The following is a 113802-nucleotide window of genomic DNA, read 5'->3' on the forward strand; positions in this document are numbered from 1 at the left end:
GTCGGCAAGATCACGGCGCTGACACTGGTCGCCCATATGCCCGAACTCGGCTCGTTGACGCCGAAGAAGGCCGGTGCCCTTGCCGGCCTGGCACCGTTCAACGACGACAGCGGGCATCGCCGGGGGCGCAGGCACATCAAGGGCGGAAGGCGCCGGGTGCGCAAAGCTCTCTACATGGCCGCCCTCGGTGCCATTCGCGCAAACACCCGTTTCAAGAGCTTCTTTCAAGCCGTCGCCGAAAGATCGGGATCGAAGAAAGTCGGCATCATCGCCGTCGCCAGAAAGCTTCTCACTGTTCTCAACGCCATGCAGAGAGACAGAAAGGCGTTCGAATGAACACAGTTGCCAGAAACGTTCGACACAACAGAAGCTTAATCGAAGCACTGGATGCTCGGGTCGGGGCCCGAGCATGACGAACGCGATAAAAGCGGACGCCTGATCCCGGAGTGTCAGGAACTCGATATGCGGCGTTCGACGGAACTGTCTTGCACGCTGGCGTCCGTTCGCACGCATGGCACTCTAAGCTGAAATCCCCGTCCCATCCTTGCGGGCGTAACCGCGCGGTGTGTAGGCCCAGCGTTTGCCATCGCCAGTCGACACCACTTGGGTGTTCGACGAACCGACGATCACCACCGTCAGCATGTCGACCTCGTCGACATCGAGCGCATCCAGCCTGACGATGCGCACGCTCTCCCCGTCACGGCCGAGATTGGTCGCGAGCACCACCGGCGTCTCCGCCGGGCGGTGTTTCAAAAGTTCGTCGCGGGCATAAGCGAGCTGGGTGCGCCGCTTCTTCGAGACGGGGTTGTAGAAGGCGATGACGAAGTCGCCTTCCGCCGCCGCCCTCACCCGGCGCTGGATATCCTCCCAGGGCGTCAGAAGGTCGGACAGGGAGATGGTGCAGAAATCATGGCCGAGCGGGGCGCCTGCCCGCGCTGCTGCACCCTGCAACGCCGAAATCCCCGGCGCGTTGACGATTTCGATGCGTCTGGCGGCATCCGACAGGTCGCCCTTGTCGACAAGTTCGAAAACCAGCGTCGCCATGGCGTAGATGCCGGCATCGCCGGAACAGACCAGCGCGACGGTCCGCCCCTCGCCGGCCAGCTCCATCGCATGGCGCACCCGCGCCTCTTCCTTGCCGAGGTCGAAATCATGCCGGGCCTTGTTCGCCGCGAGCGGCCCGAGCAGATCGAGATAGAGCGAATAGCCGACGAGATCGGTGGACGCGGCGACCATGCGGCTCACCTCCGGCGAGCGCCAGGCCTCGCTGCCCGGCCCGATGCCGACCACGAAGAGCGTGCCCCGCGCGCGGCCGATCATGGCGGGATCGATTGGGTCGCGCGCTTCGCCGAGGGCGGCGGTGACGCGCTTCGATTTGCGCTTGTCGAGGAGAAGATCGCCGTCGGGTCCGACGCCGGCCAGCGCCGCACCTTCGGCGACGCCGTGGCAGCCGACTTCGGCGAACACGACCTCCGACGGATTTTTCAAACGCGGCGCTTCCGCCTCTAGCCACTCGGCGGTGAAGAACCGCGCCGGCACGCCGAAATGCCGGGCCACGTCGTGCACCGCCGCCTCGTCGGCCTTGACGTCGAGGCTGGCGACGGCGGCGAGCGCCAATGCACTGACGCCGGCCTCTTCAAGCACCGCCTCGGCGAGCGCGATCGCCTCCGCGGCGGGCGCGCCACGCTCGGCGCCGATGCCGAGGACGAGCGTCTTCGGGCGGTAGAGAAGCTCGTTCGGCCGGGGCGAGCGAGCGCTGGCCGAAACGGTGAGCCGCACGTCGTCGTCGCTGGCGGGGGAAACTTCTTCGGCAAAGGGAAGACGCGACCTCTCGAGCCAGGGGGCCGAACCTTCCAGCCGCGCTTTGGCGCCGGCGAGGAGGGCCGCCATGACCGGCTTTGCAGCGCCGGGGTTGTCCAGCGCGTAGCCAGCCGACGGCGCATCGAGGGCAATGCCGAATTTGAGATCGCCGGCCGTCGTTACCGCCGCGAAACCTTGCGTCGCCGCCGCGATCGTTCGGGCCAGATCGTTGGCGCCATGATGGCCGCCGAGCAGCGGCAGGACGGCCGAACCGTCCTCGGCGACGGCAAGGACCGGCGGCTCGGCCTGTTTGTCGGCAAGAAGCGGCGCGAGAATGCGGATCAGGGCGCCGCTCGCCATCAGCGCCACGATCGGCCGGCCGTCGAGGAAGAGCCGCCGGATCTCTTCCGCGACGCTCGATGGAGCGGTCTCGGCCGCGCCGCTGCCTGTCCCGTCATGCTGCCCGGCCCTTGCGCCAAGGCCGATCGCCTCGCCGGCGATGGTCGCGGCGATCGTTCCGGCAAGCGGGCGGGCCGCCGAGGTCAGATAAAGGACGGCGGGGGTCTGGTCTGTCGGGTCACTCACGCCGGATCGTTCCCGTCTGCGGTTGGGCTTTCCCCGGCGCCGGCGCTGGCGCGGGCATAGCGCCGGGCGATCGCCGGCTCGGCGCCGCGATAGCCGAGGATCATGGAAAAATAGGGTGCATCGCCCGTCACGTCGGCGAGCGGTGAAATGCGCTCTTCGCCGAGCGTCACACGCTCGCAGTAGACCGCGTTGTCGATCAGCCCGAGCCGGTGGATCAGCGCGCGGACGCGGTCGAAATGGCGGCCGAGCTTCATGATAACGAAGGCCTCGGCGCCGAGAAGCTTCTCGGCGAGCGCCTCGTCGCCGAGCGGGCCGGGAATGACCGTGAGAATGTCGTTGCGTGCCGCGATCGGCCGGAGCGCCCTTGCGGCAGCCGCCATGGGCGAGGCGACGCCCGGAACGATCTCAGCCTCGTGGCGCTCGGCGAGCCGCTCGAAGAGATACATGAAGGAGCCGTAGAAGAAGGGATCGCCCTCGCAAAGAACCGCGACGTCGTCCCCTGCGTCGAGCCGTGCGGCGATCGTTTCGGCGGCGGCGTCGTAGACCTCGGCGGCGGGAAAGCGCTCGACCCGCATCGGCACGACGATCGGAATTTCCTCCTGTCCGCCGGTCAGGAATTCCGCGACGATGGACCGTGCGAAGCTCGTCCCGTGATCGGGCGCCGGATAGGCGACGACGGGCGACGCCTTGAGGATGCGCAGCGCCTTCAGCGTCAACAGCTCCGGGTCGCCCGGACCGACGCCGAGGCCGTAGAGCCGGCCGGTCGTCATCCCGCCTGCCCCGGCCGGGGATTCGGCTTCGTCACATGCCAATGGATGACCGGCATGGACGGCCGGAAACCGCGAAACGGCCCGACGGGCTCGGCGCGGTCGATGGCGACACGCATCAATTCGCCGCCGAGCCGGCCATGAAGATCGAGCAGGATCGCCTCGGATTCCAGCGTCACCGCATGGGCGACCATCCGGCCGCCGGGCTTCAGCGCATCCCATGCGGCATCGAAGACGCCATCCGACAGGCCGCCGCCGATGAAGATCGCGTCCGGCTGATCGAGCCCGGCCAGCGCCTCCGGCGCCTTGCCGTCGACGATGAAGAGTTCGGGCACCCCGAGCGTCGCGGCGTTTTCGGCGATCATCGCGCAGCGTTCGGACTTCGGCTCGATGGCGATGGCGCGGACGCGCGGCGCGGCGCGCAGCCATTCGACGGCGATCGAACCGGCCCCGGCCCCGAGATCCCACAGCAGAGCCCCCGGCATCGGCTCCAGCGCGGCAATGGCGAGCGCCCGCAGCGTGCGCTTGGTCATCTTGCCGTCGTGGACGAAAGCATCGTCCGGCAGGCCGGCGACGGTCGGCCGCGGCGTCGCGGCGCGCCCGGCAACACAGGTGACGGCGACGAGGTTGAGATCGGCCTCGTCATCGCCGAGATCATATCCGGCCGCGACGGTCGCGCGGATCCGCTCCCTTTCGCCGCCGAGATGCTCCATCACGGTCAGCCGGCTCTGGCCGAAGCCACGGCTGGTCAGGAGGCGGGCGATCTCGCGGGGCGAGCCGCCGTTTTCCGACAGGATCAGCAGTTTCTCGCCGGGAAAGAGATGGCGGGAGATCTGATCGACGGGCCGGCCGTGAACGGTCAGGCAGGACGCGTTCTGGATCGGCCAGCCGAGCTTCGCCGCAGCCAGCGAAAACGCCGATGGCGCCGGCAGCACCAGCATTTCGTCCGGGGAAACATGCCGGGCAAGGCTCGCGCCGACGCCGAACCACATCGGATCCCCGGTGGCAAGGACCACCGTCGGCGTGCCGGCGCGTTCAAGCAGCCGGCCGAGGGCATCGGCGAACGGCGTCTCCCAGACGACCGTCTCAGCCCGCGTATCGCCCAAAAACGCGAGATGGCGCGCCCCTCCGAAGATCGTCGCGGCATTGTCGAGCGCGTCCATCGCCTCGCCGCTGAGCGAGGAAACGCCGCCGTCGCCGATGCCGACGATGGTCAGCCAGGGCCGCGCCGTACCGACAGCTGCACGGCCCTCGTCATTGGTGCCGGTTTTGCCGGAAAGCCAGGGCCGGACGGGATCGCTCATGTCTCGTCTGCCGAAATGGCGAGCGCGTTAACGGCTGAGGCCGCCAGCGCCGAGCCGCCGCGCCGACCGGAAATTGTCACGAAGGGAACGCCGTAGGTCGTTTCGAGCAGCGCGGCCTTCGATTCCGCCGCGCCGACGAAACCGACGGGGACGCCGATGATCAGCGCCGGGCGCGGCGCGCCCTCTTCCAGCCGTTCGAGCAGCCGGAACAGCGCCGTCGGCGCATTGCCGATGGCGACGATCGCGCCCTCCAGAAGCTCGTCGCCCCACAGATCGACCTGCGCCGCGGAGCGGGTCGTCGCGTTCTTCTCGGCGATGCGCCGGGTGCGCGGATCGGTGATGCGGCAGACGATCTTGTTCTGCTGTTTGAGGTTGGCCGAAATGATGCCGTGGGCGACCATCTCCGAATCGCACAGGATCGGCGCGCCGGCCTCGAGCGCGGCCTTGCCGGCGGCGATGGCGCCGTCGGAAACGCTGAGGTCGGCGACGATGTCGGTCATGCCGCAGGCGTGGATCATCCGCACGGCCAGCGCCTCCGCCTCGGCGGGCACCGAAGAGAGGTCGGCCTCCTCGCGGATGATGCGAAAGCTCTCCGCATAGATCGTCGCAGGGTCCTTGAGATAGCCCGCATCGTCGATGCTGTCGGCCATGGCCGCAAGGCCGCCGGCTTTCTCGGCCGCGAGATTGGCTTCCTGCAGCTGGTCGAGGCCGACGATCCAGCCTTCTTCGGCGAGCGCGGTCGAAAGGTCGTCGCCTTGAAGGTCGCGCGGCGCGGCGAGCAGCGTTCCGAAGCCGTCGGCGGCATCGAGCCTTGCAAACAGTTCGGCGAGCGTCTCGACCTGCGCCTCGTCGACGCAGGACTTCTCACCCTTCTCGATATCGACGAGGCCGGGATAGATTTCGGCCAGCGTGATCGGTGCCGAAATCGCCTCCGCAAAACCGGTCTCGAACGGCCAGACGGCGATCTTGCCGGCAAATTCCGGGTCGGTGCGCAGCTTTTCCAGCCGCGCGATGCCGGTGATGGCCTGGCTGCCGACGGAGCCGGTGAAGTTCAGCTTCCAGACCGGCTGCGCCCGGCTCGTGCGGGTCTCGGCGATGCGCTTTTCCGGCAGCGCCGTCGGGTATGGATCGGGCTTCTTGACCGACAGCCCCGGCACCTCCTGATGCATCGGGCGGCCCCAATACATCGGCGCGAAGGCCAGCCGCTCGCGATTGAGCCGACCGGTGACCTCGAAGCGGTTGGAGAAGTTGTCGTCCCGGTCCTGCAACGCCTCGGCGAAGAACGCCCACAGGGACTGCCAGCCGCCCTCTCCCGCCACGGCCGCAGCCCCGCCTTTCGGATAGCCGAAGGGAAAGTCGAAACCGGCAAAGACGGTCTTCCCGTCTGAGAGCGCGTCACGGAAGAACTGCCGCAGCCGCGCCATCGCCGCCGAGCGGGTCGACGGGTTCACGGTCTCGACCAGCTGGACGTCCCGCTCCGTCCGCTCGACCAGCGCGATCCAGATCGAATCCTTGCCGGTGGTCGGCGTGTTGGCGGCGGACCAGTCGATGATCGCGTAGCGGTCGAAAAGTGGCATCGGGTCGTCTTCTTCCTTCGGGCGCGTTCTGCTTGGCGCCTTTAACTAGCGCATCGACCGCGGGCCGAGAGGGTGGTCGGCATGCGGATAGGGATGATGATGATGGTCATGGCCATGAGAATGGCCCTTTCCATGCGAATGCCCGTGATCATGGGCATGATCATGGCCGCCACGGGAATGGGAATGATTGTGATCATGGGCGTGGCCATGATGGTCGCCATCGTGATGATGATGGTGACCGTCAGAATGACCATGATCGTGGCCGACATGATCGTGACCCGGCACCTTTGATACCCGGCATGCCCCGGTGCAGGTCGTGTCGCAGAGCGCACAATCGGCGGCCGAGCCGATGCCCTCGACGTGATGGTGATGGCTTTCCTGGGCGAGGCCCACCTCGGCCTCGAAACCCAGCACCTGCTCGCGATACTTGCAGAGCTGGCAGTTCATGACGTTGGTGCCCTCGAGGATCTCGTTCAGCCTTTCGACGAAGGTCTCGACCACCATCTCATGGGCCCCGAGATAGGGTGCCTTGAGGAACCTGATACCGGGATGCTCCGCCGCCACCGCGTCGGTCTGGTCGTAGATCCGGCGCACCAGAATGCCGGTGAAGAGGAAATACGGAAAGACGACGATCCGCTTGTAGCCGAGCCTCGCCGCGTGGCTCAGCCCCGGCCCGACCAGCGGAAAGGTGACGCCGGAATAGCAGGTCTCGCCCCAGCCGAAGCCGAGCCCTTCCCACAGCATCCGCATGACCTTGGAGACATTGGAGTTGGCGTCGGGATCCGAGGCCCCGCGCCCGACGACGACGAGCATGGTGTCGTGCAGCGGCTCGCCCTCTTGCCAGCCATCGGCGCGAAGACATTCCTTGATCCGCTCGCCGGCGGCGCGCAGCATCTTCGGATCGATGCCGAGTTCACGACCGTAGCGGATCTGGACGTCGTTCTCGGCGGCATAGGTGTTCAGCACCGAGGGAATGTCGTTCTTGGCGTGGCCGGCGGCGAACAGCATGCCCGGCAGCGCCATGATCTCGTGGGCGCCCTCGGCGCGCAGGCGATCGAGGCCGTCGCGGATGATCGGCTTGGCAAATTCCAGATAGCCATAGTCGGTCTTCCAGTCCGGCAGCCGCGATTTCAGCTTTTCGGCCAAACCGGCAAATTCCGTCACCGCGCCCTGGTCGCGGCTGCCATGGCCGCACAACATCAAAGCTTTCATGTCGATCCTCCTGTCCGTTCACGACGCCCGGAGGATCCGCCTTCCCCCGTCGAGAGGCCGGCGAATCGATCCGACAGCTCCGTCTTGGCCCCCTGCTTGGGTCGGCCGCACCGGAATCGCTTTCAGCTCCCTCGAGAGGAGCACCATCGTCTTCACAGCCATGGGGTAGATGGGATTGACGACCGGGTCAAACCCGGCCTCTGCCCACCATGCAAAGGATCGGAAAAGCCGGACTCGACCTTCGTCGCGACGGGAGGAACGGCTTTACTCGTCAGGCGGCCGAAGGCTTTGTCAGGGCGCCAAGGACCGGTCGATCGTGCGCTTCCGCCCTGCCGCCTGCTCGGCCGTCCAGGCTTGGGCCCAGGGCGCGAGCTCTTCGATCGGCATCGGTTTGGCAAAGTAGTAGCCCTGGAAGCTCTCATAGCCGAGGTTCCGAAGGATCGACACCTGGTCTGCGTCTTCCACACCCTCCGCGATACAAGTGAGCTTCAGGGATGAACAGAGCGCGAGAATCGAACTGAGGAGATTGCAGCCGGCTTCGGTATCGCAGCCCGGTATGAAGCTGCGATCGATCTTCACCCTGTCGATTGGCAGGCGAAGGAGGTAGCTAAGGCTGGAGTAGCCGGTCCCGAAATCGTCGAGCGCGATATGGGCGCCGAGGGCACGCAACATGTCGAGCGATCCGATCGCCGTGTTGAAGTCGCGGATGACGGCCGTTTCGGTCACCTCGAACACCAGTCGGCTGGCATCGACGCCCGAGCGGAGGATCGACGCGACCATGGCGAAGATCGTCGAGGGCGAGGTGATGTCGTGGGCGGAAAGGTTGAAGGAGAGCTTCATGCCGGGCGGCAGTCGCTCGACGAGATCGAGCGTCTTCGTCAGCAACATCAACGTCAGATCGTGCATCATGCCGGAGCGTTCGGCGGCGGCGATGAAGCTCGTCGGCGGGACGTCGCCGAGTGACGGACTTTTCCAGCGGGCCAACGCCTCCACGGCAACCACCTCGCCGCGCCTGTAATTGACGAGCGGCTGCAGCACGATGTGCATTTCCGCTTCGAGATCCGCAGAGCGCATGGCCGATTCGAGAGCCTGCGCCGACAGGATCTTGCTTTCATGCGCCGGTGAATAGACGGTCACATTGCCTTGGTTCGACTCTTTCGAGGTATAAAGAACGTAGTCGGCCCGGTCGAAAAGCTGGTGTGCTTCCACACAGCCACTCTCCAGCATCGCGACACCGCAGGAGCCGCTGATGGAGAGCGTCAGGTTTTCGACCTTGAACGGCTCGGCCAGCTCCGCGCAGATCTTGCCGGCATAGTCAGTGGCCGACACCTCGTCGCAATCGAGGATAAACGCGAACTCGTCGCCGCCCAGACGGGAGATGAGGAGGGTCGGGACGGATGTTTCGCGAAGGCGCTCGGCGACGGCCTCCAGAAGCCGATCGCCGACCAGATGCCCGAATGTGTCGTTGACGGGCTTGAAACGATCGAGATCGATCACGCCGACCGCGAGCGGCTTGCCGTTTTCCGCAGCCTGAGCGAAGCGATCATTGAGGGCCTCGAAGAAATATCGGCGATTGGGCAGGCCGGTCAGGGCATCGGTATGCGCCATCCGCAGGTTTTCGCGGCTGAGGCGCTCGGTCACGCCCTTTGACGTCACCAGCTGGCGGAAACCGTGAAAGTGGTTGAGCATCACCTGGATCATCACGGCCGTCACCAGGAACATGTTCAGGCCGACGGCTTTGAACACCGTGTTGCCGGTCGACAGATAGTAGGCGAGATAGGGGATCGTGACGATCAGCGTGACCGAAAGCGCCGCCTGCGGCAGCTTGGTCAGACACAGAATGCAGCCGATCACCGTGATGGCGATGAAGATCGCCACATGCGCCTGTTCGTAGTGGCCGCCATAGGCATTGAGTTTCAGCGCCCAAGCGACATAAGCGCTGGCGAGTATCACGGCGAGCAGGTAGGTCTTGCGAAGCTCGCGCAACGCATCCTGCGCATTCGACTGCCGGTGCCTTCGCGCGAGCCAGACGACGAGCCGCGCCAGCGACGCGAGCACGAGCACCGCAGGCACGAGCACCGTCATCCAGGACGGCGCGAAACCGAAATGCGTGTAGGTGACGGCTAGAGAATTCACCGCAAGCAGCGCATAGAGCAAAGGCACCTGCCTATGCAGCTCCGCGTACTGTGCAAGGACGAGTTCCGGCTCTACATTTCGCAGCGCGAACCAATCCGTCAGTTCGCTCAGTTTCATGATCCACCCCATCGCGCCTTGTATCGGCAGAGGATTGCAGCAAAATGGATTAACTTCAGGTAGCCAATGATAAGTCAGGCGAAATTCTTTCCGATCAGCCTTGCAAAAGCGTTGCATGGGTAGTGATGGCAGCACCGCTGGCGCTTTGCGGTTCCCGGCAAACGGGATAGAGGGCGGTATCCTCCCACCCCGATCGGTTTCATGACTCTCGATATCATCCTGTTTCTCGCCGCAGCGGCCTTCATCGCCGGCTATGTCGATGCCGTCGCGGGAGGCGGCGGGCTGATCACCATTCCGGCGCTGCTGCTTGCGGGCGTTCCGCCCTTGACCGCGCTCGGGACCAACAAGGTCCAGTCGATCTTCGGCTCGGCCTCGGCGACCATCGCCTATGCGGCCAAGGGCCATATGGACCTTCGCAAGCAGGCACCGGTGGCGATCCTGTCTTTTCTGGGCGCCTGTCTTGGCGCTCTGGCCGCCCGCGTGCTGCCGACCGAGATCCTCGAGACGGGGCTGCCATTCCTTCTCATCGCCGTCGCCCTGTTCTTCGCCTTCAAGCCCGGTCTGTCCGACATCGACGCCGAGCGGCGAATGTCTCCAACCGTCTTCGCCTTGGCGCTGGTGCCGCTGATCGGCGCCTATGACGGCCTGTTCGGCCCGGGGACCGGCTCGTTCTTCATGCTCGCCTTCGTGGCCCTGGCGGGCTATGGCGTTCTGAAGGCGACCGCCCACACCAAGCTGCTCAATTTCGCCTCCAATCTCGGCGGCTTCGTCGTCTTCGCGCTCGCCGGCTCGGTGATCTGGAAGATCGGCCTCGTCATGGGCGTTGCCCAGTTCGTTGGCGCGCGGCTCGGGGCGATGACGGCGATGCGCTTCGGCGCGAAATTCATCCGCCCGCTGCTTGTCGTCGTGTGCCTGGCGCTGGCTTTCAAGCTGCTCTGGCAGTAGAAAGACCCGCACGGGAGCGAAACTTGGCGAGAACGCCGGCGATCATGCTGCAGGGAACAGGCTCCGACGTCGGCAAGTCGCTGCTCGTCGCCGGGCTCTGCCGGCTGTTTGCCGATCGCGGGCTGAGAGTGCGCCCGTTCAAGCCGCAGAACATGTCGAACAATGCCGCCGTGGCTTCGATCCCCGGAACGGGCCTATTCGGCGAAATCGGCCGGGCCCAGTGGCTGCAGGCGCTCGCCTGCCGCGTCGCCCCGACGGTCGACATGAATCCGGTTCTCCTCAAGCCCCAGTCGGAGACGGGGAGCCAGATCGTCCTGTCCGGCAAGGTCGCCGGCGCGGCAAAGGGGCGGGAATACCAGGCGCTGAAGGCACGGTTTCTCGACACGGTGCTCCAGAGCTTCGAGCGGCTCTCGGCCGGAGCCGATCTCGTCATCGTCGAAGGGGCGGGCTCGCCGGCCGAAATCAACCTGCGCCGAAACGACATCGCGAATATGGGCTTTGCCACGGCGGCAAGCGTTCCGGTCGTTCTCGTCGGGGACATCGACCGAGGCGGCGTCATCGCCTCGCTCGTCGGCACCCACGCGATCCTCGACGCGCCAGACCGCGCGATGATCAAAGGTTTCCTGATCAATCGCTTTCGCGGCGACGTCTCGCTCTTCGACGACGGGATCGAGGCGATACGGCACCACACCGGCTGGCCGAGCCTCGGCGTCGTGCCCTACCTCGCCGCGGCCTCACGCTTGCCGGCCGAAGATTCCGTCGCGCTCGAACGGCCGTTCGCCGCAAACGCGACGGCGGCGAAGCTCAAGGTGGCGGTGCCGGTGATCGGCCGGATCGCCAATTTCGACGATCTCGATCCCCTGAAGGCGGAGCCGGACGTCGCCGTCAGCTTCATCCGGCCGGGCGAGCGGCTGCCGCAGGATGCCGAACTCCTCGTCCTGCCGGGCTCGAAATCGACCATCGGAGATCTCGCCGTCCTGCGGGCGAACGGCTGGGACCACGATATTTCGGCCCATGTCGCCCGCGGCGGCCATGTCGTCGGGCTTTGCGGCGGCTATCAGATGCTCGGCCGCGTGGTGCGCGATCCGGAGGGTCTCGAGGGCGAAGAGCGCGAGGCGCAGGGCCTTTGTCTTCTCGATGTGGAGACGGTCATGCGGCCGGAAAAGACGGTGCGACCGAGTTCCGCCAGAACGCCGGACGGGCTGCCTCTCGAGGGCTACGAGATCCATCTGGGCAAGACCGTCGGGCCTGATTGCGCGCGGCCCGTTGCGATCCTCGACGGCGAGCCCGACGGAGCTACATCACCGGACGGCCGGGTCTGCGGCACCTATCTTCACGGGCTCTTTGGAGCCGACGGATTCCGCCGAAAGTTTCTGGAGCGCTACGGCATCACCAGCGGCGAGACCGGTTACGGCCAGTCGGTGGAGGAAGCGCTCGACGCGATCGCCGCGCAGCTGGAAGAGGTTGTCGACGTCGAGATGCTTTTGAAGATCGCGCGAAGACGCTGAGGCCTTGCAAGGCCCTGTGCGGACAGCCGCCTCAGCCTGATCTCGCCTCGAAGGCCTCGACCCGCGATGCTGCGCTGGACGCAGGCTTAGCCTGAAGCCGCCGAATGGAGGCAGCCTCAGCCGTGAAATGCCGTCTTCAGGAGATCGATCTGCTGGCCGACGGGATTGGCCGTCTCGGCCGGTTCGTCTTCGGCCGCCGCCGTGCCGTAGATTTCACGGTCGAGCATGGCGATGCGACGCTCGAGCTTGATCGCCCGTTCGACGAGCTCGCGGAACGTCTCGGGCAGCTCGTGATACTGGGGCGAATCCTTGCCGCTGCCGAGGCCTTCGAGCCGGACCTTGACCTTTTCCGCCTCGACCTGGCTGCGTGACATGTCGCCCTGATTGGCGGCGCGCTGAAGCAGCAGCCACGAGGCGACCTGCATCAAACGCGTGGTCAGACGCATGGATTCGGCGGCATAGAGCGTCGCGCCGGCGCGCGTCAGGCTCTTGGCCTCGCTTCGTCCGTCACCGTCGAGATAGGACGCCGTCTCATCGACCATCGCCATGCCCTCGTTGAACAAGGGCTGAAACGAGCGCGAGAACGCCAGGTGCTCGGCCAGTTTGATGGTCCGATCGTCACTCTGCGAGTCTGTCGTCTGAGATGCCATGGCCTAGCGCCAACTCCTGACTGCCTGTCCGAAGAATCACAACGAACGCAACATCGTAGCTTCGTCGCCGGGCCAAGGTGCGGCGACTTGGCCGCGGAAGCAAGCCGGGATCTTCGCTTTTCCTTAACCTCGGTTAATAGCCCGAGAGCCTGACGATAGGCAAAAAAAAGAGCCGTAGTGGACGGCTCTCAGGAGTTTCAACAGGGAGGCGTCAAACGGTGCGGATAGCGCGCCGCCTATCCAGCGAACTGGACTGATCTCAGTGATACACAGGAAACCTTACCCAAGGCTTAACGCGAGGTTTCCATCGCAAGATTTTCTCTACCTTTCGCCGAGCGCCCGTTAGCGATGACGGGAATGACGCGACAGGAAAAAGGAACGATCATGACGGCCGAGAGCGAGATGCGGGTGATTGAAATTGGCGAACCGGGCGGGCCGGAGGCGCTGCGTCTTGCCACCCGGCCGGTGCCGAGCCCGAACCGAGGGGAGATCCTGATCGAGGTGGCGGCAGCAGGCGTCAACCGGCCGGACGTGATGCAGCGTCAGGGCCTTTATCCCCCTCCCCCCGGTGCGCCGGAATGGCCGGGGCTGGAAGTCGCCGGCACGGTGAAAGCGCTCGGCGAGGGTGCCACGGCATTTTCACCGGGCGACCGGGTAATGGCGCTGGTGCCGGGCGGCGGCTATGCCGATTTCGTCACGGTCGCAGAGGACAACGCCCTGATGGTTCCCCGGGCGCTCAGCCTCGTCGAGGCGGCGGGATTTCCGGAAACCTTCTTCACCGTCTGGCACAACGTCTTCCAGCGCGGCGGCCTGAAATCGGGCGAGACCTTCCTCGTCCATGGCGGGACGTCCGGCATCGGAACGACCGCGATCCAGCTGGCCCATGCATTCGGCGCGCGGGTCTTCGCGACGGCGGGAAGCGACGACAAGTGCCGGGCGGCGGAAAAACTCGGCGCCGACGCCTGCGTCAACTACCGTGACGCGGACTTCGTTTCGGCCTTGAAGGAAGCGACCGGAGGCCGCGGCATCGACCTCATCCTCGACATGATCGGCGGCGACTACACAGCCCGCAACATCGAGGTCGCTGCCGAGGACGGCCGGATCGTCCAGATCGCCGTGCAGCGAGGCGCCAAGGCCGAAGTCGATCTCTTCAAGATCATGCGCAAGCGCCTGACGATTACCGGCTCGACCCTGCGCAACCGGCCGGTCGCCCTCAAGGCGTCGATCGCCGAGGAACTTTCCACCCACGTGCTGCCTTTGATCGAGAGCGGCAAGGTCAAGCCGCTGATCGACAAGACATACCCGCTGGAAGCCGCGTCAGACGCCCATCGCCACATGGACGACGACCATATCGGCAAGATCGTCCTGACGACCGGAAGCGAGACCGGCGAGCCGACATGATCGGGTCCTGAAGGCGGCACCTCGACGAGAGGAAGGAAACCGCAACGGCGTGCCGCCTCTTCCATCGTGGCGCGGAAACGACAAAGCGCCACGACAGGGGCTGCCACGAAACGAGTTTCAATGATCGATTTTTCCAGCTTCGGGTTTACCCTGAACATCGTCCTCTTCGTCGCTGCCGCCGCGGTGATCACCTATGCCGGCGTGAAGGTTTCGCATCTGGCCGACGAACTCGCCGATCGCACCGGGCTCGGCGAGGTCGTCGCCGGTGCCCTGTTCGTCGGGGCTTCGACCTCGCTTCCCGGCGCGATTACCTCGGTTTCCACCGCCCTGCAGGGCTACCCCTCCCTTTCGATCGGCAACGCGCTTGGCGGGCTGACGGCGCAGACGCTGTTCATCGCCGTCGCCGACATCTTCTATCGCCGCGCCAATCTGGAGCACGCCGCCGCAACCCCCGTCGCGCTGGCGCAGGGACTGCTGCTCGTCGCCATGCTCTCGACGGCCCTTCTCGCCTCGACGGTCCCCGACCTGGCCGTCTTCGGCGTGCATCCGGCCTCCTATATCCTCTTGATCGGCTACGTCTTCGGCCTCTTCCTGATGCGCAACGTCCACGATAGCGGGATGTGGCAGGCGACGGTCACCGACGAGACCCGCGAAGAGATGTCCGACGCCTCCGAAAGCGACGATCAGCGCAGCGACGGAACCCTGTGGGGACTGTTTGCCCTTTTCGCCGCACTCACCGCCGCCGCCGGCTACGTCGTCGGTCAATCCAGCATCGCGCTGGTTTCGCTCACCGGCGTCTCGCAGACCCTTTTCGGCACGACCTTCACGGCGATCGCCAATTCTTTGCCCGAACTCGTCACCGCGATCGCCGCCGTGAAGATCGGCGCCGTCGGCCTTGCCGTCGGCGACATCATCGGCGGCAATGCCTTCGAGATCCTGTTTCTCAGCCTCGCCGACTTCGTCACGCCGCAATCGCTCTATCTGGACATGAAGCCGCAGGACCAGGCGACGGCGCTGTTCGCGACCCTGATGGTGGTCGTCGTCCTGCTCGGAATGATGAAGCGCGAAAAGAGCGGGATGTTCAATATCGGCTTCGAAAGCGTTTCGGTCTTCGCGCTCTACGCCCTCTCCGTCGCCGTCCTGTTCACGTGAGCGTCACCGCCTTCGATGGGCGAATGGAGTTTTACCCGCAGCTTTCCTTGCGCCGAAAGCCCGAAAGATTTATATCGAACCCCGATTTCCCGGACATCCTGCGATGATCCACGGCCTTCCCCTCCGGGGTCGGCGAACAGGAGAACTTTATCCATGGCCCAGCAATTGTTGATGCCGAAGGCGACCGCGGTCTGGCTGGTCGACAACACCTCGCTCTCTTTCGAGCAGATCGCCGACTTCTGCACCCTCCACCCGCTCGAGGTGAAGGCGATCGCCGACGGCGAATCGGCGCAAGGCATCAAGGGTCTCGATCCTGTGATCACCGGCCAGCTCTCGCGCGACGAGATCGAGCGCGGCGAAAAGGACGAGAAGCACAAGCTGAAACTTGCGCCTCCGAAGGTTCGCGTGCCCGAATCCAAGCGCAAGGCCCCGCGCTACACCCCGGTCTCCAAGCGCCAGGATCGGCCCAACGCCATTCTCTGGCTGGTGCGCAACCATCCGGAGATGAAAGACGCGCAGATTTCGCGGCTCGTCGGCACGACCAAGAACACCATCGAGCAGATCCGCGAGCGCACCCACTGGAACTCGGCCAATCTCCAGCCGATGGATCCCGTGACGCTGGGCCTTTGCTCGCAGATCGACCTCGACCTCGAAGTCGAAAAGGCGACGCGCGGCATGCCCAAGCCGGAAGAGCTCGCCGAGGAAGAGCGGCTCCTGTCCGCGGCCCAGACCCAGAACTGGGAGCCGATGTCGTCCTCCAGCGGCGGCGAAGAGCAGGAGCTCGACGAAGCCGCCGTCTTCGCCAAGCTCTCTTCGATGCGCCGGGAAGAGCCCGAAGAGGACGAGGACGACCAGCGCGGATGATCTATCCGCCAGCGCCCCGAGCGCTTGGTATCGCGAAAGACGAGGCAAAGGGCCGTGTTCCCAGGACACGGCCCTTTGCCGTTTCCGGGAAAGTTTCCCCCGATTTCTCGCGGACTTTTTTCTCAGAACTTGAACCGTTCGCGAGCGGAGCCCGGAAAAGCGCTGCCGCCGCCGCGAGCCAGCCTACTCAGCAGTATCCGCCGCATCGTCCACCGGCGGGATCGCTTTCAGATAGGCCGCGATCGCCTGCCGGTCCGCGTCGGTCAGTTTCGCCATGTTTTCCTGAACTTCGACCATCGACCCGCCGACGGAATCGAAGTCGGGCGTGAAGCCGCTCTCCAGGAAATAGGCGATGTCCTGCGCCGACCATGAGCCGATGCCGGAGGCGGAAGGCGTAATGTTCGGCACCCTGCCTTCGCCCTCCGGGCTCGGCGCACCCGCCATCCATTTCGCTGTCTCGAGACCGCCCGCGCCGCCGAAGCTGCGGGGCGTATGGCATTCGCCGCAATGGCCCGGCCCTTCGGCAAGATACTGGCCGGCATGGGCGGCTTCGGAGGCATCGTCCGGCAAGGAAACCGCAGGCGCCCCATCGCCGAGAAAGACCAGCTGCCAGAGCCCGACCGCGCGGCGGATGTTGAACGGGAAGGCAAGCTCGTTTTCGGGTGCCTCGGCCTTCACGGCCGGCAGGGTCTTCAGATACGCAAACAGATCGGCGACGTCCTGCTTCTTCATGCGGACATAGGACGTGTAGGGAAAGGCCGGATAAAGGTGGCGCCCTTCCGGGTCGACGCCGCGCTGCAGGGCATTGGCGAAGTCGGCGAGCGTCCATCGGCCGATCCCGGTTTCCGGGTCGGGCGAGATATTCGGGGCATAGAACGTGCCGAATTGCGTCTTCAGCGGATCGCCCCCCGCAAGCTTCAGCCTGTCCTCACCCTTCGCCTTCGAGGGCGCATGGCAGGAGACGCAGCCTCCCGCCCAGAACATCCGCTCCCCGCGGGCCGCATCGCCGCTGCCCTCGGCGGCGATCTGTTCCGGCGCCAGCCGGTCCGGCATGGTGAGAGCGTAGAAGGCGCCGGCAGCCAAAAGGGCCAGAACGAAAACACCGATCAGAATTTTCTTCAGCATTTCCGCTCCTTGCCCGCGCTTTGAGAAAGAGGCGCGGACAAGGTTTGCAATGCGTCGGTCAGAGCGTCAATCCGGCCAAACGTCGCCGCTCTCGCTCCAGGCCGGATCAGACGCTGCCGGTCAGATCCGCCCGAGCAGCACGAGAATCAGGACGATGACGAGGACGAGCCCAAGGATACCCGAGGGTCCGTAGCCCCAGCCTCCGGAATAGCCCCAGGTCGGCAGCGCGCCGACGAGGAGAAGAATGACGATGATGAGGAGGATCGTACCGAGGCCCATGACGGGATTCCTTGAAGAGTTGTTTGATCGCCTCACAAACCGTTGAACGCAGATTGCGTTCCCACGCCGCTCTCCCGCTTGGTTAAGAATCTTTTCCCTCTTAGACCGGCCCAAAACCGCCGATCGCGACGAAGACGGCGATCATCATGAAGACGATCGCGAGAATGATTGTCGGCCGGTAGCCCCACTGGCGCGAATAGGGCCAGGTGGGCATTGCGGCGATGAGGGCCAGAAAGACGATCACGACGACGATCGGGCCGTATCCGACGTCCATGCAGCTTCTCCTCCGTTCAGTCCATGTCCCGGCCGGTCGGGCCGCCGGGCGCCGCGCCTGCCGGCGGACGGAAACCAGCTTCGATGCATCAGACGCCACCGTCAACGATATGCGGCACGGACCGTTCGCGGCAAATTGCCCGAACTCCCATTGCATCCTATTAGATAGGATACTATCAATATACGTATGAAACGCGATGCTTCCCTTCAGTTCGAGCTGACGAGCGACCTTCTCAGGGTCGGCCGTGTGTGGCGCAAGCTCGTCCGCGCGCGCATCGACTGTCACGAGGTATCCGAGGCCTGTGCCCATCCGCTGGTGGCGGTCGGCCGCCTCGGCGACGGGGTTCGCCAGGGCGCCCTGGCCGAAGAGGTCGGCATGGAGGGCCCGTCTCTCGTCCGGCTTCTCGACCAGCTTTGCCAGAGCGGCCTCGTCGAACGGCGCGAGGACCCTGCCGATCGCCGCGCCAAGACGCTGTGGCTGACGATGCGCGGGCGCGCGGTCATGGAAAGCATCGAGACCGATCTCGTCGCCTTTCGGGCACTCGTTCTCAAGGACGTGCCTCTTGACGACATAAAAGCCACGCTCCGCGTCTTCGCCGCCTTCGACGATTTTCAGGCGAACGCTGCGAAGGACGATCAGCAACCGTCCGAGACGCCCGAAGAGACCCCCTGATGTTCGCTTTCGCCCTGCCCTCGCGGCTGGAGTGGATCTTTGCCGCGAAGACATTCGCTGCGTCCATGCTGGCCCTCTTCATCGCGCTCAGCGCCGATCTGCCACGCCCCTACTGGGCGATGGCGACGGTCTTCATCGTCGCCAATCCGCTGGCCGGCGCGACCCGCTCGAAAGCCCTCTACCGGGCGCTGGGCACGGTGATCGGGGCCTCGGCGGCGGTGTTCTTCACGCCGCTCTTCGTCGGCGAGCCCGTCGTCCTGAGCGCCGTCGTGGCGATCTGGACGGGCGGCCTGCTCTTCGTGTCCTTCCTCGATCGCACGCCGCGCTCCTACATGTTCATGCTCTCGGGCTACACCTTACCCCTGATCGCCATGCCGACGGTCGGCGATCCATCGACCGTCTTCGACGTCGCCGTCGCACGCTCGCAGGAAATCATTCTCGGCATCACCTGTACCAGCCTCATCAGCGCTCTCGTTCTGCCCCAGAGCCTTGGAAGCGTCGTCGCGGCGCGCGTCGATGGGTGGCTATCCGACGCCAGATCCTGGACCCGCGACGTTCTCGGCGGACAGGGCGAAAGCCGCTTGGCCGAGACGGTGAAGCTCGCGCCCGATGTGAAGGCGGTGGATCAGCTGATCGGCCAGCTGCGCTACGATCCGGAAATGACGGGGGTGGTGTGGGCGGCGCGCCAGCTGCGCGGCCGGCTCGTCATGCTGCCGGCGCTCCTGTCCTCTCTCGCCGACCGGCTCGCCGCCATTCGTGATGACGACGGCAAGCTGCCGCCTGAAATCGCCATTCTTTGCTGGGAGATCGATGCGTGGATCGCGAGCGAGGGACAGGTGCATCGTGACGGCAGCCGCCGCCTTGCCGCGCGCATTGCCGACGTGCAAGCCCGCAAGGAGGGCGCCGGGCCCGGCTGGGACGGCCTCCTCGGAGAGAGCGCCCTGGCGCGCCTGGCCGATCTCGTCGATCTTTGGAGCGACTGCGTCACCCTGAAGGGCGAGATCCTCGCCGGGCGAAAGGCCCGACGAGATGTACCCTTGCGGCTATCGAACGTTGCGACCGAGGTACCGCACTACGATTTCGGCATGATGGCCTTTGCCGCGATCTCGGCGATCGGCGGTCTCTTCGTCGCCTGCCTCGTCTGGATCTATACGGGCTGGGATCAGGGGGCGGGATTCGTCCTCATCGCCGGCGTCTCCGGGGCGTTCTTTGCCGCGCTGGACAACCCGCTGCCGCAGTTGAAGCAGATGGCGATCCTGACGGCGGTCGGTTGCGTGATGGCGGGCGTCTACGTCTTCGGCATTCTGCCGCTGGTCACGACCTTCGTCGGCCTCGTCGTCGTCTTCGCTCCGGTGTTCCTGCTTCTTCCGATCCTGATCGGGCGGCCGAAGACGATGTTCATCGGCATCCTCCTCGCCATCAACAGCGCGACACTGATCTCACTGCACGATGTCTACACGGCGAACTTCACCCAGTTCGTGAACGGGGCGATCGCGTCCGTGCTGGGCGCGGTGTTCACCCTGGTCTGGACGATCCTCACCCGGCCCTTCGGCTCGGCGCTGGCCGCGCGCCGGCTCCAGAGCCAGGGCTGGCGGGAAATCGCCGATCTCGCCGCCGGCCGGCGTGCGGATGCGGCCCCGGCCTTTGCGGGCCGGTTCTTCGACCGGCTCGGCCAGCTGGTGCCACGGCTGGGTGCGCAGGCGGGCGAGAAGGCTGCCGAAGCCTTCGCGGAAATGCGCGTCGGCCTCAACATTCTCGATCTGACATCTGCGAGAAAAGATCTGGAGCCGCGGCAAAGAGCAGCGATCGAGGCCGTGCTCTCACAGGTCGCGGCCTTCTATCGGCAAAGGGCATCGGGGGTGGCGCCGGCCGAACCGCCCGAGATGCTGCGCGACACCATCGACGCTGCGCTTCGAAGCCTTTGCGAGCATACGCAAAGCGCCGGCGCCCGACGGCCGACTCCGGCGCTTGTCGGCCTTCGCCGCGCCCTCTTCGCCGCTGCCCCGCCGCCAGGCCCGGACCGTCCCGAGGGCATCGCAGAAACCTTCGACGGCTATGCCGTCGCGGCCGAATAGGAGTTTTGCGATGACCGGTGATCTGTCGCTCTTCGGGGTCTTCGTCCCGAAGCTGCTCGTCCTCGCGCTGGCGTCCTACGTCGCGCTGGTCCTTCTCAAGCGGGTTCTTGCCCGCCTCGGCGTCTATCGCCTCGTCTGGCACCCGGCGCTGTTCGACCTTTCGATCTTCATCCTCCTCGTCGCCGCGGCGGCGAACGCTGCCCAATGGTATGTCTCATGACCGCCCGTCTTTCCCGCATTCTAAAAACCGCCTTCACCCTGACCCTCTTTGCCATCGCGCTCGCCGCCGGCTGGAATCTCTGGCAGGGCTACATGAACACGCCCTGGACCCGCGACGGCCATGTGCGCGCCGACGTCGTCTCCATCGCGCCGGACGTCTCGGGGCCGGTCGAGGCCGTGCTCGTTTCGGACAATCAGACCGTCAGGAAGGGCGATGTCCTCCTGCGCATCGATCCCGAGCGCTTCAAGATCGCCCTCGATCTTGCCGACGCCTCGCTCGCGGACAAGGCGGCAGCGCTGAAGCAGGCGCAGCGCGACGCCGAGCGCTATCACCGCCTGAAGAACGGCCCGGCGGTTTCCGCCCAGACCATCGAGCAGGCTGATCTCGCCGTCACCCAGGCGAGCGCGGCCTATGACGAGGCGAAATCCAACCGCGATCTGGCGGCCCTCAATCTTCAGCGCACGACCATCCATGCGCCCGCCAACGGCGTCATCACCAATCTTGCGCTCAATCCCGGCGACTACATCTCCTCCGGCGCCGGAATCATGGCGCTGGTCGACACAGACACGCTGCGCGTCGAGGGTTATTTCGAGGAGAATCAGCTGCCGAAGATCGCCATCGGCGATCCTGTCACGGTCGAACTGATGGGCCGCGCAAGCAAATTGCGCGGTCATGTGGAGAGCATCGCCGCCGGCATCGAGGATCGCGAGCGTACCGACGGCTCGAATCTCCTCGCTGACGTGACGCCCACATTCTCCTGGGTCCGCCTCGCCCAAAGGGTTCCCGTGCGCATCGCGCTCGACGACGTGCCGGCGCAAAGCCGGCTCGTCGCAGGGCTGACGGCGACCGTCACGGTGCACCCGGACGAGGGAGCGGACGCAGGTTCGGGAGAAGCGGCGGCCAGTCCGGCGCGGGTCAAGACAGAGCCCTGATCGTCGATCGCCCGTCAGCCTGGCGCCTCCGCCGGTCGGGCGTCACGGTTGCGTCACGACTGGCGGCCAGAATTGACAAGCGCCCGTGAACGCGCCACCTCGAAGCCAGTGTTCTGAAATTTCCTCAAACGAGGACCGCCCATGACCATCCAGATCCCGATCGAGACCATCGAGGCAGATCCCGCGCCGCGCAGAGCCACGGTCGGCGTGGACGTCGGCGGTGTGATGGTGGGTGGCGGAGCGCCGGTGGTCGTCCAGTCGATGACCAACACCGACACCGCCGATATCGACGCCACCGTCGCGCAGGTCGCGGCGCTGTCGAAGGCCGGTTCGGAAATCGTCCGCATCACCGTCGACCGCGACGAATCCGCCGCGGCCGTGCCGAAGGTTCGCGAGCGGCTGGAGCGGCTCGGCCTCAACGTGCCGCTGGTCGGCGACTTCCACTATATCGGCCACAAGCTTCTCGCCGATCATCCGGCCTGCGCCGAGGCGCTGGCGAAATATCGCATCAATCCCGGCAATGTCGGCTTTCGCGACAAGCGCGACAAGCAGTTCGCGGACATCGTCGAAATGGCGATCCGCTACGACAAGCCGGTGCGCATCGGCGTCAACTGGGGCTCCCTCGACCAGGAGCTGCTGACACGCCTGATGGACGCCAACACCGCGCTGCCGCAGCCCCGCTCGGCAAGGGCCGTGACCCGCGAGGCGATCATCCAGTCGGCGCTGATCTCGGCCGAGCTGGCCGAGGAGATCGGCCTGCCGAAGAACCGTATCATCCTGTCGGCCAAGGTCAGCCAGGTGCAGGATCTCATCGCCGTCTATCGCGATCTGTCGCGTCGCACCGATCATGCGCTGCATCTCGGCCTGACCGAGGCCGGCATGGGCTCCAAGGGCATTGTCGCCTCGGCAGCCTCGATGGGCATCCTCCTGCAGGACGGCATCGGCGACACGATCCGCGTTTCGCTGACGCCGGAACCGGGCGGCGACCGCACGCGGGAGGTCCAGGTCGCGCAGGAACTCTTGCAGACCATGGGCTTCCGGCAGTTCCTGCCCGTCGTCGCGGCCTGCCCCGGCTGCGGCCGCACCACCTCGACGGTGTTCCAGGAGCTCGCCGAAAAGATCCAGTCGGACATCCGCGAGAACATGCCGGTCTGGCGCGAGAAATATCCCGGCGTCGAGGCGCTCAACGTCGCGGTGATGGGCTGCATCGTCAACGGCCCGGGCGAATCCAAGCATGCCGATATCGGCATCTCGCTCCCCGGGACCGGCGAGACGCCCGCCGCTCCGGTCTTCGTCGACGGCAAGAAGACCGTGACGCTGCGTGGCCCGGCGATCGCCGAGGAATTCCAGGCGATGGTGGCGGAGTATATCGAAAACCGCTTCGGCACGGGGCGCGCCGCTGCCGAATGAGGCAAGCATGGGTCGCCCGCCCCACCCCGTCCGTCAGCCATCCGGGCAGGGCTGCGCCGAAGCCGGCAAGGCCCGTTGTCGCCGCAGCTCTTCTGTTTTTCGGCGCCATCCTTGCGACGATGCCATACGCCTCCGCCGAGCCCATCCGGCTCGACAAGGATATCGCGGTCAACCTGCCGGGGATCGCCTATCCGCCGTCGCCGCCGCAATTCGCCCCGCCTGACGAAATTCCTGGCGCCGCCGTTGCCGCTGACGCAGACGAACCGGCGATCAACCGGATCTGCCGCCTGATTGCGGAAAACGCCGATGCCGTCGGCATGCCGAGGGATTTCTTCGCCCGTCTGATCTGGAAGGAAAGCCGCTTCGACGAGAAGGCGCGCTCGCCCGTCGGCGCGGAGGGGATCGCCCAGTTCATGCCCTATACCGCCGACGAGCGGGGCCTGAGCGATCCCTACGACGCCGCCGAGGCGATCCGTCATTCGGCGCTCTATCTGGCCGATCTGCGATCGGAACTCGGGAACTGGGGCCTTGCGGCCGCGGCCTATAATGGCGGCATCAACCGGGTGAAGCGGTGGATCGCCGCCGGCGGCCGGCTTCCCTACGAGACCGAGAACTACGTCCTCTCGATTGCCTTCCACCCGGCCGCATGGTTTCAGGAAGACGGCCGCGAGATCGAAAGCCGGCCGCTCGAGGAGGGCAAGGCGTTCGACGAATCCTGCCGGCGTTTGCCGATCCTGAAAAGCCGCGCATTTGCGTCGCTCGGCACCGACGCGCCGATGAAGCCCTGGGGCGTCCAGGTCGCCGGCAATCCGAGCCAGAGCGTGGCAATGGCGATGTTCCGCCGGGTGCAGGCCTCGGCTCCCGCGATCCTCGGCGACAGGACGCCCCTCGTCCTTCGCGAGCGCGCGCCCGGCGCCGGCCGGATCTATGCCGTGCGTCTCGGCGCCGACAGCCGGGGAGAGGCCAATCAGCTCTGCGTGACGCTGAAGCGCGCCGGCGTCTCCTGCATCGTCCTGAAGAACCGCTGAGCGTTATCGCCGCGCCGTCGCCGTCGCGGCCGGAACGATCGGCCCGAGATCACCGGCCCGGCGCATATCCTGCGGCATCGACTACAGCTTCGCGGCCGGCGAGGCTGATGTGGCTTTCGCGCCGCGCGCTTCGCGCGATGATCCTGCCGCCCCTGATCACGAAGAGCCGCGCCGCCTTGAGACGGATGGCCTCGATCGGATCTGCGGCCTGCAACACCACCATGTCGGCCGCCTTCCCGACTTCCAAGCCGTAATTGGAAAGCCCCATCGCGCTCGCGCCATTGACGGTCACCGCGTCGAAGCAGCGGCGGATCGCCTCGCGCGAGGTCATCTGGGCGACATGGACCGCCATATGCGCGACATCCAGCATGTCGCCCGAGCCGAGCGAGTACCAGGGGTCCATCACGCAGTCATGGCCGAAGGCGACGTTGACGCCGGCTGCCATCAACTCCGGCACGCGGGTCATGCCCCGCCGCTTGGGGTAGGTGTCGTGCCGGCCCTGCAGGGTGATGTTGATCAGCGGATTGGGGATCGCGTGCATCCGCGCCTCGGCGATCAGCGGGATCAGCTTCGAGGCGTAGTAATTGTCCATCGAATGCATCGAGGTGAGATGCGAGCCGGCCACCCTGCCCTGCAATCCGTGGCGCACCGTCTCGGCGGCGAGCGTCTCGACATGGCGCGACAGGGGATCGTCGCTCTCGTCGCAATGCATGTCGACCGGAAGGCCGCGCTCAGCCGCGATCCGGCAGAGCGTGCGAACAGACCTCGCACCGTCCTCCATCGTCCGCTCGAAATGCGGGATGCCGCCGACCACGTCGAGCCCCATATCGAGCGCCCGATCGAGCGCCGCGCTCGCGCCTTCGCTGCGATAGTAGCCGTCCTGCGGAAAAGCGACGAGCTGCAGGTCGATATAGTCCTTGACGCGGTCGCGCACCTCCAGAAGCGCTTCTGCGGTGACGAGCCGTGGATCCGACGTATCGACATGGCTGCGGATCGCCAGCAGCCCCTGCGAGACCGCCAGGTCGCAATAGCGCATGGCCCGCTCGACGAGAGCCTCGCGCGTCAGCGTCGGGCGGAGTTCTCCCCAAAGCGCGATGCCCTCCAGCAGCGTGCCGGACATGTTCATGCGCGGCAGGCCGAGCGAGAGCGTCGCGTCCATGTGAAAATGCGGATCGACGAAAGGCGGCGCGAGAAGACAGCCGGCAGCGTCGATCGTCTCGCCCGTCTCGCCCGAGATCGAACGATCGATCGCCACGATGCGGCCGCCCGATATGGCAACATCGATGCCGGAGCGTCCATCCGAAAGGTTGGCGTTCCGCACGATCAGATCGAAGCTCATGGCGTGTTCTCCGCGCTGCAATCGAGACCGGAAGCGGTCCCGGCGAAGATGAGTTTACCAGAAACACGCATTCGCTTTGCCGAGCCGCATCCTTCGAATGTGCAAGCCCAGACGGCCCTCACTGGAACTGCCCGTGGCCGTTCATCCGCAAGGCGCGAGCCTCCCGCCACCGGCCGGTCGCCGAAATCTCAATCGGCGATCGCCTCGCGCAGTCGCGTCGCCTCGAGGCTGGCGATATCGGAGGCGGGCTCCGGCGGCTCCTTCATCATCTGGGCGGGATCGGCGGGAGCCTCCGCCTCGTGGCGCGTCAGGATCTCGCGGTAGAGCGCCACAAGCTCGTCGGCCTGGTCACGGGCCCGCCGCATGTGGACCGGCGCCTGCGGCGACGTCAGGTAGCGTTCGGGATCGCGGTCGATCTCGGCCAGCGCCTCGATCAGGCCTTCGGGGCTTGAAACATCGATCTTGAAGCCGTTGCTGCCTGGAATCACCGGCTCGCCGACCGCGCCGCGATCGGAGGCGATGACCCAGCAGCCGCAGGTCAGCGCCTCGCGGGTGACGAGACCATAGGCTTCCGGCCAGACCGACGGCGCTACGAGGACGTCGAGCTCGGCATAAAGTTCTGCGATGCGCTTTTGCGGCAGCTTCGGCCGGATATCGAGCTCCGTCGTCCCGAGCCTGCCGCCGCGCCGGGTTCCAAGCGACATGGCGTGATCGATGAAGACGAAGCGCAGATTCTGGAATTCGCCGCTGAGCAGCGCGCGCTGGATCAACGGGTAGCCCTTGTGGCGAGCCATGCCGCCAATGAAGCCGAGGCGGACCTTGCCGTCCGGCGAGGGCACGCGCGGCAAGGGGGCAAGATCCGAGTTGCCGTTCGGGGTCGCCATGACATTCGTCAATCCGACGCTGCGATAGATGTCGGCAAAGGCCTCGGAGACCGCCAGGATCTTCTCCGCCCCGAGCAGACATTCGCGCAGTTGCATGCGTGTCGCGAAATGTTCGGCCGGGATGCGCCCGAGCTGCGAGGCCGGGTTGCCATGGTCGTAGAGCTCGATCTGGCCGTTCTCGCCGAGCAGGAACTGCTCGTCCGAGATCCACCACCCGTCATGAGCGGTGATGACGTAGGGAATGCCGCGCCGCCGCGCCTCGAGCACGATCGCCGCCGTCAGCCGCTGGATGCAGTGGAAATGGATGATGTCGGGCTGGCAGACCTCCAGATAGTCGCCGAAGACCTTGGCCATCCTCTCGTCATAGACGATACGGTCGATGTCGGGGATGTCCGGCGTGGTGACGCCGACAACCCGCACGCCGTCCATGCCGTAGCTCGACGTCTTGTAGGGCTCGCTGCCGCCTTCGACCGTGGTGAAGACCTCGAAGGTGAAGTCGTCCCGGTGATGGGCGGCGAAATCCTTGACGTTGTCGTGCACGACGCGGGTCGCGCCCCCGGTCGCCTGGGGCGGATAGAAGACATTGACGACGAGAACGCGCTTGCGCCTGTCCGGCGCCGGCAGAGAGGCCGAGCGAATGATCTCGGTGATGTTCTTCGCCATGGCAGGAATGCCGTATTCGGCAAGCGCCCGCTCGCGGGCTTTGGCGCCGATCTTGCCGCGCAGTTCCGGATCTTTGATCAACCGGTCCAGCGCATCGGTCCAGTCCTGCGGCGTTCGCGCGATCACGCCATCGACGCCGTCCTCGATCAGATCGGCATAGAGCGCCGTCTCGCTGATCACCGACGGAATGCCGAGCATGGCCGCTTCGAGCCACTTGATCTCGCTCTTCACATCCGTCGTCGGGGCAGGCTTGAGAACCGCCAGATTGATGTCGGCGGCAGAAAGCGTCGACCAGTACTGATGCACGTCCCAGACCGGCGGCAGCAGGACGAGATTGTCCGTGTACTTTCGCAACTCGGCGCCCGGCGACATGTAACCGGCCAGAACGATCGAGACACGGTCGCCGTATTTCTCGGCCATGGCCACCAGCGCCGGTTCGACCAGCTCCTGGAAATCCTGTTTGTGGGCCTTGGTTCCGGAGCCGTAGAAGATCGTCACGCGGGCGTTCGACACATTGGCGCCGGTGTGGCCGACATGCTGTGCGTGCGGACTGTGCAGGGCATTGGCATGGACGAAGACCGGCTTCTCGCCATCCATGCTCCGGACGTATTCGACCAGCGGCTTCGTCGACAGGAGGGCATTTTCACACACGCGCAGAGCCGACCTGAAAAGCGGCACACCGAGCGCGAGCCCGTCATGCTCCTTGTGGGAAATCTGGTTGTCGTAGGTTTCGAGGGCGGGCGGATAGAACTCCCGATCGAAGATCAGATCGTCGATTTCGTAGAAGGTCGCGCAGCCGACTTCCCTGGCGTTGTCGATCGCCCGGATCATCTCGTAATAGGCCGGGACGCGGAAGAAGAACACCGCATCGAAGCAATGGAGCTTTTCGAGGAAGCGATCGACGTCTTCCTTGAAGTTGAACGTCTCGACGACGAAGCCCGCCGCTTCGAGCTGCTCGACCTTCTGGTCGATCCGGTAGAAGCGACATTGCGGAAGATCGAAATTGCCGACCAGCGCGACCGAGCGGACGTAGCGCTTTTCCGCAGGCGTCTCGCCGCGCACGAGGTCGGCGACCATGCCGCAGTCGGTCTCGATCCGCGTCTGGGCGTCGGTGAGCCGTCCATTGGTCGCCTCGGCATTGGCGAGCTGCCAGGAGGTCGTCAGGACCCGCGATGCCTGAGCGTTGAAACGCCGCCGCAGGCCAAGATCGCCGGGATATTGCTCGATCCCCTTCTTCAGCCACCGCAATGCGGTCATCTTGTCGCCGAGAAGCTCACGGCACTGGGCAAGATTGATGAAGGTCCAGATATTCGCCTCGCCGCTCGCCGTGAGCCGCTCGTAGAGGTTCGAGGCTTCCAGGTAGCACTGACGGCGCAGGAGACAGTCGGCGTAGTGGCGAAGGGCCGGGGCAAAATCCGGAACCGCCTGCAGGATCTTCTGATAGGCCGTCATGGCCTGATCGTCTTTGCCTTCCATGACGAGACGATCGGCAATAACGGCGAGCAGCGGCGCATGTTCGGGCTCGATCGCCACCGGAATGGCGGGGTTCACCATCCCCTCGCCCATCAGCAAGCGGAACTCGTCGGCAAAGCCCGAACTCGCGTCCGATCCGGGAAAGGACGGCATTTTGAGGCTGGCAAGCCCGCGGATATTCGGCCCCAGCAAGCCCTCGAGCCAGAGCCTTGCGTTCGGCGCGCTGGCGTTTTCGAGGCCGATCTTCAGATAGTGGCGATAGGCGGCCACCGGGTCGAGCGCGTGAATGTCCGGCGCGTAGGTCTCGACGTAGAAGCCGCGCTCGAAGTGATGACCTTCGCGAATGGGCGCCAGCGTCTCGATCCCGGCGGAAACGAAATGGCGGACCGCCGCTTCGTGATCGAAGGTCGCCTGCTGCTCGCGCAGCGACTTCGTCGAATAATAGTAGAATTCCGCGTCGAACTTCTTGAGAAAGGCGAGGCTGACGTCGTTGTCGACCAGATACTGTTCGAGCGGCGTTTCGGCGACTTTCGGCGCAGCGTCGAGAACCGCCATCACCGCCTGCTTCGCCGCAAAGGCTTTGGCTCCAGGGCCCGTGCGATAGAATTCCACGATCTCCTCCTCGGAGGGGACCGCGCCGGCCATGTCGCGCAGTTCGTTTGCGGCATGAGGGCTGGAGGGATCGAGCATATGGGACTTGCGGTAGGCGCCGATGGCGTCGCTTCGCTTTCCCTGGAGCTTCAGGACGTGACCGAGCTGGAGATGCGTATCGGCATTGTCTTCGCGCAGGTCGATTGCCCGGCGATACGCCTCCTCGGCGCTGGAAAGCTCGCCCTGCTCCTTCAGAGCATGGCCGTACTGGACCCAGATCGCCTCGAGCTTCGGATTGCGCCGCAGTGCCTCGCCATAGGCGACCTGCGCGTCGCGCCAGCGATGTTCCGCATTTGCTTTATTGCCCGCAACGATGTGGGTGCGGGTTCCATTCAGAAACGACGCGGTCTTGGACAGAACGTCGGCGCTCTTGCTTCTGCGACCTGAGCGTCCGTGCTCGCGGTTGCGAAACGAACGCATCAGGCGGTCGAGGGAAGGAGGGGAACCCCTGGTCATGTCAGCCACTCACATCATGCACTGCCGCCGCCGGGGCACGACTCTTGATCATCCGGCTGTCCGTGGAAGCGGTCAGCCGGATGAAGTCGAGGGCCTTTCGGGGAGCAGGAAAGGATATCAATCGGTACGGTAGTGTTGCGTCGATCCAGATCGGACTGACGGTCGGTTCCTCGGAAAACAGGCGCTTCCCCCATCGCGCCTCGATCCCCGTTCTTTCTGCGCGGCTGCGGGCCGCGCGTTCGGGATCGAGATGATCAAGACCCCGAGATTTCGATTCATGATGATACAGCGTGACGTCCGGTGTAAAGACGACGGCAAGGCCCTGCTCGCGGACGCGCAGGCACAGGTCGATGTCGCTGTAGCCAACCGGAAGACGGCGCGCATCGAACCCGCCGAGCCTGACGAAATCCGCCCGGCGCATCGCCAGGAAGGCGCCCGTCACCGCGCTGGCCCGGCGCGTCTTCGTCCATCGCCCGGAAGGCCCCGCCCGATCGGCCGGCTCGTAGAGGCCGTCATGGATCACCGATCCCTTCCAGCCGAAGAGAACGCCGGCATGCTGGACCGTGTCGTCGCCGTAGAGAAGTTTCGCCCCGACGGCACCGACGTCCTCGCGCGCAAGCAGGCCGCGAAGCGTCTCGTCCCATCCGGCGCTGCGCATCAGCATGTCGTCATTGGCGAAGACGACGAGAGGCGTGTCGCTGTCCTCGGCCCCGAGATTGTTGACATGCGACCAGTTGAACGCCCCGTCGTCGCGGCGAACCCTGACCCGCGGATGTTCGGCCAGCTCCTCCAGAAGCGCGAGGTCGGCCGCGACGGTGGTGCCGTTGTCGATGATCTGACAGTGCAGCTTTTCGGGACGGGCCGCTTGCGCAAACAGGCTGTCGACGAAGGCCTTGCAGTCGGCGACGTTGTCGCGGGTCGGGACGATGACGGTGATCTTCTCGGCGCCGGCATCGGGCCGCCACCGCACGCGCAACGCCGCATCGGCGCTTCCGCCCGCAAGATCGATCCGGCCCGACAGGCCCGAAAGCCCGAGATGCCGCTCGACCGCGCGCCTGTGGCCTGCACGGGCCGCGCGCATCGCCGTCTCGCGTCCGTCTTCCGCGCCGACGAAGGAGACCAGCGGCAATGGCACGTGGCCGATCGAAGCGTCCGCCCGCACGGCACTCAGCAGAAGATCGGACCGCGTGAAAGAAGCGTCGCCGCCATCCTGCGAAAGGTCGAGACGCTCGAGCGTTTCGTTGCGCAGGGCGATCGTCGCGCCCCAGCTGTTTTCCGAAAGCAGCATGTCCGGGTCGAGGCGCCCGCGCGCCTCGAACGCCGTGGGCTCGCTTTCGCCCGGCAGAATCCACTCTTCGTCGCAGGTCACGACGTCGGCCTCGCTCGCGGCAAAGGCGGCCGAAAACCAGGCGAGAGCATGGCGATGCAAAGCGCCAACGCGCGCGAGAAGCACGACGGTCTCGGCCGGCGTTTGGCGAGCGTGCGCCCATTCTGGCGATGAATCCGCCTCGGCGCTTGCCCCCATCCTCATCTCCAGCCGGCCATCCACCCGCGCCAGCCGCTCCACCGCGACCGCGAGTGCCGGGTCGACGCCGATCAGAACCGCCCGCCACCGCTCCAGAGACTGGCCGACGAGCGAGCCGACAAGCCGGTGCAGCCCCTCTGCATCGAGCCCGGTCGCGTCCGCGACCACCAGGATTTCCGATGGCGCCGCCGAAGGATCGGGTGGCTGCGGCGGCACGTCGTAGAGCTGACGGAACAGGCGGTAGGACGAGGCCGGAAAGGCCGTGAGGCTGGCGATATCGGGCAGTTCCCCGGCGATCTCGGACAGCCGCCGGCGCATGGCTTCGACTTCCGCCGACAGGGACAACATCGTTTCGAGGCCATGTCCGGTCATCTGGGCAGAAATGCCTCGCACCTGTTCTTCGATCTCGCCGGCCTGGATCAACTCCCAGCTTGCATGGGGGTTGTCGGGGTCGATGACGAGGACCCTGCGATACGACGCGAGAGCCTCCGACCGTCTGCCCGAAAGCTTCAACGCGTGTCCGATCTGCAGATGGGTGTCGGCATGATCGGGCTGGTCAGTCAGTGCGGATTGATACCATTCCATGGCATCTTCAAGGCGCCCGCCATCCTTCAGCATGTTGCCGCATTGGACCTTGAAGCCGACATGCCACGGCGCGATCTTCGAGGCCGCCTCATAAAGCTCCGCCGCTTCGAGTTGGCGGCCGCTGTCGCGCAGTGCCCTCGCCCGTCTGACGAGAGAGGCCACACGCGGCCCGACCCGCAGCCAGGAGACGGCCTTGCGCGCGTCGAAGCTGCGCGGCTTGGGTGACGTGCCGGTGCGGGGGGAGGACGCGACAGTCGCGGCCGCACGCTCCGACGTCACGAGCTTCGACACCAGGCTGCCGATCTTGCGGATCTTCGGGGTAAGGCCGGCTCCTCTCACGTCCGAGGCTCCATGAAGGCGCGGTAAGAAGCCTGCCGCGAATGCAAGAGATTGTGTGCCTCGACCATTGTGCCGTTTTTGCGCGGGCACGTCACAGGACGCCGCATCGCGACATGGCACACAGGGACTTGCTCCGGAGCTCCAAAGCCTTCGCAAAACCATCCATTCCGTGATCTGACCATCTCGAAAATCGACCCCTGACCTGCGATCGACGAAAGGTTCGTCACGCGCGATCGAGCGCTGCGAGGCAGCGATCGACGCCGCTCTGCCAGTCCGGGAGCCGGTGACCGAAAACCGCCTGAAACCGGCTGCTGTCCAGCCTGGAATTGGCCGGACGCCTCGCCGGCGTCGGATAGTCTGAGGTCGTGATCGGTTCGACCCTGGCGCTCGGTCCGCCGCGTTTCTTGGAAGCTGCGAAGATCGCCTCGGCAAAGCCTGCCCATGTCGTCTCGCCTTCGGCCACCATGTGATAGATGCCGGGCCAAGCGCCACCGGGCTCCTCGAGCGCGCGATCGCAAACGGCGATGATGCCTGCGGCGATGTCGGGACCGTAGGTCGGCGTGCCATGCTGGTCGGCCACGACCGTCAAGACGTCGCGATCCTTGCCGACGCGCAGCATGGTCTTCAGAAAATTGCCGCCATAGGGGCTGTAGACCCAGGCCGTGCGCAGGATGACGGCTTGCGGATTGGCAGCCGCAACGCGTCTTTCGCCGTCCAGCTTGCTGGCACCGTAGACGCCGGTCGGTCCGGTCTCGTCGGTCTCGACATAGGCGCCGTCCTTGTCGCCGGCAAAGACGTAGTCTGTCGAGATATGGACGATGGGAATGCCCGCCTCGGCCGCGGCGCGCGCCACGGTCTCGGCCCCTTGCGCGTTCACCGCGAAGGCCGTCTCGGCTTCGCTCTCGGCCTTGTCGACAGCGGTATAGGCGGCCGGATTGACGACGATGGCAGGCTCGACTTTCGCGATTGCGGCAGCCACCGAGGCCTCGTCGGTGAGATCGAGATCCGGCCGCCCGAGGCAGACGATCTCGCGCCCGTTCCCGTCGAGGTCGCGAAGGCAGCGAGCGACCTGTCCGTCACGCCCTGTCACGAGTATGCGCATGAAACCGTCCTTTCTCGCCCCGGCGGGGCTCAAGTCTGGCCGAGACGTTTGCCGGAATAGCGTTCGCGCAACGGACGCCACCATTCCTCGTTCTCGAGGAACCAGGCCACGGTCTTTTCGAGCCCGGTGGCGAAGGTCTCCTGCGCCTGCCAGCCAAGTTCTGTCTCAAGACGCGTCGCGTCGATGGCGTAGCGAAGGTCGTGGCCCGGCCGATCGGCGACGAAGGTGATCTGTTCGCGCCGGCTCTTGCCGTCCTTGCGCGGCGCCAGCTTGTCGAGCGCGTCGCAGATGTCGTGCACGACATCGAGATTGGAGCGCTCGTTGCGCCCGCCGACATTGTAGGAGCGGCCGACCTCTCCCCTCGTCGCGATCATTTCCAGCGCCCTTGCGTGGTCCTCGACATAAAGCCAGTCACGCACGTTCTCACCCTTGCCGTAGACCGGCAGATCCTTGCCTTCGAGGCCGTTCAGGATCATCAGCGGGATGAGCTTTTCGGGAAAATGGTAAGGCCCGTAGTTGTTCGAGCAGTTCGAAAGGACGACCGGCATTCCATAGGTGTGGTGCCAGGCCATGGCGAGATGGTCGGACGCGGCCTTGGAGGCCGAATAGGGCGAAGACGGGGCATAGGCCGTGTCCTCGGTAAACAGACCGCCATCGAGCGGCAGGTCGCCATAGACCTCGTCGGTGGAGACGTGGTGGAAGCGGAACGCCGCGCGGCGCTCGCCGGAAAGCTTCGTCCAGTAGCCCCGGGCCGCCTCCAGGAGATCGAAGGTCCCGACGACATTGGTGCCGATGAACTCGCCCGGGCCGTCGATCGAACGATCGACATGGCTCTCGGCGGCCAGATGCATGACGACGTCGATTTCCTCCACGCGCAGAAGCTCGCCGACGGCCTCGCGATCGCGGATATCGAGCTTGGCGAAACTGTAGCGCGGATCATTCGAGATCGGCTCGAGCGAAGCGAGGTTCGCCGCATAGGTCAGCTTGTCGAGGTTGACGACGCTGTGCGCGGTATTGCGGATCAGGTGGCGGCAGACGGCAGAACCGATGAACCCGGCGCCGCCGGTAACGAGAAACTTCATCCGGGCGCCCCTCAGACGTCGTAGGTGAACAGGACGGGCGTTTCGGCCAGCGCGGGTGCGGACTTGTCCTTGTCGGACAAGACGGGCGTTTCGCCGCCGAGCGGCCATTCCACGCCGATCTCCGGATCGTTCCAGGCAATCCCCCGGTCGTGCTCGCCGGAATAAGGCGCGGAGACCTTGTAGAAGACCTCGGTGTCCGGCTCCAGCGTCAGGAAGCCGTGGGCAAAGCCCTTGGGCACGAGGATCTGGTTGAAGGCTTTGGCGGACACTTCGAGCGCCACCCACTGTCCGAAACTCGGCGAACCGTGGCGGATGTCGACCGCGACGTCGAGGATCGCGCCCTTCAGCACCCGGACGAGCTTGTCCTGAGCAAATGGAGGCGCCTGATAATGCAGCCCGCGCAGGGTGAACTTTCCGGCGGAGAAGGACTGGTTGTCCTGCACCCACGGCATCGCGATCCCCGCATCGGCAAAACGCTGCGCACTAAAGGTCTCACTGAAGAACCCGCGATCGTCCCCGAACTTTTTAGGCTTGATTTCCAGGACGTCGGAGATGGCGAGAGGCGTGACTTCCAGCATGAAAATCCTTCTTTGGCGACGTCAGGCTCGTAGCGGCGCGAGGCGGACGCGCTTCCCTTCTGGCGCTGACAGCCGGGATATATTAAGCGAACGGTATCGGCAATCGTGAACGGAGCAAGTCGTGAAGGGCATCATCCTGGCGGGCGGAAGCGGGACTCGTCTTCACCCCATGACGCTGACGACATCCAAACAGCTGTTGCCGGTCTACGACAAGCCGATGATCTATTATCCGCTGTCGACCCTCATGCTGGCCGGCATTCGCGAGATCCTGATCATATCGACACCCCAGGATTTGCCGCGCTTCAAGGCGCTTCTCGGCGATGGCGAGCGGATCGGCCTGAAGCTCGAATATGCCGAGCAGCCGAGCCCGGATGGCCTCGCCCAGGCCTATGTGATCGGCGAAGAGTTCATCGACGGGCAGCCCTCGGCCCTGATACTCGGAGACAATCTGTTCTACGGGCACGGTTTTCCGGGCTTGATGCAGCGCAGCGTGAAGCGCGACAACGGCGCCACCGTGTTCGCCTATCATGTCCAGGATCCCGATCGTTACGGCGTGGTTTCCTTCGACGCCGACTTCCGCGCCACCTCGATCGAGGAAAAGCCGCAGAACCCGCGCTCGAACTGGGCGGTGACGGGACTTTACTTCTACGACGGCCGCGCAGCGACATTCGCCCGCACGCTGAAGCCCTCGCCGCGCGGCGAACTGGAGATCACCGATCTCAACCGCATCTATCTCGACGAGGGCACGCTGGAAGTCTCGCGCATGGGCCGTGGCTACGCCTGGCTCGATACGGGAACGCCGGACTCCCTGCTCGAGGCGGCGGAGTTCGTGCGCACCCTCGAACATCGGCAAGGCTTCAAGATCGCCTGTATCGAGGAAATCGCCTTCGAGATGGGGCTGATCGATCGGGACCAGCTGATGTCGCTCGGCAAGGAACTCGGCAAGAGCACCTATGGCCAATACATCCAGCGGATCGCGCGCACCGAATCCTGACGCGTGGCACCCATGCCTGGCCGGGATGACGCTGCCGGACGGCACGGTACCGGCTGGCGGCGGGCCGCCATCCTCATTGTGCCGGGGAGAGACGGTTTCAGGCCATCACTGAAAGTTTAGCATCCTGCCTGTGACGCCGTGTGCACCCATTGGTAGGAGAACACCGGCGCTCGGCCTCTATATGTGTGCGGACAGGCATGGCCTTTCTCTATCGTCGAGCCATGCCACCGCAAATCTGCAGATCACAAGGCCCCCGCATGGATTCTACCGACACCCGTATCGACGACGTCGACAACGCCGCTTCGCGTCGCCATTCGAACGATGTCACGGAAAAGCGCCTCGAAGAAGAAGGCTCGACGCTCACCCAGACGGAGTTGCGCGAGATCGAACGCCGGCTGAGCCTGCGCCCCCTGGCGATATACGAACTGGTGCGCCAGGAAGGCGAGGACGAGTTGACGCGGCCGATCACCAGCCTGTGGTGGTCGGGGCTCGCCGCGGGCCTGTCGATCGGCTTTTCGGTCTTCACCCAGGCTGTCCTGCGGGACTATCTGCCTGACTCCGCCTGGCGTCCGCTCCTGGAATGCTGGGGCTATTCCGTCGGATTCCTCATCGTCATTCTCGGCCGCCAGCAGCTGTTCACCGAGATCACCCTGACGGCTGTCCTGCCCGTTCTCGCCCGCCCGACATGGATCGGCGTGAAAGCGATCGCGCGGCTGTGGGCGGTGGTCTTCATCGCCAATATGGTCGGAACGGCCATCTACGGCGCTGGCATTGCCTTCGACGTCCTGGGAACACCCGACATCACCGCCGCGGCGCTGGCAATCTCCCGGGAAGCCATGGCTGCGGGCCCCTGGTCGACGCTGCTGCGCGGCATCGTCGCAGGATGGCTGATCGCGACCGTCGTGTGGGTCTTGCCCTCTGCGCAGAACGCCGGCTTCTTCGTGATCGCGCTTCTGACCTATCTGATCGCCCTCTTCCACCTGTCCCACGTGGTGGCGGGCTCGGTCGAGGCGATGTCACTGATGTTCTCCGGCGAGCTGATGCCGCATCATGCCATCTGGGGATTCTATCTCCCGGCTCTCATCGGGAACATTCTCGGCGGCTCGACGTTGTTTGCGCTGATCAGCTATGGTCAGGTGGCGCCGGAGCTCGACCAGCGGGGCAACTGAACGTCAAACCATCCGCAACCTGCCAGGACGGGCGATCCGGAGAAGGACCCGCTCGTCTTTGCGGCAGATTGCGTTCAGCCGAGCGGCCCGAAGTACGCCCGCGGCGACACACTTTCCGATCTAAGCCATGACTCCCACGCAACCAGCTGTTAAACTTGGGGAACATGGCCGAAAGGAAATCTCGCGTGGACGATAGCTTCAAGGACGATGTCGCAGCCGTCGGCCGGATTGCGGCAGTACCGAAGATCCTCGATGTCGTCTGCCAAAGTACCGGCATGGGGTTTGCCGCCGTCGCGCGCGTCACGGAAAGTCGATGGATCACCTGCCAGTCCTGCGACCATATCGGTTTCGGTCTGAAGCCGGGCGACGAGTTGACGATCGGAACGACCCTGTGCGCCAAGGTCCGGGAAATCCGCGAACCGGTCGTCATCAACCATGTCGATGCGAGCGAGACCTATCGTGGGCACCCGTCACCGGCCACCTACGGCTATCAGAGCTATATCTCGGTTCCGATCTTCCGCGCCACTGGCGAGCTGTTCGGCACCCTGTGTGCCATCGACAAACGTCCGGCCCGTCTGGAGAGCCCGGAGACGATCGGCATGTTCAAACTGTTCGCCGAGCTCATCGCCTCCCATCTCGATGCCGACGACAGGCTGGCGGTCGCAGAGGCCGAGCTGATCGACGAAAGGCAGATCGCCGAATTGCGCGAGCAGTTCATCGCGGTTCTCGGCCATGACCTGCGCAATCCGGTCGCATCGATCGATTCGGGCATGAAGCTGTTGCTGCGCCAGCCGCTGAACGAGCGATCCCGGCAGATCGTCACCCTTGTTCAGGGAAGCGTCCTGCGCATGGGCGGCCTCATCGACAACGTCCTCGATTTTGCCCGCGGCCGCCTCGGCGACGGCCTGACGCTGGAATGGGGCGAGGAAAACAGCCTGGACGCCGCGCTCATGCAGGTGGTCGAGGAGATGCGCATCGGCCATCCCGACCGCCCGATCGACGTCGCCATGAGCATCGATCGGCCCGTGCGCTGCGACCGGGCGCGGCTCGGCCAGATGCTGTCGAACCTTCTGGGAAATGCCCTCACCCACGGCGCCGCAGACCGTCCGATCGAAGTGCGGGCGACGACTGAAACCGGCAGGTTCGTTCTCAGCGTCGCCAATGGCGGCCTGCCGATCGGCGAAGAGACGATGAAACATCTCTTCCAGCCGTTCTTCCGCGGCGAAGTGCGGGCGAGCCAGCAGGGCCTCGGCCTCGGGCTCTTCATCACCGACCAGATCGCCAAAGCCCATGGCGGCGCGATGAGCATCATCTCGAACGAGACCGGGACGCGGATCACCTTCGAGATGCCGCTCGACAGCGCGATGCTCGCGCAACAATCCTGATCCGCAGCGTCCGTGGCCGGCACGCGATCGCGATGCGCAGTCGCAGCAATCGTCACAAGTCGAGCGGCGTCGATTCCACAGCCAGCTACGGTCAAAGCCCACAGGCTCGATCTTGCACTCTCACGGCATGAACTCCACCTACCATCCACATGGATGGCAAGGAGAGGATCATGCCGAAGGTTCAGGAGCTGCGGCCCAGGATCGCCGACAGCGAGAAGATCACGATCAATCTCGGTCACGTCGATCTCGGCCAGATCGATCTCCTCGTGCAGGAGGGGTTTTACGCCAATCGCACGGACTTCATCCGCACCGCCATCCGCAACCAGCTCTCGCGGCATGAGGATGCCATGCGCAAGACGGTCGAGCGCCGCGAGATCGAACTCGGCGTCAGGCGCTACAGCCGCGCCGACCTTCAGGCCGCTCAGGCCTCCGGCGAACGGCTCGCGATCCAGGTTCTGGGCCTCGCGGTCATCGCGGACGACGTCTCGCCGGAGCTTGCCGTCGAAACGATTGCCTCTCTGGAAGTCCTTGGGGCGCTCCAGGCGCCCGCCGCGGTGAAGACCGCGCTGAGGGATCGCATCCGCTGAGACACGAGGCTCCTCGTGGCTTCGGCACGAAACACGCCTTCGCACCAATCGCCGCCCCTTCCCCCCTTCCCAGTATCGGACAGCAATCATGAACGCCTTGCCCACCATCGACATCCAGGAAGTCACACGCCTGACCCGTGCAGGCAGGCTGAAGGAGGCGATGCAGCTTCTGCGTGGTGGGCTGACCGGCGGCTCTGCTCAGGCGGGAGCCGGGGAAAAAGCCCGAACGACAAGCGGCGAAGCGGGCCTCTCCAGAACCGGCGGACCATCCTCTCGCAAGAAGCCCACCGCCATGATCGACGGCGTCGCGTCGCGCCCGGCTGGCGGCAACACCGCACGGCCGGCCAGAGGCGCAGTCGATCCCTCGCCGGACAGGCCGCGCCGGGACGCTTGCGCGCCGACGAAAAATCCATGGGCGATCCTCGGCAACGGGGGCTTGCCGGACTTCACCGGACTGCCGGGCATGGGAGGAAGCGGAAGCTCCGCTCCCGTTGCCGAAGGAGCAAGCTTCGAGACGTCGACCTATAGCGGGTCGGCCGGCAGCCGGCGCTACAAGCTCTATGTTCCCGCTTCGCGCGATACTGGCGTCGCGGTGCCGCTCGTCGTCATGCTGCATGGCTGCGCCCAGTCGCCGGACGATTTTGCTGCCGGCACCCGCATGAACGAGCTGGCCGAGGAATTCGGATTTCTCGTCGCCTATCCAGAGCAGTCGAAGCGCGCGAATGCGCAAAAGTGCTGGAACTGGTTCGAGACGCGCGATCAGCAGCGCGATGCGGGGGAGCCTGCCCTGATCGCGGGCATCACGCGGGAGATCATCGCACAACACCGGATCGACCCGGCGCGCGTCTTCGTCGCCGGCCTGTCCGCAGGCGGTGCGGCGGCCGCGATCATGGGCCAGCGCTATCCCGAGCTCTACGCTGCCGTCGGCGTCCATTCCGGCCTTGCCTGCGGGGCGGCACGTGACATGGGCTCGGCTTTTTCCGCGATGCGGGGCGGTGCGCCCGTTGCGGCGGGCGAGCGCGTCGTGCCGACCATCGTCTTTCACGGCGACCGCGACACCACCGTCGCGCCGGTCAACGGCGATGGCGTGATCGAGCAGGCCAAGGCCGGCGCCGCCTCGAACGCCGCGACGACGACCGGCACATCCGCGGGAGGTCTTGCCTACACCCGCACGGTGCACCGCGAGAGCGACGGCCGCGAGCGGCTGGAGAGCTGGCGCGTCCATGGCGCAGGACACGCCTGGTCCGGCGGCAGCGCTGCCGGCTCCTACACGCTTCCTGCCGGGCCCGACGCCAGCCGCGAGATGCTGCGGTTTTTCCTGGCAAATTCCCGCTGACTTGGCCAGCACCAGCTCCAACGGCTGGAGGATCTCTCACAAGCCGGTCTTCATCGCACCTTTGCAAACAACGAGATAATTCAGGGGATCATCTCTCCAACAAGTCAATCACCTTCCATTATTATAACCAATTAATATTATATATTTTATCATCACGCCCATATAACAGAACTTTGATTATTCGAGATTGACGTGAAATCAAATGTTGCTGGACAGACATATCTGAAACGGCGCGTACGATTTATAACAAATCCGCAAACTAGGGGGATCTCCATGCGCTCGTTTCTTGTTTCAGTATTCGCCGCCTCAACGGCACTTACGTTCACGTCTGGTGCCAACGCCGCGGACGTCGTCTACGAAGCGCCCATGGCGCCGGCTCCCATGGAAATGATGCCGGTCTCATCCGGATGGACCGGTTTTTACATCGGTGTTCAGGGCGGCGGCGCCTTCAACCCCCAAGACCCCGACAACGTTGAGCTGCAACCCAACGGCTTCCCGTTTGCCGGCTCGGTGATCGAGGGCGCCTTCGGTTCGAACTTTGATTCGAACTTCGATTCCAGCTTCCTCGGCGGCGCTCATATCGGTTACGATTACCAGATCAACAATGTCGTTCTCGGTGTCGTTGCGGACATCAACGCCCTCGACATCACGCGCTCGTCTAACGCCGATTCCTCGACGCCTGCCTTTTACCGGACGGACCGTGATCTCAACTATCTCGGCACCGTTCGCGCCCGCGCCGGCTACCTCGTCACGCCCAAGGCGCTCGGTTATGTCACGGGCGGCCTTGCCTATGGTGATGTGGACTATTCGTTTTCCACGAATTCTCCGGCCGTGACCGCTGGGACTCCCGCGGTCGTGACTGAAGACGAAGACAACTTCGGCTACACGGTCGGCGCCGGCATGGAAGTGATGTTCACCGAGAACATGACCTTCGGCGCCGAATATCTGTACACCAACCTCGGTGGCAGCGGTTCCACGCGCCTCAATGGTGGTCCATTCGCTGGCGGCGTCGGCGGCTCGACCGACTTCACCGTCGATGACGACTTCGACTTCCACACCGTGACAGCGAAAATCTCCTACAAGTTCAACTGATAGAGGCTCACCCGCCGATCAGCTGAGACACGAGAAAGAAGAACCGGCGCAAACCAGCGCCGGTTTTCTGACTTGCGGACAAGCTCAGAACCACCGGCATGGCGGTTCGACGCACTCTTGCCCGCGACTATCCCGGCATCCCCACCACCAGAGCGACGATGATCGCCACGATGACGATCGCCATCGCCCGCTCGAAAAGCGCGATCGCGCGAGCAAGATCGGCCGGCATCGCCTGGCGCCGGCCATCGGCGTTGAGCATGGGCGCATCGACGATGAGATCGCGGTAGCGGCGCGGCCCGCCGAGCGAAAGATCGAGCGCGGCAGCCATCGCGGTTTCCGGCCAGCCGGCATTGGGCGAGCGATGCAGCCCGGCATCGCGCCGGGTGATCGCAACGACCTGCGAAAAGCCGGGGCCGGTCCGCCCCAGCATGGACGCCAGCGCGAACAGGCCCGCCGTCAGCCTTGCGGGGACGATATTCATCAGATCGTCGAGCTTTGCCGAAGCGAAGCCGAAGTCGCGATGGCGCGGGTTCATATGGCCGACCATCGAATCGGCCGTATTGACCACCTTGTAGGCTAAAAGCCCCGGCAGGCCGAAGATGAGATACCAGAAGGCCGGCGCCACGACGCCGTCTGAGGCGTTTTCGGCAAGGCTCTCGATTGCCGCGCGCAGCACCCCCGGCTGATCGAGCCCGTCGGGATCGCGCCCGACGATCATCGCGACCGCTCGACGCGCTTGCGCAAGTCCGCCTTCGTTGATGGCAATGCCCACCGCACGGACATGGTCGACGAGGCTCTTATGCGCGAGGAACACCGCGACGATCACCGCCTCGACGATCATGCCGAAAAAGCCGAAGGCATCGGCCACGGCCGCAACGAAGCTGCCGAGGACGAGTGCCGCGAGCAACATCAGACCGAGCGCGAAGAAGCCGGCGCGGCGGCGCGTCTCGCCGGTGAAGTCCTCGCGGTTGAGACGGCGATCGAGGCTGTCGATGAGCCTTCCGATGAGGACGACGGGATGGCTGACGCTTTTCCAGAGCCAGGGCGGATCGCCGATCAGGCGGTCCAGCACCAGCCCGCCAAGAAGGATGGCGAGATGCGCGATCAAGGCTTTACCCCGCGTTCGAGGTCTGCCCGCGCCGCGCCGAGAGCATCGCCGAGGCGGGCAGCTTCGGCGGCGTTCCTCGGATTGCCGAAGCGCAGCCAGTCCGGCCGGTAGGCGAAGGGGCGCGTCAGGATCTTGCGCCGGCAGAGCGCTTCGAAAAGCCCGCGCGCGTCTGGCGTTTCGACCGTGGCGAAAAGCGGCGTGGCCCCGACAAGGCCAAGGCCGGCCGCGCTCAACGCCCGGTCCCGCAGCGCGGCCTGCGCCTGAAGCATCGCCGCGACGCTCGCTCGCGCCACGTGATCGGTGAGAACGGATGCGCCGATCGCCAGCGCCGGCCCGCTGACCGCCCAGGGGCCGAGGCGCGATCGCAGCGTCTCGGCGAGCGCCGGGGTGGTGAGCGCAAAGCCGAGGCGAAGGCCTGCAAGGCCGTAGAATTTGCCGAAGGAGCGATGGATCAACAGGCCCTCGACGCCTGCGATGTCCGCAACCGAGAGGCCCGGGACCGCATCGGCGAAGGCCTCGTCGACGACGAGATACCCGCCGCGCTCTCGCATCCGCCCGTGGAGCGCAAAAAGCTCGTCGCGCGCAAGCCGGCGCCCGTCCGGATTGTTCGGATTGACGACGACGACGATCCGCGCGCCGGCCGCCACGTCCTGTGGCGACGACAAGGCGGAGACGCGATGCCCGGCTTTCTCGAATGCCGCGCGATGTTCTCCATAGGTCGGCTCGAGGATCGCGACGTCGCAGCCTTTCAGATCCGGCGGCAGGACGAAGGGCAGAAGCGAGATCAGCGCCTGGCTGCCGGGCGCAGCGACGATGCCGGCCGATTGCGGGGCGTCATAGGCTCCCCTGGCCGCTTCGATCGCGCGCTCCTGAAGCCCCTGATCCGGCAGCCGCGCCCAGATCTCGTGGTCAAGCGGTGGCAGCGCGACGGGTGACGGGTTGATGCCGGTGGAAAGATCGAGCCAGTCGGCGCGTCGGCCGCCGAAGCGCGCCATCGCCGCATCGAGGCCGCCGCCATGCTCATAGGCCGCTTCCCTCATCGCCGGTCGATCACATGACAGAAGGATCCCATCACGCGGCCGATGCGCAGCCCCGTTTCGCCGAGGTCGGCGCCGAGGGCGTCACGAACCGCGAACAGCCTCTCGGCGCCGGGCCCTTCGGCGAGCGTCGTCGCATAGTGGAATTCGTGCCCCATCATGGCCCCTTCGAAGAACGGCTCGGTGCTGCCCGACATCGCCGTCAGCCGCCGATAGCCGAGATGGCGCCGTCTTTCGGCAAAGCTGGTCTGAAGCGGCAACAGTCCAAGCATCTGATGCCGCATGCCTTCACCATCGACCACCCCCTCGCCCAGCGCCATGTAGCCGCCGCACTCGCCGTAAACCAGCGCGCCGGCCTTTGCCGCTGCAAGCATTCCGGCGCGAAACGTGTCGGCCGTCGCGAGCCGGCCGGCGTGAAGCTCGGGATAGCCCCCCGGCAGGAACACCGCGTCGGAATCAGCCGCAGGGCTTTCGTCACCGAGGGGCGAGAAGAAGGAAAGCGTCGCGCCCGCGTCGCGCCAGCCAGCGAGCATATGCGGATAGGCGAAAGCGAAAGCCTCGTCCCGCGCAATCGCAATACGCTGGCCAAGCGGCGGGAGCGGCGGTTCCGCAGAAAGCGGGGCGCTGGCGTCCGGGAGGCGGGCCGTGTCTCCGCGATCGGCGGCTTCCGCCAGGCCCGCGAGCGCATCGAGATCGCCATTCTCGGCCATCCACCCGGCTGCCCGGTCGAAAAATCCCGGCAGCTCTTCATGTTCGCTCGCCTGGACGAGGCCGAGATGGCGCTCCGGCAGGCTCAGATCGTCCCGCCGTGGCAAAGCCGCGAGAATCGGAAGCCGAAGCGGCCGCAGCGCCTCGACCAGCATCGCGCGATGCCGCTCGGACCCGACGCGATTGAGGATCAGACCGGACAGTTTCGTCTCCGGTCTGAAGGTCTGAAAACCCGAGACGAGCGCGGCGACTGAATGGGACTGGCGGGCGCAATCGACGACGAGGACGATCTTTGCCCCCGTCATCGCGGCAAGATCGGCCGCCGAACCGCTGCCGTCCGCCGCCCCGTCGAAGAGGCCCATCATGGCTTCGGTGACGAAGAGATCGGCGTTCTCGGCCTGTCTTTTCGCCAATTGGACGATCAGCGCCGGCCGCATGGCGAAGGGATCGAGATTGACGCAGTCCCGTCCGCTCGCCGCCCTGTGAAAGGCCGGGTCGATATAGTCGGGCCCGGCCTTGGCCGAGGCGACGCGATGGCCGGCGGCCCTGAGCGCCGCGATCAGCGCCAGCGTCACCGTCGTCTTGCCGGCGCCCGACGAAGGCGCGGCGATCATCAGCCCGGCCAAGTGGTTCTCCCTGTCAATGCGCCGCCCGGCCGAACCGCGCGTTCATCCTGATCGCGGCGGGGCAGATTGCCCGTCGCGCCGATGGCAGCTTTAGGGAACTCGGCTATAAGCGCGCAATGGGGTTCGAAGCCGAAGACACGCGCAAAGCTGAGGGACGCCCGCTGAGACGCGGCTGGACGACCGGCGCCTGCGCGACCGCCGCGACGAAAGCCGCGCTGACGGCGCTGTTGACCGGCGATTTCCCCGACCCGGTCGAAATCCGTCTGCCCAAGGGCGAGACGCCGAGCTTTGCGCTGAACCGGCAGGCGCTTTCGCCGCAACAGGCAATGGCCGCGATCATCAAGGATGCCGGCGACGACCCGGACGTCACCCATCTCGCCGAAATCATCGCGACCGTCCGCTTCGGCCCGGCGGGATCGGGCGTGACCTTCCTCGCCGGCCAAGGCGTCGGCACGGTCACCCGCGCCGGCCTACCGATCGCGCCCGGCGAGCCGGCAATCAATCCCGTGCCGCGGCAGATGATGCGAGCGGTCGTCGAAGACCTCTGCTCGGCGAACGGCCATCCCGCCGACGTCGTCGTCGAGATATCCGTGACCAACGGCGAAAACCTCGCGCAGAAGACCTGGAACCCTCGCCTCGGCATCGTCGGTGGCCTGTCGATCCTCGGCACGACCGGCATCGTCCACCCGTTCTCCTGCTCGGCCTGGATCCACTCGATCCACCGGGGGATCGACGTTGCGAGAGCAGCCGGTCTCGGCCATGTGGTCGGAGCGACCGGCTCGGCCAGCGAGGGGCTCGCGAGGCGGCTTTATCCCGCACTGCCGGAGATCGCCTATCTCGACATGGGCGATTTCGCCGGCGGGGTGCTGAAATATCTGAAGGCTCATCCGGTCAAAAAGCTGACGATCGCCGGCGGCTTCGCCAAGCTGACGAAGCTCGCGCAAGGGGCGATGGACCTTCATTCCGGCCGCAGCCAGGTGGATTTCGCCTTTCTGCTCGCAGCCGTCCGGCGGCTCGATCCGGCGGCGGCCGAAAAACTGGAAGCGCCTATCCTTGCCGCGAACACCGCCAAGGAAGTGCTGGACCAGACGGCGGAGGCCGGCGTCACACTCGCCGACGAAATCGCCCGGCTGGCAAAGGCCGCCGCGCTCGAACGGCTGGGAAATGCCGGTGTCGCGGTGGAGATCGTCGTCGCCGATCGCAAGGGAGGCCTCGTTGCCCGAGCCTGACGACCCGGCGCTGAAATCGGCTTCACCGATCCTCGTCCTCGGCGGCACGGCGGAGGCGAACGATCTCGTGCGGGCGCTGCGCGATCGCTGGCCCGGGCGCCGGATCATCCTCTCGCTTGCCGGGCGCACGCAGACACCCAACCGGCCGAACGACGCCGAAATCCGCATCGGCGGCTTCGGCGGGGCGGACGGCCTTGCCGGCTTCATCGCGGCGGAAGGCGTGTCATTGCTTCTCGACGCGGCCCACCCCTTCGCCGTGGGCATCGCCCGCAATGCGGCAAAGGCGGCAACGATCTCCGCGGTCCGGCGAATCAAGCTCCTGCGGCCCGCCTGGGAGCCTGTCGGGGGCGACCGCTGGACGGAGGTCTCCTGCCTCGGCGACGCCCGCGACGCTCTGCCGGAGGGCGCAAAGCCTTTCCTGGCGCTCGGCCGCCAGCACCTGTCGCCCTTCTTCCATCGCCCCGACATCCGCCCCCTCGCCCGAATGATCGAGCCGCCCGATCCGCCGCTGCCGGAGAGCTGGACCCTCATCCTCGCGCGCCCCTCGTCCAGCTGGCAGGCCGAGGCTGAATTGATGGCAGCGCATCGTGTTTCCCACCTCGTCACCCGCAATTCCGGCGGCGCGGCGTCCTATGCGAAGGTCGAGGCGGCGCGGGAATTGGGGTTGCCGGTCGTGATCATCGCGCGGCCACCGCTGCCGGACGGGGAGGTCTGCGGGTCAGTGGAGGCTGTGTTGCGGGCGATGGTTCAAGCTCGCTCGGCGTGACGCAGAGGCTGCGATTTCTGGCGGGTGAATGGTGAGAGGTTGGCGCCGAGGCGCCCCCCTCTGTCCTCCTGAGGTCGTCGAAGGGCGGACATCTCCCCCACACGTGGGGAGATCGGCAGCTTTGACCGCTCCGCCTCCTGAACGAACAGTCCTGCGCCAGAACTGCATTGGCGATTGGCGAGAGGCTATGAACGAGCCCGATCTCCCCCCTTGTGGGGGAGATGCCGGCAGGCAGAGGGGGGTGCCTCGGCACAAACCCAAACAGCTCGACCCACGCTCACCCCGCCTTCGCCGCCTTCGCGGCCTTCCGCTTCGGGCGCAGCACATGCACGTGGCTGGCGTCATAGAGCTTGGAATCGATGAAGTCCTTCGCCCCCAGCGCCTTGCCGACGAAGATCAGCGCCGTGCGGGTGAGTTTGGCCTCGCGGGCGGCTCTGTGGAGGTCGCCGAGGGGCGAGTGGATGAAGGCTTCGTCCTCCCAGCCCACACGGTAGGCGATGATCGCCGGGCAATCCTCGCCATAGGCTGCGAGCGGGGTCAGTTCGCGCTGGATGTGCGGGATGTTGCGCACCGACAGGTGGATCGCCAGCGTCGCGCCGCTCTTTCCGAGCGTCGAGAGCTCCTCTCCCTCGGGCATGGAGGACGATTTCATCGCCGTGCGGGTGAGGATCACCGTCTGGCAGATTTCCGGGACGGTGAGTTCGAGCTTCAGCGCCGCCGCAGCGGCGGCAAAGGCCGGCACGCCGGGGGTGATGTCATAGGGGATGTTCAGCGCCTCGAGCCGGCGGATCTGCTCGGCGATGGCGCCGTAGAGCGACGGGTCGCCGGAATGCACCCGCGCCACGTCCTGCCCTTGCGCATGGGCGGCCTCGATCTCGGCGATGATGTCGTCGAGGGTAAGCGGCGCGGTGTCGATCACCTTCGCTCCCGCCGGCGCCGCCCGGACCACCTCCTGCGGCACCAGCGAGCCGGCATAAAGACACACCGGGCAGGCCTCGATCAGCTTCAACCCGCGCACGGTGATGAGATCGGCCGCGCCCGGCCCGGCGCCGATGAAATGAACCGTCATGGCTGATGCTCCTCTTTGCGCGAATTTCGGCCCGCTTTCGATCACAGTTGCCGAACCGGCACAACACGGCCGCGCGGCGCGCCGTCGCGATGGGTGTCAAGAAAAAATGACACTCACCCTGTCATTTTGGCGCGATAGCGTCTTCTCAAGGCCGAGCAAACTGGGTAGCCTGACCGCCATGAGGATCGCGTTTCCCTTCGCTGCCATCGTCGGCCAGGACCAGATGAAGCTGGCGCTGTCGATCGCGGCCGTCGATCCGTCGATCGGCGGCGTTCTGGTCTTCGGCGATCGCGGTACCGGCAAGTCCACCGCCGTCCGGGCGCTTGCCGCCGTCTTGCCTCAGATGGCCGGCGCGGACTGCCCCTATCATTGCGATCCGGCCCGGCCGGATGAGGCCTGCGAGATCTGCCGGTCTCGGCAGAAGGGCAAGCGGGCGCAAAAGGCCGTCGCGCTGCCCGTACCGGTGGTCGATCTGCCGCTCGGCGCGACGGAGGACCGGATCGTCGGCTCGCTCGATCTCGAACGGGCGCTGTCGGCCGGCGAAAAGCGCTTCGAGCCGGGACTTCTGGCGAAAGCCCATCGCGGCTTTCTCTATATCGACGAGATCAATCTCCTCGAAGACCATCTGGTCGATCTTCTCCTCGACGTCGCGGCGTCCGGCGAGAACGTCGTCGAGCGCGAGGGCCTCAGCCTGCGCCATCCCGCCCGCTTCGTCCTGATCGGCAGCGGCAACCCCGAAGAGGGCGAATTGCGCCCGCAGCTTCTCGACCGCTTCGGCCTGTCGGTCGAGGTGAAGACGCCGACCGACCTGAAGACCCGCATCACGGTGGTCAAACGCCGCGATGCCTTCGAGCGCGATCCGGCCGGTTTCACCGCGACATACGCCGCCGAAAACGCCGCCGTCCGCGACGCCATCCTCGCGGCGCGCAACCGCCTCGGCGGCGTCGCCGTGCCGGACGAGACGCTGGAAAAAGCCGCACAGCTTTCGATCCGCCTCGGCACGGACGGCCTTCGCGGCGAACTCACCTTGATGCGCGCCGCCCGCGCGCTGGCCGCGCTTCAGGGCGACGGCGCGGTGCTCTGGCCGCATCTGGCGAGCCTTGCGCCGCTCGCCCTGTCCCATCGTCTGCGCCGCGATCCGCTCGACGAAGCCGGCTCGGCGACCCGCGTCGAGCGCGCCGTCGGCGAACTCGAGGCGGCGTGAGCGCCGAGGGGCCGACGGTGAACAGAGCTCCCCCCGCCGCCAATGACGGTGGGCATCTCCAGAACGACATCATCGATGCTGCGGCCCTCTGGAGCGAGGCCGTCTTCGCGCTGACCCTCTTTGCCGTCGATCCCGGCATCGGCTTGCGGCTTGCCGCAAGAGCCGGCCCGGTGCGCCAGGAATGGCTGAGACGTCTTCGCGCCATGCTTCCCGAGGGCGAGCCGTTTCGCAAGATGCCGACGGGCGTCGCCGAGGCCGCGCTGCTCGGCGGGCTCGATCTTGCGGCGTCCCTCGAAACCGGCCAGCCGGTTCTCGAAAAAGGGCTCATTGCGAGCGCCGACGGCGGCGTCCTGTGCGCGGCGATGGCCGAGCGGATGGGCGAACAGGCGGCCGGACTGCTGGCGCTGGCGCTCGATCGCGGCATGGTGACGATCGAGCGGGACGGCATTTCCAGACAGGCTCCCGCGCGGATCGGCGTTCTCGCGCTCGACGAGGGCATGGAGCCGGACGAGGCGCCGCCCGCAGCTTTGTGTGAACGCTTGGGGCTCTGGCTTTCGCTCGAGGGAGCCGATCCGCGAGGCAGCGACGACCTCGGCCTTGATGCCGATGAAATAGCGGCCGCGCGGCGGTTGCTTGCCGTGGTGCGGCCCGACGAGGCGGCGATCGCGACGATCTGCCAGGCGGCGATGGCCTTCGGCATCGTGTCGCTTCGGGTGCCGAGCCTTGCGCTGCGAGCGGCAGCGGCCTCGGCGGCGCTTGCCGGCCGCGACCGACTGAGCGAGAGCGATCTCGAAACCGCGATCCGGCTGGTGCTCCTGCCCCGCGCCGTGACCATGCCGCCAATGCCTGATGAGCCTGATGAGGAGCCTGAATCGAACGAGGCGCCGGATACCGCGCCCGACGAGGAAGACGGCGGGCAGATGCCGGAGGACCCGCCACCGCCCGAGCCCGAAGCATCGGACGAACACGACACGGCCGACCTCGAACCCACCGAGGACACGGCCGTCGAGACGACGGACGCGGCTCTCCCCGCCGATCTCCTCAAGGCCCTGGCAGCGATGGCCCGCCCGCCGATGAACCGCGCGGGCGCCGGCCGCAAGGGCGCCTTTGCCGCAAGAGCGCGGCGCGGGCGCGCCGTCGGCACGCGGCCGGGCGATCCGCGCCGCGAGCGGCTCGACCTGATCGCGACGCTGCGCGCCGCCGCCCCCTGGCAGCCGATCCGCCGCAAGGAGCGGGCCGAGCGGACGCCGGATCTGCTGCAGCGCGTCCTCGAAATCCGGTCGTCGGACATCCGCATCCGCCGCCACCGCGGCAAGAGCGAAACCGCGACGATCTTCGCCGTCGATGCCTCGGGGTCGGCTGCGCTCGCCCGCCTCGCCGAGGCCAAGGGCGCCGTCGAGCGCATTCTCGCCGAATGCTATGTCCGGCGCGATCGCGTCGCCCTCGTCGCCTTTCGCGGCACGAAGGCGGACGTGCTCCTCACCGAGACGAAGTCGCTGACCCGGGCCAAGCGCTCGCTCGCCGCGCTGCCGGCCGGCGGCGGCACGCCGCTCGCCACCGGCATTCTCGCCGCCCTCGATCTCGCCAGGGCCTCGGCCCGCGAGGGCCGCACGCCGCTGATCACGCTTTTGACCGACGGACGGGCCAATATCGCCCTCAGCGGTGCCGCAGGCCGGCCGCAGGCCATCGCCGATGCCCGCGACGCGGCCAAGGCGGTGCGGGCAAGCGGCATTGCCGCCCTCGTCATCGACCTCGCCCAGCGGCCGAGCGAACAGGCCCGCGAAATCGCGGCGGCCCTCGGCGCCACCTATCTGGCGCTGCCCCGCGCCGATTCCAAAGCCGTCTCCGACGCCGTGGCGGCCGCCCCCCGCGGGCCTGCCGTCGCTCCGGCCGGCCGCCGATGAGCCGCCGGCTCGACTTCGCCCGCGAGGGGCGCAACTGGCCGCACCGCGACAGGAGCCGCTTCGTCGAGGCGGGCGGCATGCGCTTTCACGTCCAGATCTTCGGGCCCGACGACGCCCCGCCGCTTCTTCTCCTTCACGGTACCGGCGCCTCGACCCATTCGTTTCGCGATCTCGCGCCGCTGCTTGCGCGTGACCACAGGGTGATCATGCCCGATCTGCCCGGCCACGGATTTTCCGGCTCCCCGCGCTGGCGGCGCCCCTCGATCACCGGCATGGCGAGCGCCTTGGCCGAGATGCTGACAGCGCTGGACGTGAGGCCTTCCTTTGCCGCCGGCCACTCGGCGGGAGCAGCCGTTCTGGTGCGCATGGCTCTCGATCGCCAGATCGCGCCGGAGCGGATCGTCTCCCTCAACGGCGCGCTGCTGCCCTTTCCCGGCGTTGCGGCCCATCTCTTTCCACGCCTCGCCAAGCTCCTGTTTCTCAATCCCGTCGCCCCGCGCTTCTTTTCCTGGCGGGCGCAGAACGGCCGCGCCGTCGCCCAGCTGATGGAAAGCACCGGCTCGCGCATCTCGGCCGAGGGCATCGCCTATTACGAGACGCTGCTCACCTCGCCCGTCCATGTGGAAGGCGCGCTGGCGATGATGGCGAACTGGGATCTCGAAACCCTGCGCCGCGACCTGCCGCGCCTCGCCGCGCCACTGACGCTCGTCGTCGGCACGCGCGATCGCGCCGTCCCGCCGGAAGTGTCCGAGCGCGTCGCGCGGATGGTGAAAGACGCCAAGGTCGAGACACTCGCCGGCCTCGGCCACCTTGCCCATGAGGAAGCGCCGGGACAGGTGGCGGAGATCATGCGCAAGGAATTCGCCAGCGTTTCCATCGCAACCGAGCCTCCCGGCATGGCAGCTGAGCACCCTCATCCTGAGGTGTGAGCCAGCTCGAAGAGCGGGGGAGCCTCGAAGGGCGAGGGTGCGGGGCGCGAGGCCTTCCGGAAAAGTGGGTGCTTTCCGTTGCAACAGCTGGCCCCCGTCGCAGGCGAGAAGCCCCCTCGCCCTTCGAGGCTCCTCCTCGCTCCGCTCGTCGTCGCACCTCAGGATGAGGGGGCTTCTCTCCACCCTCTTGGCGGCCCGGGTCTTGCGTCAGACAAACCGTCGCGGCATCCGCCAGGGCAGCATGGCCTGGACGACCGGGTTGGCGAAGCGGTCGAGATCGACGCTTTCGTGGATCGCCGTGACGTCGCGTCCCAGAAGCCGCGTTCCGACGACCGAGCGCGTATAGAAGGGCGAATCCTCGAGCGTTTCGAGCACCTTGGCCTCGACGCCGCGCTCCGATCTCGTCGAGCGCCGCATGCCCCAGAAGCTCTTCTTCAGCCGCGCCGGCGGCGGCGCCTCGAAGTCGCTGACGCCGGTCCTCGGATCGAAACGGATCGCCAGCGAGCAGGACTGATCGTCGCGATCGAGGAGGTCGTAGAGGACGACCGTCCCCTCGGGAACGCTCGCCCGGCACCAGTTCCAGCGATGAAAGCTCTCCTCGAGCGGCACTTCGCCGGTGTTGAAATCGAAATAGCCGCTGCCGGACCATGACAGCGAGGGATCCTCCAGTTCCACCTCGACCCGCGCGCATGGGGCGATCGGCCACCAGCAGTGCCGCGCATCGGCATCGAGCGCGACCGGGTGGTTCACGACCGCTTCAGGATAGAGCCGGATCGTGCCCTTCACCCGCTTGGGAATCACAGGCGTCACCTCGTCGATCGAGACGGTGAGCCCCGTCCCGTCCCAATGCATGGCGCTCGGCCCGACCGAGAGCGTGCCGGCGTCGCGATGCAGCGCGCTTCTGCGCCGCTCGGTCATCGCCCAGCGCTTTCCGCCGGGCCCGGTGAGGGCGACATTGATCGAGACGTGGTCTTCCGGCGCCCGGCGCCCGGCAAAGCGGTAATAGGGCGAGAACACGCTGCCGACGAAGCCGATCAGCGTGAGAGAGTGCCGGCCATCGGCAGAAAGCGCGTCCACATACCACCAGGCATAGCCGCCCGGCGGGACGCTCTGGTCGAAGCGCGGTCCGCAAGAATAGCCTCCGCCGCGATCTTGCCCGACAGCGCCGCCATCGGCAGGCCAGCCCCGGGATGGACGCTGCCGCCGCAAAGATAAAGGCCCGCGAGCCTCGTTCTGGCGCCGGGGCGCCGGAACGAAGCCGTCGACCCATGCGAGGCCCGCCCGTAGAGCGCTCCGCCGGTCGCCGGAAAACGTTTCTCGAAATCGGAGGGCGTCGAAAGCGCGATCGCCGGCAAGTCCCGCCGTTCCACTCGCAAACCCGAGGCCCGAAGTCTTGAAAACGCCGCGTTCACGCATCGCTCGACCTCCCTTTCGTGGAATTTCGTTGTGTCGCCGTCGGCGGGCGCGTTGATGATCAGGAACAGCCTTTCGCGGCCCCGCCGCGCCGCCTCGCCGGACAAGATGCCCCGATCGTCGCGATCGCTGGCGCAGACGTAGACGGTCGGGTCTGACGGCAGCCGGCGCTTAATGCAGATCTCGTCGAATTCGCGGGCGTAGTCGGCGCAGAAGAAGACGTTGTGGCGAAAGGGCACGAGGCCATCGACTTTCGCCTCGAGGGCGACCGTGAGCGCCGAGAGCGAGCGTTCGTCACGCTTCAAAGGCTTATCGACCGCGCCTTGCGCGTCGCGTCCGAGATGGCCGCCGGCCAAGGCCGCGACGTCGCAATTGGTGAGGACGACATCCGCCGAAACCACGCTTCCGTCGGCCAGCCTGACGCCGGTCGCCCGGCCGCCTTCTGCCGTGATCGCCGTCACCGGCGCGTCGTAGCGAAGGTGTGCTCCCTGTCGTTCGGCGAGCGCGGCCAGCGCCTCGGCGAGACGCTTCATCCCGCCTTCGATCATCCAGACGCCGCATTTCTCGACATGGGCGATCAGCATCAGCGTTGCGGGAGCGAGGAACGGCGAGGAGCCGTTATAGGTCGAGTAGCGCGCAAAGAGCTGCGCCAGCCTCGGGTCGGAAAACTGGTTCGAAAGTGCCTTCCACAACGTCGTCTGGGCGCCGATCCTCAAGATTTCCGGCAGACCCGTCACCCCTGCCCGCGCCATCAGCCCGAGCGGGCCGGAGGGGCGCGGCGCCCGCATGAAGATCGGCGAAAGCGTTTGGCAAACCTCGCCCGCCTTGTCGCAGAAGGCGTCATATTCCCGGGCCGAGCGCGAGCCGGAGAACGCGGCGACGGCGGCGCTCGACCGCGCCTGATCGGCGAAGAGATCAAGCCTTGATCCGTCGGCGAACACATGCCGGGCGATCGTCGTCGACCGCTCGAGCGTCAGGTGATCGTCGAGCCGCTCGCCGGCGATCTCGAAAATATCATCGAACACATCGCGCAGCGTGAAGACCGTCGGCCCGACGTCGATCTTCCGTCCGCCGACCGCCACCTCGCGCAGCTTTCCGCCGGGTTCGTCGCCCGCTTCCAGAAGGGTCACGCGCAGACCGGCCGCAGCCAGCCGCACGGCTGCCGCGAGCCCGCCAACGCCGGCTCCAACGATCGCTACATGCATCGGGTCATCCCTCGAAGCCTTCGGCGAGAAGATTGACACGGGAGCATTCTGGTTGTCCAATCAATTTGACAGTATGATCTGTCTAAAAGGATTGACGCCCATGTCGGCCATGGAATCACAGTCCGAGCCCCGTCTCCCAGAACGCCCGTCCGGATGGGCGGATCCTTTGAGGGAGATCCGACGCTTCTTCCGGCCAATCCGCGAGCGCTGGCGGAACTATCGCAACAGCAAGCTGGCCGATTCCAGCTTCCAGCGCGGCGCCGCCAATTTCTGGCTGACGCGAAATATCGCTCGCAGAAATTCCCGCCGCCTGTTCGATCTCGTCGCAGGGTTCGTCTATTCCCAGGCGCTTGCGGCCGGGGTCGAGCTCGATCTGTTCGATCATCTTTCGCGCGGGCCACGCACGCTGGCGGAGATCGCGGCGGCCACAGGGCTGACGCAGGATTCGGCCAGACGGCTGCTGCTGGCTCTTGAGGCGATCGACCTGATCGAGATCGACGACAGCGAGGACGAGATCGTCTACGCGCTCGGCTCGCTCGGCGCGGCGCTCGTCGCCAATCCCGGCGCCAAGGCGATGATCCGCCATCATCGCGACGTCTATCACGACCTCGGCGACCCGGTGGCGCTGCTCAAGGGCGAAAACAAGGACACCCGGCTGTCAAAGCTGTGGCCCTATGCCGCGGCACCGGGCGGAACCCCGCCCGAGGGCGCCGACGTTGCCGCCTATACCGATCTGATGGCGCAGAGCCAGGATCTCGTCGCCGAGGAGGTGCTCGCCTCCTACGACCTGTCATGGGCCGAGCGGATGCTGGATCTCGGCGGCGGCGACGGCCGGTTCCTGCGAAAGGTCGCCGAACGGCACCCGGACATCGAACTGCATCTTCTGGACCTGCCGGAGGTGGCCAAGATCGCCAAGACGCGAATCGGCGACACGCGCTTTGGTCGCCGGATTCACGTTCACGAGGGCAATTTCTTCGAGGACCCTTACCCCGAAGGCAAGTTCGACCTCGTCTCCCTGGTCCGCATCCTGCACGACCACGATGACGCCGAAGCGGTGGCCTTGCTCACCCGCGCCCGCGAGGCCCTGCATCCCGGCGGTGTCGTCATGGTCGCCGAGCCGATGGCGGGAAGCCGGGATTCGGCCGCCATCGCGCACACCTATTTCGGCTTCTACCTCCTGGCCATGGGCCGTGGCCGGCCGCGCACGCCCGACGAGATCGGCCGCCTGATGAATGCAGCCGGCCTCAGCCGCGTCCGCGAGATCACCACCGCCATGCCGGTGGCGGCCAGCATCGTCACGGGAGAGATTCCGCGACGCAATGTCAGTTTTACTTGACAGTTTTTTGTGTCAATCTAAGCTGACAGGCAATTGAGGAGCTTCTCCCGTGTTCACCCGATCCGATGCCATCGTCTTCGACCAGCCGCGTCAGCTCGGCATACGGCGGCTGGAGCTCGCGACCCCTCAGCCGGGTGACATGGTGGTGGAAATCGAAGCCTCGGGAATTTCCACCGGCACCGAGCGTCTTCTGTGGTCTGGCGAAATGCCCGCCTTCCCCGGCATGGGCTACCCTCTCGTTCCGGGCTACGAGGCCGTCGGCCGCGTGGTCGATGCCGGCGAGGCCCGCCGGCTCAAGGCGGGCGATCGGGTGTTCGTGCCCGGCTCCAACGGCTTTGCCGATGCACGGGGCCTGTTCGGCGCCTCGGCCTCGCACGTCCTTTTACCGGAAGGTCGGGCTGTCCCGATCGAGCCTGCCATAGGCGACGAGGCCGTTCTCCTGGCGCTCGCCGCGACGGCGCATCACGCCGTCCGCGCTTCGGGCCGCGACTTGCCCGAGCTGATCGTCGGCCATGGCGCCCTCGGCCGACTCGCCGCCCGCATGGTCGTCGCTCTCGGCGGCCAGGCGATGGTCTGGGAAACCTCGGCCGCGCGGCGCTCCGGCTCGCTCGGCTATGCCGTCATCGATCCAGAGGCCGAGGAACGGTGCGACTATCGCCAGATCCTCGACGTCAGCGGCGATTCGGCCATTCTCGACCAGCTCGTGCCACGGCTCGGCCGCGGCGGCGAGATCGTCCTGGCCGGCTTCTACAAGACCCCCGTCACCTTCGCTTTTCCGCCAGCCTTCATGCGCGAGGCGCGCATCAAGATCGCCGCCGAGTGGCGGCCGGCGGACATGGAAGCGGTGCTCGCGCTGATTGCGTCGGGCCGCCTCTCGCTCGACGGGCTAGTGACTCACACCGCAGAGCCATCACGGGCGGACGACGCCTATCGCACGGCGTTCGAGGACGCCGACTGCCTGAAAATGATCCTGGATTGGAGACTGATGTGACGAACGCGCTACGACATGTCGAGAGCGCGTCGGGCCCGGCCGGCGCCATGGCGGAGAGGCTGCGCGCCGAGGCCGCCATCGAACCCGATGCCGTCGCCACCGGTGAGGTGACCAAGGAAACCCAGATCATCGCGATCTACGGCAAGGGTGGCATCGGCAAGTCCTTCACGCTGGCCAACCTCTCCTACATGATGGCGAGCCAGGGCAAGCGGGTGCTGCTCATCGGCTGCGATCCGAAATCCGACACCACCTCGCTCCTGTTCGGTGGCAAGGCCTGCCCGACCATCATTCAGACCTCGTCCGCCAAGAAGGCAGCCGGCGAGGAAGTCGACATTTCCGACGTCTGTTTCAAGCGCGACGGCGTCTTCGCCATGGAGCTCGGCGGGCCGGAAGTCGGCAGGGGCTGCGGCGGCCGTGGCATCATCCACGGCTTCGAACTCCTGGAAAAGCTCGGCTTCCACGAATGGGGCTTCGACTACGTCCTGCTCGACTTCCTCGGCGACGTCGTCTGCGGCGGCTTCGGCCTGCCAATCGCCCGCGACATGTGCCAGAAGGTCATCGTCGTCGGCTCCAACGATCTCCAGTCCCTCTACGTCGCCAACAATGTCTGCTCGGCGGTGGAATATTTCCGCAAGCTCGGCGGCAATGTCGGCGTCGCCGGCATGGTGGTCAACAAGGACGACGGCACCGGCGAGGCCGCGGCCTTCGCGCAATCCGTCGGCATCCCGATCCTGTCGGCGATCCCCGCCGACGAGGACATCCGCAAGAAAAGCGCCAACTACCAGATCGTCGGCCAGCCCGGCGGGCGATGGGCGCCGCTGTTCGAGGAACTGGCGCTGAACGTCGCCGAGGCGCCGCCGCGCCATCCGACGCCCCTCAGCCAGGATGGTCTCCTTGGCCTGTTCTCCAGCGAGGAGACCGGCCGCGACTACACTCTGCTTCCCGCGAGCCAGGAGGACATGCGCGGCAAACCCGTTCCTGTCAGGCCGTCGCTCGAAGTCGTCTACGACGACGCGTGAAGGGCAAGGTCATGGATTATTCCGACATCGACCTGAAGCGCGACGACGGCGGCGGCACCTATGGTTCCGACGACGTCACCACGCTGCCGACGCCAAAGGACGGCGACGCCTCCTGCCATGGTGGCAAGGCGGAGATGCGCGCTGCGGCCGCCAAGGCCGGCAAGAGCGCGATCCTCGATCAGTACGCCAAGGATTATCCCGCCGGACCGCACGACCAGCCGCAATCCATGTGCCCGGCTTTCGGCTCATTGCGCGTCGGCCTTCGCATGCGCCGCACCGCAACGGTCCTGTCCGGCTCGGCCTGCTGCGTCTACGGTCTGACCTTCACCTCACATTTTTACGGCGCCCGCCGCACCGTCGGCTACGTGCCGTTCAATTCCGAGACGCTGGTCACCGGCAAATTGTTCGAGGACATCCGCGAGGCCGTCCACGACCTCGCCGACCCAGAGCTCTACGACGCGATCGTCGTCACCAACCTGTGCGTTCCGACCGCATCCGGCGTGCCGCTGCGGCTTCTGCCGAAGGCGATCAACGGTGTTCGCATCATCGGCATCGACGTGCCGGGCTTCGGTGTGCCGACCCATGCCGAGGCCAAGGACATTCTCGCCGGCGCGATGCTCGCCTATGCCAGATCCGAGGCCGAACAGGGCCCCGTCGCGGCGCCCCGCGAGCCGCGCAACGACAGGCCTTCCGTCGCGCTGATCGGAGAGATGTTTCCGGCCGATCCGATGGTGATCGGACGGCTGCTCGAGCCGATGGGCCTTGCTGCCGGCCCGGTGGTTCCGACACGCGAATGGCGCGAACTCTATGCCGCGCTGGACTGCACCGTCGCTGCGGCGATCCATCCCTTCTACACGGCATCGATTCGCGAATTCGAGACGGCCGGCCGATCCGTTGTGGGCTCCGCTCCGGTTGGGGTGAACGGAACGGCGGAATGGCTGTCTCGGGTCGGCGAGGCCGCCGCCGTGCCGGCGAGCCGCGTGGCCGCGACCCAGAACGCAATACTCCCGGCGATCCGGGGCGCGCTCGCCGGTTCGCCCATCAACGGCCGGATCACGCTTTCGGGCTATGAAGGCTCCGAGCTCCTGGTCGCAAGGCTCCTCGTCGAGAGCGGCGCCGACCTTCGCTATGTCGGCACCGCCTGCCCCCGCACGAAATGGTCCGATCCCGACCGCGAATGGCTCGAGGCCAAGGGGGTTCACGTCAAGTTCCGGGCCTCGCTGGAAGACGATCTTGCCGCCTTCGAAGAGTTCAAGCCCGATCTCGCCATCGGCACGACACCCGTCGTCCAGAAGGCCAAGCAGTCCGGCACGCCGGCGCTCTACTTCACCAACCTCATCTCGGCCCGCCCGCTGATGGGGCCGGCCGGCGCCGGCTCGCTGGCCGAAGTCGTCAATGGCGCGATCGCCTCGAAGTCGCGCTTCGACACGATGAAGGCGTTCTTCGAGGGCGTCGGCGAGGGCCATACGGCCGGTGTCTGGGAAGACCTCCCGCAAAAGCCCAGGGCGGCGAAGCATCGCGCCGACGTTGCGATCAACACGAAGAAGGCGTCGAGCTACGACGCCGGGATGGGGGACGTCTAGATGCTCGTTCTCGATCACGATCGCGCCGGCGGCTACTGGGGCGCCGTCTACGTCTTCACCGCGGTGAAGGGCCTGCAGGTCGTCATCGACGGTCCGGTGGGCTGCGAAAACCTGCCGGTCACCTCGGTGCTGCACTACACCGACGCCCTGCCACCGCATGAGCTGCCGATCGTCGTCACCGGTCTGTCGGAGGAAAATCTCGGCCAGACCGGCACCGAAGGGGCGATGAAGCGCGCCAATGCGACGCTCGATCCGACCCAGCCCTCCGTCGTCGTCACCGGATCGATCGCCGAGATGATCGGCGGTGGCGTGACGCCCGAAGGCACCAGCCTCAAGCGCTTCCTGCCGCGCACCATCGACGAGGACCAGTGGCAATGCGCCGACCGGGCGCTGAAGTGGCTCCTGACCGAATACGGCCCCAAGAAGGGCAAGATCCCGGCTCCGCGCGAACGCAAGCAAGGCGAAAAGCCGAAGGTCAACATCATCGGCCCGGCCTATGGCATGTTCAACATGCCCTCCGATCTTCATGAGATCCGCCGGCTGATCGAGGGCCTCGGCGCCGAGGTCAATCTCGTCTTCCCGCTCGGCGCGCATCTGAAAGATATTCCGAAACTGGTGACGGCCGACGCCAATGTCTGCCTCTACAGGGAATATGGCCGTCAGCTCTGCGAGGCGCTGGAGCGCCCCTATCTGCAGGCGCCGATCGGGCTGCATTCGACCACGGCCTTCCTGAGAAAACTCGGGGAGATGCTCGGGCTCGATGCAGAACCCTTCATCGAGCGCGAAAAGCACACGACGATCAAGCCGTTGTGGGATCTGTGGCGTTCGGTCACCCAGGATTTCTTCGGCACGGCGAGCTTTGCGATCGTCGCCAACGAGACCTATGCGCGCGGGATCCGCCATTTCCTTCAAGACGAAATGGGCCTGCCCTGCCGCTTCGCGGTGCCGCGGCTGTCCGGCAAGAAGACGTTGAACGACGAGGTCCGCCGGATGGTCGCGGAGACCCCGCCGCTGGTTCTCTTCGGCAGCTACAACGAACGCATGTATCTCGCCGAAACCGGCGGGCGCGGAACCTTCATCCCCGCCTCCTTCCCGGGCGCCGCGATCCGGCGGCACACCGGCACGCCGTTCATGGGCTATTCGGGCGCCACCTATCTCGTCCAGGAAGTCTGCAACGCGCTCTTCGACGCGCTGTTTCACATCCTGCCGCTCGGCACCGAGATGGACAAGGTCACAGCGACGCCGGCCAAGCCCGGCCGGGCGCGAGACGAAGAACTCGTCTGGTCGAACGCCGCCAACGACGCATTGCAATCGGCCCTCGAGAAGGAGCCCGTGCTGGTGCGCATCTCCGCCGCCCGGCGCCTGCGCGACGCGGCCGAGGCCGCCGCCCGGCTCGAGGGGAAAACCACAGTCGAGCGTCGGCATATGCCGGGCGTCGCCGCCGAAGAGGCGCTCGCATGATCCGCACCCCCACCGTCTTCACGACGCATACCAGGACAGACAGGGAGAACCCGCAATGAGCCTCGTCGAACGCAATGGCCTGTCGCATTTCCGCGCCGAGCAACAGGAATACCGGATCATCTACGCGGTGACCTATCCGATCTTCCTCGCCGTCGCCCTCGTCTCGCGTCTGCTGCCGGCCCGCTTGCGGCCCACCCCGTTCGAAAATGTCGGCGTCCTCGCCGTGTTCCGGGATGCCAAGGCCGCGGCCAACTCCGTCCTCCCCTTCGCCTTCATGCGATAGGACCGAAGAGGACCCGAAGCTTCGGATCCGTCTGCGCCCCCGGCACAGCTGGCCCGGAGAGCCCGTAAACAAGGAGAAAGGTAATGGCAGATCCTATCACCGGCCGGGAAGCGGGCACGCTTTCCGGCATGACCGAGAGGGAGGCGCAGGAGTTCCACGGACTCTTCTTCACCTCGTTCCTGGTCTTCACCGCCGTCGCGGTTCTCGCACACATTCTCGTCTGGATCTGGCGCCCCTGGCTTCAGACCCCCGAGGTCAGTTCTGCGAGCCTCGAGATGGTCAAGCCTCTCCTCACAATGCTGAGCTAAGGAGACCGTTCCATGTGGAGAATGTGGCTACTCTTCGATGCGCGCCGGGCCCTGATCGGCCTGTTCACCTTCCTGATGGTGCTGGCGCTCCTCATTCACTTCATCCTTCTGTCGACGGCCCGTTTCAACTGGCTGGCAAATCCCGCTGCGCCCGAAGGGGCCCAGACGAGCCAGATCCAGACGCCGCTGTCGCATTTCGGCTGACGCGAATTTCACGAGACCTCGGGACGGCGTTTCGCGCCGTCCCGGAAGACAATCCGGCTTGATAGGGATGGGACATTCGCCATGGCGATGCTGTCGTTCGAACGCAAATATCGTGTGCGCGGAGGCACGCTCGTCGGCGGGGACCTCTTCGATTTCTGGGTCGGCGCCTTTTATGTCGGCTTCTTCGGCGTCACGGCGATCTTCTTCGCGGCGCTCGGCTCGCTGCTCATCTTCTACGACATCAGCCAGGGCAACGAGACGAACATCTTCGCCTTCTCGGTGAACCCGCCCTCCATCAGCTACGGCCTCGGCCTCGCGCCGCTCAACGAAGGCGGTACCTGGCAGCTGGTCACCATCTGCGCGGTCGGCGCCTTCTTTTCATGGACCCTTCGCGAGATCGAGATCTGCCGCAAGCTCGGCATCGGCTGGCATGTGCCGATCGCGTACGGCACCGCGGTCTTCGCCTATGTCTCGCTGGTGGTCATCCGCCCGCTCCTGCTCGGCGCCTGGGGCCACGGCTTTCCCTACGGCATCATGAGCCATCTCGACTGGGTGTCGAACGTCGGCTACCAGTTCCTGCATTTCCACTACAATCCGGCGCACATGCTGGCGGTGACCTTCTTCTTCACCACCACGATGTTTCTCGGCCTGCATGCCGGCGTCATCCTCGGCGCGGTCAATCCGGGCAAGGACGAGCCGGTCAAATACGGCGAGCACGAGAACGCCTATTTCCGCGACTACATCTGCTATTCCGTCGGACCTTACGGCATCCACCGGCTCGGCCTGTTCTTTGCCTTGAACGCCGGTTTCTGGAGCGCCGTCTGCATCATCATCTCAGGTCCCTTCTGGGATCGGGGCTGGCCGTATTTCTTCGACTTTGTCCTGAAAACCCCTGCCGCCATCGGCAACATCAGCTATTGAGGGAGGCGGAGCGATGGGAACCTACGCCAGTATTTACAACCGCATTCAGGTCCGCGGCCCCTTCGATCCGGGCGTGCCGCTGACCAAGAGCAGCGACAGCCGCATCCAGGCCAAGAGTTTCTCCTACTGGCTCGGCAAGATCGGCGATCCGCAGCTCGGGCCGCTCTATCTCGGCTGGTCTGGCGCCGCCTCGCTCGCCTTCGGCTTCATCGCGATCGAGATCATCGGTCTCAACATGTGGGCCTCGGTCGACTGGGACCCCTATGCCTTCGTCCGCAATCTTCCCTTCCTGTCTCTCGATCCACCGCCGGCGAAATATGGGCTCAACCCGCTCGTGCCGCTCGGCGACGGCGGCTGGTGGATCCTCGCGGGCTTTTTCCTGACGATGTCGATCCTCCTGTGGTGGGTCCGCAGCTACACCCGCGCCCGGGCGCTCGGAATGGGCACCCACACCAGCTGGGCGTTCGCCTCGGCGATCTTCCTTTACCTCTCCCTCGGACTGTTCCGGCCGATCCTGATGGGGTCCTGGTCCGAGGCCGTGCCCTTCGGCATCATCACCCATCTGAACTGGACGGCCTCGGTCTCGGTGCTCTACGGCAACTGGTACTACAATCCGTTCCACATGCTCTCGATCGTCTTCCTCTACGGCTCGACGATGCTGTTCGCCATGCATGGCGCGACGATCCTCGCCGTATCACGCTTCGGCGGCGAGCGTGAGGCCGAGGAAATCGTCGATCGCGGCACGGCGGCCGAGCGCGGCGCCCTGTTCTGGCGCTGGACGATGGGCTTCAACGCGACCTTCGAGTCCATCCATCGCTGGGCCTGGTGGTTCGCGGTGCTGACCACCTTCTGCGGCGCGATCGGCGTTCTCCTCACCGGCACCGTCGTCGACAACTGGTACCTTTGGGGTGTCAAGCACGGCATCGCGCCGAGCTACCCGTCCGTCTATCCGTCCTTCCCGATCCCGGACGAGGCCACGCGGAGTGTGATGCAATGAGCAGGAAACACGCCCGTTCGAGCCCGATCGTCGTCGGCGTCATCGCCATCTTCGTGGTCTTCGTCGGCCTCTGGGCGCCGCCTTGGGTCATTCCGCCGATCGAGTCGGTCGAGACCGGGCCGGCGGCGATCGAAATGGTCCAGTTCAAGGCGGCCAGCCGCAAGCTGCCTTACGATGCCAAGCCGGAACCGCTGGAGGCGGCCGACAACGAGGGCAGCCCCAAGGCCAGCGAGGTCTATCAGAACGTCCAGGTGCTCGGCGGGCTGACCGAGGCCGAATTCACCCGGCTGATGCTGGCGATCACCGAGTGGGTCTCGCCGGAACAGGGTTGCGCCTACTGCCACAACCTGGAATCCGAGGAAGGCTTTGCCAGCGACGACGTCTACACCAAGGTCGTGGCGCGCAAGATGCTGCAGATGGTCCGCCACATCAATTCCAGTTGGCCGGAGCACGTCGCCCCGTCGGGCGTCACCTGCTACACCTGCCATCGTGGCCAGAACGTGCCCCCCTGGACGTGGTATAACCAGAACGAGCCGGACGGCAGCCAGTTCATGGGCAAGCCGCGACCCTGGCACCTCGAGGCGAAGACGATCCGGCAGTTCTTTCCGGACGTGCCTTACGACAAGTACCTGCTCGAGGAGCATGCCAGCGCCAACATCCAGTCGGCCGATCCCCTCGTCGATCGCAGCGGCAAGGCCGAGGTCGCACAGGAGCAGGACGCGGAAAACCTCTATTTGTTCATGATGCAGATGTCGAACGCCATGGGCGTCAACTGCACCTACTGCCACAACTCGCGAGCCTTCCGTGACTGGTCGCAGTCGACCCCCTTCCGCTGGATCGCCTATTGGGGCATCCGCATGGCGCGGGACATCAATTCGAACTACATCGTGCCGCTGGCGTCGGTCTTCCCCGACAATCGCAAGGGGCCGCTCGGCGATCCCGCCAAGGTCCATTGCGGCACCTGCCATCTCGGCAACAACAAGCCGCTTGGCGGATACAAGCTGCTCGATCACTACCTCGTCGGCCTGACCGAGGATGGCAAGGCGCCCGACCCGGGCCCCAAGGAGGCGATCCTCATCGGCGCCGCCAAACCGAAAGCCGTCACCGGCGCAAACGAGAACGACGACCAGCCGGCTCCCTCCCCGGCCCCCGTCTCCGAGGAAGCGATCGGCCAGTCGGTGGTTCCCGGCGGCAATGGCAATGGCGCCGAGTACAAGTCGCAGGAAGAACCTGCCGATGTCGGAAACGACACCCTCGACGGCACGGTCAGGCCCGTACCGCAGGCGGAGGACACCAGTCCGTCCCCGCCTCCGACCGGTGCCGAAGCCCCGCAGGGGTCCTCGGGCGAAGAGATGAACCCGGGCTCGCCGCCGGCTCCGGCTGACGGCGCGAAGGGAACGGCCGACGCGCCTTCCATGGGCCAGCCGGCGAGCAACCCGGTGCCTGAGGACCCATCGTCCGGCAAGGCCGAGCCAGAGCCGATGTCGACACCGACCCCGCAGCCAGAGGGGACGACCGAAAGTCAGCCCGCAGGCGAGGCAAACCCGTCATCGCAGGGCGATGCCCCGGCGACGACCGGCCAGAGCGACAGCGGCGACGGGACGGAAGCCGCCCCCGGCACGAGCGGGCCGGCCCAGGGCACGACGACGCGGTTCGACTGATGCTGCCTCCACGCCTCTGACAGACGCGTGAATTTGAAATGGCCGGGTCGAACGCCCGGCCATTCATCTTTTTCGGCCTGATACCTCTTGCCGCGATGGCCGAAACCTTCCTCTGAACTATGATTCGCAATTGCTTCCGGGATGTGCCGGAACCGGCGCCTCGATCGCCGCACGGCACCGAGCACGGTTCGGCGCCCGGGCGTGAGAGGGGTCGATGGCTCTCGGAAACTTTCGTCCATGGACCTTCAGAAATCGCTTCAGTCGCTCAAGATCGCCGTCGGCGCCGAGGAATCTCCCGCTCAGGTCTCGCGCGAGCGGGCGGGACCCGCCAAGCTTCTCCTCGTCGGTTATCTCTCCTATATCGTCGCCGGCTGGATCGCCCTGTCCTTCGGCTTTTCGCAAGCAAAGCCACTCTCGCCCCTCGACACGCTCTTCACCGCCGTATCGGCCGTCTCCACCACCGGCCTGACCAGCATCGACACCGGCACGAGCTACACCTTCGCCGGCCAGATCGTCGTCCTTTTGCTGATCCAATTCGGCGGCATCGGCTACATGACCGGCTCCTCCTTCCTGTTCCTGTCGCTCCGGCACCATCTCAGCGAGACACAGGAAAAGACCGCGAGAACCGCTTATTCCCTGCCCGATTCCATCACGCCGCAGCTCTTCATCCGCTCGGTCATCCTGTTCACCTTCGCCTGCGAGGCAGTGGGGGCCGCGGCGCTTTATCCGATCCTCAAGGCCGGCGGCGAGGCCAGCCCGCTCTGGAGCGCGATCTTCCATTCCATCTCCGCCTTCTGCACGGCAGGCTTCAGCCTCAGATCGGACAGTTTCGCGCCCTATGTCGCGAACGTGCCGCTGAACCTGACGCTTTCGGCTCTCAGCATCCTCGGCGCGATGGGCTTCATCGTCGTGACCGACATCGTCCGCCGCATCGCCGGCAGAACCAGCCATCTCGGTTTCACCAGCAAGGTGATCGCGCGGATGACGGCGTTTCTTCTGGTGATCGGAACCCTGCTGATCTTCGTCGCCGAGCCCTCGCTGGCGGGCATGCCGCCCTGGGAACGGCTGCAGGCGGCCTTCTTCCAGGCAATGAGCGCGTCGACGACGGTCGGCTTCAACACCCTCGACATCGGCGGACTTTCCAACGCCACGCTCGTCGTGCTCCTGTTCCTGATGTTCGTCGGCGCATCGCCGGCCGGCACCGGCGGCGGCCTGAAGACAACCTCCTTTGCCGCCTTGATCGGTCTCGTCCGCTCGACGCTGAAGGGGCGCAGCTCGGTGCGCTTCTTCAAGCGCGAGGTGCCGCCGGCGCAGCTTCAGGCGGCAACCACCTCCCTCGCCTGCTATTGCGGCGCGCTGACGATCGCGATCTTCCTTTTGAGCCTGACAGAGCCTGTCGCCGACTTCGATAAGATCGTCTTCGAGGCCGTTTCGGCCATCGGCACGGTGGGTCTGTCGATGGGGCTGACAAGCGACCTGACGGTGATCGGCAAGCTGATCCTGATTGCGCTGATGATCGTCGGCCGCCTCGGCGTTCTGACCTTCGGGCTTGCCACGGCCGTGCCCGACGAAAGCCGCGAGGAAGAGGCCGACAACGACCTCGCCGTTTGATCCGGTCGGCGCCGCGGATCATGCCGCGGCCCGTGCTACTGCCCGATGATGCTCGCAGCCGGCCCGTCCTCGCTCCAGACGAATTCGAGCAGGAGATTGCGCTGGAAAAACGAGGCGTTGTCGTCGGAGACGAGCGTCAGGCGCGTGCGGCCGCGATCGTCCTGCCACACGTCGAGCCCCTCCATATTGTCGATCTCGTCGGAGAGATCGGCCTCGAACACCACAGGCCCATCGACGAGCGCACCGGCCCGGATGGCGTCCGCGGCAATTTTCCGGATGCGGATGCCGAGCCCGCCGAAAAGGCCTTCGAAGCGCCGCTCGAGCAGCAACAGATCACCGCCGGGAAGGAAATCGCCGTCGGAAACCTCCCATTTGGCGTAACGCCTGACCTTGAAGACGCTGCCGCGCCCGCCGTTTTTCCCGACGATCCCCGCAAAGAGATTGCCGTCCTCGTCGATCGAATGTTCGGAAACCGTGACCAAGGACCCTGCAAGGGCCGAATGCGCCGGCGCGATCGCGAGCGCCTCCAGGCCCTTGTTCGCACGAAGCTCCCGAACCGGCATCGGCAGCGGCACGTCGAGCGCCTTGCCGGTGCCAGGATGCCGGAGATCATAGGCTGAGATGCGATGCCGCTGCTCGAAGCCGACATAGGCTGTCCGGCCCGTGGGATCGATCGCCAGGGATTCCGCATCTCCCAGCGCCTTGCCGCGGATCGCCCCGCCGAGCCGATCGCGCAAAGGCGCGACCGTTGCCTCGGCAAAGCCGATCGGCCTGCCGCCCTGCCCACGCAGGATTTCTCCTGCCAGCCAGTTGCCGTTGTCGGTGACGCCAAGAAAGGCCGAACCGTCGTCCGTCAGGCGGAGCGCCGAGATCCCGTGGACCCGGCCGTCGGAGGAAGAGAACTGCAGGCCGCCCAGAAATGTCAGAGCGCCGAAGCGGGTCTCATTGGAATTCTTGCGAAACCGATCGATCGTTTCGCAGCGGATCGTGATCGGCTCGCCGAAACCCGTCGGCCATACGGGCGCCGCCACTGTCGGCCGCGCCTGCGCCACGAAAGCCGCCAGAAGGCCCGCGAGGCCGACAACATAACACGTCGTGGGCCGCAAACGGCGATGACCACGTCGCTCGCGCCCAACGCAAAGTCTCACCGCCGGCCGCTCGCCCGGCGATAGGTGCTGCCGGCCGCACGGCCGCGCGACTCGTCTTCAAAGAGGTCGGCGAGCTGTTCGGTCATCGCGCCGGCCAGTTCCTCGGCGTCGACGATCGTGACGGCGCGGCGATAATAGCGGGTCACGTCGTGGCCGATGCCGATGGCCAGAAGCTCGACCGGCGAGCGGGTCTCGATCTCCTCGATGATCGCTCTGAGATGCCGCTCGAGATAGTTGCCGGGATTGACCGACAGCGTCGAATCGTCGACCGGCGCGCCGTCGGAGATCATCATCAGGATACGCCGCTGCTCGGGCCGGGCGAGCAGCCGGTTGTGGGCCCAGATCAGCGCCTCGCCGTCGATGTTTTCCTTGAGCAGCCCCTCGCGCATCATCAGGCCGAGATTGCGCCGCGCCCGCCGCCAGGGCATGTCCGCCGACTTGTAGACGATGTGGCGCAGATCGTTGAGCCGCCCGGGCTTCACCGGCTTGCCGGCCTTCAGCCAGGCCTCGCGCGACTGGCCGCCCTTCCAGGCCCGCGTCGTGAAGCCCAGCACCTCGACCTTGACGCCGCAACGCTCCAGCGTGCGGGCGAGAATGTCCGCGCAGGTTGCCGCGACGGTGATCGGCCGGCCGCGCATCGAGCCGGAATTATCGATGAGCAGCGTCACGATCGTGTCGCGAAAATCGGTGTCGCGCTCCATCTTGTAGGACAAGGGCTGCATCGGATCGATGACCATGCGGACAAGCCGCGCCGAATCGAGATAGCCCTCTTCGAGATCGAAGTCCCAGGAGCGGTTCTGCTGGGCCATCAGTCGCCGCTGCAGCCGGTTGGCGAGACGCCCGACAACGCCTTGGAGGGTCGAGAGCTGCTTGTCGAGAAACGCCCGCAACCGGTCGAGCTCGGCTTCGTCGCAAAGCTCCTCGGCGCCGATCATCTCGTCGAATTGCGGCGTGAAGACCTTGTAATCGAATTGCGGAGCGTCGCGGTCGAGCGGCTGGTTCGGCCGGCGCGTCTCCCCCGGCGTCTCGGTATCCTGGGTCTCGTCGTCGACCGGATCCTCGGCGGTGACCTCGGAGGATTCGGCCTCGGCCGTCTCCTCGTTCTCGCCTTCGGTCTCGGTCTCCTCGGCTTCCGCCTCGTCGCTGCCGGCATCCTTCTCCGAGCCGCTCTCCTCGTTGTCGCGGCTCTGATTGTCGCCCTGCTCTTCCTCCTGGTCCTCGTCGTCCTGCGAGCTGTTTTCCTCGGAGAGCTGCTCGGCCATTTCGAGCGAGACCAGCATGTCGCGCATGGCGCGGGCAAAGGCGTCCTGATTTTCCAGAACCTCGGGAAGCTTCTCGAAGTTCTTACCGGCCTTGTCCTCGACGAAATCGCGCCAGACATCGACGAGCGCCCGGGCGCTTTCCGGCACGGGGCGGCCCGTCAGCTTTTCGCGCACCATCAGCGCGACGGCATCCTCGATCGGCGCCTCGGCGCGGTCGGTGACGTCGGCAAGGTTCGAGCGGAAATACTTGTCTTCCAGCATCGAGGCGAGATTGTCGCCGACGCCCGCCATGGCATTGGCACCGATCGCCTCGCAGCGCGCCTGCTCGACCGCGTCGTAGACCGCCCGCGCGCTCTTGCCGTCGGGCGAGAGGCTGGCATGCAGCCGGCTGTCGTGCCGCGCCTTCCTGAGCGCCATCGCATCGGCGAGACCACGGGTGACCGACACGTCGTTCCGGGTCGCGCGCTTGGGAAGCTCCGGCAGCCGTGCCCGGTTGCCGGCAAGTCCGGGCCGGTCGGTCGCGTAGGTGACCTCCATCTCCGGATCGCCGGATATCGCTCTGAGAGCGCCGGCAACCGCGCGCCGAAACGGTTCGCGGTCGGTCGGTCTGGCCTGGGGAGGACGCTGGTTGTCGCCAATCTTGCTCATGGTTCGACAAATAGGCCCTGGCCCCGCCTCCAGGCAAGTCGAACCGGCCCTTCTGCGGGAAATTGCTGCGTGACGGGAAACTTCGAGCAGCCTTCAGAGTTACGCAAAGACGCGACGCTTCGGGAAGCTGCCGCCATCCCGCTCAATATCCTGACGGAATCCCACCCATGACCACGATCGCATTTCTCGGCCTCGGCGCGATGGGCTCGCGCCTGGCGAAGAACCTTCTCGATGCAGGTGCCGACCTCATCGTCTGGAACCGCAGCGAGGAAAAGACGAGACCCTTTGTCGAGGCAGGTGCTCGTGCCGCGTCCTCTCCCCGCGAGGCTGGTGAATCAGCGGACGTCGTCATCGCCATGGTCGCCGACGACGAGGCGTCGCAGGATATCTGGCTCGATGCCGAGACCGGCGCTCTCGCCGGCATGGCGAGCGGCAAGACCGCGATCGAGATCTCGACGCTGCAGCCAGACTGGGTTCGCACTTTGGGCGAACGCATGGCCCAGAAAGGCGTCGCTCTCGTCGAGGCGCCGGTGTCAGGTACCCTGCCTCAGGCCGAAAATGCCGGCCTCGTCTTTTTCCTCGCCGGTGAGAGCGAGGCGCTCGACCGTGCCGAGCCGATCCTGAGGCCTCTCGGCAAGAGCTTCGAGCGCGTCGGCGCATGGGGCAGCGCGGCAACGGTGAAACTCGCGACCAACGCCATCCTCGGCATCAACGTCGCGGCCTGGGCGGAAGTGATCGGCATGCTCGACCGCTCGCCGACCGACACGCAGACCGCCGTCGACGCCATCGCCAAAACCGCCGTCTGGGCGCCGAATTTCGGCTATGTGACGAGTTCGATGATCAGGTCGGATTTCGATCCGAAATTCCCCGTCGAACTCCTCGACAAGGATTTCCGATACGCGCTGGGGCTCGCCGGAAGCGACAAGGCGCCCATGATCGAAAAGGCGCACGAGACGCTGAAGCAGGCAATCAGCGAGGGGCTGGGTGCCGAGAACATGACGGCGGTGGCGAAGCTTTATCGGTGAGACACATTAAGAATCTCACGCTTCGGCGCGCAGCTTGAAGGCGCATGCAGTGGCTTCAGACTCAGCCTGGTCGGTCTACTCGGCTGCTTCCAGTGAATTGGTTGACGGCGAAGGGATGGCTGCACCGTCAACCAATGCGCCTTCGGCCCAGCAGATCGCTGCGGATCGAACATCTGCAATGGCCTCAATTTCCGACTCACCATCCCCCATGCATCCGGGAAGATCGGGAATTGTGGCCAACCAGCCCCCACCATCTTCCTCGGTCAGCGGGCGAATGACGATCGCATAGGCTTCCGGATCGAATGCACTGCCGCTCGATAAGGTCACGGTCGTCATGGAGGCTCTCCCTAGACACCTTCTAAGTAGCGGATCAGCTGCCGAATATAGTACGGTTTGATTGGCCGGCGCGCGGGAACGGTTAACAGATTTTGGCGGCCAGGCATTTTTACATAAAAGTGCGAACCGCCGCCTGGTGGCGGTGCGCAGTTTGCTCAGGCCTCCCGGCAAGCCTTCTTTACGTCGCTTATATGCCAGTCCGCCTTGGGGTTAGCTCGCATCCGGTCGATCGTCTTGCCCAAACTCTCGACCCTATCTCTTCAAATCGGCAAACGCCGATCAATCAACTCAATCCAATACGAGATTCGCCGCGCTCTCCGGCAGTTCCTCCCCGAAGGCCCGTTGGTAGAACTCCGCCACCAGCGGCCGTTCCAGATCGTCGCATTTGTTGAGGAAGGTCAAACGGAACGCGAAGCCCAGATCGGCGAAGATCTCGGCGTTCTCGGCCCAGGTGATCACCGTTCTCGGGCTCATCACCGTCGACAGGTCGCCATTGACGAAGGCCGAGCGCGTGAGATCGGCGACGCGCACCATCTTCGAGACCGTCTTCTTGCCCTCAGGCGTATCGAAGCTCTTGGCCTTGGCGGTGACGATGCCGACCTCGGTGTCGTGGGGCAGATAGTTCAGCGTCGTGACGATCGACCAGCGGTCCATCTGCGCCTGGTTGATCTGCTGGGTGCCATGATAAAGGCCGGTCGTGTCACCGAGGCCGACGGTATTGGCGGTGGCGAAGAGGCGGAAGGCCGGATGCGGGCGGATCACCCGGCTCTGGTCGAGAAGCGTCAGCCGGCCGGAGGATTCCAGGACACGCTGGATGACGAACATCACGTCGGGGCGACCGGCGTCATATTCGTCGAAGACCAAAGCGACGTTGTTCTGATAGGCCCAGGGCAGGATGCCGTCGCGAAACTCGGTGACCTGCATCCCTTCGCGCACCGTGATCGCGTCCTTGCCGACGAGATCGATGCGGCTGACGTGGCTGTCGAGATTGACGCGCACGCAGGGCCAGTTGAGCCTTGCCGCGACCTGCTCGATATGGGTCGACTTGCCGGTGCCGTGGTAGCCGGAGACCATGACGCGGCGGTTTTTCGCAAAGCCCGCGAGGATCGCCAACGTCGTCGGCTTGTCGAAAATATAGTCCGGGTCGATTTCCGGCACATGCGAGCTACGCTCGGAATAGGCTGGAACTTTCAGATCGCTGTCGAAACCGAACGTTTCACGGACGGAGATCGTGGCGTCCGGCAGGGCTGCCACTTCCTGTTCCGCTATACTCATCATACCTCCAAGGGCGCTCACAGACGGCGGATTTGCCCCCCGACGCCTTCATGCTTCATCTTCGGCCGCGCGGACCACATCTCGCCAGAGCCGGAATGCGCCAGGCCAGGTCAACACTGTTATGGTGCTTCTCGCACCACGATCGACTTTCCGCGCCGCTTACCGGCCATCTGACCGCCGCGCGCCGGGAAACCCGGGACGCAGCCAGCCGACGATGGCGGAAAGCGCCCGGCAACGCAACGGGAACAACACCGCACGGATCGAGGCTCAGCAGAGGCCTGCCTGCTTGAGGAGCTTGTAAGCCTGAATGACCTCGCGCAGCCGGTCCTCCTGGCCGCGATCACCGCCATTGGCGTCCGGGTGGAGTTGCTTCACCAGATCCTTATAGCGGCGACGGATCATTTCGCCAGTCGCGCCCGCTTCGAGGCCGAGATTTTCGAACGCCTTCTTCTCCAGCGGACGAACCTTCGGGCGTCGTGTTTCGGGGCGCGCCGCGCCGTCCTCGCCGAACAGGCCGAACGGATCCTTCGGCCGCCCTGCCCCGGCGCGCCCGCTGCGCGCCGTGCTTTGCGAGGAGCCGTTCTTGCCCATCGCCCAGGTGGGGCGATGGCCGGTCATCGCGTCCTTCAGATATTTCTGGATGTCGTCGTCGCCGAGACCCGAGAAATAATTGTACGACTTGTTGTACTGGCGCACGTGATCGACGCAGAAGTTGAGATACTGGCCCTCGAAATCGCGGCCGAGCGGCGCCTTGTAGATGCCGGCCTCTTCACAGCCTTCCCACGCGCAAACGGGCGCCTTCGGCTTCGCCCTCGCGGAGGACTTGCCGGATTTGCCTTTGACGCGGATCCCGTCGAAATATTTGGAGTCGAGCTTCATCGTGGGCGATTATGGGGCTCGGCGGTTGCGCGAACAAGAATTGACAGGCGTGAAAAAGCCAGAAATTCCGAGCCGTGTCCGTCGCCAGACAAGCCCCGCGCAATCTTGCCCGGGCGCAAGCGGCTTCAAAGGGAACCGAAAGGAGCGAGATGAGCACCAAGGCAAGGATCGAGGCCAAGCTCGTCGAGGCGTTTCAGCCGACCGCCTTCGAGGTGATCGACGAAAGCCATCTTCATGCCGGCCATCACCATGGCGGCAGCGATCACCATGCCGAATTCGACGGCTCGGGCGAGACGCATTTTCGCGTCCGCATCGTCTCCGAAGCCTTTGCCGGCATGCCGCGCATCAAGCGCCATCGCTCGATCAACGCATTGCTTTCGAACGAACTTTCCGCGGGCGTCCACGCTCTCGCCATCGAGGCGGCGGCGCCTGGAGAGCCGACGCGAATGAAAGCGTGAGGCGCTGATGGCTCGTAAAGGCCGCCCGCGAAAGACAAGCGAAAGACCGAAAGCCCGAGCCCCGAAAACCCGTTCGGCGGCTTCCGATCCCTCCCCGCCTGAGACGCGGCAGAAGGCGACGGGCTTCGGCTTCGTCGCGCTCTTGTCGTTCCTTGCCGGGATGACGGACGCGATCGGTTATCTGCGAGCCGGCGACTTCCTCTCCTTCATGAGCGGCAACACGACGCGGCTTGCCATCGCCATCGGCGAGGCGCGCGGTGATGCGGTCCTGCGCCTCGGCGCGATTCTCGCCGTCTTCGTCGCCGGCAATGCGGCGGGTGTCGTGGTCGTGCGACAGACCGGCGAGCGCCAGTGGCCGCTGCTCATGGTCGTGACGCTCGTGACCTCCGGTGTCGCGGCTTTCGCCGGCGCGAATTCGTCGCCCTTCAGTCTCCTGCCGTTGGTTTTCGCCATGGGCATGCTGAACGCGGCGGTCGACAATGTCGCCGGCCATCCCGTCGGCCTGACTTACGTCACCGGCGCTCTCTCGCGATTCGGCAAGGGCCTCGGCCGGTTTCTGTGCGGCGAACGCAAACCCGGCTTTCTCGTGCAGATGTTTCCCTGGGTCGGCATGCTGGCCGGCGCGGTCACCGGCGTCCTCCTGCTTCATGCGTTCGACGAGGCGGCGATCTGGGGCATCGGCGGCCTCGCCCTCGTCCTGACGGCGATTTCCCTCGCCATTCCAAGGCGCTGGATGTGGACGAGCTTCGGCCTCGGCAAGCCCGGAGCTTAAGGACAGACGCCTCATGAGGCTGGCCGCTCGCCGGCCCCGGAGAGCGGGCCGCCGCGTTGCGGCCGACTTTCCGCACCCCCATATCGAAATGGTTAACGATCGGTAAACGGGGTTGTCGCATGGAAGAGCAGGCCGAGGCTCCCCGTTACAGAACCATCTGGCTCGTTCTCGCCTTCATGATCATGATCTTCGGATCAGGCCTGGTCGGGGTCCATTCCTGGGTCAATGCGGTGGCCTCGCGCTACGGCGCCAGCGTCGCGACCACCGAAGAGCGGGTCCACTCCAATCGCCTGATCGTCAACCTCTCCCGCCACGAGGACAGCCCCTGGAACGCGCCGATCGAGGAGGCGATGTATGTCGATTACGACGACGTTCCCGAGGTGATGCGCGATGCCATCCTCGAAAGCGAGGATTCCTGGTTCTTCTACCATGCGGGCTTCAACCCGATCGCCATCGGCAAGGCGGTTCTCAGCCAGTTCGGCGACGATCCGCGCGGTGGTTCGACCATCACCCAGCAGCTTGCCAAGCAGGTCTATGTCGGCAGCCGCCGCGATTTGCGGCGCAAATTCGACGAGCTCGCCATCGCGCTCTGGCTGGAATGGCATTTTTCGAAGAGGCAACTGCTCGAATTCTACTTCAACACCCCCTTCATGGGCCACAATACCAAGGGGATCGAGGCGGCCGCGCGCTACTATTTCGGCTATTCCTTCAAGCGTGAGCGCGCGCAGGCCATAACCTTCACACCGGACATGGCTGCCAGCCTCGCCGTCACCATCAAGAACCCGACCGGCGGCAATCCGACCAAGCCCCGCAACATGCGGCAGGCGCGCCGGCTGCTTCTCGCCATGGGCCTCACCCCGAAGACGCTGACCTCCAAGGCCGTCGCCGACAAGAGGCTGCCACGTCGCTTTGCCGCCCACGCCTTCGCCAGGGATCGGCGTCTGTCCGACCAGTTCGGCTCGGCGCGAGACCTCGCCGTCGTCCGGCTCGCCCAAAAGCTCGGCGCCAAGGGTGTGAAAGACACCAGCCTCGACGTCGTCACCTTCTACTCCTCCGAGATTCAGCTCTATCTCGACAGGGCGATCGCCAAATACGCTCCGCCCATCAGAAAGGCCGGTTACGACCGGCTGAGCGCAGTCGTCGTCGACAATGCGACCGGCGGCATCGCCGCGATCGTCGCGCCGCCGGATGCGAGGATCTATCCCGGTTCGACGGTGAAACCCCTTCTTGCCCTTTGCGGTCTCGTCGACAAAGGCTGGACGGCGCAGACGCGGGTCGAGGACACCCCCATCGGCATTCCGCCGGTCAAGAACGGCGACCACCGCTATCTCGGCCGCATCAGCCTCGAGCGCGCGCTTGCCGCGAGCCGCAACCCGCCCTTTGTGCGGATGATACGCAGCTTCGGTCGCGGCTGTGCCAATTCGGTCCTGGCGCGGATGAAGACGCGGTTCCGCTTCGAGGGAGCGCGCGATCGTTCGCTGGCGCTCGGGGCGGAACCGGTGAAGCTGATGGATCTTCTCAATGCCTATGTGACGATCGCGACTTGCGGGCGCGTGTCGAACGGCCCGCTGATCCTCAAGGAGGCTCGCGACCGCTCCACCCAAACCGTCGTCCTTGCGCAAACGGCAAAGCCGCTGGCGAAGGATCCGAAGCTGACCGCCGGTTTCGACGCGCTGCATCAGATGCTTCAGGCGACGACCGGGCCGATCGGAACGGCCAATGGCAGCCGTTTCGTCAACGACGTCGCCGCCAAAACGGGCACCTCGGACGACAACCGACAGATCACGCTGATCACCTTCACCCACGCCTACACGGTTCTCGTTTCAGCGGCTGCGAGCGATCCGAGCAGGCTGACACGGCGGCTCTCCTCGCATGCTCTCGTGCGCATGGTCCACAACATCAATGCCAATATCCACGGCGGCAGGGACCCCGGTCCGCTGGGCTGCGGCGGCGGGGTCGTCGTCGCCGGACGCTGAGCGCCTTGCGTTTATTCGGACGCACGGCGCTCTATCCGGTCATGCCGCACGCGCCATCTGCCGCCGCTGTGGCTCTTCGAGCGTGAAAACCGCGATCTGGCTGGCAAGCGCCGAAGCCTCGCTGGCAAGGCCGTGGGTCGCGGCGGTCGCCTGCTCGACGAGGGCGGCATTGCGCTGCGTCGTTGTATCCATCTGCGACAGTGTATCGTTGACGTGGCCGACCTGATCGGCCTGCTCACGCGCAGCCTCGACGATCGCGGTCACCTCGACGCGTATGGTCTCGACCTTTTCGAGGATCGTGCCGAGCGCGCCGCCGGTCCGTTCGAACAGCGAAACACCATTTTCGAGCGATGATACCGACCGGTCGATCAGCCCGCGAATTTCCTGGGCCGCCTGGCTGGAACGCTGGGCGAGTTCGCGCACTTCCTGCGCGACCACCGCAAAGCCCTTGCCCGCCTCGCCCGCCCGCGCCGCCTCGACACCGGCATTGAGGGCAAGAAGATTGGTCTGGAAGGCGATTTCGTCGATCACGGAGACGATCTGCGAGATTTCCTTCGAGGAGTCCGCGATCTTGCTCATGACGGAAACCGACTCGTCGACGAGCTGACCGGAGCTGCGCGTGAAATCTGCGGTCTCGGTGACGTATTGCCCCGCGGTCGAGGCGCGCCTGGCGGTCGAATTCACCGTCATCGAAACCTCGGACATCGAGGCGGATGTGGTCTCCAGCGAAGCCGCCTGCTGCTCGGTGCGGCGCGCAAGGTCGTCCGAGGCGACGCGCAGTTCGCTCACGCCCCGCTCGACGCTTTCGGCGACGCTCTTCACGGTGGCGATCGTTTCTTCGAGCATGTGGACGGATTCGTTGTAGTCCCGGCGCAGATTGTCGAATTCGCCCGGCAGGGCCGTCTCGATCCGGTAGGCGACGTCGCCGGCGGCCAGGCGCTTCAGCGCCCCGCCGACCGCAACCATCGCCGTTTCCATCTCATCGGCCGTTCTGGCGCGTTCCGCATCGACCATCGCCTGCTGTGCCTGGCGCTCCTCGAGATTTTGGCGGTCTTCCTCGAGCTTCTTCTTCGCGTTGTCTTCGGTCACCACGGCGAAGGCGGAAACCGCGCGCGCCATCCTGGCGACCTCGTCCTGACCCGACGTATCGACCCCGCTCATGTCCACCTCGCCTTCGGCCAGGCGTTTCATGCAGCCGATGAGAGCGTTCAGCGGTCTCGTGATCGAACGGGCGATCACGATCGAGGCGAGGATGACGGCCAGCGTCGTGCCGACGACGAGCGCCAACAGTAGCACGAAGTTCGTCCAGGTCTGCGCGCTCTCCGCCTTGGCAAGGGCCTGGATCTGACCGATCGTCTCTTTCTCGATCTTCGCCATTTCCTCGATGACCCTGGTCGTCAGATCGAACCATTCGGCGGCATTGAGGTCGGACAAATCGCCACCGACACCGTCATGCAGGATCCGCGCGCTCATCTGACGGACGGTCGGAAGCCCGGCGTCGTCGAGGCGCTGGCGGAGCGAAGCCTCCCGGCCCATCGGTTCCATGGCGATGAACCGGCTGAGATAGGCATCGAAACCGCCCGAAAGCTCGCGGAACCGCTCGAAGCCGACCTGCGAAAGACGTCCCGACGCGATGATGCCAGCGCCTTCGCCGCGTTCGCGCCCGGCGATGTCCTTCGCCGCCACGAGATTGTTGTAGGCAATGACGAGGTCGGCGACGGTCATCCCATCCTCGCTCTTGCTCATCGCATTCATCAGCGCGGTCAGCGAGGCGATGGTGGCATTGTAGTAGTCGAATGCCGTTTCGCGTGGCATCGAAAGAGCGGAGACCGCCTGACGAACCGCGGAAAGCCGGCCCAGCGCATCGATCACCGACTGACGATAGGAGGCGAGATCGCCCCCGCCGGCGGAGGCGGTGCCGAGTTCGTCGGCCTTGAAGCCTGCGAGAGCCGCGTCAACCTTGGCTCTGGCACCGAGCATTTTCTCCTGCATCTTCGTACCGCGTGAGCCGAGAAAGCCGGAAGACGTGCCCCGCTCGACCTGCAAGCCGTGAACGAGGCCGCCGATGACGTCGAGATCGGAGCCGGTCACGACCACGCCACTCATCGTCCGATAGTCCTCATAGAACTCGCTGATCTCGTGCCCGCCGAGGGCGCCAATGAGAAGGAAGGGAAGCACCAGGGCCGCGACCAGACGCTTCGTGATGGAAAACCGATTGAGCTGCACGGACACCTCCCTGGGTTGCAAATCCGGCGCCAACGCCGTCACCTCGCTAAAATTGCAACCAGTCGCTTAAGGGAGCGTGAAGCGAAGTGACGAAAATCTTTTCCAAACCATTGATACAAATATATAAAATTCTCGTTTGCAATGATCCTTTCGACTGAAATCCTGGCGCAACTTACCATCGAATGAAATTTCTGGTCGAACGGCGCGGCACCGTGTTGCCGGCGAGCCGGTCGCGGGGCGATGCCGCCAGTCCGAAAGCGAGCGTCCGACCATTCGTCGATGAAAGGATCAATTTTCGCGACGGCGAAAAGCCGCCGAACCGGTCAGAATTTCAACGCAATGCCGGCACGGATGGAATGTTCGTCGAAGCCGGAGGATACGGTCGTGCTGCCCAGATCGTAGTCCTTGCTGCCGAAATTCGAATAGCGATATTCGAGCCTGCCGCTGACATCGTCGGAGAACTTGGCCTCGACACCGGCGCCGACCGTGTAGCCGACGCTGGTTTTGGTGTCGGACGCGCCCCCCGAAGACAGCTGGTTGCGCGAGGCGGCAACGCCGCCCGTCGCAAAGACCAGGAAGGGATCGGCCTGAACGCCGACCCTGCCGCGCAGCGAGCCGAAGACGTTCTGGTCGCCATCGACGTCGTCGCCGAGCAACGGGCTGAAATTCGAACCGTCGACGCCGGAGCCGCCAAGATCGGCCTCGACGCCGTAGACGACGGGGCCGTCTTCGAAATTGTAGCCCGAATAAACGCCGCCGACGAGGCCGTCACCATCGAAGGTGACGTTTCCAGCATTCTTGAAGCGGGAAAAATTGTACCCGACGAAGACACCCGCATAAGGGCCCGACCAGACATAGACCGGCGAAGACGGCGCCTCGGGCGACGGCGGGACGAGTGGCTGATCGTAGACGACGTCGGCCGCAGACGCGCTGCCGGCTCCAAGAACGATCGTCCCCAACAGCGCGACGGTGATCGACCGAAGTGTTCCTGCCATCAACATAGACGTTCCATCACTGCCATGGACCGGTGGCAAAATCCGCCATTCCGGGCCGTGAGAGCCCTCCGCCAGAACAAACCGGCGCGTTCCGCGTCGCGATTAGGCGGCCTGTTCGAACAGATGGGTCATAACACATGGCGGAAACAGGTCACACTGACGCTTCCGAGAGCAGGAGGCGAAAGGTTTTTTCAAGTTGTTGCATATCTGCACTTCGCCCGCATGCGAGATGCCGCAACCACCCTGAAAATTGGCGGGGAAAGTTCGGCGGCGCGTCGCTTCGCCCCCTGCATTTCTCATGATCAATGATCATATAACGCTGGCGGCAACAGATGCGGGTCGTGCCGCCGATGAACGGGAAGAAGAGGATAGAACGTTGGGCCGCTCGCGCGCACAGCGATATTCGCGCCACAGCGCCCGAGCCCTGATGCCGAATGCGGATACAGGCGGCGTCGACGAGCCTGGAACGATCGCCGAGGACGAAGCCATCACCGAAGACACCGAAGCAGACCTCGACATCGACGGTGATTTCGACGACGGCGACGAGACCGGCGCGGACGATGCCGCTCCGTCGACGCCGGCCCCGTCGGCTGCCGCCGCCTTGATCGAGGCGATCGAGTGGGACGATGCCAGCCGGGCGGTCGAGGGCGAGCTGAAGGGCGCCGAGCTGATCGCCGCCCTGGTCCGGCGCCTGCCGAATTCGCCGGGCGTCTATCGCATGTTCGGTGCGGACGGCGAGATCCTCTATGTCGGCAAGGCGCGCTCGCTCAAGAAGCGCGTCTCCAGCTATGCGCGGTCCGGCGGCCATACCCAGCGCATCGCGCGGATGATCGCCAAGACCTGCAACATGGAATTCGTGACGACGCGCACGGAGACCGAGGCGCTCCTGCTCGAGGCGAACCTCATCAAGCGGCTGCGGCCCCGCTTCAACGTCCTGATGCGGGACGACAAGTCGTTTCCCTACATCCTGATCAGCCAGGATCATGCCGCGCCGGCGATAATGAAGCATCGCGGCGCGAGGAACAGGAAGGGCCGCTATTTCGGGCCCTTCGCCTCGGCCGGTGCGGTCGGGCGGACGATCAACGCGCTGCAGCGGGCCTTCCTGCTGCGCACCTGCTCCGACAGCGTCTATGACGCGCGCACCCGGCCCTGCCTGCTCTATCAGATCAAGCGCTGCTCCGGCCCCTGCACCGGCGAGGTGAACGAACAGGAATATTCCGAACTCGTCGACGAGGCGACGGCGTTCCTGTCCGGCCATTCCAACGACGTGAAGACCTCGCTGTCCCATGCCATGCAGTCGGCTTCGAACGAACTCGATTTCGAGCGCGCCGCCGTCTACCGCGATCGCCTCGCCGCCCTCTCCCACGTCCAGAGCCATCAGGGCATCAATCCCGACGGCATCGAGGAGGCCGACGTCTTCGCCATCCATCAGGAAGGCGGCCTGACGTCGATCCAGGTGTTCTTCTTCCGCACCGGCCAGAACTGGGGCAACCGCGCCTATTTCCCCAAGGCCGATCCCCTGCTCGAGCCGGAAGCCGTGCTCGGCGCGTTTCTCGGCCAGTTTTACGACGACACGCCCGCGCCCCGGCTGGTCCTGCTTCCGGTCCGGATCGAGGACGAGGCGCTGCTCGGCGAGGCGCTCAGCCTCAAGGCCGACCGCAAGGTGCGCATCGAGGTGCCGTCGCGGGGCGCCAAGCGCGACCTCGTCGATCATGCGACCTCCAACGCCAAGGAAGCCCTCGGACGGCGGCTGGCGGAAACCTCGACACAGGCCCGGCTGCTCAAGGGGCTGCAGGAGACCTTCGGCCTTGCCAGCGTGCCCCGCCGGATCGAGGTCTACGACAACTCCCACATCATGGGCACGGCCGCCGTGGGCGCGATGATCGTCGCCGGGGCCGAAGGCTTTGCCAAGAACCAGTACCGCAAGTTCAACATCAAGGGCGAGGACATCACGCCCGGCGACGATTTCGGCATGATGAAGGAGGTCATCCGGCGGCGCTTCTCGCGGCTGATCAAGGAGAATGCCGAGACCATGCCCGCGACGGCCGATACCGGCATTGCGAGCGAAGCGGCAACGCCCGGCGAAGACACCGTCGACGATCTCGCCGACGACGCGCCGATGCCGGCCTGGCCGGACCTCGTCCTGATCGACGGCGGCAAGGGGCAGATGTCGGCAGTGCGCGCCATTTTAGGCGAACTCGGCATTGCCGACCGCATCACCGCCATCGGCATCGCCAAGGGCGTCGACCGCGATGCCGGCCGCGAGCGGTTCGTCATCGAAGGCCGGGAGCCGTTCTCGCTGCCGCCGCGCGACCCCGTGCTCTATTTCGTCCAGCGGCTGCGCGACGAGGCCCATCGCTTCGCCATCGGCACCCACCGCGCCAAGCGCAAGAAGGAGCTGGTCAAGAACCCGCTCGATGAGATCGCCGGCATCGGCCCATCGAGAAAGCGCGCCCTCCTCCATCATTTCGGCACGGCGAAGGCCGTGTCCCGCGCAGCGCTCAGCGATCTCACCGAGGTCGAGGGCATCTCCGCGGCCACGGCGCAGCTGATCTACGATCATTTCCACGCCGGAGGGTGAAACATTCGACACGTTTGGGGGCGAATATGCCGATCAGCGCCCTTGCGCGGTTGACGCGGCCCGCCCCGCCGCGCTTTGAGAGACCAAATCGGATTTCCGCAGGCGATCGTTCCATGGCGTCCAAGGCTTTGAGCCTTCCCAACATCCTCACCTATGCCCGGATCGTCTGCGTTCCGCTCGTCGTCATGTGCTTTTTCATGGAAGGCCAGCTGCGCAGCCCGGACTATGCACGCTGGACGGCGCTCGGCATCTTCATCGCCGCTTCGATCACCGACTATTTCGACGGCTATCTGGCGAGAGCCTGGAATCAGTCCTCCACCATCGGCCGGATGCTCGATCCGATCGCCGACAAGCTGCTCGTCGCCGCCGTCCTGCTGCTTCTCGCCGCCGAAGGCAGCATTGCCGGCTGGAGCTTATGGGCCGCAATCATCATCCTGTGCCGCGAGATCCTCGTCTCGGGCCTTCGCGAATATCTCGCCGAGCTGAAGGTTTCCGTCCCGGTGACGCGGCTCGCCAAATGGAAGACGACGATCCAGATGGTCGCCATCGCCTTCCTGCTCGCAGGTCCGGCGGGCGACGAGTTCCTGCCCGGCATCACCCAGGTCGGCCTCGTCCTCCTGTGGATATCGGCCCTCGTCACCCTCTACACCGGCTACGACTATTTTCGCGCCGGGCTCAGGCACATCGACGACTGAGCGAGCGGCAGACCACCGAATAGATCGGCTGCTTTCGACCCACTTCGCATTGTGCTTTGTTCGTCCTGTCGGACGCAAGGCGCGCTACGATTGGACACGCGGCGCTCTGATACCAGCGCGACCCGGGGGAATGACCCTCGGGCCGCTGGTATAAAGCCTGCGCGGCGATTGAGCGGTCACCCCTTGGCAACGGTCAAAGACCGGGGCCGACGGTATGAGGTCACTTGAATGTTTTACAGCGACTGTCCGCTTCGAGCCCTTCGAGATTTTCCATAGGCGCCTGATTTGCACGAAAATTACGCCGTTACGGGGTCGATCACGGCTTTTGCCCGAAAGACCCCGGCGAGGATCGCGATGCCACCAAAGCAAAGGACTGCTGGCGCCGGGCCGCTCTCCGCCATCAGAAGTCCGAAGACGGGGGCGCCAGCCGTCTGACCGACTGCCATCATCAGGAAGCCGACCATGAGCCCGGTTGCCGGACGGTTTGGGAGGGCTTGGACGCCCCAGACGAGATAAACTCCCGACACCATTACATACGCCCCGCCGAAGAGAGCGCCTCCGGCGAGCGTAAGAGCGGGAGGGGCAATACCCAATCCAATCAAGAGTATACTCGCGGCCATAAGCCCGAGGAAAGTCCAGTGAACCGCGTCTAGGCCGAAACGATTGACCAGCGAGCCGGCCCAGGCTCCGGCAATGCCGGCAGCACCGATGCAGGTCCACAATACGCCGGTTCCGGTCGGCCCCCACCCCAGCTGCTGCGAGACGAGCTGGCCTCCGAAGGACCATACGGCGGTGCTCGACGCGCCCATCAGGAACGACGCGGAAATCAGACGCAGGACCGGGCCGTTCATTGGAGGCAGACCGCCGGCCTCCGTGCCGCCATTCGAAGCTGGAAGGGAAACCGCAGCCGCGATGGCGAGCACCGCCGCCACGGCCGCGAACGCACCGAAGGCCAGCCGCCACTGCCCGGCAATGGCAAGGGCGATCGGTCCCGACAGGGCCACGCCCGCGCTCGTTCCGGCATTGATTATGGTGTTCGTGAGATCCTGACGGCTCTTGCGCACGCCCGCTGCCACTGCGGCGGCCATGGGCGGCGAGGCAAGGCCCGTAGTCGAACCGGCCACGATGACGGCGAAGGCCAGGATCAATGGTGACGGGGCAAGCGCGATCCCGGCCATGCCGATGGCCGCAACACCAGCCGCCCCGACGGCGACCGCGCGCGCGCCGATCCGTTCCGTCAAAAGCGATGACGCGATGATCGCAACGCAATAGCCGGCAAAGGAGCCGCCCGAGATGATACCGCTGAGCGAGGGGCCAAGGCCAAGATCGCCGTCGATCTGCGGCAGGAACAGTCCAAATGCGAAGCGGGCGAAACCGTAGCAGACGGCGATCAGGGCAAAGCCCAGGGTTCCGATGCGAAGGGCCGGGCTCATGTGCATGTCACCCAGCAACCTCTATGGCGAATTTGCCCAGATGAGATTTCTTGAGAAACGCTTCCTGAGCAGCGCGCAGCTCGTGCAGCTGGCGACGCTCAGCTACGACCGGACGTATCTCTCCCGCCTCGATGTAGCGCACCAAGTCAGCGAAGACCCCCAAGTCCTGTCGGGTGCTTCCGAGAAGCGTCAGGTCCTTGAGGTATAAGGTTCGCAGGTCGAGCTCGACGATTGGCCCGGCGATGGCACCGGAGGTTACATAGCGGCCTTTCGGTACCAGCGCCTCCAGCAATGCAGGCCATCGCGGCCCGCCAACGAGGTCGAGCACGACATCGAAAGCGGCCTCGGGGAAAGCATCGTTTCGATCAATCGCGATGTCGGCTCCAAGCTCCTTCAGCGCCTCCATCTTTGCAGCACTGGTGACCGCCGTGACATGCGCGCCGCGGCGTTTGGCAAGCTGCACGGCGGCCGAGCCGACACCGCCGGAGGCACCCGTGATCAGCACCCGTTCCGCGCCCAGGGCCGCGCGCTGGATCATGCCCTCGGCGGTTGAGAACGCGCAGGGAAAGGAGGCAAGCTCGATATCGGAAAGCGCGCTGTCGATCCTCAAGGCGTGCTCGGACTCGACGGTCGTGTATTCGGCAAAGGCACCGTCGCGCTCGGAGCCGAAAGTCACGAGCGCATCGGGCTTCGCGCCGTTCGGACGATACATTGGTCGCACCAGAACCCGCTCGCCGACGCGCGCGCCGTCCACGCCCTCACCAACCGCGACGATCCTGCCGCAGCAATCGGCCCCCTGAATGCGCGGAAAGCTCAGCGCGCCGGACCACGCCCCGTCGCCGTCTGATGCACCGCCATATCCGTCCGTGGCTGCCGAGTTCGTGTCGCCCCGCACGGTCTTGGAATACCAGCCCGTCCGCGTGTTCACGTCGGTATTGTTCACCGAGGAGGCACCGACCCGGATGAGGACCTCGCCTGCGTCCGGTTGCGGCACCGGCACATCCTCGCGCAATTCCAGCTTGTCGAGACCTCCATGTCCGGTGAGGACGACGGCTTTCATCGTTGCGGGCATCGTTGCGGGTCGTTTCATCACAGCTTCCTTCGGGGTAGAGTGATCGCTCTACTTGCGTAGGTAGAGGGATCACTCTACACCGTCAACCATGACAGACACGATGAGCAAGATTGCCGCCGGTCTCGAGCGCGCTTTTGCCCGCGGCGGCTTTGCAGAACCGTCCGTCGAGACCTTGCGCGATGCCGCTGGCGTCAGCCTCCGCACGCTTTACAAATACACCCCCTCTCGTGACGACATGGTTCTGGCGGCGTTGGAGAACCGGCATCAACGCTACCTGTCGCATGTCTTCGATGGCCTGCCGGACAACACCGAAGACGCGACGAATGCCATTCTGGCGAGGGTCGGCACATGGATGGCAAAAGAGGCGTCGCACGGCTGTCTGTTTCACGCCGCAGTGGCGGCCGACCCGAACAGCGATACGCTCCGCAGGTTCCTCAAACGCCACAAGGCGGAAGTCGCGTCCAGAGCGGCCGCGGCAACCGGCCTTGAGGTAGCCGAGACCGAACTGCTCGTGATCGTCGAGGGCCTGACCCAAGCGTGGCCGCTGCATGGCGATGCTGCCGTCGAGGCCGCGATTCGCTTGGCCCACGCGCTTCGGGTCTCACTTGGATAGCTATTACCGCAATCGTTCGAGCAGTTTACGCGTCCATACAAATGGAATTTCACCCCCGCCGGTTCGGTAACGGCCATCAAAGTTCAACGGCTGCTTTTTCCCGCATAGGTGCCATCGGTCGGTTTAGCTGAAAACGGCCGTTCTCCGCCTTCCGGCAGATTCCTCGCCGCGATAGCCACGCGACTTCTGCCACCCCTGTCCCGTTTGAACCGGCCACGCGGCAAGTCCAGTTTACGGCGTCCACTGGACAACCGCTCCCCCGCCCGCCATCTCGGGCAATAGTGGACAGGAGCTTTTTGAGATGAAACTTGCCTATTTCGCCTGGGTGCGCGAGCGGATCGGCCTGGCCGAGGAAGAGGTCGCGCTGCCGGCCGGGGTCGTCACCGTCGGCGATCTCCTTCTTTGGCTGAAGGGCCGCGGCGAGACCTACGATGCGGCGCTGCAGGCGCCGGAGATCATCCGTGTTGCCATCGATCATGAACATGTCGATCATTCCGAGCCGCTCGCCGGCGCGAAGGAAGTCGCGATCTTTCCGCCGATGACGGGGGGCTGAGCCATGGCAGACACCCGCAACAGCGCCGACCTTGCCGCGACCATGTATGACGGCGCCCGGGAGACGAGCCCCGCAGGGAAGGCCCCGTTCGATAGCGGGGCCGACACGCAGCGTTCCGAGATCGCGTTCGACATCCGCGTCCAGGCCGAAAGCATTGACGCGCGCGCCGTCACGGCCGCCCTCTCCGGCTCGGGCGCCGTCGGCGCGCTCGTGACCTTTACCGGCTATTGCCGCGACGAAGGCGGGCGGCTGAAGGCGCTGGAGCTCGAGCATTATCCCGGCATGGCACAAAAGCAGATCGAAAAGATCGCCCGTGAGGCGGCTTCGCGCTGGCCCCTCATCGGCGTCGCTGCGATCCATCGCTATGGCCTGATCGCGCCCAGCGAGGAGATCGTCCTCGTCGCCTGCTCTTCGGCCCATCGGGGCGCCGCCTTCGAGGCCGCGAGCTTCCTGATGGACTTCATGAAGACTTCCGCCCCCTTCTGGAAGCGCGAGCACCTTAAGGATGGCACCGTGGGCGGCTGGGTCGAGGCGAAGGACACCGACGACGCGGCCACGGGGCGCTGGCACCAGCTCTGAGACGTGACTGCAAGTCCTGCAACGATCGCAGAAAGCAATCATTCACGGCGTGCCAATATATTGCAAAGCAACTTCGGCATTAGCAGCTGCAACAGCGATATATTACCAGAATTTACCATCAACGACTTTTCGTCGGCGCGCGAAGGGACTAGCCTTTCCTCTTTCGTCTGGGAGGGCACCCATGAAGATCAAGGACAGACCGGAATTTCGCGACAAGCCGAAGCCGCTCAGCTTCGGCCCGGAGGACACGGCGATGGAAGCCGTCGCCGCGATGACCGACAAGAATGTCGGCTCGGTGATGGTGGTCGACGCAGCCGACAAGCTGATCGGCGTCGTCACCGAACGCGATATCCTGAAACGGCTGGTCGGTGCGAAGCGCGACCCCGAAGCCACCAAGCTGCGCGAGATCATGACCGCCAAGCCACGGGTGGCGAAGGCCGACGACGACCTCATCGAGTGGATGCGCGTGATGTCGGCCGAGCGGTTTCGCCGCCTGCCGATCGTCGACGATCAGGGCCGCGTCGTCTCGATCATGACGCAGGGCGACTTCGTCTCCTACACTTGGCCGAACCTCCTGCACCAGGCCCGCGAGGTGACGCGCTCGAGCGTCGGCAACAACTACCAGATCCTTCTCGTCGCCGGCTCCGTCGCGGTCTACACGCTCATCCTCGTCGCGGTCCTGGCGGCCTTCTTCGGCGGCGAGGCCTGATCACAGCAGCGCCCTTGCGTCCATTCGCCCCCTTGCGTCCATTCAAACGCGCAAAGGCCGCTTCGCCCCCTCAAGTCCGCGCGCCTTGGGCCTTCCGAAATGCGCGTTCGAAGTTCGGGCCGATCCTCCAAAACGAAGACGCCCGGATGGCATGATCCATCCGGGCGCGTCAAAACCGTGCCGCGCCACAAGGGCGCGATCGGACGTCTGGTCTCAGCCGACGATTTCGGTCTCGGAGAACCAGTAGGCGATCTCTTCCTTGGCCGTCTCCGGCGCGTCGGAGCCGTGGACCGAGTTCTCGCCGATCGACAGGGCGAATTCCTTGCGGATCGTGCCGTCTGCGGCCTGGGTCGGGTTGGTCGCGCCCATCACTTCGCGGTTCTTGGCAATCGCATTCTCGCCCTGGAGAACCTGGACGACCGTCGGGCCCGACGACATCGACTCGACCAGCTCACCGAAGAACGGACGCTCCTTGTGGACGGCGTAGAAGCCCTCGGCCTCGCGCTTGCTCATCCACACGCGCTTGGAGGCGACGACGGTGAGGCCGGCTTCCTCGAGCTTGTGGATGATCGCGCCGGTCAGGTTGCGCCGCGTGGCATCGGGCTTGATCATGGAGAAGGTGCGTTCGAGCGCCATAAGAATTCCTTGTCTTCGACATGGTGGGGAAACTGCCGCACCCTATAGCGACGCGGCTCTGCCGGGGCAAGCCGACGCCTGCGCAAATGCGCGCGGCTCGCGTCAGGCTGCCGCCGGCACCTTTTTCCCCTCGCCCCCATGAAGTGCGAGACAGCGCTCGAACCATGCCGTCACCGGATCGTTCGCCGGCAGGAACCGGAACGGCGAGGACACCCGCGCCCACTGGAACGCCCCGAAGACGATGTAATCGGCAAAGAGCGGGCTCTCGCCGCCGAGGAACGCCTGCTTGCCGACAATGGCGCGAAGCGGCTCCAGCGATTTGAGGAACGGTTCGACCCTTTCTGCACGATCTGCGACGAAGGTCTCCAGGCTCGTGCCGAAGGCCTTCTCCCGGCTCGACCGGAAATAGGCCTGATCGGGCTCGCTGAGACCATCGTGGATATCGAGAGCGGCGAAGCGGGCGAGCGCTGGATGGATCACCCGCTGGGTCCAGCTCTCGACGAAGCGTGACAATGCGTGCCCGCCCTCCCCGCCGAAGAGGGTCGGGCGGTCCGGATAGGCCGTTTCCAGATATTCGGCGATGGCGAAGGAATCGGCCACCAGCGTGTCGCCATCCTTCAGGATCGGCACGGTCTTGGAGAAGCCGCCTTCAAGACCAGGGATTTCGGTGAAACCGGCCGTCGCCGTCTCGAAATCAAGGCCCTTGTGCCGCAGCGCCAGGCGGACCTTCCAGCAATGGGGCGAAAACGGCCGGGACGCGTCGCGTCCGGCGAGTTCGTAGAGTGTGATGGCCATTGAAAGAATTCTCCTCGCAAAAGAGCGGCAGGATCAAAGGCGGCCGTTATCGCCCCTCGATCCACGCGATGAAGGGGCCGCCGGGCTTTCAGCGCGGCTGCATCCGCAGGGCACCGTCGAGACGGATCACCGTTCCGTTCAGCATCGGATTGTCGATGATCGACAGAACGAGGTCGGAATATTCTTCCGGCCGGCCGAGGCGGTGCGGGAACGGCACCGAGGCGAAGAGGCCCTTCTGCACCTCTTCCGACATGTTCATCAGCATCGGCGTCTCGAAAATGCCGGGCGCAATGCCCATGACGCGGATGCCGTGCGCCGCGAGTTCGCGCGCCGCCGGCATGACGAGGCCGACGACCCCGCCTTTCGAGGCGGAATAGCTCGCCTGGCCGATCTGCCCCTCGAAGGCCGCGACCGAAGCCGTCACGACGATGACGCCGCGCTGGCTCTCCACGTCCGGCTCGTTCTCCGCCATATGCCTGGCCGCCAGCCGCAGCATGTTGAAGGTGCCGACGAGATTGACCGCAATGCCGCGCTCGAAATCTTCGAGCGGCATCACGCCGCTCTTGCCGAGGATCTTCTTGCCCGGCGCGATGCCTGCGCAGTGCACGAGGATTTTCGGCCGTCCGAGATCGGCGACGAGCCTGTCGAACGCCGCCTCGCCCGATCGGGCGCTGGAAACGTCCACCTCATAGGCCTTGCCGCCAATTTCGGTGGCGAGCGCCGCCGCGCCGTCGAGATTGAAATCAAGCAGCGCGACCTTGGCGCCCCTTTGCGCCAGCGCCCGCGCCGTGGCGGCGCCGAGGCCGGAGGCCGCGCCGGTGACGACCGCGATGGTGTCGGTGAGATCGGCCATTTCTTTTCCTCCCGATGCAGCTTGTCGTGGCTCACGCGAATGGGGCGACGTTCCACGAAGTTACGGCATCGTTCGCGCGCCGCGCCATGAAGTGCAAGTTGTTCCGTCAGGAGGGGCCTCACCACCGACCGATTGCTCCGCCGCGACGAACCGAGCGGGGGGGCAGAGCCGACGGGTAGATCGCGAGCGTCCGAGTCGGCCTGGACCGGCGCCACGAAGCGCGAGCGGTATCGATTTTCCGAAAAGAAGGATGGTGCTGTGAGAGAGGATTGAACTCTCGACCTCTCCCTTACCAAGGGAGTGCTCTACCACTGAGCTACCACAGCGCTGCGGGCGCCTTCTTCGATGATTCCGCCCGGCGCGTCAACAGCTGATCGCCGGGTTTCTCGTCAAAGGCCGCAGATCGTGGCGAAGTCTCGCCGCCACGGGCTTTCACTAACCGCCCGAACTGGCGCCTGGCTTGCGGGGGCGCCTTCAGCTCACGCCCAGGGGCGCTCGGCCTCCAGCCGCTTTTCGAATCCCTCGATCTTGTCCGCCCGCTCCAGCGTCAGGCCGATGTCGTCGAGCCCGTTGAGCAGGCAGTGCTTGCGGAACGGATCGATCTCGAAGGTGATCTCGCCGCCATCCGGCCCGGCGATCGTCTGGTTCTGAAGATCGACGGTGATGCGCGCATTGGAGCCGCGCTCGGCATCGTCCATGAGAAGGGCGAGCTGCTCGGGCGAAACGCGGATCGGCAGGATGCCGTTCTTGAAGCAGTTGTTGTAGAAGATGTCGGCAAACGAGGTCGAGATCACGCAGCGAATGCCGAAGTCGAGCAGCGCCCAGGGCGCGTGTTCGCGCGAGGAGCCGCAGCCGAAATTGTCGCCCGCGACGAGGATCTCGGCGTTGCGATAGGCCGGCTTGTTGAGAATGAAATCCTCGTTCTCGGAGCCGTCATCATGGTAGCGCAGCTCCGAAAACAGGCCCTTGCCGAGGCCGGTGCGCTTGATCGTCTTCAGATAGTCCTTCGGAATGATCATGTCGGTGTCGATATTGACGACCGGCATCGGCGCGGCAACGCCCGTCAGCTTGTCGAATTTTCGCATCGTGATCCCGCTCCTCGGTTTGAAAGCTTGCGAAACGGATTACTCCGTTGCAGGAGACGAGGCAAATCTCAGCGTCGAACCGCGACGCGCCCGCAAACGCCATGGGACGAGACCAGATGCTGCTTCGCTCGCTCCTCTTCGTGCCGGCCGCCAACGGGCGGGCGCTGGAAAAATCCGACGGTCTGCCCGCAGACGGCCTGATCTACGATCTCGAAGATTCCGTCGCGCCGGAGGCGAAGGACGAGGCGCGGGAGAGATTGCGCGAGCATCTCGGCAAAAGCCGCTTTGCCGGCATCAGGATCGTGCGGGTCAATCCGCTGGTCTTGCGCGAGGGCACGGAGGATCTCCTGATGGCGCGCGGCGCCGGCGTCGATGCGGTGCTGTTGCCGAAGGTCGAGGGTGCCGACGCGTTGAACGAGGCCGCGCGGGCGCTCGACGAGATGGACGCGCCGGCAAAGCTGCGGCTCTGGGCGATGATCGAAACACCGCGCGGCATCCTCAAAGCCGAGAAGATCGCCCGCAAAGGCGTGCGCGGCCGGCTGTCGGCCTTCGTCGTCGGGCCGAACGATATCCGCCTTGCGACCAATGTCAGGCCGGGACCGGAGCGAACCGAACTCCTGCCCTGGCTGATGCAGATCGTCCTGGCAGCCAAGGCGAACGGGATCGACGTTCTCGACGGGGTCTATGGCGACTTTCGCGACGCCGAGGGCTTTGCGCGCGAATGCGACGCGGGACGGCGGATGGGTTTTGACGGCAAGACGCTGATCCATCCCTCCCAGATCGCGCCCGCCAACGCGGCTTTCGGCCCGAGCGACGCTGAAATCGCCGAGGCCGAACGGATCGCCGCCGCCTTCGAACGACCGGAAAACGCCGATCGCGGCGTCATCCAGATCGACGGCAGGATGATCGAGCGGCTGCACCTCACCGAAGCCCGCCGGGTCCTCGCCCAGCGCGACGCAATCGTGGCACGATCGGCCACAAACTGAACGAGAAGACCAAGCGATGAAACTCTACCGCTTCCTCTCCGGGCCGGATGATTCCAGCTTCTGCCATAAGGTGAGCCTGGCCCTTTCGAAGGGCTGGGACCTGCATGGTTCGCCGACCTACGCTTTCGACGCAGAGACGAAAACCATGCGCTGCGGCCAGGCGGTGATCAAGAACGTGCCACGCCTCGACTACGATCCCGAGATGAAGCTCGGCGAGCAATAGATCGGAACGCATTGCGGCCGAACAGACTTCCCCCGTCAGTTCGATCAACCAGAGGGAGCTGACAGTCATGGCCGCATCGCACATCGTCATCGACCACAACGACATCAAGGCATTCGCCGAGCGCACCGGCGGCAAGCCGGCGGTCGTCTCCGACACCAAGGGCGACGGCGGGCCGGGCGTGCTTCGCTTCGACCACGGCCGCGACAATGAAGGGCTCGAAGAGATCTCGTGGGATCGGTTCTTCGAGATCTTCGAGGAGCAGGAACTGGCCCTGATGCTGGACAAGTCCGGCGACAATCCGAACTTCAACAAGTTCGTCAGCCGCAATCAGGCAGATTGAGGCCGAGTGCAGAAGGGCCACGCACGAGACTTCGGGCCTTCCTCCTACGCGGCACTGCTTTTTCCGCCGGCCTGATCCTTGCATGCCTCGTTCTTGGCGTCGTCATCCCGTTCGGCGGCACGGGCCGGGATAATGACGGCGCTGCCTCCAAGCGAATTCTCGTTCTCAAGGGGCCCATTCACTCGGACATCGCCCTGCCCGCCGACGGCGAGACGCGCCGGCGCTTTGCCTTTCTTGCCGGCGCTGGCCTGCCGATCGCGGCGCCGCAAGTCAGATGGCTCGTCATCGGCTGGGGCGGACGCAGCTTTTACACGAAGACCCGGACATGGGCGGATCTGCGCCCGCTGCCGGTCGTGAAAACCATCCTCGGCGACGCGTCGACGCTGCATGTGGCCCTCGCCGGGCCGATCGACGACACCGCCGCCGCCGTGAAAACCATCGGCTTGTCGGATGCCGCCTATCAGCGGCTCATCGCATCGGTCCTGCAGAGCTTTCGACGCACTGCCGCCGATGAACCGCCGACGGAGATCGTCGGTACCGGCTACGGTCCCTATGACCGCTTCTTCGAGGCGCGGGGCACCTTCCAGATCCTTGCCAACTGTAACAGCTGGACCGCGGCGATGCTGCGCGATGCCGGCGTGACGACCGGGCTATGGACGCCGCTGCCGCAGCTCCTGTTTCTGTCACTCGATCTTCACGGCGCCGGGGGAGCAGACCGGCCGGGATGAGCGTAGCCCCAGCGGGCGCGCCGTCAATCCGCCTCTCGCTCGAGCCCGTACATGTCGTCGTCGGACAGGCCGAAATGGTGGCCGATCTCGTGGATCAGGACATGGCGGACGATCGCCTCCAGCGTCTCGTCATGCTCGGCCCAGTAATCCAGGATCGGACGGCGGTAGAGCAGGATACGGTTGGCCATCGCACCGGTGATCGGCACGCCCATCTCGCCGATCGGCATGCCCTCGAAGAGACCGAGAATGTCGAACTCGCTCTCCAGCTCCATCGCGTCCATGATTTCCTCGTCGGGAAAATCGGCGACGATGAAGCGGATTTCCCCGCAAAGGCTCCGAAATTCCGCCGGCAGATCGGCATAGGCGGCCGTGGCGAGCCGCTCGATGTCCTCAAGGCTCGGCGCCCGCGTCGATGGGCCGCCCGCTGCCTTTGTCGTATCCATCCCGTTCTCCTACAGCGCCGTGCGTCCGAATGGACGCACGAAGGACGCTCGACTTATCGAACCTAAGCATCGCGGCGGACCGGCCAGTCGGTCGCTGACGGTCAGATAGGCGCGCCGCCGGCGCGAAGAAAGGGGAAGGCTTCCCCCGTCGCAGAGCGGCCGGGCCGTGCTGACGAGACGCGCCGGGCAGCAACGTCCGCGAACAAAAAACGCCGCCGAAGCACTTTGGCCGGGCAGCGTTTCAGCCCCGATCGACCTCGCCACGATGATCGGGCGGCAGTCGGTCGGGAATAATCAGTGGCGTGGGCTGACGGCCCGCGACCGTGAAGGGCTCAGCCGCGCGGCGCCAGAACCATCATCATCTGGCGACCTTCGAGCTTCGGCTCGGCTTCGACCTTGGAATATTCCGAAGTCTCTTCCTTGACGCGATTGAGGAGCTTCATTCCAAGCTCCTGATGCGCCATTTCGCGGCCGCGAAAGCGCAGCGTGACCTTGACCTTGTCACCCTCGTCGAAGAACCGGCGCACGGACTTCATCTTCGTCTCGTAGTCGTGCTCGTCGATGTTCGGCCGCATCTTGATCTCTTTGACCTCGATGGTCTTCTGGCGCTTGCGCGCCTCGGCCGCCTTCTTCTGGTTCTCGTATTTCAGCTTGCCGAGATCAAGGATCTTGCACACGGGAGGATTGGCGGTCGGGACGATCTCGACAAGATCGAGGCCGTTCTCCTCTGCGAGAGCGAGGGCATCCTGCGTCGCGATCTCCCCGCGATTCTGGCCCTCGTGATCGATGAGCTGAATTTGCGGAACACGGATTTCACGATTCGAGCGGGGCCCCTCCTTTTGAGCCGGCGGTGCACGGAATGGTCTGCGAATGGTCGTATTCTCCTGTTGTTGACGACTGGTAGTCCGTGGCCTAACGCGCAAGACCGTAGATCGCTCCGATCACCGGCCTGCCGCGGAAATTGGCCACTATCGACGGCCTACCCGGGCTACTTATAGCATCGATCTTCGAAAGATAACACCGATCGGCCTCGCCCGACACTTTGGATGGGGCGGCACTTAAGGACAGACCGCCGCGATCGCGACATGAGAGGATCGGCGCCGCTTGCCGTCCGGCTTCACTTGGGAAGCCGGCACGAGACTTTCCAGTCGCCCCGCCGGGACGCGATCGCTGCGCTTGCGCCTCTCACCCGGACAGCCGCGACGGGTTCGAGCGTCTGCGATAGATAACGGCACGAAACGCCAGACAGAATGAGGACCGAGCATGGCGAACGACCCGACACCGATGGACAGGCCCGATGACGCAGCGAGCGGAGAAATCGCCGAGCGCATCACCGTCGGCGAAGGCGGAGCGGCGCGTGAGATCGCGCTGCGCCGGCGCAAGAGCCGGCAGCGTGACAAGGCGCCGACCATCGTCTGGCTGGGCGGCTACCGCTCCGACATGCGCGGCACGAAGGCCGAGCATCTTCTGGCGCTGGCCGAGCGTCATGATCTCGGATACTGCCGTTTCGACTATTCGGGCCACGGCGAGTCGGGCGGCCGCTTCGAGGACGGAACCATCGGCCGCTGGACGGCGGAGGCGGCCGCCGTTCTGGAGCATCTGGCGGACAATCGGGTCATTCTCGCGGGCTCGTCCATGGGAGCGTGGATCGCGCTCAACCTCATGCACCGCAAGGCACGCTTCGGCGTCGCGGCCATGGTCAAGGCAATGCTGCTCCTCGCGCCTGCGCCCGACTTCACCGAACGCCTGATCCTGCCCAATCTGTCAGACGAGCAGAAGGCCGCGATCGAGACCGATGGCCGGCTGCTCGTTCCCTCCGACTATTCTGAGGAACCCGACCTTTATACCAGAGACCTTTTCGAGGACGGGCGCGACAATCTCGTCCTCGACGGCCTGATCGACACCTTATGCCCCGTTACCATCCTGCAGGGAATGGCCGATCCGGACGTGCCCTATGAGCACGCGCTGACCCTCGTCGAGCATCTTCCCCATCACGCCGTGATCCTCAGCCTGGTGCGCGATGGCGACCACCGGCTTTCGCGGCCCCAGGATCTGGATCTCATGGGCCGAAGCCTCCTCGATCTCGTCGAGGCGGCTGACGAAATGGGCTGAGTCGGGCGGATGTCGAGCGCAGCTGCATCGTCTGCGGCGCGACTGTGACGAAGCTGTCACAGTTTTCGACATCAGCCGAATTTCAAACATGAGTTCAAGGGTTTGCGGGGGCCGAATCCGCCTCTGCCCTACATCCTGAGCGCGTAACTGTCGCCAACCATTCGCCAATCTTGTCCCTGCCTTTCGGCGAGCCCCCTGCCGCAATGCACAAACGATTGACACATCGCGGCATTGCACCGAACATGGGCACATCACGAAAATAGGCCTGCGCACGAGGGGACGCATGGTGGATATTCGCGCAATTGGCGCCGCGCTCTTGCTTTGCCTGACGCCGGCCTTGGCGGGCGGCAAAGCCGCCGCAATGGAAGCGAGGGGAGCGTTCATGCAGACCGGCGTGGCGGCGCCCCGGCCGATCGGACATCAGGGCTTCTGCCGGCGCAATCCGGACGAATGCCGCCCGATCGCGCGCCGCAGCCGCCCCGAGCCACTCAAGCTCACCCCGGCTCTCATTCACCGCATCGCGACCATCAATCTTTCGGTGAATTCCACGATCAAGGCCGAGTCCGACGAGGACGTCTACGGGGTGGAAGAGTACTGGACCTACCCGACGACCGTCGGCGATTGCGAGGATTTCGCGCTTCTGAAGCGTCGCAAACTGCATGAAGACGCCAAGATCGACCTGGCCGACCTGCTGATCACGGTGGTCAAGAAGCCGAATGGCGAGGGGCACGCCGTCCTGACCCTGCATACCACCGATGGCGATTTCATCCTCGACAATCTCAACTGGCGCATCTTGCGCTGGAGCGAGACGCCCTACTCCTTCCTCAAGCGTCAGAGCATCGACGATCCGGGCCGCTGGAACCGGATCACCAACGGTCGCGACGTGCTGGTCGGTGCCGTGGCAAAGTGAGCCTTGCCAAGCTACCCCGGCTCTTCGCGTTTTTCGCGCACCATGCATGCAGGAGGGGGAGACACAAATCCCTCTCCGACGCACGCAACCGTACGCTTCGCCTTGCCTGAAGCGACCGCGATAGCCACACCGACGGGCTGAGATTTGTCCCGATGATCATGGACCCTGGTACCAGGCCCGCCGCCACGATCGTCAGGAACAAGGATTTCCTTGCTTATTTAACTGATTGATATTCAGCCAAGCATTTCCGCGGTAGCTTGATCGTCAAAGGGTGGAAAATGGCAGAAGCAGCCGCGCGTGAATTTGCTCGTTCCGTTTCGACGGAAGCGCGAGACATTCTCCTCCTCCCTTCAAGCCTCGGCAGCTGGTCTGCTTCCGGCAACGTCGCTGAAAAGATCGGAACTCGCATGCGGGTCGATGACGACAGGGATCTTGCAGAACAGGTCGAAAGCGCGCTGCGCGCTCTCGGGATTGCGGCAACTCGTTCCTGTGACGAACGCGGCGACAGCCTGCGCCAGGCCGTCTCGTCGCTGCGCGACACGACCGAGGCATCGCACATCGAAGCGTCTCAGGATGAGACTGCAGATTGCGGACGCGATGCGGACACGCCGGGCCCCGAAGCCGGACGTGCTGCTCGGCCGATCGACAAAGCGGCGCGCTGACAGCGCTATAAGATCGTCTCCCCCGGCTGGCGAGATGGCCAACTCCCGATCATGCCGCCATTCTTCGCTCAGAACAGGAAATAGCGCTGCGCCATTGCCAGTTCCCTGGCCGGTTCGCAGGTGAGAAGAACGCCGTCGGCATGGACCTCGTAGGTCTCCGGATGGACCTCGATCTTCGGCGTCGCGGCGTTGTGGATCATCGCCGACTTGCCGATGCCGCCGCGGGTGTTCTCGACGGCGAGGAAGGTCTTGTCGCAGCCGAGCGCACCGCGCAGGCCCTTGTCCATCGCCGCGGCCGAGACGAAGGTGACGCCGGTCGCGCCGACCGCCTTGCCGAAAGCGCCGAACATCGGCCGGTAATGCACCGGCTGCGGCGTCGGGATCGAAGCGTTCGGGTCGCCCATCGGGGCGGCCGCGATCATGCCGCCGATCAGCACCATCATCGGCTTGACGCCGAAGAAGGCCGGGTCCCAGAGCACGATATCGGCGCGTTTGCCGACCTCGATCGAGCCGATCTCGCGGCTCATGCCCTGGGCGATCGCCGGGTTGATGGTGTATTTCGCGACATAGCGCTTGGCCCGGAAATTGTCGTTCTCGCCCGTTTCTTCGGGCAGACGGCCGCGCTGGCGCTTCATCTTGTCGGCGGTCTGCCAGGTGCGGATGATGACCTCGCCGACCCGGCCCATGGCCTGACTGTCCGAGGCGATGATCGAGAAGGCGCCCATGTCGTGAAGAATGTCTTCGGCCGCAATCGTCTCCTTGCGGATGCGCGACTCGGCAAAGGCGATGTCCTCGGGGATCGAGGCGTCGAGATGGTGGCAGACCATGAGCATGTCGAGGTGCTCTTCGAGGGTGTTCACCGTGTAGGGCCGGGTCGGATTGGTCGACGACGGCAGCACGTTTTCCAGCCCGCAGACCTTGATGATGTCGGGCGCATGGCCCCCACCCGCCCCTTCCGTGTGGAAGGCGTGGATCGTGCGGCCCTTGAAGGCATCGACGGTGTTCTCGACGAAGCCCGATTCGTTCAGCGTATCGGTGTGGATCATCACCTGGACGTCGTGGTCGTCGGCCACCGAGAGGCAGTTGTCGATCGCCGCCGGCGTCGTGCCCCAGTCCTCGTGGAGCTTGAGCGCGCAGGCGCCGCCCTCGATCATCTCGACCAGCGGGGCCGGCAGCGAGGCGTTGCCCTTGCCGGAAAAGCCGAGATTCATCGGAAAGGCGTCGGTCGCCTGAATCATTCTTCCCAGATGCCAGGGGCCCGGCGTGCAGGTGGTCGCCAGCGTCCCATGGGCCGGGCCTGTGCCGCCGCCCAGCATCGTGGTCACACCGGAAAACAGCGCCTCGTCGATCTGCTGCGGGCAGATGAAATGGATATGGCTGTCGAAGCCGCCCGCCGTCACGATCTTGCCCTCGGCGGCGATCGCCTCCGTGCCCGGGCCGACGATGATGTCGACCCCCGGCTGGGTGTCGGGATTGCCGGCCTTGCCGATCGCCGCGATGCGCCCGTCCTTCAGGCCGATATCGGCCTTGTAGATGCCCGTATGGTCGAGGATCAGCGCGTTGGTGATGACCGTATCGACGGCACCGTCGGCTCTTGAATGCTGGGACTGGCCCATGCCGTCGCGGATCACCTTGCCGCCGCCGAACTTCACCTCCTCGCCATAGGTGGTCAGGTCCGTCTCGACCTCGACGAACAGTTCCGTATCGGCCAGCCGGACCTTGTCGCCCGTGGTCGGGCCGAACATGGCGGCATAGGAAGCGCGCGAGATCTTGGCGGGCATGGCATGTCTCTCGTTCGAAGTCGGAAGCGTGGACGGGCAATGATGACGCAGCGTGGTGTCGCGCCGCAACAATGACACCATATGTCGGCGGGAAAAGCTTGTCTCCACTCATCGAGCGGCAAACGAGCTGGATCGGCTCGGCCGGGCGTCGCAGACGCCGACACATCTAGCTCGCCAGAGTGCGCGATCATCCGAGGAGCATCGAATGCGAAGCCTGATACTTCTCGCGGCCGCCGTTTTCATGGCCGTCCCCGCTTTTCCGCAGCCTTTCGATCCCGGCCCGCGAATCAGCGTGCCCGGCTCTTCGGTCTCGGGAATGCGCATCGACGGCGCCCCGCCGAAGCCGAGCCGGGGCATCCGCAACGCGCCCGTCTTCGGCGACACGGTCGAAGAGCGCGCCTATGGCCGCGACTATGACAACAGCTACCTGAACCCGCGCATCCCGCGCGGCGTTCATGACGAGGATACGATCGAGATGCGCGCGCGGCAGGGCGACCGGCGGCTCGATCCGGGCCGCGCCGGCGCTTTCGCCAGGTGCGGCCCCGGCGCCATCGGCGCCAGCGAGGTGACGCGCGGCCGCACCAAGGGTTCGGGCCATCGCGCGATCATCCGCAAATAGACGCCGTCCCCTCCATGCCGAGACGTCCGCCACGGCGCCGACGAACGGCCGGGAACCTTCACCACGGTCCGCAGATTGTTGGTTGGACACATTTCGGGTGTAGAAGACTGGCCGAGTGCAGAAGACGGCCGAATGTACGAGACGGGCGGGCGTCGCGCTTTGACGGGCACCCTCACCCGGCTTTAGATTGCGGGGCCAGCCAGACGAGACCGGAGCTCCGCATTGTTGGAGGCATCATCATGTTGAAGCAGACATCCCGGATCGTCGCGGTCGCGACCGTTGCCCTCGGCGTCACGATGGCGGGCCAGGCGGGAGCGCAGACGGCTGGCAGCAGCTCCTCGACGTCGATCGGAAGCAGCATCCAGTCGGGCAACGACGCCTCGCCCGATGCCACGCAGCTCAGGGCCACCCAGGGCGACTCCACGATCAATAGCTCGAATGTCGATGCCCTGGCTCGGTCCAGCGATATCGGCACATCGGCGACCACCAGCTTCGGTTCGAATTCCGGGGCGGTGTCTTCGAGCGGGTACGAGCCGCTCGACGCCCCCAATCCCGGCTCGCTGCCGAAGCTTCCCTCCCCCAGGGTCGGCATCGACCTCAGCGCAATCCGTGCGGGGCTGGACGCGGCGCCGAGCGCGACGCCGAACGCGGCGGGAGACTGACAGCCGGTCGAACGGGCATGGATCTGAGTTTGGGCCGCGATCCGTCGTGCGGCAAAGGTCCCCGCTCCTTTGACGGAGGCCGGGGCGTTCCACGCATGAAGCGGCATGGGACGAGCTTGCCTCGTCATGCCGCCAAGTGTTTCCGGTCTTGCATGATCTCTTCCGAAAACCGCCCCCGGGTTCTCGGGATCATGCTTCAAAGGCTGCCCATAACCTTTGCGTTGAAACCATAGACCTTGCGCGCGCCGCGCAGCGGCACGAGCGTCACGTCGCGCGTCTGTCCAGGCTCGAAGCGCACCGCCGTACCGGCGGCGATGTCCAGCCTCAGCCCGCGCGCCACGTCACGGTCGAAGGACAGTGCCGGGTTGGTCTCGGCAAAATGATAGTGGCTACCGACCTGAACGGGCCTGTCTCCGGTGTTGCTGACGCTGATCGTCCGGGTCGTTTGCCCCTCGTTCAACGTCAGCTCGCCATCCATGGGAATGATTTCGCCGGGGATCATGATCGCTCCTCATCAAGCAGGACCGGGCCTCGTCCGTGCAGCTGCCCCCGGTCATGGTCGCCGTAGTCCACGACTTCCGCAGCATGGCGCCCCGGAGCCGCGCACGGTCCGGGGCGAAGCTCGAGCAAGGCTCAGACGGCGAACAGCGCCAGGCCGGCGGCCGCGCCGGCAAGACCCGCCGCGCGGATCGCGACCGGCTGAGCATGGCGAACCGCGGCTGAACCGAGCCACAGCCCGACCCCGTGCAGCGCGGCCGTGGCGAGCGCGAAACCGCACGCATAATCGAAGGCCGCAGCACCGCCGAGTTCGGAGCCGTGGGCATGGCCGTGGAACACCGCGAAGACGCCGACGATGGCGGCCGCGCCGAAGGCCGGCACGCGAACGGACAGGGCGACCAGGAGCCCGACGGCAACGAGGGACGCCATAATCGTCGGCTCGACGAAGGGCAGCGAGACACCCGCCATGGCGAGAGCGAAACCGACGAGCATCATGCCGACGAAGGCGGCGGGGATCGCGAATCGCGTCGCGCCCTTGAAGGTCGCGGCCCACAGACCCACGAGCAGCATCACGACGATATGATCGATGCCGGTCAGCGGATGCGAAAGGCCGGCAAGAACAGAGCCATGCTCGGCTGGATTGAGATGGGCGAAAGCCGGAAGCGGCGTCGCGAGAACGGCGGCAGCCGCAAGAAGAGTGCGTTTCGGCATAAAGTCCCTCGGAATTGGTCGACCGGCGCCCCGACTTGGGTCGCGCCCCAGCCGTCGATGAGATTGCAGTAAGCCCGGGGCGAAAAGCCAGCAGGATTTTCTGCCCCGAGCCGGCGCGATGATGTTGTCGCCGGCCGCTCCTGTCAAAGCCTTTCTGGGCATGATGAATGGACTTTGCCCGATCGCGTCCCGCATCGCACAAAAGTCGGAACCGCCGAGCGGTTTCGTCAAAGCCGAATTTCGGGTCGCACGGCACGTCAACCATGTCTCGTCTCACGCCTTCGCTCACGCATTCGTTGCCTTGCACCAGCGCGAGCGGCACCACATAATAACGCTGGGGAAGGTCGAAGCTCAGGCGCCAAAGATCCGGGCGACTTTCCGCGACAGGTTGGAGAGAACTCATGCGCCGCCGTATCTTTTACGGTCTCGTCGCCGCGAGCGCATTGGTCGGCGTCACGGCCTACACCGCCCCGGCCGGAGACCCGCATCCGATGATCGTGCGCGTCGTCACCATCGGCGACAGGACCGGCCCTGCCTTCTACTCGTCGCTGGAACAGGGCTATCGCTTCGTCGGGGGGGAGACCGTGCGCGCGGCCGACGCCATCATGGCGGGATCGGGCCTTGCCCCGGAGGCAGCCGCCGCCCAGATCGAGACCGCCGGAATCAAGGGCCACTGACAAGCCTTCGCCAGAGCGCAAGCTGGGCCTTTGAAGACCCGCGACCGATTCTGGCAAGCAGCACCGTGGCAAGGCTCCCCGACACCGCCTCGCTCCAAGATCTTCGAACCGCGCGCTTCGAGACGATCCGTCCGCGGCGTCGGGGTGCCGGTTTTCGGCGCCTTGCCGGCAGCGAAGACCGAACAGCCCGCTTGTGCCGGAATCAGATCGTCGTCAGCAGCTCGTCGAGGCCCTTTCGGGTCGCGTCCACTATGGTGTCGACGTGTTCCTTCTCGACGATCAGCGGCGGACAGAATGCCAGGCAGTCGCCGATCGCGCGGGTGATGACGCCGTTTGCCTGGATGAGACCGAAGGCTTTCGCCGCCATCGCGCCGGCCGGCTGCATCGCCACCTTGGCCTTCTTGTCGGTGACGAGTTCGATCGCGCCGATCAGCCCGACGCCGCGAACTTCTCCGACGAGCGGATGATCGGCGAGCGAGCCCAAGGCATCCTGGAAATAGGGGGCAAGTTCGGCCGCATGCTCGACCAGCCGCCTTTCCTCGATGATCGCGAGGTTCTCCAGAGCCACGGCGGCCGCGACCGGGTGGCCGGAGGCGGTATAGCCGTGTCCGAAAGTGCCGATCTCCGACGACTGGTCGGCCACCGGCTGATAGACGCGGTCGTTGATCAGCAGCGCCGAGATCGGCAGATAGGACGATGACAGCGCCTTGGAGACGGTCATGATGTCCGGCTCGATGCCATAGGTCTGACAGCCGAACATCTGGCCCGTTCGTCCGAAACCGCAGATCACCTCGTCGGCGACGAGGAGGATGTCGTACTTCTTCAGGACCGCCTGGATCTTTGCCCAATAGATCTTCGGCGGCACGATGACGCCGCCGGCACCCATCACCGGCTCGCCGATGAAGGCGGCGATCGTTTCGGGACCTTCGGCCTGGATCATCGCTTCGAGATCGGCCGCGCAGCGGCTGGCGAACTCCTCCTCGCTCTCGCCCTCATGGCCCTCGCGCCAGTAATGCGGGCAGGTCGTGTGGAGGATGCCCTCCATCGGCAGGTCGAAGGAGCGATGGTTGTTGGGCAGGCCGGTCAGGCTTGCCGAGGCGAGCGTCACCCCGTGATAGCCCTTGATCCGGCTGATGATCTTCTTCTTCTCCGGCTGGCCGAGCGCGTTGGAGCGATAGCGCACGAGCTTGATCATCGTGTCGTTGGCTTCGGAGCCGGAATTGGTGAAATACGCCTTCGACATCTTCACCGGCGCCATCGCCACGAGCTTTTCGGCGAGCTCGATCGCCGGGGTGTGCGATTTCTGGGTGAAGGTGTGGTAGAAATTCAGCTTCTGCATCTGCCGGCTGGCCGCGTCCGCCAGACGCTTCTCGCCGAAGCCGACGGCCACCGACCAGAGCCCCGCCATCGCCTCGATGTAGCGATTGCCGTCCGTGTCGGTCACATACATCCCCTCGCCGCTTTCGATGACGATCGGACCCGTTTCCTCGTGGCGGCGTGCATTGGTGTAGCTGTGCAGGTGATAGGCGACGTCGCGCGCCTCGATCGAGTTCGGGTTGAGGGTCATTGGGGAGGCTCCAACGGAGGATGGCAGGCCCGGCACGATACGCAGGTTTGCGACCTCTCGCGCAGGGGACGGACGGCGCGCCTGCGCCCCATCGTTTCGACTTATAAGCCGACTGGCACGTCTTCGCCATGAGCCAGACGGCGAAGTGTCGCAACGATCAACCGGGCGACGGAACGATCTTGGCGACCTCGCAATACGAACGCTGCAACGCCTTCGGCTAACGGACGCCGCTCTGTCACAGGCTTCACGGCGTCTTGAGAAGCCGCTCCAGATAGTCCCGCTCCTGCTGGGGTGAGAGCTGGTTGCCGAGACGTTTGCGGATCTGGTCGAGAATGCGCCGTGCACGCTGGGTGTCGATCTCGTCGGGAACGCCGACGTCCTCGCCGAAATCCGGTCCCTGGGTGCTGCGCTGGCGACCGAGCGGATCGCGGCTCGACTGATTCATCTGCCGACCACCGAAGCCCTGCCCCATCTGGCCCTGGCCGGGTTGCTGCCCCTGCTGCATGGCCTGTTGCATCTGCTGCATCATGTTCTGGGCACCCCGCCTCAGGGCTTCCAGTGCCTTGCCCTGATGGCCGAAGGCGTCGCCGTCGCGGCCCTTGCCGAGCGAGCCTTCGGCATTGCCCATCTCGCGGCCGGCCTCGCCGAAGTCGTCCGAGGGCTGCATCCCCATGCCCTCGAGCTGCTTCTTCATACCGTCGAGTTCGCTCTGCAACTGGCCCTGCTGCTTTTGCAGCTCCTTCATCATCTCCTGAAGCTGTTCGGCGCTCATCTGACCGCCCGGCTGCTGGCCTTGCTGGTTCTCGCCTTGCTGCTGCTGATCCTGCTGGCCTTGCTGACCCTGCTGCTGTTGCCCCTGCTGTTGCTGTTGCTGTTGCTGACGATACATCTGACGGCCGAGATCGTAGGTCTGGTCGCGCAACTCCTGCTGGCGCTGCAGGAGCTCGCCCATCTTGTTCATCTGCTCCTGCATGGGGTTCTGCTGGCCTTGCCCCTGCTGCTGCTGGCCCGGCCGCATGGCCTGGAGATTGTCCATCATCTGCTGCAGCTCGGACAAAAGCTGCTGGGCCGCGTCCTTGGAGCCGGACTTCGCCAGATCCTCGATCCGGTCGAGCATCTTCTGAAGATCCTGCGGCCGGACCTCCTGCATGTTCTGCGACTGCATCTCCTGCTGGCTCATTGGCGGCATGTTCTTCATCTGCTCGGCCAGCGCCTGCATGTATTCCTGCATCGCCTCGCGCAGTTCCTGCATCAGCTGGTCGATCTCCTCGTTCGAGGCGCCGTTCTCCAGGGCCTCGGCGAGTTTTTCCCGCGCCTCGCGCAGCCGGCGCTCGGCCAGCGATACGTCGCCATCCTCGATTCCGAGCGCGATCTCCCACATGAAATCTGCCGCCGATCGCAAGGTATCGTCGTCACGGGCCGTGGCGATACGGGTCCGCACGGCCTTCAGCGCCAGATAGTCGGACGGGCTCTCGCCGAACTCCTCGCCGCGCAGCGTCACGGCGTCGAGCATGTCGACGACCCGCCGCGACTGATTGGCGTCGAGAGCAAGGATCCGCCGCTGCTCGACGACCGCCCGTGCCAGCGGATTGAGAAACCGGCGCTCGGGCAGCGTGATCGTCTTGGTCTCGGAGCGCCCGACCTGGCCGGCATCGTCCTCGGCCAGAAGCGTCAGCCCGACTTTTGCACCTGCATAGGGGCTTTCGGTCAGATCGACGCTCGTCTTCGCCGCCGCCTTGCCCTCGCTGCGCCGGGGCAGAGCGAGGCGCATTTCCGGCGTCGGGTAAAGTGGCCTTGCGCCGGCGGCTTCGTCTCCCTCCAGGGTGATCTCGCCACGGGCCCTGCGCACGCCGAAGTCGTCGCCGACTTCATAGGCAAGCTGCAGGGCGCCGTTTCTCGCTTCACTCGGCTCTTCGGTAAAGGCGATCGTCGGCGCGTCGTCGGGAGTGACGTCGAACTGCCACGCGCCGAGCGTGGAGAAACTCGTCGCAACCTCAAGCGAACCGCCTTCGGAGAGCGTGTATTCGAAGTCGCGTGGCCCCGCCGGCAGCGATGATTCGGATGGTTTTGCGGCCGTGGCGTCGGCGGTGGCCTGCCCCTCCTCAGGGGCCGTTCCGCCAGCCTCAGCCGCCTCTGCGTCCTTTTCCGCAGCTTCCGCCGCCGCCTTTGCGGCCTCGACCTCGGCCGTGGAGGGGACTTCGACCGCCTCGGCGCCCGCACGCACGGGCGCAAAACTCACATCGACGCCATCGCCCTCGCTGACGCGAAGAGAGAATTTCGAACCCTGCGGCACGGTGATCTTGTCGGGATCGGCCGCCGAAAGAAAGATCGGCGCGCGCCGGGTATAGGCCGGCGGTGTCACCCAGGCATCGACCCGGCGTCCCGCAGCCTCGGCGGTCTGCGGCTGCAGAAAGGCGTCCGCGATCCGTCCGCCGCCGGGGCCGAACGAAAAGGCAAAACCCGTGACGAGAAGGAGAGCGCAAACGGCGCGCAGTCCGATCGGGTCGAGCCGCTCGCTGCGCGTCACCGGTGCGCCACCGGCAAGATGCCTCAGATTGCCGGCCATTCGCCGCTGGTGCTCGCGCCACAGCGCCAGTGCGAAAGGATCGTCGCTGCCGGGGCCCTCGCCTTGCGTGCGCAAGGGCTGATGGGAAAGCCGGCTCGTCGCCTCGATGCGGCGATCGACCTCGGCGTCGGTTGGAACGCGTAGCCTGCCGCGGCCGAAGACGAGCGAAGCGATCGAGGCGATGGCCAGGACACAGAACAGGCCGAGCATCACGAGGCGCAGCGTATCCGGCATCAGACGAAAGAGACCGAACCAGGCAAAGGCCAGGAACAGCGCGATCGTGCAGACGAGACCGAGCACTGCCGGCCAGGAGCGTTCGAGGATGATCGACGCGAAGGTCGTCCTGCGTGTCCAGCCGAGACGCCGGGTCGGTTGCCATGTCCTTGCCGCGTCGTCCGCCATGCCCTGCCCCGCTTTGCACCACCGAAAGCTGAACCTAACAGGATTTGCGGCGATGTGGAGGCGGCTGACGGGAGTGTGAAGACCGTTTGGCGTCAATGAATTGGGTCGTCGTGCCGCATCCTCGACGAATACGGCCTCAAAGCCTCAATCCTCGCCGCCCAGCCATGCCGGCAAATGGTCGAGACCGATCAATTCGTCGATCGTCTGGCGCGGGCGCACCACCGCGAAGGCGTCCCCGTTGACCAACACCTCCGCCACCAGCGGTCGCGAGTTGTAGCTCGACGACTGCACCGCGCCGTAAGCCCCTGCGGAAGAGACGTAGACGAGGTCGCCGGCCTTCACCTTTGCCATGTCGCGGTCTTTGGCGAGAAAATCGCCGCTCTCGCAGACTGGACCGACGACATCGACGATGAAACGCTCGTCGCCATCGGGCTCGACCACCGGCGAAATGTCGTGCCAGGCGTCGTAGAGGGTCGGGCGAATGAGATCGTTCATCGCACCGTCGACGATGAGAAAGGTCTTGCCCTCGGTTTCCTTCACGTAGATCACGCGCGAAACGAGAATGCCGGCATTCGCCGCGATCAGCCGGCCCGGTTCGAATACCACCTTGCAGCCGAGGTCGCGCACATGGCGCTTGACGATCTCGGCATAGGCCGGCGGTTCAGGCGGCGGCTGGTTGTCGCGCCGATAGGGAACGCCGAGGCCACCGCCGAGATCGACGTGGCTGATCGGATGACCATGTTCGCGAAGTTTGCGGACGAGATTGGCAAGCCGCCCGAACGCACGGTCGAAGGGCTCGAGCGCCTCGATCTGGCTGCCGATATGCATATCAATGCCGGTGACGGCGATGCCGGGAAGATCGCGCGCCCGTTCGTAGACGGCTTCCGCCTGATCGAAGGCGATGCCGAACTTGTCGGATTTCTTTCCTGTGGAAATCTTGGCGTGACCACCCGCATCGACATCGGGATTGATCCGGAAGGAGACGTTTGCGGTGACGCCGGCAAGGACGGCGCGCGCCGAAATGGCCTGAAGCTCGGGCTCCGATTCGACGTTGAAGCAGAAGATCCCCGAGGCGAGCGCCACATCGATCTCCGAGACAGTCTTGCCGACGCCCGAGAACATGATCTTGTCGGGGGAAATACCGGCGCGCAGCGCCCGTATCAGCTCGCCGCCCGAGACGACGTCTGCGCCGGCGCCGGCCCTGGCCAGCGTCGCGATGACGGCCTGATTGGAATTGGCCTTCAAGGCATAGCAGACCAGCGCATCGATATCCGAGAAGGCCGTCGCAAAGACCTCGTAGTGGCGCGTCAGGGTCGCCGTCGAATAGCAGTAGAATGGCGTGCCCACCTCGGCTGCGATCGTCTCGATCGGCACGCCCTCCGCCTGAAGACGGCCGTTGCGATATTCGAAATGGTTCATGATCTCAGTTCAAAAGGGGGTCGAGCACGAACGGGCGCGCCGGGACGTCGTTCTTCGAGACCTCCGCGCCACTGATCGACAGATTGCGGCCCGAGGCGGTGAGGGAATCGGGTCTTAGCGCCTTGGCGGTATCGGAGCCCTTGCTGGAACCCCGGTCTGCCGTGACGACCGGCGGGACCTTTTTCGTCGACGGTGCGACGGGCAGATTCTTGACGCCGCACCCGGCCAGCACTCCAGCGCCAAGGAGGGTTGCCCAAACCAGCTTCACAAATCGCTCTCTCATTTCGAAATGCCCCGGCTTTGCACGCAACCCCGACCGTCGGCGACGGTGATAGCCGGTTCGCTCGCCAAATGCATCCGTCCCGACGCTCAATTTCCGCCAACGGTGAGGCATTGTCGCCAGTCGGACACTTGGCTGCGCACATTGTCCGGCGCCGTGCCACCAAAACTGGTGCGACTGCGCACCGAAGCGTCGACACCGAGCACGGAATAGACGCCCTCGCCGATGCGGCTGTCGAGGGATTTGAGAACATCCAGCGGCAGGTCTTCCAGGCCGAGCCCGGACGATTCGGCGAGCGACACGGCGCGGCCAGTCACGTGATGGGCCTCGCGGAAAGGCAGGCCGAGCTCGCGCACCAGATAGTCGGCGAGATCCGTCGCGGTCGAATAGCCATGGCCGGCGGCCTTGCGCATCGCGTCGACGTTGACTTCGAGATCGCGGATCATGCCAGTGGCGGCCGCCAGCGCAAGGGCGAGGGAATCGATCGCGTCGAAGACCTGTTCCTTGTCCTCCTGCATGTCCTTCGAATAGGTCAGCGGCAGGCCCTTCATCACCGTCAGAAGCGAGATCAATGCACCGTTGATCCGGCCGGGCTTGGCACGAACCAGCTCGGCGGCATCGGGGTTGCGCTTCTGCGGCATGATCGACGAGCCGGTCGAGAACGCATCCGACAGCTTCACGAAGCCGAATTGCGGCGTCGACCAGATGACGATCTCTTCGGCGAGGCGCGACAGATGGGTGGCGCAAATCGCCGCGACCGACAGAAACTCCAGGGCGAAATCACGATCGGAGACCGTGTCGAGCGAGTTGCGGGTCGGCGTTGCGAAGCCGAGCGCCTTCGCCGTCATGTGGCGGTCGATGGCAAAGCCCGTGCCGGCGAGCGCGGCAGCGCCCAGCGGGCACTCGTCGAGCCGCTTCAACGCGTCGCGGCAGCGCGAGCGATCCCGCACCGCCATCTCGACATAGGCGAGGCAATGATGGCCGTAGGTGACCGGCTGGGCGACCTGTAGATGGGTGAAGCCCGGCATGACCGTTTCGGCATGGGCCTCGGCCTTGTCGAGCAGGGCTTCGATGAATTCGCCGAGCTTTTGTTCCAGCGCCTCGAAAGCGCCTCGAACATGCATGCGAAAATCGAGCGCTACCTGGTCGTTGCGCGAGCGCGCCGTGTGCAGCCGGCCGGCAGCGGGGCCGATCAGCTCGGCAAGGCGAGCCTCCACATTCATGTGGATGTCCTCGAGCTGTCGCGAGAACGTGAACGTGCCGGCCTCGATCTCGGCCTCGATCTGCGACAGACCCTCGACGATCTTCTGAGCGTCTTCGACCGTGATGATCCCCTGACGGCCCAGCATTTCGGCATGGGCCTTGGAACCTGCAATGTCTTCGCGGTAAAGGCGCTTGTCGAAATCGATCGAGGCGTTGATCTCCTCCATGATCGCGTCGGGGCCCGAGGCGAAGCGACCGCCCCACATCTCATTGCTGGTTTTCTGGCTCATCGGTACCGTTTGAACGAAGGATTGGAAGTGACATGACGGCGGACGAACCGAAGCGTTTCGACAAGCGGCTCCTCGCAATTGCGGGTCTGGCCCTCGTCGTTGGCATCGTCGCCGGTTTGGGCGTGCTATACGTGACAGAAAGCGGGTCTGGCAACGCGGTCGCCTCGTCTTGCCCTTCCAGCGACGCCTTCACGACGGCAGTCGACGCCCATGCGACCGGCGAGGTCGCGGCCGTCCGGGCGCTCGACACGCCCTTCGACGCCCGCGCGATCACCTTCAAGGACGGCGACGGCAGGGATGTCTCGCTCGCCGACTTTTCCGGCAAGACGTTGCTCGTCAATGTCTGGGCAACGTGGTGCGTGCCCTGCCGGGCCGAGATGCCGGCGCTCGATGCCCTCGAGCGGCAGGAGGGCGGCGAAGACTTCGCCGTCGTGCCGATCAATGTCGATATCGGCGACGCGGAAAAGCCGAAGAAATTCTACGCCGAGACGAAGCTTGAGAGCCTGCCGCTCTATCACGACGGGTCGCTGGCGACGTTCAACGACCTGAAGTCAAAGGGCGTCACCCTCGGCCTGCCGGTGTCGCTGCTGGTATCACCAGATGGCTGCGCCCGCGCCGTCGTCGCCGGCCCGGCCGAATGGGCGAGCCCGGACGCCATCAGGCTGATCGAGGCGGTGAAGCAAGGCGCGGCGGGCAATGCGGGAAACGAGAGCGCCGCGAGAATTGACGTAGCACCCATCCAATTTGCAGAGGTTGAAAAAGGCGCCTAGATTTCGCTTTGACAGGCCTTTCGGGAGCCACGGCCATGACGATGCTCAAAGTCGACGACAAGGGTGCCCTGACGCTCGACGGTGAAATTCTCGACCATCTCGGCATCACGCCCGGGCAGGAAGTCGAGGCCAAACTCGACGCCGGCGGGAGGGTGGTCCTGAGCGCGAAGTCGCCTGAGAGGCAGCCTCGCACCGGCCGGATCGAGGACGTGTTCGGCATGCTGAGCGAATATTACGACGGCCCTCCCCTGACCGTCGAGGAACTCAACAACGCAATCGCAGACGCAGCCGCCGGGCGGCGGAGATGACAATCTGCGATACCAATGTTCTCGTTCGGGCCATCATCGAGAAGACAGGCAATCAGTCGAAAACCGCGAAGACTTGGCTCTCCGGTCAGCCGCGTATTGTGATTCCAATACTGGTATTCTGCGAGTTCGTCTGGGTTGCAGACCGAACCTATCGAACACCAACTGTCGCGATTGCCGCGTCGATACGAGCGCTGACAGCCGATCCCAAGGTCTTCTACGACAAAGACGCAGTTCGTGCGGGGCTGTCTTACATGGACGTCGGTGGAGACTTTGCCGACGGGGTCATCGTGCACGAGGGAATAACGCTCGGGGGCGAGAAATACGCAACGTTCGACCGCAAGGCCGCGCGCATAGCAAAAGCGGCCGGCTTCGAGAGCATTCTCCTCAAATCCTAGTAGGGCGGCGTGCGTGACTCACCGCGTCGGCACCGGTTCCTCGCCGCGATAGTCGTAGAAGCCCCTGCCCGCCTTGCGGCCGAGCCATCCGGCCTCGACATATTTCACCAAGAGCGGGCAAGGCCGGTACTTGGAATCGGCAAGCCCGTCATAAAGCACCTGCATGATCGACAGGCAGGTGTCGAGGCCGATGAAATCGGCGAGCTGCAGGGGGCCCATCGGGTGGTTGGCGCCGAGCTTCATCGCCGTGTCGATCGAGGCCACCGAGCCGACGCCCTCATAGAGCGTGTAGATCGCCTCGTTGATCATCGGCAAAAGGATGCGGTTGACGATGAAGGCCGGAAAATCCTCCGAAACGGTGATGGTCTTGTCAAGCGCACCGACGAAGACCTTGGCGGCCTCGAACGTCTCTTCCTCGGTCGCGATGCCGCGCACAAGCTCGACCAGCTTCATGACCGGAACCGGGTTCATGAAGTGGATGCCCATGAAGCGCTCCGGCCGGTCCGTCGAGGAAGCGAGCCGGGTGATAGAGATGGAAGAGGTATTCGTCGCAAGAATCGCTTCGGACTTCAGATGCGCGCAGACCTCGCGGAAGATCTTACGCTTGACCGTCTCGTCTTCCGTCGCCGCCTCGATCACAAGGTCGCGGTCCGAAAGCTCCTTGACGTCGGTCGTGCCGGCGATGCGCGACAAGGCGTCGGCCTTGTCGGCCTCGCTGATCTTCTCCGAGGCGAGCTGCCGGCCCATCGACTTTTCGATGCGGGCAAGCCCGGCCGAGATCTGGTCGGCGGCGATGTCGTAGAGCTTGACGTCGAAACCGGCGAGCGCTGCGACATGGGCGATCCCCGATCCCATCTGGCCGGCCCCGACGACACCGATGGTTTTGATCTCAGACGTCATTTGCGCTCTCTCCCAAGGTTTTTATTGCGGCGCAGCATAAACCCTGGCGGGTCGGCGATCAAGCAAGCGGCGTGATCAGAGCTTGTCCTTCAGCTCGGGCAGAATCTGGAAGAGATCCCCGACGAGGCCGTAATCGGCGACCTGGAAGATCGGCGCTTCCTCGTCCTTGTTGATGGCGACGATGACCTTGGAATCCTTCATGCCCGCAAGATGCTGGATCGCGCCGGAAATGCCCGCGGCGATGTAGAGCTCAGGCGCCACCACCTTGCCGGTCTGGCCGACCTGCCAGTCGTTCGGCGCATAGCCGGCATCGACGGCGGCTCTCGAAGCGCCGACGGCAGCGCCGAGCTTGTCGGCGAGCGGCAGGATCACCTCGTCGAACTTCTCCTTGGAACCGAGCGCGCGGCCGCCGGAGAGGATGATCTTCGCCGCCGTCAGTTCCGGCCGGTCGCTTTCCGCCAGCTTCTCCTCGACGAAGGTCGAAAGGCCTGGGTCGCCCGCCACCTCGACGCTGGCCGTCTCGGCCGAGCCGCCCTCGCCGGCCGCCTGGAAGGCGGAGGTTCTGACGGTGATGACCTTCTTGGCGTCCTTCGACTTCACCGTCTGGATGGCGTTGCCGGCATAGATCGGCCGCTCGAAGGTGTCAGGCGCAACGACAGCGGTGACGTCGGAAATCTGCATGACATCGAGAAGCGCGGCGACGCGCGGCGCGACGTTCTTGCCGGTCGTCGTCGCGGCGAAGACGATGGCGTCGTAGCCCTCGGCGAGCTTGACGACGAGATCGGCCAGCGGCTCGGCAAGGCCGTGGGCATAGGCAGCATCGTCCGCGGTCAGTACCTTGGTGACGCCTTCGAGCTTGGCCGCGGCCTCGGCGACGGCACCGGCGTCCTCGCCGGCCAC

The 113802-nt window shown here is 65.2% G+C and carries 105 protein-coding genes and 1 tRNA gene (1 of these 106 only partly in view); 57 read left to right on the forward strand and 49 right to left on the reverse strand.

The window, feature by feature from the left end:
- On the forward strand, window positions 1-336 hold a 336-nt coding region (locus tag J6595_RS00005; RefSeq protein WP_209592384.1), incomplete at its 5' end, for a transposase.
- Window positions 337-519: 183 nt separating this feature from the next.
- Here J6595_RS00005 and cobJ read toward each other — a convergent pair.
- The 6 genes from cobJ to J6595_RS00035 all read right to left on the reverse strand — a co-directional run bounded on the left by cobJ (window position 520) and on the right by J6595_RS00035 (window position 9615).
- Entirely contained in the window at window positions 520-2385 is a 1866-nt protein-coding gene (cobJ, locus tag J6595_RS00010) for a precorrin-3B C(17)-methyltransferase (protein ID WP_209592385.1), read from the reverse strand.
- A complete protein-coding gene (gene cobI / locus J6595_RS00015; protein ID WP_209592386.1) occupies window positions 2382-3155 on the reverse strand; it encodes a precorrin-2 C(20)-methyltransferase in 774 nt (257 codons plus the stop codon). The genes cobJ and cobI overlap by 4 nt, the downstream gene beginning before the upstream one ends.
- Window positions 3152-4456, reverse strand: a complete 1305-nt coding sequence (cbiE, locus tag J6595_RS00020) for a precorrin-6y C5,15-methyltransferase (decarboxylating) subunit CbiE (RefSeq protein WP_209592387.1) — start codon at window positions 4454-4456, stop codon at window positions 3152-3154. The genes cobI and cbiE overlap by 4 nt, the downstream gene beginning before the upstream one ends.
- Window positions 4453-5106, reverse strand: coding sequence for a precorrin-8X methylmutase (locus tag J6595_RS22375; RefSeq protein ID WP_245197548.1), 654 nt, complete (start codon window positions 5104-5106; stop codon window positions 4453-4455). Before J6595_RS22375 ends, cbiE begins: the two co-directional genes overlap by 4 nt.
- Window positions 5107-6078: 972 nt before the next feature.
- Window positions 6079-7245, reverse strand: coding sequence for a sirohydrochlorin chelatase (locus J6595_RS00030; protein WP_209592389.1), 1167 nt, complete (start codon window positions 7243-7245; stop codon window positions 6079-6081).
- Between the two features lie 291 nt (window positions 7246-7536).
- On the reverse strand, window positions 7537-9615 hold the full coding sequence (locus tag J6595_RS00035) for a putative bifunctional diguanylate cyclase/phosphodiesterase (RefSeq protein WP_245197549.1): 2079 nt from the start codon (window positions 9613-9615) through the stop codon (window positions 7537-7539).
- Window positions 9616-9699: 84 nt separating this feature from the next.
- On the opposite strand from J6595_RS00035, the gene J6595_RS00040 reads away from it, so the two are divergent.
- Entirely contained in the window at window positions 9700-10443 is a 744-nt protein-coding gene (locus J6595_RS00040; protein WP_209592391.1) for a TSUP family transporter, read from the forward strand.
- A gap of 44 nt (window positions 10444-10487) precedes the next feature.
- Window positions 10488-11951 carry a cobyric acid synthase gene (locus tag J6595_RS00045; RefSeq protein ID WP_425342116.1) on the forward strand — a complete coding sequence of 488 codons (1464 nt, stop codon included), beginning with the start codon at window positions 10488-10490 and terminating at the stop codon, window positions 11949-11951.
- Between the two features lie 116 nt (window positions 11952-12067).
- Here the strand turns inward: J6595_RS00045 and rcdA are convergent, their stop codons facing one another.
- Entirely contained in the window at window positions 12068-12601 is a 534-nt protein-coding gene (rcdA, locus tag J6595_RS00050) for a protease adaptor protein RcdA (RefSeq protein ID WP_209592393.1), read from the reverse strand.
- Between the two features lie 384 nt (window positions 12602-12985).
- On the opposite strand from rcdA, the gene J6595_RS00055 reads away from it, so the two are divergent.
- The 3 genes from J6595_RS00055 to J6595_RS00065 all read left to right on the forward strand — a co-directional run bounded on the left by J6595_RS00055 (window position 12986) and on the right by J6595_RS00065 (window position 16018).
- The gene (locus tag J6595_RS00055; RefSeq protein ID WP_209592394.1) at window positions 12986-14002 is read left to right on the forward strand and encodes an NAD(P)H-quinone oxidoreductase; all 1017 of its coding nucleotides are present in this window, start codon (window positions 12986-12988) and stop codon (window positions 14000-14002) included.
- A 120-nt stretch (window positions 14003-14122) separates the two neighbouring features.
- Complete coding sequence (locus J6595_RS00060) at window positions 14123-15154, forward strand: sodium:calcium antiporter (protein ID WP_209592395.1); 1032 nt, start codon at window positions 14123-14125, stop codon at window positions 15152-15154.
- A gap of 153 nt (window positions 15155-15307) precedes the next feature.
- A complete protein-coding gene (locus J6595_RS00065; RefSeq protein ID WP_209592396.1) occupies window positions 15308-16018 on the forward strand; it encodes a DUF1013 domain-containing protein in 711 nt (236 codons plus the stop codon).
- Between the two features lie 183 nt (window positions 16019-16201).
- Here J6595_RS00065 and J6595_RS00070 read toward each other — a convergent pair whose 3' ends face one another.
- The 3 genes from J6595_RS00070 to J6595_RS00080 all read right to left on the reverse strand — a co-directional run bounded on the left by J6595_RS00070 (window position 16202) and on the right by J6595_RS00080 (window position 17696).
- On the reverse strand, window positions 16202-17143 hold the full coding sequence (locus J6595_RS00070) for a c-type cytochrome (protein ID WP_209592397.1): 942 nt from the start codon (window positions 17141-17143) through the stop codon (window positions 16202-16204).
- Window positions 17144-17263: 120 nt separating this feature from the next.
- Entirely contained in the window at window positions 17264-17422 is a 159-nt protein-coding gene (locus J6595_RS00075) for a DUF3309 family protein (RefSeq protein WP_209592398.1), read from the reverse strand.
- Between the two features lie 100 nt (window positions 17423-17522).
- Window positions 17523-17696, reverse strand: coding sequence for a DUF3309 family protein (locus J6595_RS00080; RefSeq protein WP_209592399.1), 174 nt, complete (start codon window positions 17694-17696; stop codon window positions 17523-17525).
- 186 nt (window positions 17697-17882) lie between these two features.
- Between J6595_RS00080 and J6595_RS00085 the strand changes: the two genes are divergently transcribed.
- From J6595_RS00085 to J6595_RS00110, 6 genes are all read left to right on the forward strand, one after another.
- Window positions 17883-18368, forward strand: a complete 486-nt coding sequence (locus tag J6595_RS00085) for a MarR family winged helix-turn-helix transcriptional regulator (protein ID WP_209592400.1) — start codon at window positions 17883-17885, stop codon at window positions 18366-18368.
- On the forward strand, window positions 18368-20443 hold the full coding sequence (locus J6595_RS00090; RefSeq protein ID WP_209592401.1) for an FUSC family protein: 2076 nt from the start codon (window positions 18368-18370) through the stop codon (window positions 20441-20443). Before J6595_RS00085 ends, J6595_RS00090 begins: the two co-directional genes overlap by 1 nt.
- 10 nt (window positions 20444-20453) lie before the next feature.
- Window positions 20454-20663: a DUF1656 domain-containing protein gene (locus J6595_RS00095; protein WP_209592402.1), complete on the forward strand. Its 210-nt coding sequence runs from the start codon at window positions 20454-20456 to the stop codon at window positions 20661-20663.
- A complete protein-coding gene (locus J6595_RS00100; RefSeq protein WP_209592403.1) occupies window positions 20660-21595 on the forward strand; it encodes an efflux RND transporter periplasmic adaptor subunit in 936 nt (311 codons plus the stop codon). Before J6595_RS00095 ends, J6595_RS00100 begins: the two co-directional genes overlap by 4 nt.
- A 141-nt stretch (window positions 21596-21736) precedes the next feature.
- A complete protein-coding gene (ispG, locus tag J6595_RS00105) occupies window positions 21737-23005 on the forward strand; it encodes a flavodoxin-dependent (E)-4-hydroxy-3-methylbut-2-enyl-diphosphate synthase (protein WP_209592404.1) in 1269 nt (422 codons plus the stop codon).
- On the forward strand, window positions 23002-24033 hold the full coding sequence (locus J6595_RS00110; protein WP_245197501.1) for a lytic transglycosylase domain-containing protein: 1032 nt from the start codon (window positions 23002-23004) through the stop codon (window positions 24031-24033). The genes ispG and J6595_RS00110 overlap by 4 nt, the downstream gene beginning before the upstream one ends.
- 49 nt (window positions 24034-24082) lie before the next feature.
- Here J6595_RS00110 and J6595_RS00115 read toward each other — a convergent pair whose 3' ends face one another.
- The 6 genes from J6595_RS00115 to rfbC all read right to left on the reverse strand — a co-directional run bounded on the left by J6595_RS00115 (window position 24083) and on the right by rfbC (window position 34710).
- The gene (locus tag J6595_RS00115; protein ID WP_209592405.1) at window positions 24083-25372 is read right to left on the reverse strand and encodes an amidohydrolase family protein; all 1290 of its coding nucleotides are present in this window, start codon (window positions 25370-25372) and stop codon (window positions 24083-24085) included.
- A gap of 188 nt (window positions 25373-25560) precedes the next feature.
- On the reverse strand, window positions 25561-29499 hold the full coding sequence (locus tag J6595_RS00120; RefSeq protein WP_209592406.1) for a glycosyltransferase: 3939 nt from the start codon (window positions 29497-29499) through the stop codon (window positions 25561-25563).
- 1 nt (window position 29500) lies between these two features.
- Window positions 29501-31948 carry a tetratricopeptide repeat protein gene (locus tag J6595_RS22705; protein ID WP_209592407.1) on the reverse strand — a complete coding sequence of 816 codons (2448 nt, stop codon included), beginning with the start codon at window positions 31946-31948 and terminating at the stop codon, window positions 29501-29503.
- A 223-nt stretch (window positions 31949-32171) separates the two neighbouring features.
- Window positions 32172-33050, reverse strand: coding sequence for a dTDP-4-dehydrorhamnose reductase (gene rfbD / locus J6595_RS00130; protein WP_209592408.1), 879 nt, complete (start codon window positions 33048-33050; stop codon window positions 32172-32174).
- Between the two features lie 29 nt (window positions 33051-33079).
- A complete protein-coding gene (gene rfbB / locus J6595_RS00135) occupies window positions 33080-34132 on the reverse strand; it encodes a dTDP-glucose 4,6-dehydratase (RefSeq protein ID WP_209592409.1) in 1053 nt (350 codons plus the stop codon).
- Window positions 34133-34143: 11 nt separating this feature from the next.
- Window positions 34144-34710 (reverse strand): dTDP-4-dehydrorhamnose 3,5-epimerase, encoded by a 567-nt coding sequence (rfbC, locus tag J6595_RS00140; protein ID WP_209592410.1) that lies wholly within the window; start codon window positions 34708-34710, stop codon window positions 34144-34146.
- A 121-nt stretch (window positions 34711-34831) separates the two neighbouring features.
- Between rfbC and rfbA the strand changes: the two genes are divergently transcribed.
- The 6 genes from rfbA (at window position 34832) to J6595_RS00170 (ending at window position 41273) form a co-directional block, all read left to right on the forward strand.
- On the forward strand, window positions 34832-35704 hold the full coding sequence (gene rfbA, locus J6595_RS00145; RefSeq protein ID WP_209592411.1) for a glucose-1-phosphate thymidylyltransferase RfbA: 873 nt from the start codon (window positions 34832-34834) through the stop codon (window positions 35702-35704).
- Between the two features lie 257 nt (window positions 35705-35961).
- Window positions 35962-36873 (forward strand): formate/nitrite transporter family protein, encoded by a 912-nt coding sequence (locus J6595_RS00150; RefSeq protein WP_209592412.1) that lies wholly within the window; start codon window positions 35962-35964, stop codon window positions 36871-36873.
- 185 nt (window positions 36874-37058) lie between these two features.
- Complete coding sequence (locus J6595_RS00155; RefSeq protein WP_342453052.1) at window positions 37059-38258, forward strand: GAF domain-containing sensor histidine kinase; 1200 nt, start codon at window positions 37059-37061, stop codon at window positions 38256-38258.
- 170 nt (window positions 38259-38428) lie between these two features.
- Window positions 38429-38845 carry a CopG family transcriptional regulator gene (locus tag J6595_RS00160; protein ID WP_245197503.1) on the forward strand — a complete coding sequence of 139 codons (417 nt, stop codon included), beginning with the start codon at window positions 38429-38431 and terminating at the stop codon, window positions 38843-38845.
- 88 nt (window positions 38846-38933) lie between these two features.
- On the forward strand, window positions 38934-40181 hold the full coding sequence (locus tag J6595_RS00165) for an extracellular catalytic domain type 1 short-chain-length polyhydroxyalkanoate depolymerase (protein WP_209592415.1): 1248 nt from the start codon (window positions 38934-38936) through the stop codon (window positions 40179-40181).
- Between the two features lie 273 nt (window positions 40182-40454).
- Window positions 40455-41273 (forward strand): outer membrane protein, encoded by an 819-nt coding sequence (locus tag J6595_RS00170; RefSeq protein ID WP_209592416.1) that lies wholly within the window; start codon window positions 40455-40457, stop codon window positions 41271-41273.
- 127 nt (window positions 41274-41400) lie between these two features.
- On the opposite strand, the gene cbiB is transcribed toward J6595_RS00170, so the two are convergent.
- Genes cbiB through J6595_RS00185 form a run of 3 tightly spaced genes read right to left on the reverse strand, consistent with a single transcriptional unit; the run spans window position 41401 to window position 44752 of the window.
- A complete protein-coding gene (gene cbiB / locus J6595_RS00175) occupies window positions 41401-42381 on the reverse strand; it encodes an adenosylcobinamide-phosphate synthase CbiB (protein WP_245197504.1) in 981 nt (326 codons plus the stop codon).
- Window positions 42378-43421, reverse strand: a complete 1044-nt coding sequence (cobD, locus tag J6595_RS00180) for a threonine-phosphate decarboxylase CobD (protein ID WP_209592417.1) — start codon at window positions 43419-43421, stop codon at window positions 42378-42380. The genes cbiB and cobD overlap by 4 nt, the downstream gene beginning before the upstream one ends.
- The gene (locus J6595_RS00185; RefSeq protein WP_209592418.1) at window positions 43418-44752 is read right to left on the reverse strand and encodes a cobyrinic acid a,c-diamide synthase CobB; all 1335 of its coding nucleotides are present in this window, start codon (window positions 44750-44752) and stop codon (window positions 43418-43420) included. The genes cobD and J6595_RS00185 overlap by 4 nt, the downstream gene beginning before the upstream one ends.
- Window positions 44753-44868: 116 nt before the next feature.
- On the opposite strand from J6595_RS00185, the gene J6595_RS00190 reads away from it, so the two are divergent.
- Together J6595_RS00190 and J6595_RS00195 are read left to right on the forward strand one after the other, a co-directional pair.
- Window positions 44869-45981, forward strand: coding sequence for a cobalt-precorrin-5B (C(1))-methyltransferase (locus tag J6595_RS00190; protein WP_209592419.1), 1113 nt, complete (start codon window positions 44869-44871; stop codon window positions 45979-45981).
- Window positions 45968-46747 (forward strand): cobalt-precorrin-6A reductase, encoded by a 780-nt coding sequence (locus tag J6595_RS00195; protein WP_245197505.1) that lies wholly within the window; start codon window positions 45968-45970, stop codon window positions 46745-46747. Before J6595_RS00190 ends, J6595_RS00195 begins: the two co-directional genes overlap by 14 nt.
- Window positions 46748-47024: 277 nt before the next feature.
- Here the strand turns inward: J6595_RS00195 and cobM are convergent, their stop codons facing one another.
- Entirely contained in the window at window positions 47025-47816 is a 792-nt protein-coding gene (cobM, locus tag J6595_RS00200) for a precorrin-4 C(11)-methyltransferase (protein WP_209592421.1), read from the reverse strand.
- Between the two features lie 178 nt (window positions 47817-47994).
- Here cobM and bchI point away from each other — a divergent pair, with 178 nt between their 5' ends.
- Genes bchI through bchO form a run of 3 tightly spaced genes read left to right on the forward strand, consistent with a single transcriptional unit; the run spans window position 47995 to window position 51853 of the window.
- Window positions 47995-49020 carry a magnesium chelatase ATPase subunit I gene (bchI, locus tag J6595_RS00205; protein WP_209592422.1) on the forward strand — a complete coding sequence of 342 codons (1026 nt, stop codon included), beginning with the start codon at window positions 47995-47997 and terminating at the stop codon, window positions 49018-49020.
- 17 nt (window positions 49021-49037) lie between these two features.
- The gene (locus tag J6595_RS00210; protein ID WP_342453053.1) at window positions 49038-50924 is read left to right on the forward strand and encodes a magnesium chelatase subunit D; all 1887 of its coding nucleotides are present in this window, start codon (window positions 49038-49040) and stop codon (window positions 50922-50924) included.
- Window positions 50921-51853, forward strand: a complete 933-nt coding sequence (gene bchO, locus J6595_RS00215) for an alpha/beta fold hydrolase BchO (protein WP_209592423.1) — start codon at window positions 50921-50923, stop codon at window positions 51851-51853. Before J6595_RS00210 ends, bchO begins: the two co-directional genes overlap by 4 nt.
- A gap of 207 nt (window positions 51854-52060) precedes the next feature.
- On the opposite strand, the gene J6595_RS00220 is transcribed toward bchO, so the two are convergent.
- Window positions 52061-52930, reverse strand: a complete 870-nt coding sequence (locus J6595_RS00220) for a carotenoid 1,2-hydratase (protein WP_342453054.1) — start codon at window positions 52928-52930, stop codon at window positions 52061-52063.
- Window positions 52888-54471: a 1-hydroxycarotenoid 3,4-desaturase CrtD gene (crtD, locus tag J6595_RS00225; RefSeq protein ID WP_209592424.1), complete on the reverse strand. Its 1584-nt coding sequence runs from the start codon at window positions 54469-54471 to the stop codon at window positions 52888-52890. The genes J6595_RS00220 and crtD overlap by 43 nt, the downstream gene beginning before the upstream one ends.
- A 166-nt stretch (window positions 54472-54637) precedes the next feature.
- Between crtD and J6595_RS00230 the strand changes: the two genes are divergently transcribed.
- From J6595_RS00230 to J6595_RS00285, 12 genes are all read left to right on the forward strand, one after another.
- Window positions 54638-55807, forward strand: a complete 1170-nt coding sequence (locus J6595_RS00230) for a methyltransferase (protein ID WP_209592425.1) — start codon at window positions 54638-54640, stop codon at window positions 55805-55807.
- A gap of 49 nt (window positions 55808-55856) precedes the next feature.
- Window positions 55857-56798 (forward strand): chlorophyll synthesis pathway protein BchC, encoded by a 942-nt coding sequence (bchC, locus tag J6595_RS00235; RefSeq protein WP_209592426.1) that lies wholly within the window; start codon window positions 55857-55859, stop codon window positions 56796-56798.
- A 47-nt stretch (window positions 56799-56845) separates the two neighbouring features.
- Window positions 56846-57817: a chlorophyllide a reductase iron protein subunit X gene (locus J6595_RS00240; RefSeq protein ID WP_209592926.1), complete on the forward strand. Its 972-nt coding sequence runs from the start codon at window positions 56846-56848 to the stop codon at window positions 57815-57817.
- Between the two features lie 11 nt (window positions 57818-57828).
- A complete protein-coding gene (bchY, locus tag J6595_RS00245; protein WP_209592427.1) occupies window positions 57829-59400 on the forward strand; it encodes a chlorophyllide a reductase subunit Y in 1572 nt (523 codons plus the stop codon).
- A complete protein-coding gene (bchZ, locus tag J6595_RS00250) occupies window positions 59401-60861 on the forward strand; it encodes a chlorophyllide a reductase subunit Z (RefSeq protein WP_209592428.1) in 1461 nt (486 codons plus the stop codon). It abuts the gene before it with no gap.
- A gap of 55 nt (window positions 60862-60916) precedes the next feature.
- A complete protein-coding gene (locus J6595_RS00255) occupies window positions 60917-61144 on the forward strand; it encodes a hypothetical protein (RefSeq protein WP_209592429.1) in 228 nt (75 codons plus the stop codon).
- An 83-nt stretch (window positions 61145-61227) separates the two neighbouring features.
- On the forward strand, window positions 61228-61452 hold the full coding sequence (gene pufB / locus J6595_RS00260) for a light-harvesting antenna LH1, beta subunit (RefSeq protein WP_209592430.1): 225 nt from the start codon (window positions 61228-61230) through the stop codon (window positions 61450-61452).
- 12 nt (window positions 61453-61464) lie between these two features.
- On the forward strand, window positions 61465-61656 hold the full coding sequence (gene pufA / locus J6595_RS00265) for a light-harvesting antenna LH1, alpha subunit (RefSeq protein WP_209592431.1): 192 nt from the start codon (window positions 61465-61467) through the stop codon (window positions 61654-61656).
- Between the two features lie 81 nt (window positions 61657-61737).
- Window positions 61738-62577: a photosynthetic reaction center subunit L gene (gene pufL, locus J6595_RS00270; RefSeq protein ID WP_209592432.1), complete on the forward strand. Its 840-nt coding sequence runs from the start codon at window positions 61738-61740 to the stop codon at window positions 62575-62577.
- A gap of 13 nt (window positions 62578-62590) precedes the next feature.
- Window positions 62591-63574 (forward strand): photosynthetic reaction center subunit M, encoded by a 984-nt coding sequence (pufM, locus tag J6595_RS00275; RefSeq protein WP_209592433.1) that lies wholly within the window; start codon window positions 62591-62593, stop codon window positions 63572-63574.
- Window positions 63571-65235, forward strand: a complete 1665-nt coding sequence (gene pufC, locus J6595_RS00280) for a photosynthetic reaction center cytochrome PufC (RefSeq protein ID WP_209592434.1) — start codon at window positions 63571-63573, stop codon at window positions 65233-65235. The genes pufM and pufC overlap by 4 nt, the downstream gene beginning before the upstream one ends.
- A gap of 237 nt (window positions 65236-65472) precedes the next feature.
- On the forward strand, window positions 65473-66846 hold the full coding sequence (locus J6595_RS00285) for a TrkH family potassium uptake protein (protein ID WP_209592435.1): 1374 nt from the start codon (window positions 65473-65475) through the stop codon (window positions 66844-66846).
- 35 nt (window positions 66847-66881) lie between these two features.
- Here J6595_RS00285 and J6595_RS00290 read toward each other — a convergent pair whose 3' ends face one another.
- Complete coding sequence (locus J6595_RS00290; RefSeq protein ID WP_209592436.1) at window positions 66882-67877, reverse strand: esterase-like activity of phytase family protein; 996 nt, start codon at window positions 67875-67877, stop codon at window positions 66882-66884.
- A gap of 113 nt (window positions 67878-67990) precedes the next feature.
- On the reverse strand, window positions 67991-69916 hold the full coding sequence (gene cobT / locus J6595_RS00295) for a cobaltochelatase subunit CobT (RefSeq protein ID WP_209592927.1): 1926 nt from the start codon (window positions 69914-69916) through the stop codon (window positions 67991-67993).
- A 155-nt stretch (window positions 69917-70071) separates the two neighbouring features.
- On the opposite strand from cobT, the gene J6595_RS00300 reads away from it, so the two are divergent.
- Window positions 70072-70929, forward strand: a complete 858-nt coding sequence (locus tag J6595_RS00300; RefSeq protein WP_209592437.1) for an NAD(P)-dependent oxidoreductase — start codon at window positions 70072-70074, stop codon at window positions 70927-70929.
- Between the two features lie 75 nt (window positions 70930-71004).
- Here J6595_RS00300 and J6595_RS00305 read toward each other — a convergent pair whose 3' ends face one another.
- The 3 genes from J6595_RS00305 to J6595_RS00315 all read right to left on the reverse strand — a co-directional run bounded on the left by J6595_RS00305 (window position 71005) and on the right by J6595_RS00315 (window position 73419).
- Window positions 71005-71265: a type II toxin-antitoxin system HicB family antitoxin gene (locus J6595_RS00305; protein WP_209592438.1), complete on the reverse strand. Its 261-nt coding sequence runs from the start codon at window positions 71263-71265 to the stop codon at window positions 71005-71007.
- A gap of 288 nt (window positions 71266-71553) precedes the next feature.
- Window positions 71554-72543: a cobaltochelatase subunit CobS gene (gene cobS / locus J6595_RS00310; protein WP_209592439.1), complete on the reverse strand. Its 990-nt coding sequence runs from the start codon at window positions 72541-72543 to the stop codon at window positions 71554-71556.
- Between the two features lie 264 nt (window positions 72544-72807).
- Complete coding sequence (locus J6595_RS00315; protein WP_209592440.1) at window positions 72808-73419, reverse strand: J domain-containing protein; 612 nt, start codon at window positions 73417-73419, stop codon at window positions 72808-72810.
- A 149-nt stretch (window positions 73420-73568) separates the two neighbouring features.
- Here J6595_RS00315 and J6595_RS00320 point away from each other — a divergent pair, with 149 nt between their 5' ends.
- The 3 genes from J6595_RS00320 (at window position 73569) to J6595_RS00330 (ending at window position 76625) form a co-directional block, all read left to right on the forward strand.
- A complete protein-coding gene (locus tag J6595_RS00320; protein ID WP_209592441.1) occupies window positions 73569-73877 on the forward strand; it encodes a BolA family protein in 309 nt (102 codons plus the stop codon).
- Between the two features lie 7 nt (window positions 73878-73884).
- Window positions 73885-74649 carry a YoaK family protein gene (locus J6595_RS00325; protein ID WP_209592442.1) on the forward strand — a complete coding sequence of 255 codons (765 nt, stop codon included), beginning with the start codon at window positions 73885-73887 and terminating at the stop codon, window positions 74647-74649.
- A 119-nt stretch (window positions 74650-74768) separates the two neighbouring features.
- Window positions 74769-76625 carry a transglycosylase domain-containing protein gene (locus J6595_RS00330; protein ID WP_209592443.1) on the forward strand — a complete coding sequence of 619 codons (1857 nt, stop codon included), beginning with the start codon at window positions 74769-74771 and terminating at the stop codon, window positions 76623-76625.
- Window positions 76626-76664: 39 nt separating this feature from the next.
- On the opposite strand, the gene J6595_RS00335 is transcribed toward J6595_RS00330, so the two are convergent.
- Complete coding sequence (locus J6595_RS00335) at window positions 76665-78851, reverse strand: methyl-accepting chemotaxis protein (protein ID WP_209592444.1); 2187 nt, start codon at window positions 78849-78851, stop codon at window positions 76665-76667.
- 323 nt (window positions 78852-79174) lie between these two features.
- A complete protein-coding gene (locus J6595_RS00340; protein WP_209592445.1) occupies window positions 79175-79846 on the reverse strand; it encodes an outer membrane protein in 672 nt (223 codons plus the stop codon).
- A gap of 427 nt (window positions 79847-80273) precedes the next feature.
- Between J6595_RS00340 and uvrC the strand changes: the two genes are divergently transcribed.
- Window positions 80274-82427 carry an excinuclease ABC subunit UvrC gene (gene uvrC, locus J6595_RS00345; protein WP_209592446.1) on the forward strand — a complete coding sequence of 718 codons (2154 nt, stop codon included), beginning with the start codon at window positions 80274-80276 and terminating at the stop codon, window positions 82425-82427.
- A 113-nt stretch (window positions 82428-82540) separates the two neighbouring features.
- The gene (gene pgsA / locus J6595_RS00350; protein ID WP_209592447.1) at window positions 82541-83122 is read left to right on the forward strand and encodes a CDP-diacylglycerol--glycerol-3-phosphate 3-phosphatidyltransferase; all 582 of its coding nucleotides are present in this window, start codon (window positions 82541-82543) and stop codon (window positions 83120-83122) included.
- Window positions 83123-83418: 296 nt separating this feature from the next.
- Here pgsA and J6595_RS00355 read toward each other — a convergent pair whose 3' ends face one another.
- Both J6595_RS00355 and J6595_RS00360 read right to left on the reverse strand, forming a co-directional pair.
- On the reverse strand, window positions 83419-84555 hold the full coding sequence (locus J6595_RS00355) for an MFS transporter (RefSeq protein ID WP_209592448.1): 1137 nt from the start codon (window positions 84553-84555) through the stop codon (window positions 83419-83421).
- A gap of 7 nt (window positions 84556-84562) precedes the next feature.
- A complete protein-coding gene (locus tag J6595_RS00360; RefSeq protein WP_245197508.1) occupies window positions 84563-85645 on the reverse strand; it encodes an alcohol dehydrogenase family protein in 1083 nt (360 codons plus the stop codon).
- Between the two features lie 82 nt (window positions 85646-85727).
- Between J6595_RS00360 and J6595_RS00365 the strand changes: the two genes are divergently transcribed.
- The 4 genes from J6595_RS00365 to J6595_RS00380 all read left to right on the forward strand — a co-directional run bounded on the left by J6595_RS00365 (window position 85728) and on the right by J6595_RS00380 (window position 88081).
- Window positions 85728-86240: a TetR/AcrR family transcriptional regulator gene (locus tag J6595_RS00365; RefSeq protein ID WP_245197509.1), complete on the forward strand. Its 513-nt coding sequence runs from the start codon at window positions 85728-85730 to the stop codon at window positions 86238-86240.
- Between the two features lie 301 nt (window positions 86241-86541).
- Window positions 86542-86793, forward strand: coding sequence for a molybdopterin converting factor subunit 1 (gene moaD, locus J6595_RS00370; RefSeq protein WP_209592450.1), 252 nt, complete (start codon window positions 86542-86544; stop codon window positions 86791-86793).
- Window positions 86794-86913: 120 nt separating this feature from the next.
- Window positions 86914-87372: a molybdenum cofactor biosynthesis protein MoaE gene (locus tag J6595_RS00375; RefSeq protein ID WP_342453069.1), complete on the forward strand. Its 459-nt coding sequence runs from the start codon at window positions 86914-86916 to the stop codon at window positions 87370-87372.
- 181 nt (window positions 87373-87553) lie between these two features.
- Window positions 87554-88081 carry a CBS domain-containing protein gene (locus J6595_RS00380; RefSeq protein WP_209592451.1) on the forward strand — a complete coding sequence of 176 codons (528 nt, stop codon included), beginning with the start codon at window positions 87554-87556 and terminating at the stop codon, window positions 88079-88081.
- A 213-nt stretch (window positions 88082-88294) separates the two neighbouring features.
- Here J6595_RS00380 and ndk read toward each other — a convergent pair whose 3' ends face one another.
- From ndk to leuD, 5 genes are all read right to left on the reverse strand, one after another.
- Entirely contained in the window at window positions 88295-88717 is a 423-nt protein-coding gene (gene ndk / locus J6595_RS00385) for a nucleoside-diphosphate kinase (RefSeq protein ID WP_209592452.1), read from the reverse strand.
- 102 nt (window positions 88718-88819) lie between these two features.
- Window positions 88820-89512: a glutathione S-transferase family protein gene (locus J6595_RS00390; protein WP_209592453.1), complete on the reverse strand. Its 693-nt coding sequence runs from the start codon at window positions 89510-89512 to the stop codon at window positions 88820-88822.
- An 88-nt stretch (window positions 89513-89600) separates the two neighbouring features.
- Window positions 89601-90365: an SDR family NAD(P)-dependent oxidoreductase gene (locus tag J6595_RS00395; RefSeq protein ID WP_209592454.1), complete on the reverse strand. Its 765-nt coding sequence runs from the start codon at window positions 90363-90365 to the stop codon at window positions 89601-89603.
- 251 nt (window positions 90366-90616) lie between these two features.
- Window positions 90617-90691 (reverse strand) — tRNA-Thr (locus tag J6595_RS00400).
- 153 nt (window positions 90692-90844) lie between these two features.
- Entirely contained in the window at window positions 90845-91450 is a 606-nt protein-coding gene (leuD, locus tag J6595_RS00405) for a 3-isopropylmalate dehydratase small subunit (RefSeq protein WP_209592455.1), read from the reverse strand.
- Between the two features lie 116 nt (window positions 91451-91566).
- Here leuD and J6595_RS00410 point away from each other — a divergent pair, with 116 nt between their 5' ends.
- From J6595_RS00410 to J6595_RS00425, 4 genes are all read left to right on the forward strand, one after another.
- A complete protein-coding gene (locus tag J6595_RS00410; protein WP_245197511.1) occupies window positions 91567-92436 on the forward strand; it encodes an HpcH/HpaI aldolase/citrate lyase family protein in 870 nt (289 codons plus the stop codon).
- A 16-nt stretch (window positions 92437-92452) separates the two neighbouring features.
- Window positions 92453-92659 (forward strand): DUF1737 domain-containing protein, encoded by a 207-nt coding sequence (locus J6595_RS00415; RefSeq protein ID WP_209592456.1) that lies wholly within the window; start codon window positions 92453-92455, stop codon window positions 92657-92659.
- A 67-nt stretch (window positions 92660-92726) separates the two neighbouring features.
- Window positions 92727-92999, forward strand: coding sequence for a hypothetical protein (locus tag J6595_RS00420; RefSeq protein WP_209592457.1), 273 nt, complete (start codon window positions 92727-92729; stop codon window positions 92997-92999).
- Complete coding sequence (locus tag J6595_RS00425) at window positions 92996-93727, forward strand: TIGR02117 family protein (protein ID WP_209592458.1); 732 nt, start codon at window positions 92996-92998, stop codon at window positions 93725-93727. Before J6595_RS00420 ends, J6595_RS00425 begins: the two co-directional genes overlap by 4 nt.
- Before the next feature lie 23 nt (window positions 93728-93750).
- Here the strand turns inward: J6595_RS00425 and J6595_RS00430 are convergent, their stop codons facing one another.
- On the reverse strand, window positions 93751-94170 hold the full coding sequence (locus tag J6595_RS00430) for a metallopeptidase family protein (RefSeq protein ID WP_209592459.1): 420 nt from the start codon (window positions 94168-94170) through the stop codon (window positions 93751-93753).
- A gap of 332 nt (window positions 94171-94502) precedes the next feature.
- Entirely contained in the window at window positions 94503-95042 is a 540-nt protein-coding gene (gene infC, locus J6595_RS00435) for a translation initiation factor IF-3 (RefSeq protein ID WP_209592931.1), read from the reverse strand.
- Between the two features lie 412 nt (window positions 95043-95454).
- On the opposite strand from infC, the gene J6595_RS00440 reads away from it, so the two are divergent.
- From J6595_RS00440 to J6595_RS00450, 3 genes are all read left to right on the forward strand, one after another.
- On the forward strand, window positions 95455-96282 hold the full coding sequence (locus tag J6595_RS00440; protein ID WP_209592932.1) for an alpha/beta hydrolase: 828 nt from the start codon (window positions 95455-95457) through the stop codon (window positions 96280-96282).
- Window positions 96283-96565: 283 nt separating this feature from the next.
- On the forward strand, window positions 96566-97192 hold the full coding sequence (locus J6595_RS00445; protein WP_209592460.1) for a transglutaminase-like cysteine peptidase: 627 nt from the start codon (window positions 96566-96568) through the stop codon (window positions 97190-97192).
- Between the two features lie 278 nt (window positions 97193-97470).
- On the forward strand, window positions 97471-97854 hold the full coding sequence (locus tag J6595_RS00450; RefSeq protein WP_209592461.1) for a hypothetical protein: 384 nt from the start codon (window positions 97471-97473) through the stop codon (window positions 97852-97854).
- Window positions 97855-97922: 68 nt separating this feature from the next.
- Here J6595_RS00450 and ureC read toward each other — a convergent pair whose 3' ends face one another.
- Entirely contained in the window at window positions 97923-99635 is a 1713-nt protein-coding gene (gene ureC / locus J6595_RS00455; RefSeq protein WP_209592462.1) for an urease subunit alpha, read from the reverse strand.
- A 205-nt stretch (window positions 99636-99840) separates the two neighbouring features.
- Between ureC and J6595_RS00460 the strand changes: the two genes are divergently transcribed.
- A complete protein-coding gene (locus J6595_RS00460; protein WP_209592463.1) occupies window positions 99841-100254 on the forward strand; it encodes a hypothetical protein in 414 nt (137 codons plus the stop codon).
- A gap of 172 nt (window positions 100255-100426) precedes the next feature.
- Here the strand turns inward: J6595_RS00460 and J6595_RS00465 are convergent, their stop codons facing one another.
- From J6595_RS00465 to J6595_RS00475, 3 genes are all read right to left on the reverse strand, one after another.
- Window positions 100427-101023, reverse strand: a complete 597-nt coding sequence (locus J6595_RS00465) for a hypothetical protein (RefSeq protein WP_209592464.1) — start codon at window positions 101021-101023, stop codon at window positions 100427-100429.
- An 89-nt stretch (window positions 101024-101112) separates the two neighbouring features.
- Window positions 101113-101418, reverse strand: a complete 306-nt coding sequence (locus J6595_RS00470) for an urease subunit beta (protein ID WP_209592465.1) — start codon at window positions 101416-101418, stop codon at window positions 101113-101115.
- A 131-nt stretch (window positions 101419-101549) separates the two neighbouring features.
- Complete coding sequence (locus tag J6595_RS00475; protein ID WP_209592466.1) at window positions 101550-102125, reverse strand: HupE/UreJ family protein; 576 nt, start codon at window positions 102123-102125, stop codon at window positions 101550-101552.
- Between the two features lie 401 nt (window positions 102126-102526).
- Here J6595_RS00475 and J6595_RS00480 point away from each other — a divergent pair, with 401 nt between their 5' ends.
- Complete coding sequence (locus J6595_RS00480) at window positions 102527-102802, forward strand: hypothetical protein (RefSeq protein ID WP_209592467.1); 276 nt, start codon at window positions 102527-102529, stop codon at window positions 102800-102802.
- A gap of 202 nt (window positions 102803-103004) precedes the next feature.
- On the opposite strand, the gene J6595_RS00485 is transcribed toward J6595_RS00480, so the two are convergent.
- From J6595_RS00485 to argH, 5 genes are all read right to left on the reverse strand, one after another.
- On the reverse strand, window positions 103005-104369 hold the full coding sequence (locus tag J6595_RS00485; protein ID WP_209592468.1) for an aspartate aminotransferase family protein: 1365 nt from the start codon (window positions 104367-104369) through the stop codon (window positions 103005-103007).
- A 244-nt stretch (window positions 104370-104613) separates the two neighbouring features.
- On the reverse strand, window positions 104614-107337 hold the full coding sequence (locus J6595_RS00490; protein ID WP_209592469.1) for a TIGR02302 family protein: 2724 nt from the start codon (window positions 107335-107337) through the stop codon (window positions 104614-104616).
- Window positions 107338-107481: 144 nt separating this feature from the next.
- Window positions 107482-108756 (reverse strand): diaminopimelate decarboxylase, encoded by a 1275-nt coding sequence (gene lysA / locus J6595_RS00495; protein WP_209592470.1) that lies wholly within the window; start codon window positions 108754-108756, stop codon window positions 107482-107484.
- A gap of 4 nt (window positions 108757-108760) precedes the next feature.
- On the reverse strand, window positions 108761-109066 hold the full coding sequence (locus tag J6595_RS00500) for a hypothetical protein (protein WP_209592471.1): 306 nt from the start codon (window positions 109064-109066) through the stop codon (window positions 108761-108763).
- Window positions 109067-109125: 59 nt separating this feature from the next.
- Window positions 109126-110529, reverse strand: coding sequence for an argininosuccinate lyase (gene argH, locus J6595_RS00505; RefSeq protein WP_209592472.1), 1404 nt, complete (start codon window positions 110527-110529; stop codon window positions 109126-109128).
- Between the two features lie 32 nt (window positions 110530-110561).
- Here argH and tlpA point away from each other — a divergent pair, with 32 nt between their 5' ends.
- From tlpA to J6595_RS00520, 3 genes are read left to right on the forward strand one after another with little or no spacing between them, the layout of a single operon-like run.
- Window positions 110562-111299: a thiol:disulfide interchange protein TlpA gene (tlpA, locus tag J6595_RS00510; RefSeq protein WP_209592473.1), complete on the forward strand. Its 738-nt coding sequence runs from the start codon at window positions 110562-110564 to the stop codon at window positions 111297-111299.
- Between the two features lie 35 nt (window positions 111300-111334).
- Window positions 111335-111607: an AbrB/MazE/SpoVT family DNA-binding domain-containing protein gene (locus J6595_RS00515; RefSeq protein WP_209592474.1), complete on the forward strand. Its 273-nt coding sequence runs from the start codon at window positions 111335-111337 to the stop codon at window positions 111605-111607.
- Entirely contained in the window at window positions 111604-112002 is a 399-nt protein-coding gene (locus J6595_RS00520) for a PIN domain-containing protein (protein ID WP_209592475.1), read from the forward strand. The genes J6595_RS00515 and J6595_RS00520 overlap by 4 nt, the downstream gene beginning before the upstream one ends.
- An 18-nt stretch (window positions 112003-112020) precedes the next feature.
- On the opposite strand, the gene J6595_RS00525 is transcribed toward J6595_RS00520, so the two are convergent.
- Window positions 112021-112902, reverse strand: coding sequence for a 3-hydroxybutyryl-CoA dehydrogenase (locus J6595_RS00525; protein WP_209592476.1), 882 nt, complete (start codon window positions 112900-112902; stop codon window positions 112021-112023).
- Window positions 112903-112977: 75 nt separating this feature from the next.
- Window positions 112978-113802, reverse strand: the 3' portion of a protein-coding gene (locus J6595_RS00530; RefSeq protein WP_209592477.1) for an electron transfer flavoprotein subunit alpha/FixB family protein. The gene runs 105 nt beyond the window's last position; only the last 825 of its 930 coding nucleotides appear in the window; its start codon lies off the right edge, out of view; its stop codon occupies window positions 112978-112980.

Source organism: Jiella mangrovi, assembly GCF_017815135.1.
Taxonomy (GTDB): Bacteria; Pseudomonadota; Alphaproteobacteria; order Rhizobiales; family Rhizobiaceae; genus Jiella; species Jiella mangrovi.

Excerpts from the sequence above, each read along its gene's own strand:
- cobI (WP_209592386.1), bottom strand. The coding sequence starts at position 3,155 with ATGACGACCGGCCGGCTCTACGGCCTCGGCGTCGGTCCGGGCGACCCG.
- cbiE (WP_209592387.1), bottom strand. The coding sequence starts at position 4,456 with ATGAGCGATCCCGTCCGGCCCTGGCTTTCCGGCAAAACCGGCACCAAT.
- J6595_RS22375 (WP_245197548.1), bottom strand. The coding sequence starts at position 5,106 with ATGGCCGACAGCATCGACGATGCGGGCTATCTCAAGGACCCTGCGACG.
- J6595_RS00030 (WP_209592389.1), bottom strand. The coding sequence starts at position 7,245 with ATGAAAGCTTTGATGTTGTGCGGCCATGGCAGCCGCGACCAGGGCGCG.
- J6595_RS00035 (WP_245197549.1), bottom strand. The coding sequence starts at position 9,615 with ATGCAACGCTTTTGCAAGGCTGATCGGAAAGAATTTCGCCTGACTTAT.
- J6595_RS00040 (WP_209592391.1), top strand. The coding sequence starts at position 9,700 with ATGACTCTCGATATCATCCTGTTTCTCGCCGCAGCGGCCTTCATCGCC.
- J6595_RS00045 (WP_425342116.1), top strand. The coding sequence starts at position 10,488 with ATGCTGCAGGGAACAGGCTCCGACGTCGGCAAGTCGCTGCTCGTCGCC.
- rcdA (WP_209592393.1), bottom strand. The coding sequence starts at position 12,601 with ATGGCATCTCAGACGACAGACTCGCAGAGTGACGATCGGACCATCAAA.
- J6595_RS00055 (WP_209592394.1), top strand. The coding sequence starts at position 12,986 with ATGACGGCCGAGAGCGAGATGCGGGTGATTGAAATTGGCGAACCGGGC.
- J6595_RS00060 (WP_209592395.1), top strand. The coding sequence starts at position 14,123 with ATGATCGATTTTTCCAGCTTCGGGTTTACCCTGAACATCGTCCTCTTC.
- J6595_RS00065 (WP_209592396.1), top strand. The coding sequence starts at position 15,308 with ATGGCCCAGCAATTGTTGATGCCGAAGGCGACCGCGGTCTGGCTGGTC.
- J6595_RS00070 (WP_209592397.1), bottom strand. The coding sequence starts at position 17,143 with ATGCTGAAGAAAATTCTGATCGGTGTTTTCGTTCTGGCCCTTTTGGCT.
- J6595_RS00075 (WP_209592398.1), bottom strand. The coding sequence starts at position 17,422 with ATGGGCCTCGGTACGATCCTCCTCATCATCGTCATTCTTCTCCTCGTC.
- J6595_RS00080 (WP_209592399.1), bottom strand. The coding sequence starts at position 17,696 with ATGGACGTCGGATACGGCCCGATCGTCGTCGTGATCGTCTTTCTGGCC.
- J6595_RS00085 (WP_209592400.1), top strand. The coding sequence starts at position 17,883 with ATGAAACGCGATGCTTCCCTTCAGTTCGAGCTGACGAGCGACCTTCTC.
- J6595_RS00090 (WP_209592401.1), top strand. The coding sequence starts at position 18,368 with ATGTTCGCTTTCGCCCTGCCCTCGCGGCTGGAGTGGATCTTTGCCGCG.
- J6595_RS00095 (WP_209592402.1), top strand. The coding sequence starts at position 20,454 with ATGACCGGTGATCTGTCGCTCTTCGGGGTCTTCGTCCCGAAGCTGCTC.
- J6595_RS00100 (WP_209592403.1), top strand. The coding sequence starts at position 20,660 with ATGACCGCCCGTCTTTCCCGCATTCTAAAAACCGCCTTCACCCTGACC.
- ispG (WP_209592404.1), top strand. The coding sequence starts at position 21,737 with ATGACCATCCAGATCCCGATCGAGACCATCGAGGCAGATCCCGCGCCG.
- J6595_RS00110 (WP_245197501.1), top strand. The coding sequence starts at position 23,002 with ATGAGGCAAGCATGGGTCGCCCGCCCCACCCCGTCCGTCAGCCATCCG.
- J6595_RS00115 (WP_209592405.1), bottom strand. The coding sequence starts at position 25,372 with ATGAGCTTCGATCTGATCGTGCGGAACGCCAACCTTTCGGATGGACGC.
- J6595_RS00120 (WP_209592406.1), bottom strand. The coding sequence starts at position 29,499 with ATGACCAGGGGTTCCCCTCCTTCCCTCGACCGCCTGATGCGTTCGTTT.
- rfbD (WP_209592408.1), bottom strand. The coding sequence starts at position 33,050 with ATGCGCATACTCGTGACAGGGCGTGACGGACAGGTCGCTCGCTGCCTT.
- rfbB (WP_209592409.1), bottom strand. The coding sequence starts at position 34,132 with ATGAAGTTTCTCGTTACCGGCGGCGCCGGGTTCATCGGTTCTGCCGTC.
- rfbC (WP_209592410.1), bottom strand. The coding sequence starts at position 34,710 with ATGCTGGAAGTCACGCCTCTCGCCATCTCCGACGTCCTGGAAATCAAG.
- J6595_RS00150 (WP_209592412.1), top strand. The coding sequence starts at position 35,962 with ATGGATTCTACCGACACCCGTATCGACGACGTCGACAACGCCGCTTCG.
- J6595_RS00160 (WP_245197503.1), top strand. The coding sequence starts at position 38,429 with ATGCCGAAGGTTCAGGAGCTGCGGCCCAGGATCGCCGACAGCGAGAAG.
- J6595_RS00165 (WP_209592415.1), top strand. The coding sequence starts at position 38,934 with ATGAACGCCTTGCCCACCATCGACATCCAGGAAGTCACACGCCTGACC.
- J6595_RS00170 (WP_209592416.1), top strand. The coding sequence starts at position 40,455 with ATGCGCTCGTTTCTTGTTTCAGTATTCGCCGCCTCAACGGCACTTACG.
- cobD (WP_209592417.1), bottom strand. The coding sequence starts at position 43,421 with ATGAGGGAAGCGGCCTATGAGCATGGCGGCGGCCTCGATGCGGCGATG.
- J6595_RS00190 (WP_209592419.1), top strand. The coding sequence starts at position 44,869 with ATGGGGTTCGAAGCCGAAGACACGCGCAAAGCTGAGGGACGCCCGCTG.
- cobM (WP_209592421.1), bottom strand. The coding sequence starts at position 47,816 with ATGACGGTTCATTTCATCGGCGCCGGGCCGGGCGCGGCCGATCTCATC.
- bchI (WP_209592422.1), top strand. The coding sequence starts at position 47,995 with ATGAGGATCGCGTTTCCCTTCGCTGCCATCGTCGGCCAGGACCAGATG.
- bchO (WP_209592423.1), top strand. The coding sequence starts at position 50,921 with ATGAGCCGCCGGCTCGACTTCGCCCGCGAGGGGCGCAACTGGCCGCAC.
- crtD (WP_209592424.1), bottom strand. The coding sequence starts at position 54,471 with ATGCATGTAGCGATCGTTGGAGCCGGCGTTGGCGGGCTCGCGGCAGCC.
- J6595_RS00240 (WP_209592926.1), top strand. The coding sequence starts at position 56,846 with ATGGCGGAGAGGCTGCGCGCCGAGGCCGCCATCGAACCCGATGCCGTC.
- bchY (WP_209592427.1), top strand. The coding sequence starts at position 57,829 with ATGGATTATTCCGACATCGACCTGAAGCGCGACGACGGCGGCGGCACC.
- bchZ (WP_209592428.1), top strand. The coding sequence starts at position 59,401 with ATGCTCGTTCTCGATCACGATCGCGCCGGCGGCTACTGGGGCGCCGTC.
- J6595_RS00255 (WP_209592429.1), top strand. The coding sequence starts at position 60,917 with ATGAGCCTCGTCGAACGCAATGGCCTGTCGCATTTCCGCGCCGAGCAA.
- pufB (WP_209592430.1), top strand. The coding sequence starts at position 61,228 with ATGGCAGATCCTATCACCGGCCGGGAAGCGGGCACGCTTTCCGGCATG.
- pufA (WP_209592431.1), top strand. The coding sequence starts at position 61,465 with ATGTGGAGAATGTGGCTACTCTTCGATGCGCGCCGGGCCCTGATCGGC.
- pufL (WP_209592432.1), top strand. The coding sequence starts at position 61,738 with ATGGCGATGCTGTCGTTCGAACGCAAATATCGTGTGCGCGGAGGCACG.
- pufM (WP_209592433.1), top strand. The coding sequence starts at position 62,591 with ATGGGAACCTACGCCAGTATTTACAACCGCATTCAGGTCCGCGGCCCC.
- pufC (WP_209592434.1), top strand. The coding sequence starts at position 63,571 with ATGAGCAGGAAACACGCCCGTTCGAGCCCGATCGTCGTCGGCGTCATC.
- J6595_RS00285 (WP_209592435.1), top strand. The coding sequence starts at position 65,473 with ATGGACCTTCAGAAATCGCTTCAGTCGCTCAAGATCGCCGTCGGCGCC.
- J6595_RS00300 (WP_209592437.1), top strand. The coding sequence starts at position 70,072 with ATGACCACGATCGCATTTCTCGGCCTCGGCGCGATGGGCTCGCGCCTG.
- J6595_RS00305 (WP_209592438.1), bottom strand. The coding sequence starts at position 71,265 with ATGACGACCGTGACCTTATCGAGCGGCAGTGCATTCGATCCGGAAGCC.
- cobS (WP_209592439.1), bottom strand. The coding sequence starts at position 72,543 with ATGATGAGTATAGCGGAACAGGAAGTGGCAGCCCTGCCGGACGCCACG.
- J6595_RS00315 (WP_209592440.1), bottom strand. The coding sequence starts at position 73,419 with ATGAAGCTCGACTCCAAATATTTCGACGGGATCCGCGTCAAAGGCAAA.
- J6595_RS00320 (WP_209592441.1), top strand. The coding sequence starts at position 73,569 with ATGAGCACCAAGGCAAGGATCGAGGCCAAGCTCGTCGAGGCGTTTCAG.
- J6595_RS00325 (WP_209592442.1), top strand. The coding sequence starts at position 73,885 with ATGGCTCGTAAAGGCCGCCCGCGAAAGACAAGCGAAAGACCGAAAGCC.
- J6595_RS00330 (WP_209592443.1), top strand. The coding sequence starts at position 74,769 with ATGGAAGAGCAGGCCGAGGCTCCCCGTTACAGAACCATCTGGCTCGTT.
- J6595_RS00340 (WP_209592445.1), bottom strand. The coding sequence starts at position 79,846 with ATGGCAGGAACACTTCGGTCGATCACCGTCGCGCTGTTGGGGACGATC.
- uvrC (WP_209592446.1), top strand. The coding sequence starts at position 80,274 with ATGCCGAATGCGGATACAGGCGGCGTCGACGAGCCTGGAACGATCGCC.
- pgsA (WP_209592447.1), top strand. The coding sequence starts at position 82,541 with ATGGCGTCCAAGGCTTTGAGCCTTCCCAACATCCTCACCTATGCCCGG.
- J6595_RS00355 (WP_209592448.1), bottom strand. The coding sequence starts at position 84,555 with ATGAGCCCGGCCCTTCGCATCGGAACCCTGGGCTTTGCCCTGATCGCC.
- J6595_RS00360 (WP_245197508.1), bottom strand. The coding sequence starts at position 85,645 with ATGAAACGACCCGCAACGATGCCCGCAACGATGAAAGCCGTCGTCCTC.
- J6595_RS00365 (WP_245197509.1), top strand. The coding sequence starts at position 85,728 with ATGAGCAAGATTGCCGCCGGTCTCGAGCGCGCTTTTGCCCGCGGCGGC.
- moaD (WP_209592450.1), top strand. The coding sequence starts at position 86,542 with ATGAAACTTGCCTATTTCGCCTGGGTGCGCGAGCGGATCGGCCTGGCC.
- J6595_RS00380 (WP_209592451.1), top strand. The coding sequence starts at position 87,554 with ATGAAGATCAAGGACAGACCGGAATTTCGCGACAAGCCGAAGCCGCTC.
- ndk (WP_209592452.1), bottom strand. The coding sequence starts at position 88,717 with ATGGCGCTCGAACGCACCTTCTCCATGATCAAGCCCGATGCCACGCGG.
- J6595_RS00390 (WP_209592453.1), bottom strand. The coding sequence starts at position 89,512 with ATGGCCATCACACTCTACGAACTCGCCGGACGCGACGCGTCCCGGCCG.
- J6595_RS00395 (WP_209592454.1), bottom strand. The coding sequence starts at position 90,365 with ATGGCCGATCTCACCGACACCATCGCGGTCGTCACCGGCGCGGCCTCC.
- leuD (WP_209592455.1), bottom strand. The coding sequence starts at position 91,450 with ATGCGAAAATTCGACAAGCTGACGGGCGTTGCCGCGCCGATGCCGGTC.
- J6595_RS00410 (WP_245197511.1), top strand. The coding sequence starts at position 91,567 with ATGCTGCTTCGCTCGCTCCTCTTCGTGCCGGCCGCCAACGGGCGGGCG.
- J6595_RS00415 (WP_209592456.1), top strand. The coding sequence starts at position 92,453 with ATGAAACTCTACCGCTTCCTCTCCGGGCCGGATGATTCCAGCTTCTGC.
- J6595_RS00420 (WP_209592457.1), top strand. The coding sequence starts at position 92,727 with ATGGCCGCATCGCACATCGTCATCGACCACAACGACATCAAGGCATTC.
- J6595_RS00430 (WP_209592459.1), bottom strand. The coding sequence starts at position 94,170 with ATGGATACGACAAAGGCAGCGGGCGGCCCATCGACGCGGGCGCCGAGC.
- J6595_RS00440 (WP_209592932.1), top strand. The coding sequence starts at position 95,455 with ATGGACAGGCCCGATGACGCAGCGAGCGGAGAAATCGCCGAGCGCATC.
- J6595_RS00445 (WP_209592460.1), top strand. The coding sequence starts at position 96,566 with ATGGTGGATATTCGCGCAATTGGCGCCGCGCTCTTGCTTTGCCTGACG.
- J6595_RS00450 (WP_209592461.1), top strand. The coding sequence starts at position 97,471 with ATGGCAGAAGCAGCCGCGCGTGAATTTGCTCGTTCCGTTTCGACGGAA.
- ureC (WP_209592462.1), bottom strand. The coding sequence starts at position 99,635 with ATGCCCGCCAAGATCTCGCGCGCTTCCTATGCCGCCATGTTCGGCCCG.
- J6595_RS00460 (WP_209592463.1), top strand. The coding sequence starts at position 99,841 with ATGCGAAGCCTGATACTTCTCGCGGCCGCCGTTTTCATGGCCGTCCCC.
- J6595_RS00465 (WP_209592464.1), bottom strand. The coding sequence starts at position 101,023 with ATGCCGCTTCATGCGTGGAACGCCCCGGCCTCCGTCAAAGGAGCGGGG.
- J6595_RS00470 (WP_209592465.1), bottom strand. The coding sequence starts at position 101,418 with ATGATCCCCGGCGAAATCATTCCCATGGATGGCGAGCTGACGTTGAAC.
- J6595_RS00475 (WP_209592466.1), bottom strand. The coding sequence starts at position 102,125 with ATGCCGAAACGCACTCTTCTTGCGGCTGCCGCCGTTCTCGCGACGCCG.
- J6595_RS00480 (WP_209592467.1), top strand. The coding sequence starts at position 102,527 with ATGCGCCGCCGTATCTTTTACGGTCTCGTCGCCGCGAGCGCATTGGTC.
- J6595_RS00485 (WP_209592468.1), bottom strand. The coding sequence starts at position 104,369 with ATGACCCTCAACCCGAACTCGATCGAGGCGCGCGACGTCGCCTATCAC.
- J6595_RS00490 (WP_209592469.1), bottom strand. The coding sequence starts at position 107,337 with ATGGCGGACGACGCGGCAAGGACATGGCAACCGACCCGGCGTCTCGGC.
- lysA (WP_209592470.1), bottom strand. The coding sequence starts at position 108,756 with ATGAACCATTTCGAATATCGCAACGGCCGTCTTCAGGCGGAGGGCGTG.
- argH (WP_209592472.1), bottom strand. The coding sequence starts at position 110,529 with ATGAGCCAGAAAACCAGCAATGAGATGTGGGGCGGTCGCTTCGCCTCG.
- tlpA (WP_209592473.1), top strand. The coding sequence starts at position 110,562 with ATGACGGCGGACGAACCGAAGCGTTTCGACAAGCGGCTCCTCGCAATT.
- J6595_RS00515 (WP_209592474.1), top strand. The coding sequence starts at position 111,335 with ATGACGATGCTCAAAGTCGACGACAAGGGTGCCCTGACGCTCGACGGT.
- J6595_RS00520 (WP_209592475.1), top strand. The coding sequence starts at position 111,604 with ATGACAATCTGCGATACCAATGTTCTCGTTCGGGCCATCATCGAGAAG.
- J6595_RS00525 (WP_209592476.1), bottom strand. The coding sequence starts at position 112,902 with ATGACGTCTGAGATCAAAACCATCGGTGTCGTCGGGGCCGGCCAGATG.